The organism is Haloarcula rubra (genome assembly GCF_019599465.1).
Lineage (GTDB): Archaea > Halobacteriota > Halobacteria > Halobacteriales > Haloarculaceae > Haloarcula > Haloarcula rubra.
In genome coordinates this window covers 57,244-172,586 of record NZ_RKLR01000006.1, presented here as the reverse complement: position 1 = coordinate 172,586, position 115,343 = coordinate 57,244, and the positions used below count along the sequence as shown (strand labels likewise).

Annotated in this window: 94 protein-coding genes and 2 pseudogenes (2 of these 96 only partly in view); 34 read left to right on the top strand and 62 right to left on the bottom strand. The window is 60.5% G+C overall.

Translation table 11 applies throughout. The features are described 5' to 3' along the window. Positions 1-2,354: the 5' portion of a S8 family serine peptidase gene (locus EGH21_RS15365; RefSeq protein WP_220619360.1), read on the bottom strand. 370 nt of this gene lie to the left of the window's left edge; only the first 2,354 of its 2,724 coding nucleotides appear in the window; its start codon is at positions 2,352-2,354; its stop codon lies beyond the left edge, outside the window. Positions 2,355-2,594: 240 nt separating this feature from the next. Next, the gene (locus EGH21_RS15360; RefSeq protein WP_220619359.1) at positions 2,595-2,849 is read right to left on the bottom strand and encodes a HalOD1 output domain-containing protein; all 255 of its coding nucleotides are present in this window, start codon (positions 2,847-2,849) and stop codon (positions 2,595-2,597) included. A gap of 388 nt (positions 2,850-3,237) precedes the next feature. Here EGH21_RS15360 and EGH21_RS15355 point away from each other — a divergent pair, with 388 nt between their 5' ends. From EGH21_RS15355 to EGH21_RS15345, 3 genes are all read left to right on the top strand, one after another. Then, a complete protein-coding gene (locus EGH21_RS15355; RefSeq protein ID WP_220619358.1) occupies positions 3,238-3,387 on the top strand; it encodes a hypothetical protein in 150 nt (49 codons plus the stop codon). A 118-nt stretch (positions 3,388-3,505) separates the two neighbouring features. Then, a complete protein-coding gene (locus EGH21_RS15350) occupies positions 3,506-4,567 on the top strand; it encodes a zinc-dependent alcohol dehydrogenase family protein (RefSeq protein WP_220619357.1) in 1,062 nt (353 codons plus the stop codon). Positions 4,568-4,671: 104 nt separating this feature from the next. Beyond that, a complete protein-coding gene (locus EGH21_RS15345) occupies positions 4,672-4,968 on the top strand; it encodes a DUF5789 family protein (protein WP_220619356.1) in 297 nt (98 codons plus the stop codon). A gap of 37 nt (positions 4,969-5,005) precedes the next feature. Here the strand turns inward: EGH21_RS15345 and EGH21_RS15340 are convergent. Beyond that, positions 5,006-5,881 (bottom strand): annotated as a pseudogene (locus EGH21_RS15340) (AI-2E family transporter); the annotation flags it as partial. A 59-nt stretch (positions 5,882-5,940) separates the two neighbouring features. Beyond that, a complete protein-coding gene (locus EGH21_RS15335; protein ID WP_220619355.1) occupies positions 5,941-7,221 on the bottom strand; it encodes an RNA-guided endonuclease InsQ/TnpB family protein in 1,281 nt (426 codons plus the stop codon). A 216-nt stretch (positions 7,222-7,437) separates the two neighbouring features. Between EGH21_RS15335 and EGH21_RS15330 the strand changes: the two genes are divergently transcribed. Then, positions 7,438-7,578 carry an aldo/keto reductase gene (locus EGH21_RS15330; protein WP_220619354.1) on the top strand — a complete coding sequence of 47 codons (141 nt, stop codon included), beginning with the start codon at positions 7,438-7,440 and terminating at the stop codon, positions 7,576-7,578. 327 nt (positions 7,579-7,905) lie between these two features. Here the strand turns inward: EGH21_RS15330 and EGH21_RS15325 are convergent, their stop codons facing one another. Both EGH21_RS15325 and EGH21_RS15320 read right to left on the bottom strand, forming a co-directional pair. After that, positions 7,906-8,442, bottom strand: coding sequence for a hypothetical protein (locus EGH21_RS15325; RefSeq protein WP_220619353.1), 537 nt, complete (start codon positions 8,440-8,442; stop codon positions 7,906-7,908). A gap of 322 nt (positions 8,443-8,764) precedes the next feature. After that, positions 8,765-10,153, bottom strand: coding sequence for a cytochrome P450 (locus tag EGH21_RS15320; RefSeq protein ID WP_220619352.1), 1,389 nt, complete (start codon positions 10,151-10,153; stop codon positions 8,765-8,767). Between the two features lie 678 nt (positions 10,154-10,831). Between EGH21_RS15320 and EGH21_RS15315 the strand changes: the two genes are divergently transcribed. Continuing rightward, positions 10,832-12,307: a glutamate-cysteine ligase family protein gene (locus EGH21_RS15315; RefSeq protein ID WP_220619351.1), complete on the top strand. Its 1,476-nt coding sequence runs from the start codon at positions 10,832-10,834 to the stop codon at positions 12,305-12,307. Positions 12,308-12,532: 225 nt separating this feature from the next. Here the strand turns inward: EGH21_RS15315 and EGH21_RS24720 are convergent. The 7 genes and pseudogenes from EGH21_RS24720 to EGH21_RS15280 all read right to left on the bottom strand — a co-directional run bounded on the left by EGH21_RS24720 (position 12,533) and on the right by EGH21_RS15280 (position 20,576). Further along, positions 12,533-13,940 (bottom strand): annotated as a pseudogene (locus EGH21_RS24720) (FAD-binding oxidoreductase). Between the two features lie 104 nt (positions 13,941-14,044). Next, a complete protein-coding gene (locus EGH21_RS15305; RefSeq protein ID WP_220619350.1) occupies positions 14,045-14,863 on the bottom strand; it encodes a helix-turn-helix transcriptional regulator in 819 nt (272 codons plus the stop codon). 447 nt (positions 14,864-15,310) lie between these two features. After that, on the bottom strand, positions 15,311-16,357 hold the full coding sequence (locus EGH21_RS15300; RefSeq protein WP_220619349.1) for a PAS domain S-box protein: 1,047 nt from the start codon (positions 16,355-16,357) through the stop codon (positions 15,311-15,313). 374 nt (positions 16,358-16,731) lie between these two features. Further along, complete coding sequence (locus EGH21_RS15295; RefSeq protein WP_220617986.1) at positions 16,732-16,956, bottom strand: hypothetical protein; 225 nt, start codon at positions 16,954-16,956, stop codon at positions 16,732-16,734. 346 nt (positions 16,957-17,302) lie between these two features. Further along, positions 17,303-19,483, bottom strand: coding sequence for a universal stress protein (locus EGH21_RS15290; protein WP_220619348.1), 2,181 nt, complete (start codon positions 19,481-19,483; stop codon positions 17,303-17,305). Then, positions 19,480-19,920, bottom strand: coding sequence for a potassium transporter (locus tag EGH21_RS15285; protein WP_220619347.1), 441 nt, complete (start codon positions 19,918-19,920; stop codon positions 19,480-19,482). The genes EGH21_RS15290 and EGH21_RS15285 overlap by 4 nt, the downstream gene beginning before the upstream one ends. A 167-nt stretch (positions 19,921-20,087) precedes the next feature. Next, complete coding sequence (locus tag EGH21_RS15280) at positions 20,088-20,576, bottom strand: Lrp/AsnC family transcriptional regulator (protein ID WP_220619346.1); 489 nt, start codon at positions 20,574-20,576, stop codon at positions 20,088-20,090. Positions 20,577-20,909: 333 nt separating this feature from the next. Here EGH21_RS15280 and EGH21_RS15275 point away from each other — a divergent pair, with 333 nt between their 5' ends. From EGH21_RS15275 to EGH21_RS15245, 7 genes are all read left to right on the top strand, one after another. Then, a complete protein-coding gene (locus tag EGH21_RS15275) occupies positions 20,910-21,512 on the top strand; it encodes a site-specific integrase (protein WP_220619345.1) in 603 nt (200 codons plus the stop codon). Between the two features lie 305 nt (positions 21,513-21,817). Continuing rightward, positions 21,818-22,117 carry a GYD domain-containing protein gene (locus EGH21_RS15270; RefSeq protein ID WP_220619344.1) on the top strand — a complete coding sequence of 100 codons (300 nt, stop codon included), beginning with the start codon at positions 21,818-21,820 and terminating at the stop codon, positions 22,115-22,117. Positions 22,118-22,207: 90 nt separating this feature from the next. Further along, the gene (locus tag EGH21_RS15265) at positions 22,208-23,020 is read left to right on the top strand and encodes an SDR family NAD(P)-dependent oxidoreductase (RefSeq protein ID WP_220619343.1); all 813 of its coding nucleotides are present in this window, start codon (positions 22,208-22,210) and stop codon (positions 23,018-23,020) included. Between the two features lie 310 nt (positions 23,021-23,330). Next, positions 23,331-23,972, top strand: a complete 642-nt coding sequence (locus EGH21_RS15260; protein ID WP_220619342.1) for a class I SAM-dependent DNA methyltransferase — start codon at positions 23,331-23,333, stop codon at positions 23,970-23,972. 231 nt (positions 23,973-24,203) lie between these two features. Continuing rightward, positions 24,204-24,521: a hypothetical protein gene (locus EGH21_RS15255; RefSeq protein WP_220619341.1), complete on the top strand. Its 318-nt coding sequence runs from the start codon at positions 24,204-24,206 to the stop codon at positions 24,519-24,521. Positions 24,522-24,789: 268 nt separating this feature from the next. After that, complete coding sequence (locus tag EGH21_RS15250) at positions 24,790-25,506, top strand: ZIP family metal transporter (protein ID WP_220619340.1); 717 nt, start codon at positions 24,790-24,792, stop codon at positions 25,504-25,506. A 280-nt stretch (positions 25,507-25,786) separates the two neighbouring features. After that, complete coding sequence (locus EGH21_RS15245; RefSeq protein ID WP_220619339.1) at positions 25,787-26,074, top strand: amphi-Trp domain-containing protein; 288 nt, start codon at positions 25,787-25,789, stop codon at positions 26,072-26,074. 395 nt (positions 26,075-26,469) lie between these two features. On the opposite strand, the gene EGH21_RS15240 is transcribed toward EGH21_RS15245, so the two are convergent. From EGH21_RS15240 to EGH21_RS15235, 3 genes are all read right to left on the bottom strand, one after another. Then, a complete protein-coding gene (locus EGH21_RS15240) occupies positions 26,470-27,696 on the bottom strand; it encodes an MFS transporter (protein WP_328765659.1) in 1,227 nt (408 codons plus the stop codon). Between the two features lie 194 nt (positions 27,697-27,890). Then, positions 27,891-28,022, bottom strand: coding sequence for a DUF7123 family protein (locus tag EGH21_RS24715; RefSeq protein WP_425433308.1), 132 nt, complete (start codon positions 28,020-28,022; stop codon positions 27,891-27,893). A gap of 162 nt (positions 28,023-28,184) precedes the next feature. After that, positions 28,185-28,445 carry an aldo/keto reductase gene (locus EGH21_RS15235; RefSeq protein ID WP_220619338.1) on the bottom strand — a complete coding sequence of 87 codons (261 nt, stop codon included), beginning with the start codon at positions 28,443-28,445 and terminating at the stop codon, positions 28,185-28,187. A gap of 214 nt (positions 28,446-28,659) precedes the next feature. Here EGH21_RS15235 and EGH21_RS15230 point away from each other — a divergent pair, with 214 nt between their 5' ends. Further along, a complete protein-coding gene (locus EGH21_RS15230) occupies positions 28,660-28,830 on the top strand; it encodes a hypothetical protein (protein ID WP_220619337.1) in 171 nt (56 codons plus the stop codon). Positions 28,831-28,911: 81 nt separating this feature from the next. Here the strand turns inward: EGH21_RS15230 and EGH21_RS15225 are convergent, their stop codons facing one another. The 10 genes from EGH21_RS15225 to EGH21_RS15180 all read right to left on the bottom strand — a co-directional run bounded on the left by EGH21_RS15225 (position 28,912) and on the right by EGH21_RS15180 (position 37,373). Then, on the bottom strand, positions 28,912-29,286 hold the full coding sequence (locus tag EGH21_RS15225; RefSeq protein WP_220619336.1) for a winged helix-turn-helix transcriptional regulator: 375 nt from the start codon (positions 29,284-29,286) through the stop codon (positions 28,912-28,914). A gap of 2 nt (positions 29,287-29,288) precedes the next feature. Then, positions 29,289-29,873: an NADPH-dependent FMN reductase gene (locus EGH21_RS15220; protein ID WP_220619335.1), complete on the bottom strand. Its 585-nt coding sequence runs from the start codon at positions 29,871-29,873 to the stop codon at positions 29,289-29,291. Between the two features lie 73 nt (positions 29,874-29,946). Further along, entirely contained in the window at positions 29,947-30,879 is a 933-nt protein-coding gene (locus EGH21_RS15215) for a winged helix-turn-helix domain-containing protein (RefSeq protein ID WP_220619334.1), read from the bottom strand. A 45-nt stretch (positions 30,880-30,924) separates the two neighbouring features. After that, on the bottom strand, positions 30,925-32,127 hold the full coding sequence (locus EGH21_RS15210) for an MFS transporter (protein WP_220619333.1): 1,203 nt from the start codon (positions 32,125-32,127) through the stop codon (positions 30,925-30,927). A gap of 6 nt (positions 32,128-32,133) precedes the next feature. Then, complete coding sequence (locus EGH21_RS15205) at positions 32,134-32,550, bottom strand: DoxX family membrane protein (protein WP_220619332.1); 417 nt, start codon at positions 32,548-32,550, stop codon at positions 32,134-32,136. 311 nt (positions 32,551-32,861) lie between these two features. Then, positions 32,862-33,743: a DMT family transporter gene (locus tag EGH21_RS15200; protein ID WP_220619331.1), complete on the bottom strand. Its 882-nt coding sequence runs from the start codon at positions 33,741-33,743 to the stop codon at positions 32,862-32,864. Positions 33,744-33,787: 44 nt separating this feature from the next. Then, the gene (locus tag EGH21_RS15195; RefSeq protein WP_220619330.1) at positions 33,788-34,918 is read right to left on the bottom strand and encodes a citrate synthase; all 1,131 of its coding nucleotides are present in this window, start codon (positions 34,916-34,918) and stop codon (positions 33,788-33,790) included. A gap of 258 nt (positions 34,919-35,176) precedes the next feature. Further along, positions 35,177-35,494, bottom strand: coding sequence for an AzlD family protein (locus tag EGH21_RS15190; RefSeq protein WP_220619329.1), 318 nt, complete (start codon positions 35,492-35,494; stop codon positions 35,177-35,179). Next, entirely contained in the window at positions 35,484-36,245 is a 762-nt protein-coding gene (locus EGH21_RS15185) for an AzlC family ABC transporter permease (RefSeq protein ID WP_220619328.1), read from the bottom strand. Before EGH21_RS15185 ends, EGH21_RS15190 begins: the two co-directional genes overlap by 11 nt. 279 nt (positions 36,246-36,524) lie before the next feature. Next, positions 36,525-37,373 (bottom strand): DsbA family oxidoreductase, encoded by an 849-nt coding sequence (locus tag EGH21_RS15180; protein ID WP_220619327.1) that lies wholly within the window; start codon positions 37,371-37,373, stop codon positions 36,525-36,527. A gap of 169 nt (positions 37,374-37,542) precedes the next feature. On the opposite strand from EGH21_RS15180, the gene EGH21_RS15175 reads away from it, so the two are divergent. Then, the gene (locus EGH21_RS15175; protein ID WP_220619326.1) at positions 37,543-38,685 is read left to right on the top strand and encodes an acyl-CoA dehydrogenase family protein; all 1,143 of its coding nucleotides are present in this window, start codon (positions 37,543-37,545) and stop codon (positions 38,683-38,685) included. A 95-nt stretch (positions 38,686-38,780) separates the two neighbouring features. On the opposite strand, the gene EGH21_RS15170 is transcribed toward EGH21_RS15175, so the two are convergent. The 8 genes from EGH21_RS15170 to EGH21_RS15135 all read right to left on the bottom strand — a co-directional run bounded on the left by EGH21_RS15170 (position 38,781) and on the right by EGH21_RS15135 (position 44,522). Next, the gene (locus EGH21_RS15170; RefSeq protein ID WP_220619325.1) at positions 38,781-39,965 is read right to left on the bottom strand and encodes a trans-sulfuration enzyme family protein; all 1,185 of its coding nucleotides are present in this window, start codon (positions 39,963-39,965) and stop codon (positions 38,781-38,783) included. A 5-nt stretch (positions 39,966-39,970) separates the two neighbouring features. Next, positions 39,971-40,357: a HalOD1 output domain-containing protein gene (locus EGH21_RS15165; protein WP_220619324.1), complete on the bottom strand. Its 387-nt coding sequence runs from the start codon at positions 40,355-40,357 to the stop codon at positions 39,971-39,973. After that, the gene (locus EGH21_RS15160) at positions 40,354-40,560 is read right to left on the bottom strand and encodes a YgaP-like transmembrane domain (RefSeq protein WP_220619323.1); all 207 of its coding nucleotides are present in this window, start codon (positions 40,558-40,560) and stop codon (positions 40,354-40,356) included. The genes EGH21_RS15165 and EGH21_RS15160 overlap by 4 nt, the downstream gene beginning before the upstream one ends. A 230-nt stretch (positions 40,561-40,790) precedes the next feature. Next, the gene (locus tag EGH21_RS15155) at positions 40,791-41,483 is read right to left on the bottom strand and encodes a hypothetical protein (protein WP_220619322.1); all 693 of its coding nucleotides are present in this window, start codon (positions 41,481-41,483) and stop codon (positions 40,791-40,793) included. 56 nt (positions 41,484-41,539) lie between these two features. Continuing rightward, on the bottom strand, positions 41,540-42,268 hold the full coding sequence (locus EGH21_RS15150) for a CPBP family intramembrane glutamic endopeptidase (RefSeq protein ID WP_220619321.1): 729 nt from the start codon (positions 42,266-42,268) through the stop codon (positions 41,540-41,542). Continuing rightward, on the bottom strand, positions 42,265-42,591 hold the full coding sequence (locus tag EGH21_RS15145) for a hypothetical protein (RefSeq protein WP_220619320.1): 327 nt from the start codon (positions 42,589-42,591) through the stop codon (positions 42,265-42,267). Before EGH21_RS15145 ends, EGH21_RS15150 begins: the two co-directional genes overlap by 4 nt. After that, positions 42,588-43,577 carry a glutathione S-transferase family protein gene (locus EGH21_RS15140; protein ID WP_220619319.1) on the bottom strand — a complete coding sequence of 330 codons (990 nt, stop codon included), beginning with the start codon at positions 43,575-43,577 and terminating at the stop codon, positions 42,588-42,590. Before EGH21_RS15140 ends, EGH21_RS15145 begins: the two co-directional genes overlap by 4 nt. Positions 43,578-43,874: 297 nt before the next feature. Beyond that, positions 43,875-44,522 (bottom strand): methyltransferase domain-containing protein, encoded by a 648-nt coding sequence (locus tag EGH21_RS15135; RefSeq protein ID WP_220619318.1) that lies wholly within the window; start codon positions 44,520-44,522, stop codon positions 43,875-43,877. 556 nt (positions 44,523-45,078) lie between these two features. Between EGH21_RS15135 and EGH21_RS15130 the strand changes: the two genes are divergently transcribed. Beyond that, entirely contained in the window at positions 45,079-45,678 is a 600-nt protein-coding gene (locus tag EGH21_RS15130; protein ID WP_220619421.1) for a DUF5789 family protein, read from the top strand. A gap of 341 nt (positions 45,679-46,019) precedes the next feature. Here EGH21_RS15130 and EGH21_RS15125 read toward each other — a convergent pair whose 3' ends face one another. The 3 genes from EGH21_RS15125 to EGH21_RS24565 all read right to left on the bottom strand — a co-directional run bounded on the left by EGH21_RS15125 (position 46,020) and on the right by EGH21_RS24565 (position 50,098). Next, positions 46,020-46,409: a DUF7344 domain-containing protein gene (locus tag EGH21_RS15125; RefSeq protein WP_220619317.1), complete on the bottom strand. Its 390-nt coding sequence runs from the start codon at positions 46,407-46,409 to the stop codon at positions 46,020-46,022. Positions 46,410-46,892: 483 nt separating this feature from the next. Then, positions 46,893-48,326, bottom strand: coding sequence for a PAS domain-containing sensor histidine kinase (locus tag EGH21_RS15120; RefSeq protein WP_220619316.1), 1,434 nt, complete (start codon positions 48,324-48,326; stop codon positions 46,893-46,895). An 839-nt stretch (positions 48,327-49,165) separates the two neighbouring features. Then, the gene (locus EGH21_RS24565) at positions 49,166-50,098 is read right to left on the bottom strand and encodes a DMT family transporter (protein WP_328765657.1); all 933 of its coding nucleotides are present in this window, start codon (positions 50,096-50,098) and stop codon (positions 49,166-49,168) included. Positions 50,099-50,579: 481 nt separating this feature from the next. Here EGH21_RS24565 and EGH21_RS15110 point away from each other — a divergent pair, with 481 nt between their 5' ends. Beyond that, positions 50,580-51,392 (top strand): alpha/beta fold hydrolase, encoded by an 813-nt coding sequence (locus EGH21_RS15110; protein WP_220619314.1) that lies wholly within the window; start codon positions 50,580-50,582, stop codon positions 51,390-51,392. Positions 51,393-51,628: 236 nt separating this feature from the next. Here the strand turns inward: EGH21_RS15110 and EGH21_RS15105 are convergent, their stop codons facing one another. The 4 genes from EGH21_RS15105 to EGH21_RS15090 all read right to left on the bottom strand — a co-directional run bounded on the left by EGH21_RS15105 (position 51,629) and on the right by EGH21_RS15090 (position 56,155). After that, positions 51,629-52,294, bottom strand: a complete 666-nt coding sequence (locus tag EGH21_RS15105) for a helix-turn-helix domain-containing protein (protein WP_220619313.1) — start codon at positions 52,292-52,294, stop codon at positions 51,629-51,631. 1,033 nt (positions 52,295-53,327) lie between these two features. After that, positions 53,328-53,606, bottom strand: a complete 279-nt coding sequence (locus tag EGH21_RS15100) for a hypothetical protein (protein WP_220619312.1) — start codon at positions 53,604-53,606, stop codon at positions 53,328-53,330. Between the two features lie 98 nt (positions 53,607-53,704). Further along, on the bottom strand, positions 53,705-54,766 hold the full coding sequence (locus EGH21_RS15095) for a zinc-binding dehydrogenase (RefSeq protein WP_220619311.1): 1,062 nt from the start codon (positions 54,764-54,766) through the stop codon (positions 53,705-53,707). A gap of 516 nt (positions 54,767-55,282) precedes the next feature. After that, positions 55,283-56,155, bottom strand: coding sequence for a universal stress protein (locus tag EGH21_RS15090; RefSeq protein WP_220619310.1), 873 nt, complete (start codon positions 56,153-56,155; stop codon positions 55,283-55,285). Positions 56,156-56,356: 201 nt separating this feature from the next. Between EGH21_RS15090 and EGH21_RS15085 the strand changes: the two genes are divergently transcribed. Beyond that, positions 56,357-56,743 (top strand): VanZ family protein, encoded by a 387-nt coding sequence (locus EGH21_RS15085; RefSeq protein ID WP_220619309.1) that lies wholly within the window; start codon positions 56,357-56,359, stop codon positions 56,741-56,743. Positions 56,744-56,803: 60 nt separating this feature from the next. Here the strand turns inward: EGH21_RS15085 and EGH21_RS15080 are convergent, their stop codons facing one another. Then, the gene (locus tag EGH21_RS15080) at positions 56,804-56,953 is read right to left on the bottom strand and encodes a DUF7557 family protein (RefSeq protein ID WP_220619308.1); all 150 of its coding nucleotides are present in this window, start codon (positions 56,951-56,953) and stop codon (positions 56,804-56,806) included. A 372-nt stretch (positions 56,954-57,325) separates the two neighbouring features. Continuing rightward, positions 57,326-57,505: a DUF7260 family protein gene (locus EGH21_RS24710; RefSeq protein ID WP_425433307.1), complete on the bottom strand. Its 180-nt coding sequence runs from the start codon at positions 57,503-57,505 to the stop codon at positions 57,326-57,328. Between the two features lie 1,038 nt (positions 57,506-58,543). Between EGH21_RS24710 and EGH21_RS15075 the strand changes: the two genes are divergently transcribed. After that, a complete protein-coding gene (locus EGH21_RS15075; RefSeq protein ID WP_236035586.1) occupies positions 58,544-59,818 on the top strand; it encodes an orc1/cdc6 family replication initiation protein in 1,275 nt (424 codons plus the stop codon). Positions 59,819-60,380: 562 nt separating this feature from the next. Here EGH21_RS15075 and EGH21_RS15070 read toward each other — a convergent pair. Next, positions 60,381-61,061, bottom strand: coding sequence for a TIGR00266 family protein (locus EGH21_RS15070; protein ID WP_220619306.1), 681 nt, complete (start codon positions 61,059-61,061; stop codon positions 60,381-60,383). Between the two features lie 325 nt (positions 61,062-61,386). On the opposite strand from EGH21_RS15070, the gene EGH21_RS15065 reads away from it, so the two are divergent. The 4 genes from EGH21_RS15065 (at position 61,387) to EGH21_RS15050 (ending at position 75,317) form a co-directional block, all read left to right on the top strand. Continuing rightward, entirely contained in the window at positions 61,387-68,391 is a 7,005-nt protein-coding gene (locus tag EGH21_RS15065; protein ID WP_220619305.1) for a malectin domain-containing carbohydrate-binding protein, read from the top strand. A gap of 133 nt (positions 68,392-68,524) precedes the next feature. Next, positions 68,525-70,624: a PKD domain-containing protein gene (locus tag EGH21_RS24070; RefSeq protein ID WP_236035573.1), complete on the top strand. Its 2,100-nt coding sequence runs from the start codon at positions 68,525-68,527 to the stop codon at positions 70,622-70,624. Positions 70,625-70,627: 3 nt separating this feature from the next. Further along, positions 70,628-72,760, top strand: coding sequence for a CARDB domain-containing protein (locus EGH21_RS15055; protein ID WP_220619304.1), 2,133 nt, complete (start codon positions 70,628-70,630; stop codon positions 72,758-72,760). A gap of 1 nt (position 72,761) precedes the next feature. Further along, positions 72,762-75,317, top strand: coding sequence for a CARDB domain-containing protein (locus EGH21_RS15050; RefSeq protein WP_220619303.1), 2,556 nt, complete (start codon positions 72,762-72,764; stop codon positions 75,315-75,317). Between the two features lie 50 nt (positions 75,318-75,367). On the opposite strand, the gene EGH21_RS15045 is transcribed toward EGH21_RS15050, so the two are convergent. Beyond that, positions 75,368-76,330, bottom strand: coding sequence for a glycosyltransferase family 2 protein (locus tag EGH21_RS15045; RefSeq protein WP_220619302.1), 963 nt, complete (start codon positions 76,328-76,330; stop codon positions 75,368-75,370). 121 nt (positions 76,331-76,451) lie between these two features. Between EGH21_RS15045 and EGH21_RS15040 the strand changes: the two genes are divergently transcribed. Next, positions 76,452-77,966 carry a lipopolysaccharide biosynthesis protein gene (locus tag EGH21_RS15040; RefSeq protein WP_220619301.1) on the top strand — a complete coding sequence of 505 codons (1,515 nt, stop codon included), beginning with the start codon at positions 76,452-76,454 and terminating at the stop codon, positions 77,964-77,966. Between the two features lie 24 nt (positions 77,967-77,990). On the opposite strand, the gene EGH21_RS15035 is transcribed toward EGH21_RS15040, so the two are convergent. Together EGH21_RS15035 and EGH21_RS15030 are read right to left on the bottom strand one after the other, a co-directional pair. Next, entirely contained in the window at positions 77,991-78,953 is a 963-nt protein-coding gene (locus EGH21_RS15035; RefSeq protein ID WP_220619300.1) for a glycosyltransferase family 2 protein, read from the bottom strand. A 184-nt stretch (positions 78,954-79,137) separates the two neighbouring features. After that, complete coding sequence (locus EGH21_RS15030) at positions 79,138-80,340, bottom strand: outer membrane protein assembly factor BamB family protein (protein ID WP_220619299.1); 1,203 nt, start codon at positions 80,338-80,340, stop codon at positions 79,138-79,140. 280 nt (positions 80,341-80,620) lie between these two features. Between EGH21_RS15030 and EGH21_RS15025 the strand changes: the two genes are divergently transcribed. After that, positions 80,621-81,586, top strand: a complete 966-nt coding sequence (locus tag EGH21_RS15025) for a DMT family transporter (RefSeq protein WP_236035572.1) — start codon at positions 80,621-80,623, stop codon at positions 81,584-81,586. 338 nt (positions 81,587-81,924) lie between these two features. Here EGH21_RS15025 and EGH21_RS15020 read toward each other — a convergent pair whose 3' ends face one another. From EGH21_RS15020 to EGH21_RS14985, 8 genes are all read right to left on the bottom strand, one after another. Next, positions 81,925-82,314: a hypothetical protein gene (locus tag EGH21_RS15020; RefSeq protein WP_220619297.1), complete on the bottom strand. Its 390-nt coding sequence runs from the start codon at positions 82,312-82,314 to the stop codon at positions 81,925-81,927. Continuing rightward, a complete protein-coding gene (locus EGH21_RS15015) occupies positions 82,304-83,485 on the bottom strand; it encodes a signal peptidase I (RefSeq protein ID WP_220619296.1) in 1,182 nt (393 codons plus the stop codon). Before EGH21_RS15015 ends, EGH21_RS15020 begins: the two co-directional genes overlap by 11 nt. A gap of 87 nt (positions 83,486-83,572) precedes the next feature. Then, positions 83,573-84,235 (bottom strand): twin-arginine translocation signal domain-containing protein, encoded by a 663-nt coding sequence (locus tag EGH21_RS15010; RefSeq protein ID WP_220619295.1) that lies wholly within the window; start codon positions 84,233-84,235, stop codon positions 83,573-83,575. Continuing rightward, positions 84,232-84,999, bottom strand: a complete 768-nt coding sequence (locus tag EGH21_RS15005; protein WP_220619294.1) for a hypothetical protein — start codon at positions 84,997-84,999, stop codon at positions 84,232-84,234. Before EGH21_RS15005 ends, EGH21_RS15010 begins: the two co-directional genes overlap by 4 nt. A 558-nt stretch (positions 85,000-85,557) precedes the next feature. Then, entirely contained in the window at positions 85,558-86,727 is a 1,170-nt protein-coding gene (locus EGH21_RS15000) for a SipW-dependent-type signal peptide-containing protein (protein WP_220619293.1), read from the bottom strand. 91 nt (positions 86,728-86,818) lie between these two features. Next, complete coding sequence (locus tag EGH21_RS14995; RefSeq protein WP_220619292.1) at positions 86,819-88,375, bottom strand: SipW-dependent-type signal peptide-containing protein; 1,557 nt, start codon at positions 88,373-88,375, stop codon at positions 86,819-86,821. Between the two features lie 97 nt (positions 88,376-88,472). After that, positions 88,473-90,077, bottom strand: coding sequence for a SipW-dependent-type signal peptide-containing protein (locus EGH21_RS14990; RefSeq protein ID WP_220619291.1), 1,605 nt, complete (start codon positions 90,075-90,077; stop codon positions 88,473-88,475). A gap of 104 nt (positions 90,078-90,181) precedes the next feature. Beyond that, a complete protein-coding gene (locus tag EGH21_RS14985; protein WP_220619290.1) occupies positions 90,182-91,801 on the bottom strand; it encodes a SipW-dependent-type signal peptide and vWA domain-containing protein in 1,620 nt (539 codons plus the stop codon). 571 nt (positions 91,802-92,372) lie between these two features. Between EGH21_RS14985 and EGH21_RS14980 the strand changes: the two genes are divergently transcribed. Together EGH21_RS14980 and EGH21_RS14975 are read left to right on the top strand one after the other, a co-directional pair. After that, on the top strand, positions 92,373-92,930 hold the full coding sequence (locus EGH21_RS14980; RefSeq protein ID WP_220619289.1) for a DUF7344 domain-containing protein: 558 nt from the start codon (positions 92,373-92,375) through the stop codon (positions 92,928-92,930). A 2-nt stretch (positions 92,931-92,932) separates the two neighbouring features. Continuing rightward, positions 92,933-93,763: a DUF8054 domain-containing protein gene (locus tag EGH21_RS14975; RefSeq protein WP_220619288.1), complete on the top strand. Its 831-nt coding sequence runs from the start codon at positions 92,933-92,935 to the stop codon at positions 93,761-93,763. A 469-nt stretch (positions 93,764-94,232) separates the two neighbouring features. Here EGH21_RS14975 and EGH21_RS24065 read toward each other — a convergent pair whose 3' ends face one another. From EGH21_RS24065 to EGH21_RS14960, 5 genes are all read right to left on the bottom strand, one after another. Continuing rightward, positions 94,233-94,484, bottom strand: coding sequence for a DUF7123 family protein (locus EGH21_RS24065; protein ID WP_236035570.1), 252 nt, complete (start codon positions 94,482-94,484; stop codon positions 94,233-94,235). A 152-nt stretch (positions 94,485-94,636) separates the two neighbouring features. Then, positions 94,637-94,891 (bottom strand): DUF8028 family protein, encoded by a 255-nt coding sequence (locus EGH21_RS24860; RefSeq protein ID WP_483867057.1) that lies wholly within the window; start codon positions 94,889-94,891, stop codon positions 94,637-94,639. Between the two features lie 142 nt (positions 94,892-95,033). Further along, a complete protein-coding gene (locus EGH21_RS14970) occupies positions 95,034-96,431 on the bottom strand; it encodes a DUF7405 family protein (RefSeq protein ID WP_220619287.1) in 1,398 nt (465 codons plus the stop codon). Between the two features lie 278 nt (positions 96,432-96,709). Beyond that, positions 96,710-98,347: a glycosyltransferase family protein gene (locus EGH21_RS14965; protein WP_220619286.1), complete on the bottom strand. Its 1,638-nt coding sequence runs from the start codon at positions 98,345-98,347 to the stop codon at positions 96,710-96,712. 3 nt (positions 98,348-98,350) lie between these two features. Next, positions 98,351-99,679 (bottom strand): aryl-sulfate sulfotransferase, encoded by a 1,329-nt coding sequence (locus tag EGH21_RS14960; protein WP_328765656.1) that lies wholly within the window; start codon positions 99,677-99,679, stop codon positions 98,351-98,353. Between the two features lie 302 nt (positions 99,680-99,981). On the opposite strand from EGH21_RS14960, the gene EGH21_RS14955 reads away from it, so the two are divergent. From EGH21_RS14955 to EGH21_RS14935, 5 genes are all read left to right on the top strand, one after another. Next, positions 99,982-101,301: a hypothetical protein gene (locus tag EGH21_RS14955; RefSeq protein ID WP_220619285.1), complete on the top strand. Its 1,320-nt coding sequence runs from the start codon at positions 99,982-99,984 to the stop codon at positions 101,299-101,301. Between the two features lie 179 nt (positions 101,302-101,480). Then, complete coding sequence (locus EGH21_RS14950; protein ID WP_220619284.1) at positions 101,481-103,361, top strand: ABC transporter substrate-binding protein; 1,881 nt, start codon at positions 101,481-101,483, stop codon at positions 103,359-103,361. A 2-nt stretch (positions 103,362-103,363) separates the two neighbouring features. Continuing rightward, on the top strand, positions 103,364-104,215 hold the full coding sequence (locus EGH21_RS14945; protein ID WP_328765655.1) for a phosphatase PAP2 family protein: 852 nt from the start codon (positions 103,364-103,366) through the stop codon (positions 104,213-104,215). A gap of 226 nt (positions 104,216-104,441) precedes the next feature. Next, positions 104,442-105,233, top strand: coding sequence for a helix-turn-helix domain-containing protein (locus EGH21_RS14940; RefSeq protein ID WP_220619283.1), 792 nt, complete (start codon positions 104,442-104,444; stop codon positions 105,231-105,233). A gap of 423 nt (positions 105,234-105,656) precedes the next feature. Next, positions 105,657-107,132 carry a hypothetical protein gene (locus tag EGH21_RS14935; RefSeq protein ID WP_220619282.1) on the top strand — a complete coding sequence of 492 codons (1,476 nt, stop codon included), beginning with the start codon at positions 105,657-105,659 and terminating at the stop codon, positions 107,130-107,132. 32 nt (positions 107,133-107,164) lie between these two features. Here EGH21_RS14935 and EGH21_RS14930 read toward each other — a convergent pair whose 3' ends face one another. Further along, positions 107,165-108,883 (bottom strand): glycosyl hydrolase family 28-related protein, encoded by a 1,719-nt coding sequence (locus EGH21_RS14930; RefSeq protein WP_220619281.1) that lies wholly within the window; start codon positions 108,881-108,883, stop codon positions 107,165-107,167. A gap of 235 nt (positions 108,884-109,118) precedes the next feature. After that, a complete protein-coding gene (locus EGH21_RS14925; RefSeq protein WP_220619280.1) occupies positions 109,119-110,579 on the bottom strand; it encodes a hypothetical protein in 1,461 nt (486 codons plus the stop codon). A 556-nt stretch (positions 110,580-111,135) separates the two neighbouring features. On the opposite strand from EGH21_RS14925, the gene EGH21_RS14920 reads away from it, so the two are divergent. The 3 genes from EGH21_RS14920 to EGH21_RS14910 all read left to right on the top strand — a co-directional run. Next, entirely contained in the window at positions 111,136-112,065 is a 930-nt protein-coding gene (locus EGH21_RS14920; RefSeq protein WP_220619279.1) for an alkaline phosphatase family protein, read from the top strand. A gap of 211 nt (positions 112,066-112,276) precedes the next feature. Then, positions 112,277-114,685 carry an oligosaccharide flippase family protein gene (locus EGH21_RS14915; protein ID WP_220619278.1) on the top strand — a complete coding sequence of 803 codons (2,409 nt, stop codon included), beginning with the start codon at positions 112,277-112,279 and terminating at the stop codon, positions 114,683-114,685. 151 nt (positions 114,686-114,836) lie between these two features. Further along, positions 114,837-115,343, top strand: the 5' end (the start) of a protein-coding gene (locus tag EGH21_RS14910) for a hypothetical protein (RefSeq protein ID WP_220619277.1). The gene runs 936 nt beyond the window's last position; the window shows 507 of its 1,443 coding nt (coding positions 1-507); its start codon is at positions 114,837-114,839; its stop codon lies off the right edge, out of view.

The following is a 115,343-nucleotide window of genomic DNA, read 5'->3' as shown; positions in this document are numbered from 1 at the left end:
GGTTCCGGCACAGGCTCCGGAGCAGGTATCGGAGTCGGAGTTCGAGTCCGTGTCGTCGTCGGCGTCGTGGTCGGTTCGTCCGTCGATGTCGGCGTGCCAGTAGCCGTCGGCTTTGGCGTAGGGGTCTGTGCTGTCGGCGTCCCGGTTGGCGTTGGCTCGGGTGTAGGGGTCGGCGTGGCCGTCGGCGTACGTGTCGGAGTCGGAGTGTGGCTGGCCTGAGATGACGACGACTCTGTAGCCGTCGGACTCGGAGCGGGCGTGGACGTCGCCGACTGCGACGGCGTTGGTGACGCTGTCGGTGTCTCAGTAGCCGTCGCAGTCGGCGTGGTTGGTGTCGAGAATCGGGCGATGATGTGGCGTGTCGCGACGGACTCCTGACCTCGGAGTGTGACGTCGAGTTCGAGACGCCCCTCGTAGGCGCCGTCGATTCGCGTCCGTAGGAGGACGTATCCTGTCTGTGGCGCTCGCAACTGGTACGGCTCGCCGAACGGAAGCTCAGAGTGGCCGTACAACTCGCCGACCGGTTCACCGTCGGACACGATTTCGACGGTGACCGTCGACGGCGGGACCGTGTTGTTCGCTCCGACGTCGACGCGAACCGATTCCAGTCCAGCGACGGTCGCCCGGGTCGCACCAACGTCGTCGGCGGTGACGTCGGTCGGATAGGTGTCGTTCCAGCGCTCGACGACGCCCGTCCGGTCGAGTCGTATCGTCCGGTTCACGTAATGACCCGCCGGTACGTCGATAGCGACGGTCTTCGGGCGGTACCCCGGTGCGTCGACGGTCAGCGTCTGTCGTCCGGCCCCGGTCGAGAGACCGTACGAGCCACCGTGTGAGGTGAAGTACGAGCAGTCACTGACCGAGACAGTCGCCGGAGCGATTCGCGTTCCGTCCGCGGCCACTATCTGCCCCCGAACCCCCTGTCCGTCGACCACCCGCTCGGTCGCGGCGTGTGCGTCGATGTGCCCCCCGCCGTACCGAACTGGCTCTGTCGATGCCGTGTTCGCTGGCTCCCTAGCAGAGCAACGGAGTGCCGTCTTCAGGACACCGGGGTGAACTTCCCGACCGGCTGCACTCTCCATCAGTGCGAGCGTCCCGGCAGCGAGTGGTGCGGCACCGCTCGTCCCGCCGAATGACCCCACGGACTCGTTCCCCTGTGGCACGACGAGGTCCTGTCCCGGAGCGACTACGTCCGGCTTCGAGTATGCAAGCGGCCACTCGCGAGGATAGCGGACCGTCCGTCTCCGGTCGCGATTGTACGGCCCGGTGAACAGCGCACGATGATTCGAGGACGACTCCTCCAGGACGGCACCCGATCTGTCGGTCGCTCCCACACTGACCGTCTCGTAGATGCTCGCCGGCGCTCGGACGTAGCCTGGTCCGTCGTTGCCAGCAGCCGCGACGACGACGGTCCCCATCTGCTCGGCGCGCCAGATAGCCCGCACGAGTGGGGCGTAGCGTGTCGTTCGGCTGTCGACCACGCGGCTGATACTAATTACGTCCGCGTCGTTCGCCAGCGCCCACTCGATGCCCGCGATGACCGACGCCCGCTCCGCGACGAGGGCGTGGAGCAACTGCGTCTCCGGAGCGACGCCCATCCCGTCGTACCCCGTCGCGTTCCCAGCGGCGACGAGGCCGCTGGTGGCCTGTCCGTGTGCCGCTGCGAGATGTGGCTCGGAGCCCGTGACGCGGTTGCCATCCGCGTCGAACTCGGCCCAGCCTCCGGGATACGTCGGGTCGTTCGCGTTCGTCGTGAACACTTCGATAGTGGGGTGTCTGGGGTCGACGCCGCTGTCGAGAACCGCGACGCGGGTCCCGCTTCCACGAGTGTCGTAGGCCGACCAAACCCGCGTGGCGTTCGTCGCCGCAACCTGCCACGCCGTACCCGAGGTGTCGTTGGACTGCGCCGCCCACGAGGACGCCACATCGCTATCGGTGACGGCCCCCGACTGCGACGCTGCCTCGTTCGATGCCGGTCGCCGACGAGTGAGTTCGACGACGCCGTCTACCCCGGCTAGGCTGGTGAGGTCGACGCGAGCGAGGTCGACTCGAAGGATGACACTGTTCACTACCCAAAAGCGGTTCTCCACCGCCATCCCGTCGTGGCGGCGGACGTAGGCGAGGAGTGGGCCCTGGGTGCGATTGCGCTCCCGTCTCAGTTTCGTGAGGGCCGAAGCGCTGTCGCTCGCTGAGGCCCCGTCGTCTGCGATGCGAACCCAGATATCGGCGACGCCAGAGCTGTTCCGAAGTGACGGGTCGATAGTCGCTGGTCGGGGTGTCTCGGTCGTTCGGGATTCGCGAGTCTCTGTCTCGTCCGTCGCGTCCGAGACGGTGAGGGCCGGCCCAGTCACCATCGGTATGAGTACCGTGAGACAGACTACGAGCAGTCCGAAAACCCGAACTCTATTCACGCGCGGGTCACCTGCCTGCCGTCTGGATGTCGTCGGCCGACCCGCAGCTGCGGCGCGACCATGCGCATTGGCCGGTACCCGGCTACAATAGTACGGGCTGTGATACCACCACTAAACGCGCCGTTAGCTGTTCAGGCGACACCTACTGGACGAAGAAAAAGCCATCCAAGGCGCCTCTGATTCTCAAAACCGTGTCGAGTCGTCGGTCCAGTGATGTTCGACGGTCCCGTCGACGGTGATGTCCCCATCGCTGGTGAGCGTTACTTCGTGGTCGGGCACCTCGAATGAGAGTTGCCAGTCGCCGTCCCCGTGCTTCGTCAGTGTCGAAATCGCATCACAGGCGACGTAGTTTTCGAGGACCAGTTCTAGGTCGTCTGGCTCAACGTCCTCTGCCTTCGCGATGGCTGCCAACACGTCCCCGACCGACGTGGTTGTCATAGTACGAAGTACTGTCTCCATCGTCAAAAGTCCACTACAATAATAGTGTCTACGTGGGTGTGTCACCTCACACTGCCGAGTGCCGGCCCAGTGTGCCGGATAGTGTGTTCGTCGCCGGGAGACGGTCGACCGACCGTGAGCACGTCACCGAGACAAAGCGTCGCTTACGCGACCGGCACGAGACGTCGAAAAGTACCGACAATGATGAAACCGGTACTCCGTCTCTGGGCCTCTCAGGCCTGTTCACGCCGTTTCGGTGACAATACTCGAAAGGTGAGAACAGCCGTATCGTGGCCGTGTGACCTATTCGGAACGGTCACACCGTCGGTAGCCCGCGAAAGGTGTTAACGCATAAATAGCTAACACGCTCGTCGCTGTACTGTCAGGTATGCCCGTGCACTGCGCGAACTGCGACGAGGACCTGCCGACACAGCGGTATCACGTCCACCTCGCGACGGGCGAAGTCATGGAGATGGAACTCTGTGAGGGTTGTCGGCACAAGTTCGTCACGGCCGAGTGGGTTTCGGCCGTCGTCTGAGGCCCCTAGTCTCGGTCGTGGCTGTGTCGCTCACAGAAGTAGGGCTGGCTGTGGACCTCTGGGACCCACCTCGTCCACCCACACCGTTATGCTGTGTGTCAACTATTGGTACGGTAAGATGCGCGCAGCAGTGTTCACCGGGCACAAGCGTCCGTTGGAGGTCAGAGACATCGACGCCCCAGAGCCAGACCCCGAAGGAGTGGTCGTCGAGACCGACGTGTGTGGCATCTGCCGGAGTGATTGGCACGCGTGGCAAGGTGACCCGCTTTGGGAGTCAAGGGGCCTGGCAGAGGGGCACGTACTGGGACACGAACCTGCGGGCGTGGTCGTCGACGTCGGCGAGGCGGTCGAGCAGGTCCGTGAAGGGGACCGTGTCACGGTCCCGTTCAACCTCGGTGACGGGACGTGTCCATCGTGTCGCAACGGTCACTCGAACCTCTGTGATAACCGCATTCCGCTCGGGCTGACCCCCGAATCACCGGGTGCATTCGCCGAGCAGTTCCACGTCCCGTGGGCCGATTTCAACGTGGTCCCACTACCCGAGAGTGTCTCTTCGGTAGCGATGGCCGGGCTCGGCTGTCGGTTCATGACCTCGTTCCACGCTTTGGTCCATCGAGCGGAGCTGACTGCGGGTGATTGGGTCGCTGTCCACGGCTGTGGCGGTGTCGGCCTGTCGGCGGTCCACATCGCCGATGCGCTGGGTGCGGCCGTCGTCGCAGTCGACCTGTTCGACGAGAAACTCGCCGTCGCCGCCGAGTTGGGTGCCGTCGAGACGGTGAACGCCAGCGAGGTAGCGGACGTCCCCGAGGAGATACGTGCGATTACGGACGGCGGTGCCGATGTCTCCGTCGACGCACTCGGTATCGCCGAGACCTGTCAGAACTCGGTCCACTGCCTGCGCAAGCGCGGCCAACACCTCCAAATCGGCCTGACCTCGAGCGAGGAAGGCGGTGAGGTTTCGTTGCCGACCGACCTGATGGTCGCGAAGGAACTCCAGTTCGTCGGGACCATCGGAATGCCGCGGCCTCGGTACGACGAGATATTCCGGCTTATTAGACACGGCAAAATCGACCCAGCGGCGATGGTCTCCGAGACAGTGTCGATAGAGGAGACCGGCGAGAAGCTGGCGTCCATGACGGAGTTCGAGACGGTCGGTATCCCCGTCATCGACGAGTTCTGAGATTGCTTCGGCCGCGGAATCGCTACCGTCGTCTCGTGTAGTGCCACCCTTGAAGATTGAAATTCATAATCTTTTTTGATTATGAACTCGATTGACCGGCACCGATGCGCTACTCCGAAACGTTACAACTGTTCGAGCAAGCCTTCGACTTTCCTGCCGATAGAGAGACCGTGGTGACGCAGTTGGGTGACGTGGAGTTGTCGACGCCCGAAGGCGACGTGGTTACGCTCCGCGACGTCCTGAATCGCACCGACGAGACCTCGTATCACTCGCCGGACGAACTCTACACGTCGCTGATGGGGAACCTCGAAGACGGCTTCATCGGGCGGAAGTACTACGACGACAGGGCGGGCATCGAGTCTGGGGTGAAAGACGTCCGAAGCGAGGACGTCTCGCTCTGACCTAACTACCGCGTCGGTCACGGTGCGGAGGAAGTCATCAGCTGAAATCGTCGAGTCGCAACTTGTCAGCGTGGAGTCCGTCGGGTTCGTCGGCCCCGAGGAGGCGAGGTAGCGCCGTGTTGGCGAAAGTCAGTCCGACGACGAGCAGTATCGGGGCGAAGAAGAGCCCGTAGAAACCGAGGACGACGGGCCCGAGCGTGTACGCCAGCATCAGCAGGCCCACGTGGGTGTTCTCGCCACTGAGCAACGGTCGCAACAGCAGGTCGGGGATGGTGTCGACGATGATCACAGCGACGCCGAGGAAGGTCAGTACGTATATCAGTACCGAGGAGTCGCCACCGAGGAACACCGGCAGTGCCGTGATGGCCGTCAGCGGCAGATAGACGATTTTCATCCCGACGACCGGTATAAGACTCGCGATTCCGGTCAGGGCACCAGCAAGCGCTGGGTACGGCACTTCGGCGGATTCCGGAACCAGCGCGTTGTACCCGGAGAAGGCGGCGATAGCGATAAGCGATATCGCGAGGACGTTCAGGAGGTTTCCGAACAGGACCGCTTCGAGTTCCTCGTCGACGGCTTCGAGGTACTCGCGGATGATGGCACCGTCGTCGAACCGCAAGAGCCACTCACGGATACGCTGGCCGTCGAGCAGGAGGTAGTAGGTGACGATGACGGTAACGAACAGGTTGAGGAAAAAGTTCGAGACCACGGACGTCAAGAGGGCTGCGTGGTCGCCGAGGAACTCGACGAGCGGTGACAACTGCCCGGACTGGTACGCTTCGTACAGCCCCTGCACGGTGAGGTCTGGCGTCGATTCGAACTCTCCGAGCCAATCGACGTGCGTCGCGGCTACGCTAACGAGCCCATACTGATCGACGAACTGGCGGGCTTCGAGGACGAGGAGGACCACTGCTTGACATCCTCCCCGCGCTGAAGCGCGAGGATTCCCGATAGCCGTTGGGATATTGTGGTTTACGACGTGGCCTGTTCTCGCGGTGCGAAGCATCCGCTCTCTGAATCGAACAGGTACGTCGATGGCTGTGCCAACCAGCCGTTACTCCTATCACCGCCATCTGTGGCGGGACTCGGAGATACTTTCTGCCGAATGTTCTCAGCGCCGTTCACGTCTGCATTCGCCACCGTACCGCACTCATCACAGACGTACAACCCACGCTCAACACGGTTCGCCTTGCGCTTGCGACCACAGCACGAACACGACTTAGACGTATCGCGCTCAGACACTCGCTCGACCGTGATACCTTCCATATCGGCTTTGTATTCGAGCATCGAGGTGAAGCGGTCGAACGCCCACGAGTGCAGGTCGAGGTTGCCGTGCTTCCCCCAGTTCTTCGACTCGCCGTTCTCCTCATCCTCACGGATACCGGAGAGGTCGCCAACCACAATCGTTCCAACCCCTTCGGCAACACACCGTTGGACGATGTGCTTCGAGAGCGTGTGGAAGTAGTGGGTGCGACGCGCCGACTTCTTCTGGTTCAACCGTGTCGCTTGGTCGGAGTCTGAGTCGTCACAGTGAGCAATCCGCTTGCTGAAGTAGTAGTCATCCTGCTTCAAGCAGTTGAGCGGATACAGTTCGCTGTGGCCGTCTTCGTAGGCGAGCGCGGCAAAGTTGTTGATACCGAGGTCAACACCCACTGTTTTCTCACCGGGTGATTCAGAAATCTCGATTTCAACCTTGCACACGAAGTGTATTTCCCACTCGTCACCAGTCCAAACGGCTCTGACTTGTTGAACGCTCTCAACGGTGGAGAGGTCAACGTCGGGCCGGGTCTGGTACTCGCAGAGGATGAAGTCCGACCAATACTCCTTGAGGTTCGAGCCTTTGCTGAGTCGGACTCGCTCGTACTTGGTGTCGAGTTCGAAGCCTGCGGCTTTGAACGTGACAGTGCTTCGTGGGTGGTCGTCGCCGTGCTTGCGGTACTTCGGTGGGTTTGCTTTCGTGTCCCCGTTGTGTCGTTTGCCGTACCAGCCGTTGAACGCTTCAGCGAGTTCTTGCAAAACTCGCTGACTTGACTGCGAATGCAGGTCATCATAGCGTTCGTGTGACTTCAGGTACGAGGTGAGTTCGTTGTGACCGGGGATGTGGCCAATCTCTGACCATACACGGTCGCAGACCCACCGTCCGACGTTCCAGAGTTTCGATGCCGAGAACCCGAGGGCGTCGAGGTCGTCTTGCACCTGTTGCTGGTTCCTGATGGAAGCAGTGTAGGTGCGGGAGACGACCTGTTTCGCCATACGTAACCTATGTAGTCAAAATTACTTGAAGGTCTGGATTCGAGCGTGGAATATCCTGCCGTGCAATCGAACGGTGGATTGTGTAGTCTGTTGTCGGATTCATCCCCGCCCTGTACGGCGGGGCTTTCTCCTAGTACTTCCGTAAACTACCTCATCCCACTCCTGGCGATCCACTGACCGAGTCGGTCGGTCCCGATCGCGGAGACGATCGAGGCGATGAACGACCTCCAGGCTACCGGCGAGGTGCGCCATATCGGCGTGAGCAACTTCTCGGTCGACCGGCTCGAGACCGCACGTGACGCCTCCGAAACACCGATCGTGACGAACCATATCGAGTACAACCCCTCCACCGACTAGGCCGATCTGCTGGAGTACTGCAGCGATCACGACAGCATGCTGACCGCCTACAGTCCGCTGGCTCGTCCAGCAAGCCCCGGTCGCTGCGATCCCGAAGGCCGCGCGTCGCGCCCATCTGCAGGCCAATCTGTCGCTCTCCGAGTTCGCATAGACCGACCCGGAGATGGCCGAGATCTTCGACCTGCAGAGCGGACTGCTCGAACGGCTCGGATCGGTACTGGGACTCTAGTCGAAGCCCTGACGAAAAAATCAAAGGGGCTCTGTTGAAACGCTCAGTTGCTGATAGTTTGTAGACTGCTGTATCCAGCGCGCCTAGTCAGCACCGATTTATCCCGGCGGGGTCTCCTTTTCGATGGCCACGAGTACTTCGTCGAGTGCCCTGAGAATATCGCGGTCTCTCGGGGTTCCACTCCAAGAGCGGCGGTGCGTCGTCACGTAGAGACCAACCCTTGCCCCAACGACCAGCGAGGGATCCGGTTCGGAATCGCCAGATCCGCCATTCTTGAACGCGTCACGAAATGCGTCGCTCCGAGCCCAGGAGAGCCACGTCGCTTCCGAACTGTCTCCGAGGAGAGCGATAATACGGTCGTCTGTGAACCACTCGACCGCCTGCTCTCCGTCGATATTCGTGTCGCCGGAAAGGACTAGCAGGTCGGCGTTATGTGGTTCGGTCACCGTCTCGATCTCTGCAGGCATCGAGAGTGCCACCTCGTCGTCGACGTAGACAGCGGTCGTGTCGAGACGCTCGAGTGAAAGACCCTCAGAGTCGGTGGACTCCGTCGAGAGAGCAGAACATCCCGCGAATATCCCGAAGAGGGCGATACTGCTCGCGTGGAGTGCGCTTCGGCGAGTGTACTGCTGCATAGGTGTACGGTCAGAGACGGGAGGAAAAATATTGGTGTTCGCTCAAAACAGCACTGTAGTTTGTCGGGGCTGAATGGAGACGGCAGTATCGATAGCTGGACTCTCCTCGATCGTGGGGGCCAGCGGTCGTCGTACTGTCGGACGATCGTGCTGCTGACTACGTCCGCTGTATCGGTTACCTCGCTACTGACAGCGGTCGGGTAGTTCGGTCGGCTCCTGCTGAATACAGCACGCATATTCAGCATCGGCAGAGTCCATCTATCGAAGACGGTCTGCGGTTCAGGAAACAACTGCAAAACTCCAGTCATGTGGGGAGGGGAATTCATCGTGAACGCACACGCATTTCTAGATCGTCCTCGGGCTGGAGCGTCAACGCGGGTGCAAATGATACGGGATCGTTGTCAACCAGAGAAAAATCGTAGTTCTGGAGCAATACCGAGACGGCACCAAGGATTTCAATCATACCGAAATCACGGCCGATACAGCCGCGGGGACCTCTACTGAACGGGAAGTACACGTAATCGGGACGATCGTCTTCTTCTGCCCACCGTTCCGGTCGAGCAGTTTCTGGATCATCCCACCAGCGCGCATCACGATGTAAGAGCCATTGGGGCAACACGACAGTCGTTCCTGGTTTAATTGTATATCCGCCGATTTCGACTGGTTCAGTCGGTTCACGAAACACCGAATACGCCGGTGGGTAGAGCCGCATGGCTTCGTACGCAACATTTTCAGTATATTCGAGCTGTTCGAGTGTCTCGAGTGTTGGTTTACGGTCGGTCGCTTCTGCAATTTCATCCCGCACTTGGCGCTCGATATCTGCCCGCTTTGCGACTAGATACAATGTATATGCGATCGCCAGAGCCGAGGTGTCGTGTCCACCGAGTAGGATCGTGGCAACCTCGTCTCGGATTGTCTCGTTGTCACACGTCGGTAGCAACATGGTGAGGAGATCATCAGGAGAACCTTCCGAATCCGTGGCTTCAAACTCCGATCTTCGATCTTCCAAAAGATCGTATAATGCGTCATCAAACTCGGCGATGGCACGGTGATAACGCCGGTGCTTGGGGATCGGAACCCACTCCGGAACGAACGTAGTGAGTTCTGTAAAATCGAACCGAGAGCTAATCGTATGGCCCGTCCTGCTGAACGTGTCCGTTATTTCCCCTAGTTCAATCCCAAACAACGCCTTCGCCAGGACCTGGAGTGTCAGGGGTTGGAATGCCTTGTCGAGGGCGATTACGTCACCATCTTCCCAATCATTGGTCATCCGGATTGTCAGTTCAGCAACGGTGTCTGAATATTGAGAAAGGCGTTCCCTATTGAATGCCGGCTGTATTTTGCTTCGTTGCTCCGTCCAGTAATCGCCTTCACTCAATAGCAGTCCGTTTCCTACGATTCTCCCCAGATATTGGTTTTGCAGATGACCTTTGCCAAACGACGATGCCTTTGTCGTGAATACCTGTTTAACTGCTTTCGGGTTCGCAATTATACAGAGTTTTTCCGTCCCGATAGGGACAGTGACGATGTCTCCGTGTTTGTCCGTGATGCCTTCTAGAGCTGCGAGTGGCTCCCCAATATACTGCAGAAGTCCAATCATGGACGTTCTGGGGGGCTGGGGCGCCATCTCGTTCGCTTTTTCAGTACTCATTTTAGTTACTCTTGTCTGGAGACTACTGTAAATTGTCTGGGTCAATTGCTCTTCGCTCATCTTGTGGCCAGTAATCGTACAGATACAGCCCAAACGGAATCCACCAGATTAGGTCGTTGGTTAGTATCAAAATCACTGCTCGGACAGGCCAATCCCCCGACAATACGAGGAAAGCCATCCCAATAGGTCCAAGAATTTTTCCAGCGAGTCCAACGGCGACTATGAGCCAGCCACGATCCAGGGAACGCGCGACGGCCAGGTAGAGTACTCCATACAGCCCGACAATCATGCCGAGGGTGGCAAATATCTCAGGATGGCGCATTGGCTCCATGCGAGCGACGTGAAAGAACCACTGTGGCTGAATACTCGAATAGAGTCCCCAGGTGATGTTGTATACACCCGCAATCAAAAACACAATTTGGTAAAATTTCCGGGGGATGATTGGTGAGTGCATATGCGTCACTGGTAGAAAATCTCATGGCGTCTGTAAAAATTCATGGCACCTTCTCATCACCGATAATCAACTAGCTGACCCATATCAAACACCGGTTTATTCTACCGTATTGGGGATTCCCGCCCTGTGATGAACTAATCCTCTGAATCTTGCACGCCAGTACTGACAGACATTGAGCAGTTCGAAAAGGCAGTGCTGCATACACAGCGCATATCGCTCACTGACATGATTCGTCGTATTGAATTGGTACCAAACAACAAATCCTTTGAAGCCGAATAAGCGGTATGAACTGCGCCGAGGTCGTCCGACAAAGCCAGCGCGCGTCGACGCGGAGGACGTTCCGGCGTCGGGTCAAGAGACAGGCGGCGGCGCTTCGCGAGGCACTCAGAGCCGAGGGGTTCAACGGCGGATTTCGACTCGGACTCGAACTCGAAGGCTACACCGTGGATAGCGACGGCCAACTCGCGGCTGCCCCCAACACGGCGATGTCGTCGGTCTGTGAACCCGAACTTGGGCGGCACAACGCCGAGTTGAACACGCCCGCGACGACGTTCGATCCGGAGGGCGTCACGCGACAGATAAACAGTCTCACCGAGCGCGTTACTGCTGTCCGGGAGGCGTTTGCAGCTCACGACAGGCAGTTCGTCACCGACGGGATATGGACGATTGGCCCACCAGAGGGAACAATAGCGTATTTGTCCGCCAGCGAGACCAGGGGCGGAATCGAAGTTGCAACGAACCTCTCACCAAAAGATCGATACTACGCACTTGATGCGGATATCACCGCCACAGGCCCGGTGGAGTTGGAGCTTCCCGGCTGCCATAGGACGCTCCAAACGATCCTCGTAGAATCGTTGGCTGCCTCCATGCAGATGCACCTTCAATCGCCGACCGATGAGTTCGCGCGGTACTTCAACGCAGCACTGCGAACCGTCGGCCCGCTGGTTGCGCTGGCGGCAAACTCCCCGTTTCTCCCGCCCGAGCTATACACTGGCGCTGACACGGAAACGGTATTGACCGCTGGGGTCGAACTCCGTCTCCCCGTGTTCGAGTCGATGAACGTCCGCGACCGTGGCAAAGTTCGGTTACCCAGGGATCTCGATTCGCCCACGGATGCCGTTAATCGCATCGTCGACGACCGGGTCTGTGCGCCCTACCTTCACGAATGGATCACGGAGGGGTCTTCAGAGGGGTTCGAAGCTGACTACTGGGAGTTGCTCCACAAGCAAGGAACCTGCTGGCGATGGGTCCGACCCGTGTTCGGTCCCGAAGGGCCGCGTATTGAGTATCGACCGCTCGCTTCCCAGCCAAGCGCGGCCGATGTCATCGGATTTCAGTTGCTCGTTGCTGGACTGCTACATGGTGTCATCATCACAGATCATCCCCTGTTCACCCTGCCCTGGCAGGCTGCCCAGGAGTCTCTGTACGCGGCAGGCCGTGACGGGCTCGAGGCGTCCCTCGCGTGGGTGACTCGCGACGGTGATCGTACCGACGACCCAGCAGTCCTCTATCCGGACCTGTTCGCCGTGGCTCGCACCGGGCTCCGCGACCGAGGGCTAACGGACGCCCGTATCGATGAACTTCTCGCCCCTGTTGAGCGTCGCTGGGCGGCCCGGACAACTCCGGCGACGTGGAAGCGTGACCAAGTTCGAGCTAGACTCGGCGCCGGTGACGACATCAGGGCTGCCATTATTGGGATGCAACGGGAGTACATCCGACAGGCCGGGACTGGAAAGCCATTCGTGGACTGGCTTGAGTGAAAATAGAGGGTACCGAGCTTCGTTCCGGACTCGGGATGTGGAGTAACTCGGACTCGTTCATTCGGTACGGTGCTGGATTCAGCCTCTGTATCTTGCACGCCAGTACTGACAGACATTGAGCAGTTCGAAAAGGCAGTGTTGCATACACAGCGCTTGTTCAGCACCACCCTGAGGCCGAATCTACTCAATCGGTATCCGTGATCTCATTCCGTGGTCTCCTACTCATCAGGTCGCTGGTGTGATATTCTGATTCAGGTGGAAGACGTTCTCGGGGTCCCACTCGGCCTTGACCCGTGCGAGTCGGTCGTATATTTGATCGCCATAGGCGGCGTGCGTCCGGTCGGTCTCGTCCTCGCTCATGAAGTTGACGTAGACCCTTACCGGTCGAGTACGTCGCCATCGCCTCGAACAACTCCCTGGTCCACTCGACGTGGCGTTGATCGTCCTCTGGGTCGTCCCATCGTGACTGGATGTTGAGCACCCAGCCGGCGGCCCGGTGTGGGTACGCGGTCGAGTCGTGAGGTTTCCGAGCGACGGCCCCGCCGAGTGAGAGCATCCCGATCGCTGAGGCCGTCGAGGTCATCCGGGCCGCATGGTCACAGAGCACGTCGATGGCCTCGCCCGTGAGGTCGGCAAGGTAGTGGGACTTCCAGTAGTTGCGCGCCCCCGGGCCGACAGCGTCGTCGAACATCGACTGGAACGCCACGTACGGCTTCGGGCCGAGCGCGTCACCGATGGGGTCGCCATACTCGGCGATCGGTGCCAGCGTCCGTTTCCCCTCGTCGGGATCGCCTGCGTATATCATCGCGATGATCACCACTAGTTCCCCGTGAACCGATTCGGGCAGGAATGGTGCCGGGGGCGCATGCCTGAGTATGGGGAGGAAGGACACCTCGTGGGGCGCGTCGCGGAGAAACGACGCTATCTCGCGGAGGACGTCGGGGGCGTCGTCAAACGGCCACACGACCGGGCCCGCGTGCACCGTCGGTCCAAGCTCGTGCAGTTCGAACTCGAAGGACGTCACCACGCCGAAGTTCCCGCCGCCGCCCCGGACCGCCCAGAACAGGTCGGGGTGCTCGTCGGCGCTCGCTCGGACGAACGTCGCGTCAGCCGTGACGATGTCAACCGACCGGAGGTTGTCGACGGTCAGGCCGTGCTTCCGGGAGAGGTAACCGACGCCGCCGCCGAGGGTGAGTCCCGCCACGCCCGTCGTGGAGATGAACCCCGCGGGCGTGGCGAGGCCGTGGGCCTGGGATTCCACGTCAAGGTCGTGGAGGACCGCGCCAGGGCCGACCCGGGCCGTCTTCCGTTGGGGGTCGACGTGCACGTCGTCCATCGGCGAACAGTCCAGCATCAGTCCGTCGTCGACGACCGCGTTGCCGGCGACGTTGTGGCCGCCGCCCTTGATGGCAATTTCGAGTCCGTGCTTCCGCGCGAACGGGACCGCTCGCATGACGTCGGCCGCCCCCGACGCACGGACGATGACGGCCGGCTGTCGATCTATCATCGCGTTCCAGACCTCGCGGGCCTCGTCGTATACCGCATCGCCGGGGAGGAGGACCTTGCCCCGTAGTTCCGCCCCGAGATTCCTTGCCGCGTCCTCGAGTTCGACTGGTGTATCGTGTTCGCTCATGGAGTCTCGGTGAGTCCCTTCGCCTGCTGGAATAATGTAAATTTCCAGTGAAATATTTCACACCGTGAAAGCGTCTGCCGCTCGTCGAACTCCCGAACGGCCGGTTACGCGAGGACATCCGACGAGAGGAGCGACCCCGCTTCCTCGATCCGTCGTGCCTCTGCCCTATAGCGCTCGTAGACCGTCTCCGCCCACTCTCGAACCGTCGCCGCCTCGGTATCGACCACGGCCTCCAGCTGTCGCGACTCAGCGTCGTGACAGCAGATGCCCATTCGTTCATCGAAGAGCCCGATCCCACAGCGGTGCTGGTCAGGGAGGTTGTCGTGGACGAACAGTGAGCAGTTATCGCGGGAGGCTGCCTCTGCGACTTTTTCCGGGTTCCACGCGACCGTCGCTTCGAGCACCTCGGGCGAGTAGATGTATTCGAACTCCATCCCGTCGAGCACGGCCTCGCAGACGGTTTCGTTGTTGACTGACTTGAAAACGGTTGTGCCGAACCCCCGCATAGTGTCGCTCTCCTTGATCAGTCGGGTGACCCGCTCGACCGGTTCATAGGGGTATCCTTCTCCCGGATACGAGACAGTGGCATCGGCGAACATCTCGACCGAGAACCCTTCCATCTCCCGGGGAAGCCACCGCCAGACGTCGCGGAGCTTTCGCTCGGTCACCATGGCGTCTCGGAAGTCGGTGAACCGCTCGGCGACGAACTCGCCCAGCGGCGTGAGTTCGTACGTCGGGCCGTCACGCTCGATCCATCGGCGCTCCTCGAAGTCGGCGAGGATCCGGCCCATGGTGGGCGAGGAGGCACCGGTCGCCCCACGCAAGTCGTCCCGATCGAACGGCTGTTCGGCCAATGTTTCGAGCACCCCGGGGCGGTGTTCCGAGCGCGCGAGGAATTCGATGTCCTCTATCGACGAGCCCATGGTACAGTTACACACGCTGCGGTAAAAGTAATTGCGTGGGGCTATCAGCTATCGGATCGAAGTGACGAAAATCCGTATGTTACGGGCCGAAGACAGACGGATGGCCTGAATGGCCAGTTCCAACCATATACCAACCCGGTGACGTCGAACCACTTGAAGAGTGATCCAATCCTCTCAGTATTTCAGTGCATACAACTCGGGAAGCTTAGTCTCAGTCGGTTCCAATTTGCTGAATAGAACCTCCGTATCGGTCATGCCCTTACTGACAGACACTGAGTAGATCTAAAATGGACTGCTGAATACAGGGCGCGAGTGTCGCACGACACCACCACAGAAATCCGATTTTGGGAATCGATCAGTACAGGTGGTCTATTGACCACAGTTCTGTTATGATGTCACTCGGAGTTGAAAACTGGCGTACTAACATTTCTTAGAACCACGGACGAGTTATTGATCCGAGGCTGCCGCACGTGGAAATTCCATCAGCACAGCTGTTCCTTGCGAGATATCATCATCAAATCGAATATCGCCGCTACAGGCTGTTACACTCCAAGAGGCGAGCCATAGTCCGAGTCCCATACTATGACGAAGTTGCGACTCCGACCCCATCTCCAGAACGTCCCGTTCTTCCGATGGAATTCCCGGGCCGTTATCCTCGATGCGAATCTGAATGCGATCAGGATCCTTCTGTATCGTGACTAAAACTAACGGTTGATCAGAATCGTTGTGTTCTATCGCGTTTTCGATCAGGTTGATGAACGCAGTTGTAACCAGTTCCTCGTGTCCCGTTGCAGCGTGGGCGTCACTGGGGATGTCTACTTCGAAATCGACTGCTGGATAATTAACACGGAAATCGTCAACAATGGATTCAACCAGGCTACAGAGCTTGAGCGAACCCTGCTGGTCTGCCATGTCGTTGTGGATGTGGTGAATCTGTTGGACCTTCTCACTGGTTTCGATAAGTTCTTCTCCGCGTTCACGGATTGCATCTATCGCTGGCTGAAACTCCGGGTCAACCCCATCTTCCAGTTGCTGGACACGGCCAAGAATTACAGTCATGGCATTACTGAGGTCGTGTCGAAGGATGCGGTTCAGTACGTCCAATCGCTGTTCACGCTGTTTGCGATTGGTGATATCCCTGACAACGCCCACGGTTCCCTGAAACTCTCCATCTTCAGCAGGTAATAGTGCTAGATGCAAATCACAGGGAATGCTATCGCCGGAAGCTGTCTGTAACCTAATTTCGCACCGGCCACTCTCTCGTTCGTCGGATCGTAGCAACGTTCGAATAATGCTGAGGCATTTCTCAACGTCAGCATCTGTCAGGACCTTGGAAACAGGGGCACCGACAAGATCGTCTCGTGTGTAGCCAATATCGAAATTCTCGACCGCCGTCTCGTTAACCCACGTAATTTCTCCAGAACTGTCTAAAGTATATACTCCATCGCGAATCTGTTCAAGGATTGTTTGATGCCGATTTTCGCCGCCAGTCATCAGTCGGTATTCAAGTGGTGAATTATTAAAAAAGGGGGTTGCCTCTGCTCTTGGAAGTCATGGACTGAGTATCAAATCCGCGTTCTGCATCTGGCACGCCTCTGCAAACACTACTGAAATTTCATATAAGAGTCAACGGTCAGTTCGCAGGTCCGTTCTGGCGGCTGTTTCATAATTTTTGTGTCGAAAAGAACGATAGACGTCTACTGCGTACACCCTCTGTATTCAGCACGCGACTTCTGACAGGATACGTATAGGTCCACCACCGGCTTGCTGAATACAGCGCGCATATCTTGGACGCTCTACACTGGCAAAACCGGTGATAACGACATTTAGTTCTCTAACAACAAGACGGAATGAGTTGGGTTGCTGGTCTACTCACGGTCCCAGAGATACACCGCAAGCGCAAGGAGTCCGCCGAAGAAGGTCAAAAAGGTCAGTCCGCCAACGGCAAGCGCCCAGAATGCAGCGTTCTCGTTCCCACGCTGCTCTGCATCGTTATACACCCAGTAGGCAAGCACGAAGGGAATAATCAGGAAAAACAGACCGATTATTAGGAGTTCTGGACCGCCGGGAATACCGAATTGGAGGGGGACCATAACTACCCGTTGTCCCATATAGATGAAAAAAGGTATGGTAACTTGGAAGTCACACTCGCGGTACATTCACCACGATGGGCCTTCCTGATGGCGTTTTACGCACCCGGTCTGTAGTCCCCGTGTGCTGAACGCAACCTCTGTATGCAGCACGGCAATACTATCAGCTGTTGAGAGGTTCAACAGAGCCAAATTGATGTAAATCCGTATGTATTGAGAACGACAGTCTCAACTACTGGATACAGAGGATGTAGTCAGCACACTGATTGCGTTTGCTACATTACGAAATGGTTGAAATACTACGGTGTCCATACCGGTACGGCGGGTCGGGTGTCGGAAACGATTCCAATCAGAAGGTTACGCGTTCAAGTAACCGCCGGATGAACCCCGGCTGACGCGAATCGTGAGAATAAATTGTAACGGTCGTACAGCCAGGGTTCGGGAACGTTGGCCGCGCGTCGAACAGTGCCCCTCGGAGACTGTCCTCGATCCCACGTCGGACCAGCAGGTCGGGCTGAGAGGGTTGTCCACCGTCGGTTCTAAGCGATTCTGAGGTGACCGAGACTGAGAGCATTTCCGACAGCTCCGACTGGTACTCGGCTATGGTCTCGTACTGTGTGTCGGCCTTCTTCTCGTTAACAGGGTACCAAAGCGAGACTGCGCCGTCGTTGGCCGTCGCAATGTCCCCGGCAACGTTCACAGCGAGCGGTGGGTACGGTCCACGTTCGCCCGAGAGGACGACGTGTTTCGGTTCGTCGTAGCCGAGGTTATCGACGAGGAGGACGTCACATGGTGCGTGTCTAACGACCCAGTCGATGGGGTCCCCGACGAGTCGCGACCGGAGACGGAGCGGTTCGTGTTCGGCAATGATAGTGTCGACACCGCGACGCTCGGCGAAGTTGACGATGGCGTGTTTCGTGTCGTGGCTGACGATCTCGTCGGCCTCGATATTGACGCCGAGTTCTTCGGCGAGTGCTTCAGTCCGGGTCTCGAAAGAGCGGTCCGCCGAGGACTGGACTGTCATGTCGTCAGTGAGCGGGACCTGGTCGGGCACCTCCTGAAACCGGACGGCGACCACGCGGCCGTCGTCAGGTCTGATGAGGTCGGCCGCCAGCGAGACAAGCGCCCGTTCGCGTGCACTGCCGTCGTTTTTTGTCAGGGCGACGAGCACCTCGTTGCGGTTCTCGTCCATGGTAGATTCGATCTCGGTGAGTGCCTCTCGGCCGACCTGCCGACGGATGGCATCGGTCGCCGCGCCCTCTCGGTCGACTCGCGAGCGGACGTAGAGGAAGTACCAAGCGATACTGCCGACGGTGATGACAACTGCCCCTTGAAGCGCGACGGTTCCCATCTGGGTCAGCAGGAGGAGGCCAGTCGCCACGCCGAATATCTGCATCCACGGGTACAGTGGCGAGGTAAACTCCGGTTCGTACTCGACGCTTCCTTCCCGGAAGGCAACGATGGCGACGTTAATGAGTGCAAACACCATAATCTGAAAAGCGCTGGCGAGCTTCGCGATATCGAGGATAGGGACGAACGCGATGAGCACCAGCAACACCGCACCGGTGAGCGTGATGGAGTTTAGCGGAGTGCCAAAGCGTTCGCTGACCTGTGAGAGAGACGGCGGCGCTAGCTTGTCCCGACTCATGGCGAAGGGGTAGCGCGACGAGGAGAGGATGCCTGCATTGGCCGTCGAGACCAGCGCTAGGATGGCCGCGAGGATGACGGCGATGACGCCAAGTTGGCCCATAGTTGCCTCGGCAGCGACGGCGACCGGAGTCAGCGACCCGGCGACGCTTCCGGGGTCAGTCACGCCGACCAGTACGGCCACGATAGCGACATAGAGTATCGTGGTAAAGGCTAACGATCCCAGTATCCCCAGCGGGATGTTCCGACCGGGGTCTTCAACCTCCTCGGCGACGCTAGCGACCTTGGTGACACCAGCATAGGAGACGAACACAAGCCCTGTCGCCGCCAACAGTCCGCCGAGACCGTCAACGAAGAAGTTCGTGTAGTTAGCCGACTGGACGCTGGGAGCGCTGCCGGCGGCGAACCAGCCCAGCGCCGCAAGCATCACGACGACAATGGCGACCTGTAGTCGGCCGGTCTGTTTAGCACCAACGATATTGATAAGGATGAGCACGGCGGCCAGTGCCAGCGCGACCGGTTTCAGCGGGAGATCGAAGAGCAAGAGGAGGTATGGGACTCCGCCGACCAAGGCGAGCGCGCCTTTGAACGACAGCGAGAACCACGTGCCCACGCCAGCGACGGTTCCAAGCAGTGGCCCCATCCCACGTTCGATATAAATGTAGGTTCCGCCAGCTTCGGGCATCGCGGTCGCCATCTCCGACTTCGAGAGGGCGGCGGGAACTACGAGTAAGCCCGCCAGCGCGTACGCTACGATGACCGCCGGGCCGGCGATACCCAGCGCCAATGCTGGGAGGATGAAGATGCCGCTGCCGATCATCGCACCAATACTGATAGCCAATACGGAGGGGAGTCCGAGATCTCGTTCGAGGTTTTTGGTCATGAGTGGGACCGTGGTTCTGACAGCGTCTGTTTGACGGCGTCACCCAGTTCCGTCGAGAGACAAGTCGACACGCAGACGATGGTGGTCGCGATGTCCTCGAAGGCCTCGCGTCTCTGTGGGTCGTTGACCGAGATGAGGAGTTCGTCGATTTCGAATCGTGTGCGAAGCAGTTGTGCCACCAGTAGCGCTTGCCGGTCGCGCTGGAGCGCGACCACAGCGGCGGTGGCACCGGCGCCGGCACCGAGGATTTCGGCTGAGGTCACGTTACCGACTGTCTTTCGAACGTTGTCGGGCGTCTGTAAGGCGACAGTGGAGGAGTCGGTAATGAGATGAGTTCGGACGGAGTCGATGTCAGCAGCGAGCAACGACCCGACGTGGCTATCACTGACGACGAGTAGCGACGTCTCTTCGGGCGAGCGGTCGATTGTGTTTTCCAAGCGGGTGCGAGCCTTCATTGTGGATAGAGCAGTGTCAGGCTGGCGAGATGCCGCCCGAGCACGCGGTTGCTACTCGTTCTTTGATTCCGAAAAGGGATAAATCAATAGGTTACAGTTCCGGTTCAGAAATACAGGGACCCATATGTGGCATTATCGGAATTGTATTCTCAATTATCGTCGACAATTGCTTCGGTGTTGAATCGATGAAAGGGTCGTGTGTACTCGTTGCGGATAAGATCCTCGTCGACGACCTTGAGACCGACATCGTTGAGATCACGACCGATGCGGCTGAGATCGTTGCCATCAATGCCAACAACCTCGATGTGGACGTTCTCAGCACCGGTCATCACTTCCCGGATGGCCACGACGCCGTCAACCTCTAGCGCTCGCTGGGCTATTTCTTCTCGCTCGTGTATCGGGGCCGTACAGACGATGAGCGTGTGGAGTTGATAGCCTGCGGCTTCATAGTCCACGTCTACGTTGTAGCCGCGAATAACCCCATCCTCTTCGAGATTGTTGATTCGGTTGCGGACGGTGCGGGCCGAGACATCCAGCGACTCCGCGATATCGCTGGCAGACGTGTGGCGCGCGTCGCCTTGTAACGCGTGAATGATCTGTCGGTCCAAGTCGTCTATCGGATACTCCGAATCGGTCATGCCATCCCGTTAGCGAAGGGTCAGTACATAAATTCGTGGTTGTCGGGTAAAGTGAGATCGTGTTGTGGACGTCCACTCAGCCAGAATTGTGACGGTGTAGTCAAGGACGCCAGAGACGTGTAGTGCAACACCAATTAACATTCATCGGCGGATTCAGCAGTAGGGTTCCCATGTTGGGATATTGTGGTCTACGGTCGCACTATTGCACGTTTCCACAGAAACGCGAAACTCTCCAACTGTCCACTTGTTGAAGCCGCTGATTTCCTGTGACTCACCGAATCAACCTCACAGTCCGCTGCGTTGAAGTTGCATATAGTACATGACGAGTACGAAATGCGAACGGAGCGCAACAAGGACAGGAGCTACAACGTCTGGATGACTCGTGACGAGTATCGGGAACTCCCACGACGAGCAACGACCACGCAGCGAGAGATCGCCATCCGGTTGATGGGAGCCTGCGGGCTCCGTGTTCGCGAAGTCCTCGACGTCACACCCGATCACATTTCGCGGATGACCGACGGCCGACACTACGCGCTCGAGGTCGTCGGTGGGAAAGACACGACTGGCGAGTACGACGGCGGGAAACACCGCGAGACATGGTTGCCCGTCGACGTCGAAGCCACGATCCACCGCTACATTCAGGAGCACGATATCGACGTCGATCGACCGCTCGCCGACAAGAGCAAGCGCACCGTACAATGGGCCGAAGATGCAGCCGACGGAGCCGCCGACGAACTGGGCGACGACGACTACCGACGAATCTCTACGCACGATCTTAGACGTTGTTGGGCGAACCACTTACTCGTCGAGGAGAACGTCTCCCCGCGTATCGTGATGGCACTCGGTGGGTGGTCGTCCTACGATGCGATCGAGCCGTATCTGGCAGCGCCGACCGAGGAGAACATCATCAGGTCGATGACTGACGTCGGGCTGTGACCGGTTTCGGCGTGCTATCGGACACATCTGAGTGTCGGTCCTGTCAAAGACCTAATCGCTGATAGGTTTTACCGACCGTGCTGAATACAGGGCGCATAGTCAGCACAGGTATTTGCGGAACATGAGTCCAGCTAAATCGCTCAGTAAAGAGCACGCATTCATTACGAGAGGTCCCTTGATGCAGTAGGCAATCAACCCATGATAACGATTAACACATCAAATTACGAATATGAAAGGGCGTTCCATGTAGAGGATGGTCGGCGTCAAGGTGCGTGATATCTGGAACGCGAGAGGTGAATCAGCCAATGCCAACCTACGTAGTCCTCTTCGAGAAAACGGACGAAGGACGCACAATTAACCCCGAAGAGGCACAGGAACGACGCCAGCGGGGGGTTGAAATGGTGGAGGAAGTTGGCGGGGAAGTCACGGCACTCTACTACGGGTCTGGCCGGTACGATATCGTGGGTATTGCAGATCTCCCGGATGGGGAAGCTCTCGGGAAGGTTCAGACCGCGTACGAATCACTTGGACTCACAGCTATCGAAGCCTGGGAAGTATTCGAGCCAGCGGAGTGGAACGAAATCCTCGAAGAGGCCCCGATGTAAGCCACGTCCCCAACACACCTATGAACACTGCACACAGAGTACTGTGAGATAGATCGGCTGTCACATTGTATATCCCGAGAGTGACTCAACATGGGAAAATCCACACGGTCAGCGGAGATCAGGTCGAGGCGCACAGCTCTTGTAACAGGTGCATCGCGGGGCATCGGGTATGAATTGACCAAACTGTTTGCACGGGATGGATACGATGTTGTGCTGGTCGCTCGGAGTCACGACCGACTGCAGCAGATTGGCACAGAACTCGAAGAGTCGCACGATATTACGGCGACCGTAATTTCTCAGGATTTGTCAGTACCGGAGGCGGCTGAAGAACTCTACGATGCAACTACCGCACAGGGGATTCGCGTTGATACGCTCGTGAACAATGCGGGGATCGCAACGTACGGACGATTTTATGAGACAGAGTGGGAACGATATCGGGAATCACTCCAGTTGAACCTCGTCACTGTCACAGAATTGAGTTGGCGCTTCGCCAGACCGATGTGTGAGCGGGGTACCGGACAAATTCTCAACGTTTCATCAGTCTCGGGTTTGTATCCGACTCCCAAGGCGGCTGTCTACGCGGCGGCGAAGAGTTATTTGATTTCATTTTCGGTCGCACTCGCTAACGAACTCGCCGAAGACGGTGTTACCGTCTCAGTCCTCTGTCCGAGGGAAACCGATACCGCAATCCTCGAAAAAGGTGGGATACAGCATTCGGCCTTGCCCGAGAATGATCTCCTCGATCCGGAGACGGTTGCTCAGAGTGGCTATACTGGCCTCCAACAAGGAGACACGATAGTGGTGCCCGGTGGGATTCGGGAGAAATTGTTGTATCACCTCCCACGGGTGCTTCCGAAATCGATGGTAGCATCGACAGCACGGGATCACTGGGAAACAGAATGAATTCATCCTCTGTATCTTTTACGGCGCTCTTGACAGACGCTGAGTAGCTTGAAATGACACTGCTGCATACATAGCGCATATCTGCCAGCCGACTTCTACCGAGCAGGGATACGGTGAATCGGTCAATACAGTGCGAGCAATCAGCACACCAGCAAAATGTTCATTATCCGAAACCCAGTGGATTTGTCGTATGTCCCTCTCATCGGTCATCGAAGATATAAACGGAAACCCGCATCGAGAACGAAGCTTCTACGAATATCCGGCGCTATACGACTTCTATCACTCTCGGATGCTCGACCGGGACGTGCAGGTGGGCCTGCTCGACCGAATCGAACCAAACCAAACGAGTCGTGTGATCGAGTTTGGATGTGGGACCGGGCCGCTGCTCGAACGCATCGAGGGACAGTACGAGAAGGTACTCGGCGTCGATAACAACGAAGCAATGCTCAACGTGGCGAGGCAGCGAGTGGCGAGTGCGGAAGTCCTCGAAGCGGATTTCAGGGAGTGGTCTGCCAGCGAGGCAGGGGGCGCATTCGATGCTGCGGTGCTGATGGGCGGACTGCTCCACCTCACGCATGACAGCGATGTCGAAGCGTTTGCCGCAACCGTCTACGACAGCCTCCGGGAGGGTGGTAGGTTCGGCACCTTCTTCCAACCGCTATCTGATGACCTGGACAACGGCAGTCGCGAGCGTCAAACCGTCGAATCAGAGCGTTTCGTGGTCGACCGCCACTCCGTAAGTGCAGTCACGTCGCCCGAAGGTCAGTACACGACGACGTACCTCTTCCATATTCGAGATAAAATCGAGGACACCGAGGCCAAGATGGGAACTGTGTTCCACGGCCGGTTCCACGACCCAGACACACTCGAGAAAATCTTTCTCGACGTCGGATTCGATGACGTCAAAGTGTCCGACGGGAACGGTTCGACCGTGTTGCGTGCCGTGAAGTAAGCACGTCTACTCTACAGTTGGTTCGCTGATGTCAGTGTGCCAGTAACGATGATGCTGACTGTACTCTCTGTATCTTGCATGCTCCTCCTGACAGGACCTCGGTAATTCGTTGAGACCGTGCTGCATACAGGGCGCATATGGGTCGACATCTTTACGGTCAAACTCAGACGTGTATACCACCCGATATATGACCGTCACCGGATATTTGTAGCGTGAATGGCAAGGATTAATATGGCCTCGTCAGATTCACAGACCCGTCTGTCACTCCTCGTCATCGGTCTACTGGTGATTTTTGCACCAGCCTTCTTTGTTCTGCTGACCCTGGAATTTCTCATTCTCTCCGGTGACCTCCTCTTGAGTGATGTCACTCCACTTTCACTGCTTGAACTGTACTTACTCGACCTTGTATTCCTGCTAGTGTTTGCGTACGGGGTATACCGCATCACATCGTGGACGTTTGAGCATCGGTTGCCTTCAGTACTCGATACGCTAGAATCAACCGAGGACGACAGTGATGCCAACGATACGCAGTCTAACGATAACAGATAATATCGTCTAATACCGTTAAGAACCGATGCTCGGCTGTTCAGTTCACGAGTGTAGCCAGCGGGTGGTGCAAGTCGCTTCGTCGCAAACGAAACAGAGCACCTGTGCTGAACTCACCCTGTGTATCGGTTATGGCGTTATTGATAGACGCTGAGTAGTTCGAGTCGTCGCTGCTGCATACAGGGCCCAGAGCCAGCAGCGACGCGTCCACTGCCTGATCAGTGAACATTATCCAGTAAACACTCTTGACGCTTCGGTCAACAGGGACCGTATGGTACTGGTTCAGGCGCTGTCATACACCGCGCTAGCGGTTGTGGCCGCCTTGGTGGGCGGCGTAATCGCTATCTACTATCCACCGGGGCCTCAGATGGAAAGCAACATTCAGCACTTCGCGGCCGGGGTTGTGATCGCCGCCGTTGCCGCTGAGTTGCTCCCGAACATCCACGGGCGGGCACCCCAAGTCGTAGTGCTGGGGTTCGCCATCGGGGTTGTGACGATGTTGGGCATCCACCGGCTGAGTAAGACTATCGAGAAGCGCGGTATTGGTGGCCAGTTTGCTGGCGCGGCGGGGCTGCTCATCACCGTTAGTATTGATATGCTCATTGACGGAGTCCTCATTGGGGTAACCTTCCTTGATAATCCCGACACCGGCGTCATCATCGCCGTGGCGCTGGCCATCGAGGTTCTCTTCCTCGGTGTTGCCGGTGTCATCGCACTACCACAGGATATGGGGATGGTCCAGAAACTCTCAGTCCCGACAGTCTTCGGGCTGCTGCTCGCATCAGGGGTAACTGGTGGCGTGCTTGCACTGGACGGGGTAACCGGCGCCCCCATCGCGATTATCCTCGCCTTCGGTTCCGCGGCCCTGCTGTACCTCGTCACCGAGGAACTGCTGGTGAAGGCCGGGAAAGTTCCTGAGACGCCGGTGTCGACGACGCTCTTCTTCGTCGGCTTCCTCGCAATATTCCTGCTTGATATGCTCCACTGAGACGGTGAGCGAAGCGAAAAAGAGAGCCATTATCCACTGGATTAGATCCGGAACACCTCACATGCTACAGGCGCATTGGGTAATGACCGTCGGACCGGATGTGACTGCGGAACCCATTCTCTGTATCTTGTGCGATAGTACTGACAGACATTGAGCAGTTCGAAAAGGCAGTGCTGCATACACAGCTCGTATCGGTCACCCGGTTTCTACTGGGCATTGCTACAGTGAATCGGTCAATACAGGGGATTCACTTATCGGTGCAGGCAGCGTATCGTTCATTATGCCTGAAGAAGTCCTGTTCAAATCGGAAAGCAACCAGAGTCGAGAAGAGATTGCAGCGTACCTTCGGAAAGTCGCGGATAATCTCGACAGCGGAAACGCTATCAGCCTGAAAGCAGGCTCCGAGTCTGTCACACTGAATCCGCCTGCACGGCCAACCTTCGAGGTCAAAGCTGAACGCGAAGGCCCGGCTGGCAATATGACTGAATTGAGTGTCGAGTTCGAACTCGAATGGGACGAGAACGCCGATGGGGGGACCAGCGGAACTGGCCAACTGGAAATCGAGTAGTCACTTCGTAGGTCTACTGAACAGCTGGTTCGCTGGCTTCAGCGTGAAAGAAATTAGACGACTGTGCTAAGCTCATCCTATGATGCAATAGCTGACAGAATCTATATGAATCGATATTTGCCGCGCTGAATAGAAGGCGCGAATTGGCCACCACCGAACGGGTTGCACCGAGCGGTACAGACCGTCGGCCTCTATAACAGTAGGGGCAACACGGTGCGCTCGACCACGGGGCATGCGCAAGTCGAACCGTCCGCACTCGCCGCTTCGAGACAACGGTCGACGACACCCGTCCCGAGAGTGGGCCGGCCTGGCGCTCGCAGGACTCGATCGATTCCTCGGCGATTGGAGGTTGTCGTCCAGGCGACTCTCGTCGCCACTCTGCCTGGCGTTCGTGGCTACGTCTCCTCTGGCTCCGGCGCGTACCACGCTAAGAGCGCTCCGAACACCCCGAGGGTGCCAGCGACGAGGAAGGCCACCTCGTAGTTCGAGGCGTCGATGAGCCGCCCGGCGGCGATGGGTGCAATAAACGCCCCCGCTAGGCCGACGCTCGTGAGGAAGGCGACGGCCGTCGTGGCGACGGCTGGCTCGACCAGCTCACGGACGTACGCGAAGACGAGGCCGAGACACAACTGGATAGCGAATCCGGCGACGAGCAGCGCCGCGACGACGACAGGGACGGTTCGAATCGCGGTAAAGCCCGCGATGATGGGCGTCGTCACGAGGAAAGAAAGTAGGACGACCGGGCGACGGCGGCCGCCAAAGAGGGTATCCGAGAGGACGCCGCCGGTCACTCGCGAGAGCACACCAACGGCCGGAAAGAGGGCGACGAGCGCGCCACTGAGCTCCAACGACAGCTGCAGATCTTCGGTGAGATACGACGGGGCCCAACTGTTGACGAACAGATACAGCGCGTAGCTGAGGAACCCGAGGAGGCCAACCGTCCAGACGCGGCGGTTCGTGACGACGCGGCCGAGGTCCGACAGCGTCGGCGCCGGGGTCCCAGTCGCGTGTCCGCTGCCGCGACTCATCGGCCAGAAAACAATCACTCCCACGCACGCGATGCCCGTGAAGATGGGAAAGATCGCCGGCCATCCGAACTGCTCGGCGACGATGGGGCCGGTGCCTTGCCCGATGGCGAAGCCGACCGGCCCGCTCGCAGTGAACGTCGCCACGGCCGTCCCCTGTCTGGCAGGGTCGAACGAGCGCCCGACGATGTCGATGCCCGCGTTCCAGACGACGACGTAGGCGACCCCGCCGAGGACACGTGAGGCGACGAGCGACCAATAGGCGCCGGCGGTCGCGGCCAGCCAGCCCCATACTCCAGCGACGAGAAGGAGCCCGACCGCCACCGCGATGGCGTACCGTGAGTTCGTCCGGTCGAGTACGACCCCGATCGGAATGCTCGTGAGGACCGCCGTCCCGAACATGACACTAACGAGGAGCCCGGCTTTCGAGGCGTTGACCCCCAAAGACTCCCGGATGAGCGGCGTCACGCTCGCCGGGACGAGCTCGTAGGCCCCGAGCGCCACAGACATGAGAATCGCACCCGCGAGTAGTCCCCAGCGGGCGCGCTCGCTCGTCACGGCCGTCGTAGCATCCAACGTGGCGTCTTCGCTCGACACGCCATCGGTGTTCACCTCGCCGCCGTATCAACCTACCGTGATGCGTTCGAACCCCCGCTCGTTGTACTGAATCAACTCACCACCAAGGGTGGAATATAGCTCCGTCATCTGCTGTTTCTATCCTTTGTCTGCAGCACAGTGTTCCTATCAACTGACGATAGTTGCAACAGAGCCAATCGAGCCGGACAGGCTTCTCAGATTTCGACCATCCATGTCTTTGACGTTGAGTATCCCCATTTTTCGATTCGAATCCCGTGGCTATCTCCCTCGAGCGCGGTCATATTTACTCCCACTTCCTTAGCCGATAGCCCAATCTCCTCTCCAATGCATCGATTCGACTGAGCTCTGCAGAGCTGAGCTGGTGGTCCCCAGCCTCCAGGTTCGCCTCGATATGCTCAGGGGTGGTCGACTTGGGATCACGGCGACGTTGTCCTTCGAGAGGAGCCACGCCAGGCTCACTTGGTGTGGTGTCACTCCGTGGTCCGCCACTATTTCCTGAAGGACGGGCACATCAGCGACGGTCCCCTTGGCGAGTAGGCGACCACGGTGTAGTCGAGTTCCCTTGCGTGGGCGCATAGTTCCTCCTGCGGGAGGAGCGGGTGGCACTCGACCTGATGGGCGAACAGCGGGGCGTCAAGGAGGTCGAGTGCCTCTTCGAGTAACGCCGGCGTGAAATTCGAGAGCCCGACGTGACGGGTGAGTCCCCGACTGTCGGGGTCGTCGGAGGCGGGGATGGCCGCGAAACACACGATCGAAACAGGCCGCAAGCGAGGTCAAGCAGTCGTTAGGGCCCGTGGTCAGATGGCGAGTGAGTAGATCTGGGGGTTTCTTTCAACATGACTCGCCGCTCGGGATCGGCGTCGGCGAAGTCGCTACGTACTGGTTGCTAGCCAGTCACAAACTCAACTGGAGTTTGAGCGTTGATAGCGGCTTTAGTGGTCGCGTTCGACGTTCCAAGCAACGATGTCCGTCCTCCGCCTCCTGTACCCCTGTATACTCTCGGGAGTAAACGTCGGCGTCGGTTGGCTCCTCTACCGGCCGCTGGAATCGACTGCCGGACTGGTACTGTTGCTCGTCGGCGTGCTGGTGTTACTCGCTGTTCTCACGCAGACCGTCGGCGGCACCACAGGCTGAAATTGCGCCGGCGAAATCGTGTCGTGGAGTTCGACTGCCTGTCACGGGGGGCCAACCAAGAACAACCGATCGCTGCGCGTGCTACGGGCGCGGCCCGGGACCCGTAGGAATCTCCTCACCCCAGTCCTGGGCCCACTCGTCCAATCCTGCGAGCGCTTCGAGGAGTTCTTCGCCCTTCGTGGTGAGCTCGTAGTAGACGGCGATCGGAGCGTCTTCCTCCATACGGCGGCCGACGATATTGTTGTCCACCAGTTCGTCGAGGGCGTCCGAGAGCGTCTTCGAGCGCGCGCCTGTCGCACGCTTGAGTTCGTTGAACCGCTTCTCTCCGTCGCGCAGGGCGTGGATGACGTTCATTCGCCACGGGGTTCCGATTTGATCGATTGCGTGGATGACCGGGCAGGCAGTTGCGTTCTCTTCCTCGATCTCCTTCTGTCGGGCTTCAGTTTCGGCAGCCATGGTTAATCAGCACTCGCGATTGCACAGGCGGGATTCGTTTCGGGGTACGATTCGACGCCAGCATAGTCGACGAGTTCGGTGCCGAGGGTCTCGATCCGATCGGCGAGACCGTCTTCCGTCAACCGACCTGACTCGAATGACTCGGCGGCGTTCGGAATCGCCACTTGATGTGGGAGTACCCACGCATCGAGAGCCCGGGCTACTGTCCGGAGGTGTTCGAGGACGGGAGTTGGGAACCCACCACCGGAGACGGCCAGCAACCCGACGGTCGTTCCCTCGAACTCGTCGAAGCCGCTGTAGTCGAGGGCTGTCTTCAGCGGCGAAGCGTACGAACCGTGATACATCGGCGACCCTAGGATGACACAATCAGCGGCCTGGATTCGTTTCCGGAGCGTTGGGGCATCGCCGGCATCGGTCTCCTCGGGATCGAAGACCGGGAGATTGAGATCTGCAACGTCCACGAGGTCAGTCGTGGCCCCGCGCCGTTCGGCCGCGTCCAATGCTAATTCGAGTGCGCGACGAGTATAGCTCCCATCGCGCTGACTACCACAGAGCGCGACGACGTGTTCACGTTCAGTCACGTCCATACCTGAGAGAATACACGGACAGAGGTTAGATAAGTGCTCGGCGAAACGAGTTCCAGTAAAATTTCGTATACTCTCAGTCGACGGCTTCGACAGTGACAGAGAAGGATTCGTCGAGAACGACCGACACCGGCCTGTCGATCTCAGGAACGGCGACGCTGACTTGTACAGGGTCATGCGTTCGGAGCGTGATTGCATCGGCGGCAACGACAAACTCGAGACCCCACAACGGTGTGTCTCTGACATTGAGCCCGGCATCTTGAAGGACTCCCAAAATCTTCGGACGTGTCAATAGCACCATCCCGACGGGGATGAAGCTGTAGAAACTACACCGACTGCAGTCGACGAAGACGACGACAGGATGATCACGGGCGAAATATTCGTCGTACCGGTCCAGTTGTTCGATGACGCCGACACAGGTGCCCTGTTGGCCGATATGATTGGCGAATTCTCGATCCACACGGCCGGCACAGAACGGACAGACTCCATCGAGAACACAGGACCAGATCAACCGTGTTCGCCGGTCGAACGTAGCGACTACGGCTGCGGGATCTCTGTCCACGGTCCCGCCAGGATCGAACGGCCACTCGAGAACCCGATTGTCGCACTCAGGGCAGTGAACTCGACCGATATAATTCGTATCGTACTCGAACGTCAGTTCGGAGCCACACTCCCGGCAGGTCTCGTCGAGTCCGACTGGGCCGATGACTGCCTCATCGTGAAAGACTCCACTTTGAATCGCGTCAAGCACTCTGTGGCCGGGATACTGAAGTTCGTAGCCATCCTCGGTCGAAGCGACGAAATGGCCCTCCAGTTGTGACAGGTGGTAATTGAAACTTCCAGAATCGCGTTCACCGACCGCCTTTCGGAGTTCGGAAAACGACAGGGAAAACTCGGGGGCGTTCCACAGGGCGAGGAGGATTTTCAGTCGAAGGTCGTGACTTAGGGTCATGAACGCTGATTCAGCGTCGGTCACCAGAGAATCGTCAGGGCCCAAATCATCGCTCATACCTATCGAAGCGGCACACGCACCCATAAAAATTTTCGTAGTCTGTCACGTCTCGAGTGTCAGCACCCCGAGAACAGCCACAGCGAAGACAGCGGCACCACTCGCAAGCAACAGCGACCCCCTGTAGCCGACAAGACCGGCCACACCAGTGAACAGAGCCGGCCCGACTACCTGACTGATTCCGATCGTCGTGGTCTGCAAACTCATGACTCCTCCACGGACGTGATCAGGAGCCAGCGCACTGACACCACCGAACAACGTCGGAGTGACGAGTCCGCTTCCGACCCCGAACACGAGTAAGGCCGCGATGAGAGCAGGGAGTGAGGACGCGAGAGCAACGCCCAGGAGACCCAGAGCGTAAAACGCAAAACCAGTCCCGAGCAACGTCGTCATCGGTATCCGGACGGTCAGCTTACCGTTCTGTGTCGAGACAATGCCGGTCACGAGGAGCACGGTGCTCGTAACACCACCGATTACAGCGGCCGAGAAGCCAAACGTCTCACTGAGGTAGAACGGCAGGACCGTATACAATCCACCGAAGAGTAGTGTGAACGAGACGAACATGATACCATAGAGTGCCACCGCACGGCCAGTCGGGATCACTTCGAGTGCTTCCCGGACGTATCCTCGCTCGGTCACAGAATTGGTCGACCCGGGGTCGTCTAGTGTGAAGAAAACGAACCCCGCGACGGGAATCGTCAGTGCATACATCAGGAAGGGTGCGTTCCAGGTCCGGGCGGCCAGAAAGCCACCGACGACCGGATAGACAGCAGTCCCGAGTGACAGCATCGCTGTCGTCACGCCCATCACCGAATCGTGCTGAAGACCATCGTATCGGTCGCCGACGACGGTCATCGCCAGCGCAGAGAGAATGCTTCCGGCCGCAAACCCCTGGAGGACACGAAGCCCCAACGCGATCGTGAAGTCGCTCGTGAACGCGATTGCGGTGCCAGCGACACCGAAGACAAGGAGGCAGCCCGAGAGGACATGTCGACGACCGATCCTGTCTGCGAGCGCACCAATAATGGGACCGAGCAGTATCCCAGGAAGGGCATACATCGTGATGAAGGAGCCGGCCTGGGAAGCTGAGACGCCGAACGTCGACTGGATCTGTGGGAGGGCGGGACTAACGAGCGGGACGTCCAGCGGCGTCATCAGGGTGGCCGCGAGGATGGCGAGCAACGTCGGAGACCGCCACGGAATTCCGACGGTAGATTCGGAGCTCGTCGACGCCTCGGTCGCACCCATCACCGATCAGAGCCCCACACCGACAGCGAACGGCCACGAGAGCGTCGATAGTGCTAGGAAGATCAGCGCGCTTCCGATCAGCCCGACGTTTTTCAGGAAGTGGATCTGTTCGTTCTGCCGATCCTGTCCCTCCATCGTCCAGAAGTCGTGCATGACGACCGTAATCGGGATGAGAAAGCCGACTACCGCAATCGCACCGAGCGCAGGATAGACGCCGACGAGGACGGCCAGAGCACCGGCAACGAGTCCAAGGCTCCCGACCGGGACAGTGACCGATGCAAGGGGTGCGCCCTTACTCTTCGCATAGCCGACGGAGGCCTCCAAATCGAGCAGGTTCCCCAGTGCGAGATAGCCGATTACGAGTGCGAACAGTATCCGTCCGAACAGGAACGCTGCTCCAGACAGTGCCGAGGAAAACGCCATCAGCTCCCACCTCCGCTGAAGCCGCGCGGACGTGGATAGTTGGTGATCGCTTCGTTTCCGATCGTCGTGTAGCGGATGCCTATCATCGACATCATTGCAAGTGAGGATACTGGCCACTCACGAATATATTTCAGGCAAATTACACTATATCAGGTGTGCTGCGCTATATCGGGTGGAGAAGCTATTTCCAGGGACATCACGTTCCCTGCGGTCGCCACCAAGTGCATCATAGCCAGTGTCTGAAGGGCCGCCATGGAGCCGTAAAGTTGCGCCCAGAGATACCATAGGCGAACAAGAGTTGGATGCAAGAGCTACTTCGAGCGAATCGCCGAGAGCCCTGTCAGAACCGTCTGCCGCTCGATCAAGACGAACCCAACGAAGATCACGGCGAATCCGACAACTGTAAAGACCGTGATTCGTTCGTCGAGGAGGATATTTCCCGCAATTGCGGTCGAGATCGGATGTGCGTAGTAGGCGAGATTCGTCTTCGTCGCGCCGATACTCTCCAGTAGCTCGAAATGGACTCTGTAGAGAACCGCGGTAGCAAGGACACCGACACCGACCAGCGAGAGCACTGCCGGTGTCGTCCACTCGACCTGAGCGATCGTTTCTCCCCGCAGGAGACTTACGCCGTGGACGAACACTGCGGCCACTCCCAACCCCCAAGCGGTGAGCGTTAGGCTAGGTAGTTCGGGATCGATACGACGGGTGAGGACGTTCCCGATCCCGAACGATGTCACACTCAGCAGAACAAGCCCCACCCCACGATTCGTGGCGGTCATCAAGTTCGATGGATTGGGATCTGCGACGATGACTGCGCCGACGAACCCGAGAGTGATCCCGAGGCCACCTAGGCTATCGAGACGTTCGGCTGGAATCAAAAAGAACGCAAATACAGCAGTAATCAACGGAGCAAGGCTGTAGATGACCGCACCAGTTGCACTCGTAACGTACTGTTGGCCAGCGAACACCAACGCGATGTTTACCCCGAGAGTGAGCAACCCGGTCACGAGGACACCAGCGATATCGCCGGGTGTCTTAGGGTACCAGTAGTCTGCACGGATCGCTACAAGTAGCAGCAACAGTACGGCACCCACATCGATCCGAAAGGCCGCAAACAGGACTGGGGGAAAGAACGGCAATCCCGCAACCGCACCCACGAACGGTGTCGCCCCGAGGACACCGTAGAACACGAACAGTCCCCCATCTCTGTGAGCGAGAGATCGCATCGTCGACACTATCGCTCTGCAATCGCTGTCCACGACCGGTCGATCTCGCCGGTATAGTGGGCAGTCGGTCGGATAAGACGATTATCGTCCAACTGTTCGAGTGCGTGTGCCATCCAGCCGCTGACCCGAGATATGGCGAACGTCGTCGTGAACAGTTCCTTGGGGACCCCAACACCGGCGAGCAGCACCGCGGTGTAGAATTCGACATTGGTCTCTAGCCGTCTGTCAGGCACCCGCTCTGCCAAGAGTTCCACAGCGACCTCTTCGAACTCCCGTGCGGTCTCGAAGAGGTCGGCATCATCACTCTCCGTGTAGAATTCGTGAGCGGCGTCCTCGAGTACCGCTGCACGAGGATCACGCGTCCGATAGACGCGATGTCCAAACCCCATCAGACGGTCGCCGCCCGCAAGTGTACTCCGTACGTAGTCTGCTGGATTCCCGGTTTCGTTCACCGTCCGGAGCATCTCCAAGACTGGACCGGGTGCGCCACCGTGGAGTGGCCCCTTGAGCGCGCCGACAGCGGCAGTCCCTGCAGAGACGAGATCGGCCTGAGTCGAGACGACGACTCGTGCCGTGAATGTCGATGCGTTCAGGCCGTGATCGGCGACCGTGTTGAGGTACGTTTCGACGCCCTCGATGCGGGCCTCTGAGGCTTTCTCTCCGGTCAACATGTACAGGTAATTCGCGGCATGTCGGAGGTCCTGTCGAGGTGCTATCGGATCCTTCCCCTGCCGATACCGCCAGTACGCCGCTACGATTGTGGGAAAAACGGCGATCAGCCGAATCGCGTCAGCTTCAGGATTATCTCGTTCATGCCCGAGATTCGCACCAGCGACACCCATTCGGAGGGCATCCATCGCGGATTTCTCCTCCTGGGCTGCTTGCTCGATGACAATCTTAACCTTATTCGAGATTTCCCGATTTGACGCGATCCTCTTTCTAAACCCGGTCAGTTCCTCAGCCGTCGGAAGTCGGCCGTACAGCAACAGGAAGACGGTCTCTTCATAAGTCGCTTCTTGGGCCACCTCCGCAATCGGGTACCCTCGGATAGCGAGAGAGCCGGTCGAACCATCGATTTGTGAGATTTCGGTCTCGCCAACTGCGATGCCGTCCAACCCCTCGCTGACCGGCCCGGTCATATGTTTGCCCGCCCTTTGGAAGTCCTGTTGTTCGAAACAATCCAAAGCCCTCGTCGGTTAATCGTTACTCCGCTCCAGACCGTCGAATATTGCCTTGCGTCTGCCGACATTCGTACGTCGGGAGAGTCGAATTGTCGGCATGTAGTGTTCAGGCAGAGTATGCTATACCAGGATTCCCAGACTACACCGGCGAATGCGAATACCATCACACGGACACGCTGCACGAGTCCTGTAGGAGGAAACCGCTGGGATGAGTTATCAGAACCCAGTTCGTCCCCAACGGACGAGCACCAAGGTACCCATCCCGGCAATTAGAGCGATGAGAACGTTCTCTGTGCTGCGAGCGACGAGAACGACGACGATTCCGGCGACCCACTCAGCTGGCCCGCCTTCGAGGAGACGAATCGTGAGGATAGAAACGATAATCCCTCCTGGGAGAGCATCGAGCGCGTCCCGAGTTGATTGCCCCGGTTCGATTCGGTCGATCGCCCAGAACCCACCTGCTTTCGTCGCGAACGTGACAACGCTCATCCCGAACACCACCATCACTGCCGTCAGAGAAACCTCAGCGACCATCTTGGATCACCTCGACCAGACACGCAGCGATTCCACCAGCCAGGATATACCACCGGCCTGGAAAGATCGTCTCGACCGTGAGCGCAACGACGACAGCGAAAGCCCAGGGGGCCAACGAAGTTCGGCCATCCCAGAACCCAACGAGGAGAGCAAGAAAAATCGCAGTCAGGACGAACCCCAATCCGTAGGTTTCCGGGTTAGCGATACGACCACCTGCAACCGCGCCAATAGCAGTAGCCAACACCCAGAAGATCCAGATCGCAAGCCCGCTGCCCAGAAGAAACGCGCCACGTCCGGTGCCCTCTCTGAGATCTTCGATTGTCAGGGCCCAATTTTCGTCGGCCATGAAAAACAGGCTCACGTAGGCTTGCCGGGACGAGAGACGCGTGAACCACTGCCGCAACGACGCCCCCATAAGCAGATACCGAAGGTTCACGACGAACGTCGTTCCGATTACGGCGACGGCGGGAATTGGCCATTCCCAGAGTCCAACGGCGATCAGTTGTGCTGCGCCGGCCAAGACGGTAGCGCTCATCAGGACTGCAGTCACGACACTCAGACCGGCCTCACGTGCGAGGACGCCGAATATGAGTCCGTACCCACCGACGCCGAGCGCAACGGGGACACACGAGACGAACCCGGACACAGCGCCGCTCCGGGAGAAACGTAGTTCCTCGCCGTCTCCCGGCACCGACTCCTCGTCACCATCCTGTACCGTCACGGTAACTGTGTCAGCGTCTTCGCGAGACATCCTCTGGTTTCGTCACCAACTGTATTCGGACATGGCGCTTGTGTTCTTGATGGAGTGCGTCTGCTCTGTTCGGCGTATCGGAGGTTCTCCTGAGACCGACCGAACGGGAGGGGACTGCTCGATATGAATGTCGTTGTGGCCTCTTCGAGATCGGTCCGTGATTGTGTAAGCTCGGGTTCGCCCTGCTTCCTGCAAAGTGGCTAATCGATGGCGATGGCGCCTCGTTACTACCTTGATCGGTGCCTTGTCTGAAGAGGCCATCCGAGGAGAGATCTTGCCTCATCGTGATTCGCCCTCCGAAGAACTCATCCAGAGGTATCCGTTCCCACGTTTCTCACCCTCAATATCACTCTCGTCAACGAGCGACTCGAGTACCTGGCGCGTCTCTCCGTAGCTTAGATCGTACACTTCTGCGACTTCTTGCGTCGCGACGGAATCGTATCGATCGATGAACTCTCGAATCTGCGGTAGTTCGGCCCGTTCTAGCGACGGCGCGATTGCTCGCAATTCAGCGTCTAGACGCTCGAAGGGTTGGAACCCCGACACGCGACGTTCGCCGTCTGGACCCTTGACGTGGTATGTTGGGAAGGCACGAACACCCGACTGCCGTGTCTCTTCGAGATCCTCTCGAAACTCCTCTAAGGCACTTCCATCTTCCACGGCCGTCGTGAACGCTGGCACATCCAGCCCGACTGACCTGGCGATTTCGAGTTGCTCATCGCGACGATTGACGTTCCGAACCTCCGTTGCGAACGCCTCCCGGAGTCGCCGCAGATACCGATGGCCCTTGTCACGACTTTGCTGGCGGGCAGCAACGTATGCGATGCTCGCGGGGTACGTCGACTTCGCCGGGTCTTCGTCGAATATCGTCGTATCGACCGGCATCCCGTGATGCTCTGAGGCTTCGCGCCAGTGTGGGGCGACTTCGCTCGGTTCGGAGATATCGTTCGCTGCATCGTAGAACTCATCGAAATCCTCAATGAGTCCGCCCATCACGAACCGCAGTTCAAGCTGGTCACCGTACACTGTCTCTAGGTGCCTGATGATTGGCTCTGAACCCCAACACCACGTGCACATCGGGTCGGTGAACTGGGTCAGTGTGACCGTCGCATCTGTCGTTTCTGTCATACATATCTACTGTCGAATCCGACATCAATATATTTCAGACACCGGATACTAAATCAGGTTTCTTGCGGAATACCGGGATGAGATGCTGAGGTAATCGTATAATCACAGTGACTAAAATGAAATTCACCAAAGATATTAGTGTCAAAGCAGAGTAGTCTTCTCCTCGCCTATGAGATTCCAGTTGACTGACGAGCAACGACATCTCCGTAGCGAGGCCCGTGAATTCGCACAGGATATCATCAAACCGCGATCAAAAGAGTTGGATCAGGCCGGGGAGCATCCGACTGATATTATGGATGAACTCAGCGACTTCGGCTACACGGGCCTCACGATTCCGGAGGCCTACGGCGGACTGGGTCGAGGAGCTACGGACCTCGCGATTCTGATTGAAGAACTGTCGGCCGCGCTGATGTCTGTCGCGAGTACCTTGGGCCTTCATCTCGGTGTCGCCGAGGTCATCCAACAGTTCGGAACCGACCAGCAGCGAGAGACGTATCTTCCTGAGATGGCAGCCTACGATACGGTCGGTGCGTTAGGACTCAGTGAGCAATCTGCAGGAAGCGACAAACTGCAGATGGAGACAACGGCTGAGCAGGATGGCGACGAGTGGGTATTGAACGGGCATAAGCAATGGATCACCAACTTGCTCCACGCCGATTACGTGCTCACGTACGCGAAGACTGGCTCTGATTCGGAGAGTCCGCATAACATTACCGCGTTCCTTGTGCCGACAGACGACTTCACCGTCGACGAGGTCTGGGATACCCTGGGTGCCCGGAGCGTCAAATCGCCGAGAGCGACGTTTTCAGACGTTCGAGTGTCTGACCAGCAACGGGTAGGTGAAGTGGGCGAAGCCTACGTCCAGCGCAGCAAGCTACGGACTGGAGTGAACGTGCCAGCCCGCGGTGTCGGTATCGCTCGTGCCGCTCTCGACGATACGGTTGCCTACACGAGTGAACGAGAACAATTTGATCAGTCAATCGGTGAGTTCCAAGGTATTCGGTGGGAAGTTGCGGAGATGGCAGAACGTGTCGACGTCGCTCGATTGCTGACGCTCCGGGCAGCCGAGCGTTCTGATCGAGGTGTCGACACCACTCGAGCGTTCAGTATGGCGAAGACTGCTGCGACCCAGGCAGCTGTCGATAACGCAAATAAAGCGATACAGTTCCACGGAGGAATCGGCTATACGACCGAACAACATGTCGAGCGGTACCTCCGTGACGCGAGGCTCCTGACGATAGCCGGCGGACCGAACGAGGGTCACAAGGATACGCTCGCCGAGGCGGTATACGACGAACACCCACGCAAATAGTATCCGAGACTCGGTGAGTTCGATATCAGATCTGGTCGAAGCCGGATTACCTACACCGTCTGCCGATTGCCCTGCACCGTCCAATCTTAACGAATCTATTCTGAGCGTAAATTATCCAGTCCCTGTTCGAGATCGGCGATCAGATCATCGCTATGTTCGATTCCGACTGGGAGGCGAATGAGCGACTCCGAGATCCCGGCGTCGCGACGTTCCTCGGGAGGAATAAAGGAGGCAGACATCGACCACGGGTGGTCGACAAGCGACTCGACCCCACCGAGACTCACTGCTGTCCGGAACAGATCGAGTTCCTCGACCACTGCTCTCGTCTCCGCATCGGTCGCATCCAACTCGGCTGAGACGACCCCACCGAAGCCATCCATCTGGGCGCTGGCGAGATCGTGTTGTGGGTGTGACTCGAGACCCGGATAGTGTACCGACCGAACGGATGGGTGTTCATCGAGGAACTCCGCAACTACGGCCGCGTTGGCCTCATGCTGCCGCATCCTGAGAGGGAGCGTCTTCGTGCCCCGAAGGACGAGATATGAGTCGAACGGCGACATGAGATTGCCCATCGCATACTCTTGTAATTCTGCGACACGATCCGCAAGAGCGGATTCGTTCGTTGCGACCGCGCCACCCGTCGAGTCGCTGTGTCCATTCAGATATTTCGTGGTGCTGTGGACGACGAGGTCGGCCCCCTGGTCCAGCGGTTGTTGAAAAATCGGTGTCGCGAACGTATTGTCTACACACAACCTGACCTGGTTGCGCGTGGCTATCTCGGCAATAGCGTCCAAATCACAGAGTTTCAGTAACGGATTCGTCGGTGTTTCGACCCAGATGAGAGATGTATTTGAGGTAACCGCTTCCTTGACAGCTCCTAAATCAGTTGCGTCGACGTACTCCACCTGAACATCTAACTTGGTGCAGAGCAGGTCCTCGAACAGGAGTCGTGTGCCACCGTATATGCCGTCGAAAGCGACGACCTGATCTCCGGAGTCACACAGTGCTAGGGCCGCCGTCGCGATAGCAGCTGTCCCAGAGCTGAATGCAGTGGCATAGTCCGCACCCGTTAATGCGGCGAGTCGATTTTCTAGCGACTCCCGTGTTGGGTTTCCGAACCGGGAATACTTGTAGCCGTGACCTGACTCCCCTGGCTGTTCCATCTCGTGGTGTGTCGCGACATGGATCGGTGAAACGATATCCCCCGACGAGACACTGAGGTCAGCCTCCTGCTCACCCGCGTGGATAGCGTCTGTCTCGGGTTTCGGATTGTCTGTCATGGTCACTACGAAGGCCGGGGCTGCTGATTGGTCTGCCGATCAGTCTCATTCGATTCGTAGACTTGGATGAGACCATCGTCACGGACGACGACGAGGAATCTCTCGTACCGAAATGTGACTGTCATGGAGTGATGCACCACGTCTTCGTCGGGCTGGGGCCACGAAAACATCTCTTTCAACGCATCGATGTCGATCACCTCGTACAGTGGCGGCAGATTGGCAGTCCTATGACCAGTCCCACCTGCGCTCTTGATTGCAGAAATGATCGCCCCAGAGAGTTCTTCCTGTGAGGTTGGACCGAACCGGTTTCGGGAAACCGGTTTCAACTGTGAATCGACATCTACAGGGAGGTGGTCATCGTAGCGCCGCTCTTGATCGCGTTGTTCGGTCATTCTTTGGTCGAATCAATGTTGAACAGCCAATTACCGCCACAGAACCCGGTGACAGCGTTCTGTATCAGTCCGATTCCTGCGATACCCGCGATTGCCGCGACAGTTCGGCGTCGTGCGCGAAGGGCCCCGACTGCAATGACGATCAACCAGATGCCGAGGACACCTCTCCCAATCCGTTCCGAATCTGAAATATTCTGACGCATCGCTAACGCTCTATCTCCATACCCGGCGGAACTGTCTCCGTGGTTGTATCGGGTCGTCGACTGCGTTGTGCGATTTGCAGCTGGATGTCGGTTTCCATCATAGCTTCGTTCGCAATTTCACTTGCCGGGGCAAAAGTCTCAGGCGGGTATTAGTAAATCAGGTTACACGGACGAAACCACTCCTGTTCACGTTAATCAGATCCGAAAGAAGTCATTCGGCCGTCGCACAGTCAGGGTTCGCTCGCCTCTCCGGTGGGGTTCTCCTCGAACCACTCTTCGAGTTCCTGTTCGTAGGCTTGCCACTCGCTGAGAATGTGCACATACTCCTTGAGAGCCGCCTGTGTCCCCCTGTAATTCGCGATCCATTTCAATCGATTTTCCATCGCCTTCTGACAGAGCTCGGTCTCGTCGTACCAGTCGTAACCACACTGGACCATCAGGTTGTGGAATGCCGACCAAAACCCAACTTGTAGCGGGTTTTCTTGCGTTTTCTCGCCGACGACCGGCAGCGGAGTGGAGAATTCGCGGTGATACTCCAATGCGAACTGCGAGAGCAGTGACTTCATCCTGTACTCCCACCGTCCGCCGAGCTCTCCCCGCGTGTCTTGCTGCTGTTCCAGCAGACTCTGGTATCCAAGCTCGTCGTATCGCTGCAAATCCCACGATTGGAGTCCATCGAAATCGGCCCAGTACTCGGATTCAGTCTCAACAAGTGCGTCAGGATCACCATCGAAGACGATTCGCACTAGTCCCCCGTCTGGTCCCGACTCGTACTCAGCGAACTGACTGTATCGCCAGAACCATCCGTTGGTCCAGAAGTCGCTTTCAAGGAATCTGTCCCATGCGTCGACCAGATACTCTCTGATGAAGCGGTCCTCATCCGTGGGGGTGACGAACTCGAACTTGAGTGTTGCACCGATCATGTGTTGTTCTCAAAGGGTGTCTGATACAGCTCTACCAAATGGCCATGCTGGTTCAATCAAGACCACCCTGCAGCGACGACGATGACGTACGCGAACAGGTTGTTCAGCATGTGCATCAGGATCGCGCCAGTGAGATTGTCGTACCGGAGTCGGAGCGCGGCGGGTAGTATCCCCCACACCGCGATGAAGATGGTGCCAGCGACGCCGAAGTTCGGCAGGTGGATGAGTGCGAAGAGCGCAGTCATCAGGGCGGTCGCACTCACAGGTCCAAGGCCACGTTCAGAGAGAGTCTCGAGGACAAGCCCACGATAGAGAAGCTCTTCAGTGACAGGTGCCAGTACGACCGCACCGATGAGAATCGTCGACACCGCCACCGGATTGTCCAACGTGTACGAAAGGCCCTGGAGTTGGTAGCCAAGAGCTCTGCTCACTCTCTCGGTGACCTGGAAGACACCGAGACCAACGACGAACGCGAGGATCGCTGCAGCAAGTTCCCGTATCGAAGGGGGGCGGAACGCAAACACACGAGCCCGCTGCTCAGTGTCCAGAAGTCCGAACATTAGTGCGACCACGAACAGGTTCACGACCCCGTACACCAGATAGCCATTTCGCACCGAATACGCACCGGCGGCCATGCCTGTCATTGCGCCGTGGATGATGTACAGCCCCGAGACCAGCGGTACGGGGAGTATCGTTATCGCGAGCACCGTCCAGAGTCTATTTCCGACTGGTTCATCGACATAGAGTGTCGAGACGAGTTGCCGGAACGAGCGGATTTGGGTCATCGATGTTCCTCCAGTACATCGGGAACAGTCTGCAGTAGTGTCCGGAGGTGATCAGCATCGTCTACCTCCCGGAGTTCGGCTGTCGGAATCGCAGTCACGAACCGGCGAACGTCCTTGATCGGGACGCCAGCCTCCGAAGCAACGTTTGCGTACAATCTCGCCAACAGCCGAGAGCCGGGAGTTCCATGGAGGAAGACAATTGGTGCGCCATCCGGGTCGCCATACTCGGTGTGGGCCACCCGCTGGTTGCTCGCCAGTTGGAGGAACCCGGAATCATCGCCCGTCGTTACTGTATCAGTCGATCGGGCTGCATGCCGGTTCATACGTGATCGGGTGTCGAACGAGATGCGTGGGTGGTCCCACCGAGTCGGTCGCGGTCGTGCGCTGCGGGCCAGTCGATGTCCGGCCCGACCGGAACGAACCCGGTCGGATTGATGTCCTCGTGGCTCCGGTAGTAGTGGTCCTTCACGTGCTCGGCCACACACGTCTCTTGGACACTCGGGTGCTGGTAGATATCACGGGCATACGGCCAGAGATTCTCGAAGTCGACGAGCCGCTGCACGTTGCACTTGAAGTGCGTGTAGTAGACCAGATCGAACCGGAAGAGTGTGGGGAAGAGGAAGATATCGGCGAGTGTCAGTTGATCGCCGGCCAGGAAACGCTGGTCCTGAAGGACATCGTCCCACCTTTCCAAACCTTCGAAGAGCGTGTCGACGGCTCGCTCGTACTCCACCTGATTTTCTGCGAACCCCGCCTCGTACACCCCGAGGTTTATTTTGTCGTGGATTTCGCCGATAATCGAATCGATCTGGTCCTGTTTCGCCTCGGGATACAACTCGATATCGTGCGAACTGGCCGAGCCGAACGCTTGATCCAGCATCCGGGCGATATCCGCTGATTCGTTGTTGACAATCGTCTCCGTCTCCGTGTCGTACAGGACCGGTACGGTAACACGGCCGGTATAGGCGGGATCAGCCGACGTGTACACATCTCGGAGATACTCAAACCCGTGCACCGAATCCGGTGTACAACCGTCCTTCGACGGTGTGAATTCCCAGCCATCGTCCCGCCGTACTGGGTCGACGATGTCCACCGAGATTACGTCATCGAGTCCCTTCAGGGTGCGGACGAGAGCCGCGCGGTGTGCCCACGGGCAAGCACGAGAGATGTACAGGTGGTATCGATCCGGCTCAGCCACGTACTTCGCCTCGGGGTGCTCGGATGGGTCCCTGATCCAGTCATCGAACCCCTGACTATCGTGTCCACGTTCGGGAGCGGTGATCCACTCCCCTTCGATGAGCTTCCCCATATTATACGCCCCCAAGAACAATCGCAATCTGACGACCGATACCCGTGTTGGCGATTCTATCGCGCATCATAGCTCAGCGTCGAGCGTCTATCAACTAATGTTTCAGGCAGCACACAGGATACCAGGTGTAGCTGACCGTATCTGGAATCATACGGTTTCAGGTGGCCTTCCGTGAAATGGGAACCGATGGCGTCGAGAGTGTCAGGTATAAAGATCAGTGGACCGGATTCATCCGAGAGACCTCTAGCGGGACTAGACACCGACTGACAGAGAGTATCGACGTCGAGACAGGGTGGCCTATCGTCGAACGAAAATGAATGGGCGGTCAGCGACCCAGTCTGCGGCGTCTATTTCGGAGCGAACCGATTCTTGGAGTCGATCCGTCTCCTCGGGGGCGTACGAGAATCCGTTCGACCGGAACTTCTCGATCCAGTACTCCCTCGGGGCCTCGTTCACGTGATGGGTCCCTCTGAGCCCGGGTGGGGCGGCAGTAAAGACCACGCGTGGCGCCGCTGCCGTTACGGTCTCGACGAGCGTGTCGGCGAATCGCGACGGGATGTGTTCGGCAGTCTCGATACACAGCGCCAAATCATAGTGGTCGTCAAGTTCCAGCGGCTCACGGAGGTCGTGGATAGTGAGTGCATCGGCGGGTATCTCGGCGTGCTCCCGGGCTTCGGAAAAGCCTTCGACGCCGTGTACTGTCGCGCCATGAGCTTGGAACCCAGTGAGGTACCGGCCGAGTCCACACCCGAAGTCGATCACAGAGTCAGGCTCGTACTCTCGATACAAGACGTCGGCGACGGCGTGGGCTTCCTCGGTTGGCGTGGTAGAAACCAACTGAAGCCACCGGTCACCGAACCCATAGATAATGTCGGGAGTAGCGATGCCGAGCCTGTCAGCCTTGACGAGCATCCATTTGCCGATTGTGGTGATGGACGAGCGCACACCACGATATTCGAATTGTGATACATCACTACATGTCGCTTACTCGGTATCGTCCGCCGCTACCCACCCGACGACACTGGAGTGGAGCCTACTGACGCATCCGATGAAGAGTGTCTCTCAGCCTCGCCTGTCGTAATAAGGGCATCCTTCTCGGGCATCTTTCGACCCCCCTATGATTGAAACACCTTGTGACTGACTAACCAACGGACTGTCGGATATGTACCGATCGTCGGTTATGTATCACCCCGCCGCCGCCGATGCACGGGCGCTCCAGCTACAGCAGCCGACGGCTCCCCTACTGTACAGATTGTGTGCGTTACGACACACGCAGCGCTCTCGTGTCAGATGTCTCGACAACAGGTGTGACATGTGTACGAGTCGTTCTCCATCCGTCATTTCGTGACCACTCGACACAGATGCTTACAGCCATCCTCGGGTGTTCGCTGCTGCCAGTCTGCCGGTGAACGATACGCGCGATTTTACTCGCTAACGTGGACGGTTGGGAGTGGCTGGTAGCGACCACAGAGCTATCTTGTTGGGGAACCAAAATTATAGGATGGCAGACGATAAGAGCGGTCGAGACAAGCAAGCACAAGACGCCGAGAGACGCCAGCAAGAGCGTGAGATGGACGCAGAACTAGAGCGTGGCGACGAAATAGAGCCACCGGTGGACGCGGGAGCACTCGCGGATGTTGAGGCGGAACTCGAAGAGCTGGCGTTCCCGGCGACCGGAACCGAGGTCGTTGCGGCGATGGGCGATTACGAGTTCGAATCGGCCGAGAGGAGCTACACTATCGGAGAACTAGTCCCAGAGACGGACGAAGAGACGTTCGACTCTCCAGACGCCATCCGAGTGCAGATACTGCGGCCGACAGTTGCCACGGCCATGAAACAGATCGTCGAAGCCAGCAAGACGCTCTCGAATACGGAGTTCAGTTGGACACAGCGCAAAGCGTACGAGATGACGTTTCAGGAACTCGAAGCGATCGACGCTGATGACGACGACGAAGGAATCCAAGCTATCGCCGACTGGATCATCGAACGAATCCACGACAAAGAAACGCTCCCGTCGTCCCGAGCAGTACGCCGAGAAGCGGCGAAGTTCTGTCGGGCGAACGGTTATCAGGTCCGAAACGACGAATGGCTCGGGATATAGACCGCCGATCTGGACCGTCGTTGCAATGATTGCTGTCACGCGCTGAGCGTGAGTCCAACCGCTACAGCCTGTTCGACGACGTCCGAGCTACAGATTGCCTGTAATAAGCAATCGTCTCCGAGTCCCGATTGCGGTCGGAACGTACCGATTATTTGCCCTTGGCCTCGTTTCGATGCTCGAAACCGCCCGAGTTAGGCCGTGAGCGATCGTTCTATGTTTTTGACGGCACAGGCCTCGTCTAGACGTGGAGCAATAGCCCGCTTTTTCACTAATGAAGCCAGGAATTAACCGCTCAGTTGACCTACGAATGTAATGGTTCGCTCCTGAGCAACGAGCGTGAGTTACGGCCACTCGGCTGGCAACTCGTCGGCGTGGTCGTCTATCAGCTCGAGAAGCGGCGCGATGTCGTCGAAGTTCGACCCCCGGCGAATCGTCTGCGCCTCGTGGTTCCAGTCGATATACCCCTTCTCAACCAGTTTGGGCAGGTGTGAATGGTGCAATTGCAGTTCCAGCTGTTCGGGGTCGTCTTCATCCCCACTGATCGACGCGAATTTGTTTCGGGTAAATTCGTTTATATCGCGTGGATTGTGGTCGGAGATGGCGGTCAAGATTCGTCGGCGGTACGGGTCTCGTAGGGCGTCGAACATGCTGTCGAGTGACGCCGAGTCGGTGGTTCGTTGCATAGTGGTGGCTCGTAGTGCGGAACGCGGAGACTCGCTGATACGTTCCACGTGACGACCACGCGAAGAGAAAACGGGGTAATCCCTGCACGTCCGGTACACCGGCTCAAGCGGCCCCTTCATCGTCGGGGACAAACGCACAGTATGAAACTGTGATTCCGTAGTATATAATCATAACCTGTACATATAAAGGTGGTGCAGATCAAGTACTCCTCTCCGTCGTAGAAAACAGAGAAACAAACGATACATTCATTTTCAGTACTGGCCGATATTAGAGAGCGATCTCGACAGTTCTCACGGTCGTTTTAACAGTCTAGATGGTCGCTTTACTCGGCGACCGATGTCGGTCAGGTCGGCATACGCTGGCCTGTCCAGTTAGGGTGGTATCGTGAACAGCGACGGCGGTATCGATAGCGTACGTAGAGTGTGGTTAATCGTACCCGTAGACACGAAGCGGGACACGCTATCACTGTCGAAGAACTGGGAGCGACAAATCGAATCATCGGTGGCGTCGCCGTCGAAGGCCACGATGCCCTACAACAGACTGGTTTTGATTTCGAATCTGGCACCACCATCGTCGCTTTCCATGGCTGTAATCGACCAGTCGTGGCGCCGGACGATTTCGTCGACGACGGAGAGCCCGATGCCCGAGCCACCACTCATACCCTTGGTTCCGATCTCGAACAGTTCTTCCGGCGTCGCCGTATCGAAACCCTCCCCATCGTCGTCGACGTAAAAGCCATCGAGATAATCACCCATGTAGCATGGCCCGACCTCGATCCGGGACGCTGACGTGTGGGTGAGAGTATTCTCGAACAGTTTCTCGAAGATCGTCTGCAGGAGTGACCTGTTGGCTGGAATGCGTTCCATCGATGCAGTGTGGAGCGTCACTGCGTCGTCGCCGACGATCCGCCAGGCATCCTCCGCGACGGAGTCTACGTCGACCATCGCCATCTCTGTGACCGTATCGTCTTCCTGTACCAACCACAGTGTGTCGTCGACGACGTCGTCGAGTCTGTCGACGTTGCGTTCGACGGCGTCTAACTGTGACTCGTCGCCCGAATCGCGGTACAGTTGCAGTTGCCCGTGAATGACCGTCAGCGGATTCCGGAGTTCGTGGGACAGCACCCTAGCCAGTCGCTCCAGACGGTCCTTCTCTTCTCGTAGATTTCCCCGCAACTTCTCCGTCTCCGTCCGCTGTTCGACGAGTCCAGTTACGTCCTGGATGGCACCACGTGTCTTCTGAACGCGGCCGTCGTCTATCTTTGCGTCCCCCTGAACGCGAACCCACCTCACGTTCCCCTTTGCGGTCACGAGTCGGACTTGGAGACTAAACTGTTGGCCCGTCTCGAGTAGTGTCTCGAGTTTCTCCCGGATTTGCGACCGGTCTTTCTCGTGGTAGAACCCCAGTGCGTCGTCGACGGTAGGTTCGTATTCGAGCGGCAGTTCGTGAATATGGTAGATCTGTTCGGTCCACCGCAATTCCTCGCTGTCGATGTCGTACTCCCACCCACCGATATCACCGAGTTCCTGCGTTCGCTTGAGCAACTCGCGATGGCGATGCAGCTCCATCTGTGCCCGGTTGTTCTGGACCGTAGAGATGATCCGGTGCTTGAGTACTGAGCGGTTTGCCCCAGGGATAGACTCGGAGAGACAATCGTCGACGGCTGAGAGAGCGGCTTCGCTCGTCGTCCGGGCCTGAGAATCGGTCAGCGTCAGCATGACGGGCGTCTCTGGCCACCGGTTCCGAGCGATTCCGACGACTTTGTTTAGTGTCGCATCGTCCAGCGCCCCAGACACTATCACACCGTCGACCGTGTCGGGAATGGCCGCTGGATCAACATTGGGCAGTTCGACTGCCAGTTCGACATCGAATATCGGAATCGAGTCGAGTTCGGAAACGATGTCCGGCAGTTGGCCGTCGTCTTCTGCGACGAACAGTAACTTGTATCGGCTCGGTTCGGTCACTTAGTCGTAACCCCGCCGGTGGCCGATATAAGCCTATCCGTCACAATTTCAGGCGTGAAATCGTTCGTGACAACGACAGGATTAGTTGTCTCAAGAGTAGCCGATTGCTCGGAGTGCCTTTCGTTTTCACTCCGCATCAATGGTCTACCCTCATAAACAATACTCGCCCTAGTCAGCTATGTGAGCGACGTGGGACGATGGTGAGGTCCACGGACGGGCCAAGCTTCACACGTACCGGAATCACTGGACGACTGTGAGTGGTCCGCCATGCGGGGCGCGTCGCCGTCGACGGCACAGAGAGACAGCCCCCGCAATGGAGTACTGCCGATAGATCTCGACGGGAGACGATAGGTAACACTCGGCGAGGCGACTCCCGAATCCGGTACGACTGCTTGGCTTGCGTTCACCACGTTGTTGACTCCGTAGCTGGTATCGTCGAATGCCAGCGCTACGGCGGCGAGCGTCACGTTCCAACCGGGAGTCACACCTAGCGTGCTTTGGCCAGTGAATCTCATGTGGCCTCGCATTCAGGAGTCTGTTCCAGAAGAACGACTGAGCCCAGTCGGGGGTTGTCGACACCGTCCCACCGAAATGGCTTCTATACGGCGCTTTGGCGCTCAACCCCGTGTTGCGTCTCGGGAGGGGGTGCCGCCAGAAGTACTTCGTGAGTTCGCGACGCCCGGATGGTTAGAAGACTAACCAACATCGTCGGATGTTTCGGCCGAGTGTTGGTTAGCTGGTCGTCGAGTTACTTTCCAGACAGCGTTCCTGCCTCGGATCACTCCCGACCCACGGCGCAAGCGGTGCGAATTGTGGCAAATCGTAGCGTTCGAGAAGCCTCAGTCGTCAGACTCTGCTGGTTCTCTCCCGGCAGGTGGTCCGCGGAGTCGCCGGTGGAGTCGGAGAAGTTCTGCGCCGACCACCTGCCGCTCGATGAGCACGAACCCGGCGACGACGACCAGGAAGCCGACGCCAGTCCAGACTGAAACGGGCGAGTCGAGCAGTAGCCAACCGCTGAGGGCAGCGAAGACCGGCACGAAGTACGCGACGAGGTTCGTTCGGACCGGCCCGACCCGCTCGATGAGTCCGAAATAGATGGCATACGCGACTGCTGTCGACGGTATACCGACGGAGAGTAGACTCAGTACCGTCACGGAATCGAGCGTGAGCAGGTCCGGTTGTGGTTCTCCGAGCAGAAGACTGCCAGTGTGGAGGATACCCGCACCACCGGCCATGGCCCACGCAGTCAACGAGACACTCGGCATCCGTGGCTGGAGGCGCTGGAGTAGGACGCTCCCGAGGGCGACGGCCCCGGCGGCGCCGAGGACGAGCAACTGTCCAACCGCGCTGGCATCGGTGATCGTCGACGGCGACGGCTGCACGATGATGACGACGCCGCATAGCGCGACCCCGATTCCGACGGCACCGAGTGCGGAGAGTCGGTCCCCGAGCAACCACCACGCGAACACGGGAGCGAGTATCGGGTTGAGTCCGTACATCACCGACGCTGCGGCGGGTGTCGTCGTGACCTGCCCGAGGAACAACAGTCCGTTGTTGAGGGCCACCAGAAACACCGCACCAGCTCCGATACCGAGGTAGTCGCCGCGGGTTTTCGGCACCCACGTCGACCGGTCGTTCGTCAGAGCAATGTACGTGAGCAAAACGACGGCCGCGACGTCGAACCGCAGACCTGCGAACAGGAGCGGTGGCAGCTCACGGAGCCCGGTCTTGATCGCGACGAACGAGCCGCCGAAGAGGGCGGCGAGGAGCACGAAGAGTGCAGCATCACGATAGCGTGGTGAGTGTACAATTTTGGACCAGCGGGCAGTGGACACGAGATAGATACCCGCTCGACAGATAAGAGCACTCGGGAAACAGTGTGGGATGGACCGCCACGCGTCCGTACTGACACCGTGACCGACGCCGGATTAGGGTGACTGTCTGTCTGGTGCTACTGGTTCACGCTGGGTTCCAATGCGGCGAGAAGCCCTCGACGCGAATATAAACAGTGTCATCAGCCGACTCGATATAATTATCGACGAGAGTTCTTCCGGTGTGTCGCCGGTTCCCTCTGAGTGCGGATTGGAACCTCTAATGCGACACTCGGCAGAAATCCGTTGGTCCGATTCCGCCGCGTTCACGCGTGGGAGGAGGTCAGATCGCGGTACCAGTATACGGTTTTTGTGGGGAGTGGAGCGACGTCTCGGGTTCCTACGGCAACTTCATCTCGTATAGTACCATATTGGTGGGTATATGCCCACCGTTCAGACAGACGACATTGAGACCTACTACGAAGTGCGTGGAGGTGGCCCGCCTATCGTCTTCATACACGGTGCACTGTCTAATCATTCGGCAGCAGTACGACAGGTGGAGGCATTCAGTGACACATACACCGCCATTGCATACGATCTCCGAGGCCACGGCAACACCACGAACCCTCGGCACGCACCGTATACTATAGATCTGCTGGCAGAGGACCTCCAGTCGTTCATTACCGAGATAGGTCTTGAGCAACCGGTTCTCTGTGGGGTCTCGATGGGTGGTATGATCGCCCAAGTCTACGCAAGTCGCTACCCGGATCAGCTCAGCGCCCTCGTACTCGCCGACACTTTCTCTCCGGCGTTCCTCGGCCGGCGCGACCGCATCGAGCGATGGACGCTGTTGAATGCTACGGCGGGACTCATTCGTGTCGTAGGATACAACCGTGCGAAGGGTCTCATGTTGTGGTTCGGACGCAAACTAGAGCGCAATCAGACGACAAGTCTCCGTCCGGGCGCCTTCCCGGATATGCATACCGCAGACGCCGTGAATGCCCTCGAGGCGGTTGCCGGCTTCCACAATACCGACATTGACCTCTCCTCGATCACCATCCCGACACTCATACTCTACGGGGAACACGAAACCTCCGTCATCAGCCGCCACGCTCCGACACTATCAGCAAAAATTCCTAACTCGACTGTCCAGGAAGTCCCCACCGCAGGCCATGCTTCCCCCTGGGATAACCCTGAGTTCTTTAACAGCACAATTCAAACGTTTCTCGCTAACCAAACGCCGATCAAAGCCTAGTGACACCCCCCGCCGTGAACGGCCGGATTCTCTCGCTGAATCAAGATAGAACGATATTTGTCTTACTGCCTATCCTTCTGTATCCCGCATCGCCATCTTGTGTGATTCTGAGCTATCGAGAGGACGATGCTGATTACAGTTCGCGTCTCGGTCACGACACGGCCCCTGTCATGCCGACGGAGACACGAATCATGCCTCAGAGTATTGCTGTCGATACTGCACCGAGCAACTGTTGATCACTCTGGCTTTTCGCTGTCATCGATCAGAGATGAGACGATAAGTCGCTTGATTCCACGCCGAAGGAGACCGCTGGCGGCAGGTTGAGAGATATCCAGATTGGTGGCGACCTCGCTGAGAGTTGCGTTCCGTGGTTCTTCGAAATACCCTTTTTCGAATGCAACGAGGAGTGCTTCTCGTTGGCTGTCGGTCAACCCAGCGTCCGTGTTACCTAAACTATCGTATTCGTTCACGCGCAGTAGATCTATATCAATGTCGTTCTGTTGTGCGTAGTCCCAGAGATGGATCAGATTCGTTCGCTCGGGCATCCATATCGTCAATATCCAATCCTCTCCTTCGTTCTCCATTTCGAGGATGACGCCATTCGCGGTCGAAATTACTGGTGAGAGGAGCTTCGCTTCGTCCGTATACTCAAAGCTATAGATCGCCTCCTTGTCTCTGGTTTCAATAACTCGTTCGAATTCCCCGATGGTGCTATCATTCCGCAATCCGTCTTCGAACTGAGAGAAGTCTGATGACTCTATATGATAGAAGAATTTTCCCGACGTTGGGTCAGTTCCTGCTTCTGACACCGACCTGACTTTCGAACTTCGGTCGTGAGTGACTGTTTCTGTAAGTACTATATCAGGATGTTTGACACGGACGACCGCTTTAATATCTATCATTGTTCTGTATGGTGGTAATTTACAGCGTGGAGTGTAGTACAATCAATACTTTGAGTTCCATATTAAAAACACATATCGTGATGTTTGCTACTGGGTCGTAATGGTAGCAGTGTGGTGGCTTAAGTGAGTCGGTTAGTCGTGATTTCGTCATTAAAAGATACTGCTCAAGTACTTACTTTATTTACGTCAGTCAGACAAAGATGTTCAATCAGGATTGACACAATCTACCTGAGCCGACTATTTCGGCGCATTCGTTCGCGGCTATCTCGATGTTGCAACACCGTGATTGAACAGCGTCGCCCAGATACTCTCGATCCGACTGGTTACGAACGACGGGATGCCTCCGGCAGGGAGATAGAATTTCGATTCGATAGCTCTGCCTCGTTCGTCGGCATGGATTCTCTGTGTCATACAAACGAATAGAGGGGGCGTGACCGCATTGTTTTGTAGCTTAATTCTATAACCTATTTATACGGACTTCAGAAAATTTCATACTTTCACGGCCCCTCTCTCACGACGCCCAGTGGGAGCGATGAGAGTAGGGGGCGAATAGAAAGAACGGCAAGTATCGCGGAAAACTCGGTTTCCAGTATCTTCGAGAACGTCGGGGAATAGCGGTCTGCTTCGCTAGCACACCCATCCGGCCGTTCGACGAACCGAGGCAGAACAGATTTCTAAGCGTCGATCTTTGATCGATACTTATCGACCGAGCGTTCTACCCCCAGAAGATTTCAAAGAGGGCGTTTCTCATCTGCTACAGGCTACTTTGTTCCTATAAGACGAATATTTCTGTTGGCAGCCGTATTTTATTCGTATTTTTGCCTTCTTAGTCCCACATTTCACACTCTTCTCAGGGGTATCTCTCGTCAAATTTTCGAGAAGGTTACAACCAATCGTAGACGCCGAAAGTGTTTGTGAGTCGCCCGTGAGACCGCAAGCGCTTGTACGGACGCGTTCTTTTGAAAATGGATGGTTCGGACCGGAGCAGCGACCAGATAGTCAGCCTCGAAGTACCGGGCGACGAGAACCCGTGCTACTCTGACCGAACCGCGTCGGCGATGACCGTAAGATCACCCTTGCGGAACGCACGGTCCGCACGGTCGACGTCGTCGGCGTCGAAATCGTCGATTGCGTCGAATATCGTGGCCCGCATCTCCGGCTTCGGCGGTAGCCGCCCCGATTCGATATCGTGTCCGACAGCCTCACAAATCGCCGCGAGGGCCTCTTTCGTGAATGCCGTCGACTCGACACGTTCGTATCGACCAACTTCCCGCCGAATCTCGTTTCGAAGTTCGTCTACGGTTGGAGACATACGATCATCGAAGGCCGACGCCGACGTGTAGGTTCTGGTTCGGAGTCGGTTAGCCACTCAACCAACCGAACTGAGTACGGCAGGTCACTAGCGAGGCGCTATCCGGTTCGCTCGAAGTGAATGAGTGGCTTGATGATACCGTCCGCTTTCTCGTCCATCATCTCGAAGGCTGTTTCGATGTCCTCAAACTCGAACTCGTGTGTCGTCATCTTCGTCGGGTCGACGAGGTCGTTCTCCAGCATCCGGAGGAGCCGTCGCATCCGAAGTCGTCCGCCGGGACAGAGGTCGGTGACGATTTCGATTTCGGACATGCCGACACCCCACTCTTCCCGCGGGATGTGACGGAACTCTCCCTCACCGTGATACCCGACGTTGGAGACGGTACCACCCGGTTTCACGACCTCGATGCAGTCCTGGAACGTCTCGTCCGACCCCAGTGCTTCGATAGCCGCGTCGACGCCGCTGTCGTCGGTCAGGGCCAGTATCTCCTCGACAGGGTCCGTCTCCTGAAAGTCAACGACGTGGTCGGCACCGTACTCCCGCGCAAGTTCCTGTCGCTGGTCGACAGTCTCGACAGCGATTATTTCGCCAGCACCCTGCAGTGCGGCACCCTTCGTCGCCATCAGTCCGACCGGCCCCTGTGCGAAGACAGCGACAGTCCCACCCATCGGGATGTCGGCGTTCTCTGCGGCCGCAAAACCGGTACTCAGCATGTCGGCCGTGTAGACCGCTTCGTGGTCCGTCAAGTCGTCCGGGATACGTGCGAGATTCCCGTCCGCGTCGTTGACGTGAACGACCTCCGCAAACGTGCCGTCTTTCACGTTCGCGAACTTCCAGCCTCCGAGCGGCCCGTTAGATTGCGACGGGTGACCGTCCTGTGCCGCTATGGAATTCCAGTCGGGCGTGATTGCACCCACGGCAACTCTGTCGCCGGGTTCGAAGTCACTCACGGACTCACCGACTTCGTCGACGACGCCGACCACTTCGTGGCCCAGCGTCAAATTGTCACGGTCACCGATGGCCCCGTGTACCGTGTGACAGTCGGAGGTACAAATGAGGCCGACGGTCGGTGAGAGTATCGCGTCAGTGGGGCCCGGTTTCGGCCGGTCTTTCTCGACGAGCGCTGTCGACCCGATGCCTTGCATGACAAATGCCTTCATAGTGTATCGTTGTGTTGTTCAACCGTCACGATAATATAATCTCGTGTTCGCGAGCGGTGTGGAACGGGTACCATCTATGTCGAGTTGGACCGCACAGACGTCGAGAGTTCGTTCCGCTCTTTCGAGTGTGAGTTCCGTCGATACCGAGCGGCTGTCTCCGTTTACCCTCGAGGCACTCGTCTGTGTCTGTGATGTCAACTGACTACAGTGGGCACTCGCTATCGGCGTTAGAATTATATACATCTTACAATCGGCTCGGTGCAGTTAGACGAAGCTAACATACGTACTATTGTGACATCTGCCGAGAGCAGAGAATCAACCGAGGCAGTCCCCACAACGGCGCCTGTCAGTCGATACGTACTCTAGCCGATTCGAGTAGGGTCGCTGTAACCCCCGGTGCCAGAGTAAGGACGGAGTGACACAACTGGACGGCGAGCATCCGTATCAGGTTCCGTGTGTAGCGATACAGTTCGGAGACAAGGTGGGCGGCGTCTGAAGACGTCGATGTCGCAACACTCACTCTCCGTCCGCATCTTTCACCGCGAGTACCGGCACCTCGCTCAACCGGACGGTTCGTTCGGCCACGCTCCCGAGGATATACCGGTCGAGTCCGGTCCGCCCATGAGTACCCATTACGATGCAGTCGACGCCGTTGCTGTGCGCGTAGTCGGTAATCGCTCGATGTGGCTGTCCGTTCATCAGCGAGGCTTCGATAGTCGAAACGCCTGCGCTCTCGGCGGCACCGATGACGTCTTCGAGCGCCTGCTCACCGGCGTCTTCCAGCGATTGCAGGATCTGTCCGGCGATGCGGCCGTTGGTGGCCATCCCGGCGTCGACCACGTGGAGGACGTGGAGCGCCGCCCCCGTCGACATGGCGAGTTCGATAGCGGACTCGGTGGCGGCACGCGAACTGTCGCTACCATCCGTCGGGATCAACACGGCGTCGAACTCCGACGCGACTTCTGTCTCCTCGTGGACGGTCAGTACTGGTATCGGGGATTCCCGGAGCGTCTGCTCCGCGACGCTTCCAAGGACGAACCGGTCGAGTCCGGTCCGACCGTACGTCCCCATCACGATGCAATCGACGTCGTGGTTGCCAGCGTAAGCGATGATGTTCTCGTGTATCTGTCCGGGAGTGTCGATGAGCGACGACCTCGTCTCGACGCCTGCTACCATCGCCTCGTCGACGGCGTCGGCTATCGCCGCTTCACCCGCGTGAGCGCTGTCGGCCGCACCCTCGTCGAGTACGTCTGGCGGGAGTTCGTACGGTTCGAGGACGTGGACGACGTGGAGTGTCGCGCCGAATCGATCCGCGAACGCGATGGCGGCATCGGCCGCGGCAGTGGCGACGTCGCTCCCGTCAGTCGGTACGAGGAGTCTGTCAAACATACCACTAGAACTGTTGCTCGTCTACGGCGTAAAGTGTGTGACTCGTTCTCGTCCGACGAGAACTTTGTCAGGGATCTTCTCGTCGCGGCACCGATACACGGCATCTCGACCACGAAGAGCGACCACCGTCGCCGGCAATAACTTCAAACAGATACGGAACAAAAATACCCTATGCGCGCTCGGAGAGAGTGTTCTCGTCGGATGTTGGTCTACGTTTCGACCCTCGTGCTCGTTGTCGCTGGGCTCGTTCCCTCGCCGTTCGAACGGCGGTCGGAGTGGGAGCGGGTCGGACCGGACAAGTTCTTACATCTCGTCGGCCACGGTGTGTACGCTATGCTAGTCGCCGACGTAGTGGCTTCCGACGTCTCGTCGGACCGCAGTGCGGCAGTGCTCGGAGTCGGCGTCTCGACGCTCCTCAGTCTCGTGACCGGACGGCTTCAAAACGCCGTTCCCGGGCGAGCGTTCGAACTCGCAGACGTCGTCGCAGGTCTGGTCGGTTCAGTTTTGTGTACCTACTGGTGGTGTGCCATCAGACGGGACGCCGACGTCGACAACTGCCCGGATCGTCGCAAGCGGCCGTGGCCATAGCTATCGGTGCTGTATTTCGAGGCGAAAGTGCTGTGGGAGAGGGCGTCACGTCCAGAGCGATTATTCCGAATACCCCTCTTGCAGAAACGTCCCCTCTGTCTCGTACATCGAGACGAGTTCCTCGATGAGCTCCTCCGTGGATTCGTCTTCCTCGAGGTGGCTTTCGAGTCGGTCCATGAGTTCGTCACTGATTTCGAGTGTCTGTGTCATCGTCGTCTCTATAGTTGCCGCACGTATCGGTACTCACGGCATCCACATATATCCCGATGCATGTTCGGTCAGTACGAGCTTCGAGCCCGAATCGATATTCCCATCTCCTGCAACTAGTTGTTCTATTTTCGCCATTTTTAGTTCCGTATCTAGTATAGTGGTTGTATATATTTTGATTCAGCTCTGAATACGGGCCCAGGAGTCTATTTCTACGCAATCTGCGCCCATATTTGGTACATATTTATAAGTTGTATATACATATCTTCACAAATGAAGACGGGAGTATCTCGTTTGCTCGTTATGAAACAGTCGAGAGATACCTGATTTTCGAGCGGCTGAGATGGTCAACAGAGACGGTATGTCGAAATCGGGTCACCGATCACAGCGCGTCCGACAGGACTGTATGGTGTCGACCAACTCCGCGACGACGGCGAGGACGGGACAAAGCGTTTCGTACTCGTCGTAGAGATACTGCCCTAGACTCGTGTCGTCAACGCCAGAGAGAGTTATCCCGGATCGATTGTGGATGCGTCGTTGTCGGTTACGGAAGATTCGAGGCGAAAGCCTCGCCCTTTAGGGCGGGGATGAAGCCGACAACTGAAGTCGAGAGGTGTAGATAGAGTGACCGACGAGGGCGAATTGTGATGAGCAGAGAGAATCCGAGCCATCACACACACCTCTATCGATGTGTGATTACGGACGAACTGGATGGCCCTCGACCAGGAGTCACTGTGCGAGGAAGATGTGAACGACCGAAGATAGAGAAAATACAGGAATAGGACTCGATGACACAGACACCCCTCTATCGATGTGTTCGAGCAATAGGTGTCGTCGGGGGAGCGCTGGTGACAGCCATAGTTCGTGAGTATGAGACCGCGTAATTTGCCGAAAGAGTCCACGAACAGTATTAATTCGGGAGTATCCGACGGTCGAGGCGAAGTATTCTACCGAAGAGGCTAGAGGAAGAGACTCCGTAGCGTTACGAACACATCGAACACTTCGATAGAGGGGTGTGTGTGTCTAGGTACTAGCTAGACTAGAAGAAAGAAGAGAGAAACGAAACGAGAACCGCTACTAGAGTGGATGTGAGGTAAGAGAACCCGAGAATCAGCCAGAGAGTAGTCGACGCTCTCGGACAGTCCTCGATCTATCGCCTCGACTGCCGAAATTACCCCCCTCCCACTCTTCTCCCGAAACACATCGATAGAGGGGTGTGTGTCTATACCCCGGCTGCCCCGTCGACAGCTCTCCAAACACTTCGTCAGACCTTCTTTCGCCTCACGGACACGTTCCCGATACCCGGACGAATCATCGGGATAGACAACCTCGACGGGATGAACACACATCGATAGAGGTGCCAAGATTTTTACTACGTCCGTGTCTGGTCAACGTATGGACACCGACGACTCCGAACACCCCGCTGACCGGTCGGGGTCATCGGACGACGACGAATCGTCGACGGAGGACCGGTCTTCTGGAGACCTCTCTACTGTGAACGAGGGAACCCAGTCGACGCTCGACACCGAGTCGGACGCCTCGGAAGCGGACACGACGCTCGACAGTGAGTCCGGCTCCCAATCTATCGAAGAGATGCTCCTCGAGTTCGACGAACAGGAGGGGTTGATTCGAGAACGGACCTTGCTCGACCCGAACTACGTCGTCGAGGAGGACCGTATCGTCGGACGTGACGACCAGTTACAGGAAGTCACCAAGATGCTCCGGGTCGCGCTCGGCGACAACCGCCCGCCGAATCTCTTTCTCTATGGACCGTCCGGGACGGGCAAATCCCTCATCACGAAGGCTGTCTGTAAGAACATCAGTCAAATCTGTGAACCGCGAGATATCCGATTCGGGACGATAGAGGTCAACTGCCAGGATCTGGACACGCTCGGCGTCGCCGTCTACGAACTCGTCTCCCGTGCCGCAGACGAGGCCGGCGTCGAGGTACAGGTCCCCAAGCACGGCGTCGCGACCAAAGAGAAGTGGGACGAACTGTTCCGCATCGTCGACGAGAACTTCGACTCACTCGTGTTCGTCCTCGACGAACTCGACATGCTCGTGGGACGGCGGGACAAGCAGGACCCCGCGTTCTCTCGGCTCCTCTATCAACTCTCGCGCGCGGGCGCAGACGGCGAACTGGAGACGTTCATCTCCGTCGTCGCGATATCCAACGACACGAAGATGATGGAGTCGGTCGGTAGCCGGGCGCTCAGTTCTTTCACGCCCGAGGACGTCCACTTCGGCGACTACGACGCGAACCAGTTACAGGCGATTCTCCGTCGTCGACAGGACGCCTTCTACGACGACGTCCTCGACGACGACGTCATCCCGCTGGCGGCCGCCTTCGCGGCACAGACCCACGGTGACGCGCGGAAGGCTATCGACCTGATGCGTGTCGCCGGCGAACTGGCCGAGCGGGAGGGCGACCCACGGGTCAACGAAGCACACGTCCGCGAAGCACAGGACAAAGTCGAGAAGAACCGGGTCCTCGAAGTCGTCCGGGGAATCAGCACCCAGAAGAAACTCTGTCTCTACGCGACGGCTGCTGTCGCCGCGGAGTCAAACAGCGGTGCAGCACGCAGTACGACCGGCTACAAGGTGTACCAGTTCCTGACGGACTCGATAGACGCCGACCAGTACCACCAGGAGACGTACGTCAACAAGATGAAAGAGTTGACGACGTACTCGCTCGTCGACTTCGAACGTCGGAGTCACGGTCCGAGTTCCGGGATGTTCCTCGAGTTCCAGTTCGGTGAGTCACCGGCGACGATTCTGGAGACGCTTCGCGAGGACTCCCGTATCGAGATGGTGTCGCAGGACGAGGTCGCATCCGTCGTACAGGCACAGATACGCAACGAGGGATGACTTCTCTCACGACTGCAGTCGTGGTCTATCTCGTCGGTTCTCTGTAACGCTGTGGCCCGACAGACACGCCTCTATCGAAGTGTTCCTGCCGAATTGTCTCACACTTCACCGTCGATGCCTCGCGACACGTCCCGTATCGTGGACACACCTCTATCGAAGTGTATCGAGCGGCCTGAACCGCTTTAACGGCCAAAATACGGTTGTCTGCTGTTCTACATTTCCAGATGAAACAGTGTTACGAATCGCCGTCTACGAAAGGGTCCAGTCCGGGCCGTCGGTTATACACACCCCTCTATCGAAGTGTATCCACCGTACCTGAATATGGGGTGGGGGAGACACCTGTATCGAAGTGTTCGAACTGTCCTCGACCGCACGATAGCACGGAGACAGTCGAATGCCAGTCGGTGGTCCGAACCCGAACGGCGTGACACTCGCTCGGAGCCAGCTAACCAACATACGGAGGGAACTGCCGTGAGTGTTGGTTAGCAACTCTCGTCGACACCACTGTGTTCCCGCATCGCGATACAGCTTCGCCCACTCGAAACCGCTGTGTCGAAGGACCCTACTGGGAACTGTTTCCGCTCGGTAGCTTCGGAATCAACCACGAGAGGAACGCGTCAGGACTCCGGGTCTGTGTCCAGACCGTCCCCTCACCGGTGAACTCACAGACCAGCCCTTCTCCGCTGAATAGTGTCGATTTGAGGCCGCCGACCTTCCGGACGGTGAAGTCCAGCGACTCCTCGAAAGCGACGATGTGGCCGGTGTCGACCACGACGGGGTCACCGTTCGAAACGGTCAGTTCGTCGATAGCACCGTAGCTCGAGATGAACGCTGGTCCAGTACCGGTGAGTTTCAGCAGGAACAGCCCTTCCCCGCCGAAGAACGTCTTGCCGCCACCGAACTTCGTGTCGACGTCGATAGCGGGGTCCGAGGCGAGAAACGACGTCGACTGGACGAACAGCGTCTCGTCCTCGAGTTCGTGGTGTTGGACGTCGCCAGACAGGGCCGGTGCGAGTCGAAGCGTACTGGGCTCAGAGGCTGTGAACGTGTTCATAAAGAACGACTCGCCGCCCAACACGGACCGGGAGAGTGATTTCAGGAGACCACCTTCGGCCTTCGTCTCGACGTCGATGCCGCTGGTGTGACTGACCATCGCACCGCCTTCCGACCGGACTGACTCACCGGGCTCCAACGAGAGGCTGATCTGTGCGTACGACGGCCGATGGGTTATCTCGTACTCCATGGGTCCCTGTTTCGCGCATCTGATATATATCCGTGATGCAGAAGATCGAGCGTATTTGGCGCACTCGGCTGTTGAACTGTGACGCAGTCGAGCGTTCGACGATGGTGCAGGCGAGTATATATCTGGTAAGCAACTGCTCAATATCGTACCTTCGTAATCACTCACTCGACGTTAAAACGTCTGTAAGGGTCCCGTTTCGGCATATGACAGTGCGGCGAGTCACAACTTCGAGATATGTTATAAACTATATAATGCCGAGAAACGGCTCTCTGTCGGAATTTCAGTCGGTCCATTCTAAGAAGGCTAACATTCGAGGGTTCCCTCGATGCCAGATAGGCAATTCAGACAACGAACACTCGCGGTCACGTTATCGGTACTGACGATACTATCGATCGTTGCCGGTGGGACAGCTGGCGCGTTCGTGACCGCACCAGGCGCAACAGGCTCCGGACAGGAACTCTTGCAGACGACAGACAGCGACGTCGTTTACCGCGTGAACGCGGGCGGACCGAGCGTAACCGCGAGTTCCGGACCGGATTGGACCGCCGACGAGAGCGGGAGCACGTATAGCTCAGGCGGGAGTCCGTATACGGCGAGTTCACTCTCGAGTGGCGACATCACGAACCCCACGAGCGCGCCGTCTGAGGTGTTCCTCACGGAACGCTACGGCGACCACTCGTGGTCGTTCGACGTGACCTCGGGGCAGTCCTACGAGGTCCGATTGTACTTCGCCGAGATATACCACGGTGTCAGCACGAGCAGTGCCGACACGGGCGACCGCGTCTTCGACGTCAGCATCGAGGGCTCGCAGGTCCTCAACGACTACGACATCGTCGCGGAGACGGGCGGTGCGACGACCGCGACGGTCGAGACGTTCGAAGTCACGCCCAGCGACGGGACGGTCGACATCTCCTTCACCACGGAGGTCGACAATGCGAAGATTTCGGCCATCGAAATCGTCGAGGCCCAGCCCGAACCCGGCGTGATAGAGGCCTCGCCTTCGTCTGTCGACTTCGGTGACGTCGTCGTCGGCGATACGGCCACTGAGTCTGTCACCCTGACTAACAAGGGCGACACCGGCGACCAGACCATCTCGGTTGATAGCGTCGACATCACCGGCGCGAACGCGAGTGCGTTCAGTCAGGATTTCTCCGGGAGCACGACCCTCGCACCCGGGGAGTCGACGACGGTCGACGTGACCTTCGCTCCGACCACGACCGGAGCCAAGAGCGCCTCGCTGGAGGCCACGCACAACGCCTCTAACACGACGTCACCGCTGACAGTCGGTCTCAGTGGGAACGGCCAGAGCACGGCGACGGTCGGGTTCGGTGCGAAAGACACTGTCACCTCGCAGGTGAGCAGTCCGACCTCGATAGAGTTCGGCCCCGACGGGCGACTCTACGTATCCCAGCGGTTCGGCGCGATAAAGATATTCAACGTCACCCGAACCGGTGAGGACAGCTACGACGCCACGCTCGAAGAGGAGTTGACGACGGTCAAGAACCTCCCCAATCACGACGACCAAGGAAACTACCAGTCGGGCGTCGGCAGCCGTGAAGTCACTGGCCTGACCGTCACGGGGACGGCCGACCAGCCGGTCATATACGTCACGTCCAGCGACCCACGCGTCGGCGGTGGCGGCAGTGGGGACGAGACCGGACTCGACACCAACTCCGGCGTCGTGTCGCGGCTCACCCAGCAGAGCGACGGTAGCTGGGAACACGACATGATATTGCGCGGACTACCGCGCTCGGAGGAGAACCACGCCACCAACGGCGTCCAGTACTACACCCAGAACGGGAACGAGTACCTCCTCCTGGCACAGGGTGGCCACACCAATCAGGGTGCCCCGTCGAACAACTTCGCGTACACCCCCGAGTACGCGCTCTCGGCGGCCATCCTGCAGGTCAACCTCACTCAGATCAACAACCAGTACTCGGAGAAGGCCGCGGCCAACACCGACGCCGAGTACCTCTACGACCTGCCGACGCTGAACGGGACGTCGACCCCGTTCGGTGGGCAAGACGGCGCGAACATGGCCATCCTCGTCGAAGGTGACGGGGTCAGCGTCTTCTCGCCGGGGTATCGGAACCCCTACGACGTCGAACGAACCGTCGACGGACAGGTCTACACGGTCGACAACGGGCCCAACGGTGGCTGGGGCGGAGTCCCAGTCGGCGAGGGGAGCGACCCGGTCTGTACCAACGAACCCAACGAGAACGGGGACGAGAGCAACGGCGACAACCTCCACTACGTCACCGAGGGATTCTACGGCGGGCACCCGAACCCGACGCGAGCGAACCCCGACGGTGCTGGACTCTGGGAGGAGACCACCAACGACCCACAGCAGATAGGGAGCACCGCGGGCGCCGTCTACGACGGCTACGACGGCTCCGCCGAGTGTGACTACCAGCCCTCTGCCGAGGGCGACGGTGCGCTCTGGGAGAACGGTGCCTCGACCAACGGGATGGACGAGTACACCGCGTCGAACTTCGACGGCAAGATGCAGGGCGACCTGCTGACGGCCGCCTTCGACGGGAACGTCTACCGGATTCAGCTGAACTCGGACGGCACGGATATCTCGACCCAGCCGAACGCGCAGTTCTCGCCGGGCAACACCCCGCTCGACGTGGACGCCGTGGGTGACGACGGCCCCTTCCCGGGGACCGTCTTCGTCGCGGAGTTCGGCGGCGAAATCAGCGCGTACGAACCGAACGACTACAACACCTCTGACGACGGTGACGGCACGACCTGTACGGGCGACGACGACCCGACGATAGACGAAGACGGTGACGGGTACGATAACGCGGACGAACTGGACGCCGGGAGCGACCCGTGTTCGGCCAGTTCGACGCCGCCGGACTACGACGACGACGGGACGTCCAACGTCAACGACCCCGACGACGACAACGACGGCATCGACGACGTGAACGACGAGTTCGCCGTCGACCCCGACAACGGTCTCACCACGACGCTCCCCGTCGAGCGCACCTTCGTCCGCGCGTCGGTCAACGACAGCCTCGAAGGCGTCGGGTTCACGGGCCTGATGATTCCCGAAGACGGCAGTACGGACTATCAGGACCTCTACATCCCCGAAGACACCATCTTCGGCGGCGCGAACCCGGCCCTGACCGTCGAGGCGGTCAAGACCGGCGACGCGACCAACAACGACCAGCAGCACGCCTACCAGTTCGGCGTCAACCCGCCCGAAGAGGAGTTCGTCGTCGACACGACGGTGACCGGGTTCACCGACGACCCAGACGCCTACGAGGCGGCGGGCATCTTCATCGGGACCGGCGACCAGGACAACTACCGCAAGCTGACGGTCAACGGCTTCGGTGGCGGCTCGAGCGGTGAGTACGGCGTCCAGTTGTTCGGTGAGACTGCCGGTACTAACAACGGCGTCGCGAACCCGAACGTCTCCGACGAGTTCACTGGACCGGGGACGACCACCCGACTGGAACTCGTGGTCGACCCGACGACGGACCCGATACCGGGGGACTCGGTCGACCAAGTCAACGTTACCGCCTACTACACCATCGACGACGGTCCGCGGACGATGGTCGGGAGCACCGCCATGCCCGCGGAGTGGCTCAACACGTCCGACGGGAACGGCCTCGCAGTGGGCGTCATCTCGACGTCCTACCAGGGCGACGAACAGTTCTCGGTCACGTGGAACGACCTGAACGTGACGACGACGGCCGAGGACACCAACTCGGCTCCGATCGCCGACGCCGGCGACGACCAGACGGTCGAGGAGAACACGACGGTCACTCTCGACGCGACCGGCTCCTCGGACCCGGACGGCGACCAGCTCGGCTACTCGTGGACGCAGCTGGCCGGTCCCGCCGTCCAGTTCGACGTGCAGGACACGGCTACCCCGTCGTTCACCGCACCGGAAGTCGACAGCGAGACGACGCTGACCTTCGAGGTGAACGTCTCTGACGGGCAGGCCAGCGACTCGGACCTGGTCAACGTCACCGTCGAGGACGCACCGACCGAGGAGGTCGTCCTCGCGGTCAACGCCGGCGGCTCGAACTACACCACCGCCGACGGCGTCCAGTACGTCAACAGCTCGAAGACCGACGTCGTCACCAGCGGAAACACCTTCGAGGTCACCAACGAGATCACGAACACCACCGACGACCCGCTGTACCAGACCGAACTGTACGGCGGCGGCTCCAACGCGCCGCCCGAGCCGAACATCTCGGCGCCCGTCGCGGACGGGACCTACGAGGTCACCCTGCAGTTCGCCGAACTGTTCCAGAGTTCGGAGGACGCCCGCCTCTTCGACGTCTACGTCGAGGGCGAGCAGGTCCTGAACGACTACGACATCTACGCCGAGGCCGGCCAGTTCAACGCGACGGACAAGACCTACACCGTCGTCGTCACCGACGGCGAACTGAACGTCGACTTCGTCGCCGAGGTCGACAACGCGAAGATTGGCGCAGTGAAGGTCGTGCGGGTCGGCGACGTGCCGCCCTCCGCGACCAGTGCCGACGTGACCGTGACCGAGAACGGTGGCGTCGACGCGAGCACCTACTCCAGCGGGTCGTTCAGCGTGACGAACACCGGCGAGGAGAACCTCTCCTCGGTCCAAATCGACCTGAGCGAGAGCGCCATCCCCGACGCGGTGTTCGACCCCAACGGCACCGCCGGTGACGCGACCGCGAAGGGCGTCGTCATCGACAGCGAGTCCGGTGACGGCGTCGGCGTGGTCACGACCGACAGCGGCGCGGTGTTCAGCCAGCCGCACAACGGCGTCGACGACGAGGAAGGCTACGACGTGCTGACGCTGGAGTTCACCGACTTCGAGCCCGGCGAGACGGTGACGTTCTCGACAGACGTCGACCCGACGACCATCAAGGGCGCCTCCACGACCGGTGGCGCTGGGGCCGTCTCCGGCCTCGAACTGTCGGGTTCCGCAGTCACGGTCTCCTCGAGTAGTGCCACGGTGTCGAACGACCTCTACACCGACGGCTCCGCCGGCGGGTCGCAGGCCAACGTCAACAGCGGGGCCTCTGCCGCACCCACGCTCGGTGTCGAGGGTGTCACGCTCGGCGCGACCGACTTCCCGGCCCACGAGGCCGCGACGGTCAGCGACCAGCAGCAGAACCTCACCCTGAGCGGGCCCGCGGGCGCGACCGTGAACCTGCTCACTATCGAGGCGAGCGAACCGCCGACGGACGGCTACGACATCGACGCCTACGAGGCCGACAACGCCGAAGTCGTCAGCAACCAGACGGTCACGCTCGACTCGAACGGGCAGGCGACGGTGCCGGTCACGCTCGACACGACGAACCTGAACTACTACCAGGCCGCTGTGCAGGACGGCCCAACCTCGAACGGGGCCGTCTCCCAGACGGTGGCACTGGAGTACGAGGAGGCCGCAGTCTCCGGCAACACCAGCGCCAGCGTGGCGCTGACGCCGAACAGCGGCATCGAGTCGAGTACCTACAACGCCGGATCCTACCAGGTCACCAACACCGGTGACACGAACATCACGACGCTCCGTGTGGACCTGAACGACACGGTCCTGCCGGACATGGTGTTCGACCCGTTCAACACCGCCGGCGACGACGTCGGCAAGGAGTTCACGCTCGACAGCGGCGACGTCACCGTCGAGAACGTCGAGTACACGAACTTCCACAACGGCCAGAACAACAGCGCGGGCTACGACAGTCTGGTCGTCACGCTCTCGGGCTTCGAACCGAGCGAGACGATGGCGTTCTCCATCGACAACGACCCGACCAGCATCAGTAGCACCACCCTCGGCTCGCAGGCTGCGGGTCCGGTCTCCGGACTCGAACTGGCCGGCGGAACTGTCTCGGTCGGTGCAGACTCGACCGGGATGTACGAGGCGACCCTCGTTGGCGACGGCAGCCCCGGTGGGTCGGAAGCCACGGTGTTGAACGACACCGACGAGACCAAACCGACCATCGGCGCCGACAACGTCTCGCTGTCTCCGATTGCGATGTCCGACCGGCACTCCGCCGCGACGGTCACCGACGCGAACCAGACGGTGACCATCGCGGACGCGCCCGCGAACGCGGACGTGACGCTCCTCCGCATCGAGGGCGAACTGAACCTCTCGAACGTCCCCGACCCCTACGAGATCGAGGACTACGAGGCCAACAAGGCCGTCGACGTCCAGTACTACTCGGCGACGACCGACTCGAACGGTGCGGCCACGGTGGACGTCACGCTGACGAACTCCACCGAAGAGGGCGGTCTGAACTACTTCGTCGCACACGTCGAGGAACCGAACGGCGACACCGGTCCGACGTCTGACTACGTGGTGCTCCAACTCTCCGAGGAGCAGGCGAACACCGCTCCGACGATAGACAGCATCACGGACAAAGGCGTCTCCGAGGGCGAGTCGCTGACCATCGACGTGCCAGCCTCGGACGCCGACGGCGACACGCTCGACCTCTCGGTCACCGGGGCACCGTTCGCGACTGCCGACGACGCGAACGGGACGGTCACTATCGCGCCCGGAGCCGATACGGTCGGCACCTACGACCTGACGGTGACCGCCGACGACGGCAACGCGACGGCTAGCGAGTCGTTCGCGGTGTACGTCGACGAACCCGACCAGGACGGCACGGTCGTGTTCGCGGTCAACGCCGGCGGCGGGTCCTACACCGCCACGGACGGCACGACCTATCAGGCGGACACGAACTTCACCAGCGGGTCGACGTACTCGGTGTCGAGCGCCATCGGTGACACCGACGACGACACGCTGTACCAGACCGAACGGTACGGAGACCCGTTCAGTTACACCGTCGGCGTCGAGAACGGTACCTACGAGGTCACCCTGCAGTTCGCCGAAATCTATCAAGGCGTCTCGCCGAACGACTCGCCCGACTCCACGGGGCCGACCGACGGCACCAACGAGAACGACCGGTTGTTCAACGCCACCGTCGAGGGCGACCAGAAACTGACGGCCTACGACATCTACTCGGAGGTCGGGCCGCTGAACGCCACCTCGAAGACGTACACCGTCGAGGTGACCGACGGCGAACTCACCGTCGAGTTCGACGCTATCTACGACAACGCGAAGCTCAGCGCCATGACCGTCGAGGCCGTCGACGAAGGTCCCGGTCCGATCGGTGACTTCGAGAACGCACCGACCGACCCGGACGGCGACGGCAAGTACGAGGACGTCAACGGCGACGGCGACGTCAACGTCGGTGACGCGCAGGCGCTGTTCGCGAACACCGACGACCCAGAGGTGCAGGAGAACCCTGACGCGTTCGACTTCAACGACGACGGGTCGGTGAACGTCGGGGACGCGCAGGCGCTGTTCGCCAACGGACTGGAGGCCTGATCAGCCTCTGCTCCACCTTCGACCCGGCACCACTCCAGAGGCTGACTGTCTCCGCCGGGTCGGCGACCAACGCGCCACGTCGCTGGAACTCACGCATCGACTTCGGAACGGCACGACGCAAAAACCCAACATAATGACATCACGCGGACTAACGAACCCATCGCGGTCGCAGGTCCTGAGCCTGCTGTTAGCGACCATCGTCGTCCTCGGGACGACCGCTGGCCTCGCTAGCGCAGCGACCACGACGGACCTGACGGTATCGATTACAGACAGCGACAACACCATCGCCCCTGACGAGACCACCACGGTCGAGATAGCTGTGGCGAACGCAGATGGCGGCGTCGGCGCCGCCGAACTCGGCGTCGAACTGAGTGATCCCGGTGTGGCCACCATCACCGACGTGACGGTCCTCCACACGCCCGGGAGTACCGACAACAACATCACCGGCGGCGGGGCGGCGGCGGACATCAAGTACGCCTTCGCCAATAGCTCCGACACCGGCGCTGTCACCATCGTTGAGGTGACCCTACAGGGCGCCGCGGAAGGTTCGACCGACGTTAACGTCGTGCCGAACAGCGAGACGGGCAACCTTGTCGTCTTCGACGAGGACGGCGCCGGCTACACGCTCGACACCGTCGGTAGTGCGACGCTCACCGTCGAGGACGTCAACGTCGCGCCCATCGCGGACGCGGGCGCCGACCAGACGGTCACGGCCGGCGACACGGTGACGCTCGACGGCACCGGCTCGGACGACCCCGACGGGACGCTGACCTACTCGTGGACCGAGACGACCAGCAGTGGCGTCACGCTGACCGACGCAGACACGGCGACGCCGACGTTCACCGCTCCAGACGTCAGTAGCGAGACGACGCTGGCGTTCGAACTGACCGTCACCGACGACGACGGCGCGTCCGACTCGGATACGGTGAACGTCACCGTCCAGCCACCCGAGGCAGCGAACTTCCAACTGACAAACCTGCAAGCGCCCGCGAGCGCGACGCAGGGAGATGTCATCAACGTCTCGGCCGACGTCGAGAACACCGGCGGTCAGTCTGCGACCAAAACCGTCGAGTTCCGTCTCGACACCGACGGTGACGGGTCGATAGCCGACGAGAGCGCCGTCGCCTCGCAGGATGTCCAGCTCGATGCCGATGCATCGACGACCGTCGAGTTCGACGTGGACACGAGCGGCATCGCGGCCGGCACCTACACGCACGGGGTCGTGACGCCCGACGACAGCGCGACGGCACAGATCACCATCGAGGAGCCGTCTGAACCGGCGAAGGAGACGACGGTGAGCCTCCAGCCCACCGACCAGACCACCGCGGTTGGCGTCGGGACGACGTACGACGTCGTGGTCGACAGCGCGGACGGCGGCGTCGGTGCCGCCGAACTCCGCGTCGCCATCGACGACACGAGCGTCGCATCGATTACCGACGCGAACGTAGTCGACGACAGCGCGACCGAGGAGATAGAGGTCGCCGCTGACGGCTCGTGGGTCGACGTCGAGTACGCCTTCGCCGACACTGCCGACACCGGCAGCGTCACGGTGGCGACCGTCTCCGTCGAAGGGAACAGTGCTGGCACTGCCAACCTCTCGGTCGAACCGACTGACGACAACAGCGAGGTGCTGGTCTTCGACGAAGGAGGGCAGGGCTACGACGTGACCGGTACGAACGGGGCAACCCTCGACGTGGAGGCAGTGCAGTTCCTCGTCAGCGACCTCAGCGCGCCCGACAAGGCGGCTGTCGGGAGCACTATCACGGTCACGGCGAACGTCACCAACGACGGGAGCGTCGAGAGCACTCAACCGGTCGAGTTCCGCATCGATGCCGACGGTGACGGTGACTTAGAGACTGTCGTCACGAAGCAGGAGACGATAGCGGCCGGCCAGACGGACGAAGTGACCTTCTCCGTCTCCGTGCCCGCGGACGCCGACTTCGGCCCCCGCCAGCACGGCGTGTTCACGACTGCGGACAGTTCGACCGCCGAGATAGAGTTCACCCCGCCGGACGTCAACGGCGACGGAGCTCTGCCCAGTGACCCCGACGGTGACGGCCTCTACGAGGACGTCAACGGCGACGGCAGCACGAACGTCGGGGACGCACAGGCGCTGTTCAGCAACCGCGACTCGCCGGCCGTCCAGAACTACGCCGACGCGTACGACTTCAACGGCGACGGCGTGGTCAACGTCGGCGACGCGCAAACGCTCTTCAGCGAGGTGACGGCGTAACCCATGTCACTGGACCGACTCCCGGACGATGGACGCGTGTGGCGCGTTGTCGTCGCCGCGGTCGCACTACTGGTGATGGTGCCCGCTGCGGCTCCATTCGCGGCCGCCGCCGGCGGGACCAGCGTGAGTCTCGAACCGACAGATTCGAGCGTCGACGTCGGCCAGTCGGCCACCTTCGAAGTCGTCGTCGACAGCGCTGACGGCGGCGTCGGTGCCGCCGAGTTCAGCGTGGTCGTCGACGACCCGAGCGTCGCCGAGATTACCGAGGTGAACGTCCTCGGGTCTGGTGCGACGAACACGGATATCGCCGACGACGGGTCGTCGGTCGACGTGGAGTACGCGTTCCGTGACACGGCCGACACCGGTAGCGTGACGGTCGCGGAAGTGACCGTCCAGGGCGTTAGTGATGGTTCGACCGGCATCGACCTCGCCGCGGCGCCGGGTAACGACGGTGTGCTGGTCTTCGACGAGGAGGGTACTGGCTACGACGTGACCGGTACGAACGACGCGACCCTGACCGTCGCCGCTGACGAACCGGCGCCCGACCCGGCAACCTTCGACGTGTCGAACCTGCAGGCGCCGGACAGCGCGACGCAGGGCGACGCCATCGACGTCTCTGCGACGGTAGAGAACACTGGTGGCGAAGCCGCCACGAAGGCCGTCGAGTTCCGCGTCGACACCGACGGCGACGACTCGATAGCCGACGAGAGCGCCATCGCCTCGCAGGACGTGCAGTTGGACGCAGGCGACTCGACTACCGTCGAGTTCACCGACGTCGACACCAGCGGTCTCTCGCCGGGAACGCTAACGCACGGTGTGGCGACACCCGACGACACGGCGACGGCCACGATAACCATCGAGGAACCGCCGGAACCGCCGAGCGAGGAGACGACGGTGAGCCTCGAGCCCAGTGACCAGACGGTCACCACCGGGCAGGCGGTCACCTACGACGTGGTCGTGGACAGTGCCGACGGTGGCGTCGGGGCCGCCGAGTTCAGCGTGGCTGTCGACGACACGAGCGTCGCGACGATAACGAGTGCCAACGTTCTCGGGTCCGGAAGCACCGAGGTCGACGTGGCCAACGACGGGTCGTCGGTCGACGTGGAGTACGCGTTCCGCGACACCGCCGACACCGGTAGCGTCACGATAGCCGAAGTGACCGTCCAGGGCGAGAGCGCTGGGACCGCTGGACTGTCTCTCGGTCCTTCTGACGGCAACGACGGTGTGCTGGTCTTCGACGAGAGCGGCACTGGATACGACGTGACCGGTACGAACGGAGCCTCCGTGACCGTCGAAGCGCCGCCGGAACCCGCGACCTTCGAAGTGTCGAACCTGAGTCCGACGGACGTGACTGTCACGCAAGGCGACGTCATCGACGTCTCCGCGACCGTCGAGAACGCGGGTGACCTTCAGGCTACGAAAACTGTCGAGTTCCAGGTCGACGGAACCGTCCTTCAGAGTCAGGACGTCTCGCTCACGCCTGGTGAGTCGACGACGGTTACCTTCGAGGACATCGATACGAGCGGTCTCGATACCGGTGATTACACGCACGGCGTCTACACCGAGGACGACTCGGCGACGGCGACACTCACCGTCGAGGAGCCGCCAGAACCCGCGTCGTTCCAGGTTTCGGACCTGAGCCCGACCGACGTGACGGTGACGCAAGGCGACGTCATCGACGTCTCCGCGACCGTCGAGAACACGGGCGAACAGACGGCCACGCAGACCGTCGAGTTCCGTCTCGACGGGACGACCATAGCCAGTCAGGACGTGGAGTTAGAGCCCGGTGAATCGACGACTGTCTCCTTCGAGAACATCGACACGAGCGGTCTCGATACCGGCGAGTACACCCATGGCGTGTACACCGAGGACGACTCGGCGACGGCAACGCTCACCGTCGAAGCAGAGAGCATCCCGCCCGTCGGCGACTTCGCCAACGCCCCGACCGACCCCGATGGCGACGGCCTCTACGAGGACGTCAACGGCGACGGCGAGTTCGACATCGTCGACGTGCAGGCCCTGTTCGCCAATCTGGAGGGTGACACCGTCCAGAACAACGCGGCGAACTTCGACTTCAACGGCGACGGCACCGTCGACGTGGTCGACGTGCAGAAACTGTTCACGGAGGTGAACTAGCGTGCGAGCGAGCGTTCCCGCGGTGCTGGAGACGAAGAGCGTACTCGTCATCGCGATGGCAGCGCTCGTCGCGACGGTCGGTATCGGTGGCGCCGCCGTCGGCGTCGGCCCCGGTGGCGCCTTACAAATCGCGGGGCCACAACAGCAGGAAGGGCCTGAAACGACGGTCAGCCTCCAGCCCAGTAGTGCGACCGTCGAGGCCGGCGACACGACGACCTACGACGTGGTCGTCGAGAGCGCCGCCGGCGGCGTCGGCGCGTACGACTTCACGGTCAGTCTCGCCGACCCGAGCGTCGCCTCGATAACTGACGTGACCGTCGAGGGTGACCCAGCCGATCAGACGACCGAGGTGTCGATCGCCAGTGACGGGTCCACCGCCGACGTGAAGGCCGCGCTGGCGGACACGTCCGACAGCGGGAGCGTGACCATCGCGACAGTCACCGTCAGCGGCGACGCGGCAGGCAGTAGCGACATCGGCCTGAGCGTCTCGGCACTGGGAACCGAAGCCGGCGAGTCCTACGTCGTGAGTGAGACCAACGGTGCCTCGATTACCGTCGAAGCTGCCGAGGAGCCGGAGCCCGAACCAGAGCCAGATCCGGCTGACTTCGAGGTGTCGAACCTGCAGGCGCCCGACAGCGCGACGCAAGGCGACGCTATCGACGTCTCAGCCGAAATCGCCAACGAGGGCGACGAGGAAGGGACCCAGGACGTCGAGTTCCGTCTCGACGTCGACGGGGACGGGACGCTCCAGTCCGACGAAGCGCTGACCTCGCAGGAACTGACGCTGGACGGGGGCGAGTCAGAGACCGTCACGTTCGAGGACATCGACACGAGCGGTCTCGACGCCGGCGACTACGAGCACGGCGTGTTCACCGACGACGACTCGGCGACGGCCACGCTCACCGTCGAAGCGGCCGCGGAACCCGACCCAGAGCCGGCCCCCGAGACGAACGTTCGGCTCTCGCCGAGTAGCCGGAACGTCGACGTCGACGATACGACGACTTACGACGTGGTCGTGGCGCCCGCAACCGGTGGTGTCGGTGCCTACGACTTCACGGTCAGTCTCGCCGACCCGAGTGTCGCCTCGATAACGGATGTCGCCGTCGATGGGGATCCGGCCGACGAGACGACTGAGGTCTCGATCGCTGGCGACGGCTCCGAAGCCGACGTGATGGCCGCACTCGCCGACACGGACCAGACGGGAACCGTGACCATCGCGACGGTGACCGTCCGCGGTGACAGCGCCGGTACCAGCGACGTGGGACTCGATGTCGAGGCGCTCGGGACCGAAGCCGGAGAGTCCTACACGGTGAACGAGACGCGCGATGCTTCACTCAACGTCAGAGCACTCCCTGATCCTGATCCGGACCCGGACCCAGACCCTGACCCCGACCCAGCGCCGGACCCGGCTGACTTCGAGGTGTCGAACCTGCAGGCGCCCGACAGCGCGACGCAGGGCGACGCAATCGACGTCTCCGCCGAGGTCGCCAACGAGGGCGACGAGGAAGGGACCCAGGACGTCGAGTTCCGTCTCGACGTCGACGGTGACGACGACCTCGAATCCGACGAAGCACTCGTCGCACAGGAACTGACGCTGGACGGCGGCGAGTCAGAGACGGTCACGTTCGAGGACCTCGACACGAGCGGACTCGATGTCGGCGACTACGAACACGGCGTGTTCACCGACGACGACTCGGCGACGGCGACCATCGCCATCGAAGAGCCCGACGAGCCCTCGCCTGAGCTGGAGACCGAGGTCCAGCTAGACCCCGACAGCGCGACCGTCGAGGCCGGCGACACGACGACCTACGACGTCGTCGTCGAGAGCGCCGACGGCGGCGTCGGTGCGTACGACTTCACGGTCAGTCTCGCCGACCCGGGTGTCGCCACGATAACCGACGTGACGCTGGAAGGCGGCCCATCGTCGGAGACGACCGAGGTATCCATCGACGACGGCAGCGCCGAGGTGCAGGCTGCGCTGGCGGACACGTCCGACAGCGGGAGCGTCACCATCGCGACGGTCACTGTCCGCGGCGACAGCGACGGGTCCAGTGACGTCGAACTGAGCGTCGAGGCGTTGGGGAACGAGGACGGTGACTCCTACACGGTGACCGACACGGGCGACGCGTCGATTGCCGTTGAGTCGTCCGAGGACGAGGAGGTCACCTACTACCAGGTCGACTTCGTCGAAGGCGAACCCCTTGAACACCTCGGCCCGGAAGACAGTGACAACTTCTACAGTGACCAAGACAGGCTCGTCCAGTACCTCCACGGAAGCTCGGAGGACCCCGTGACGCGGCGTGGGCGTCCCGACACGCTGAACGAGACGGTCGCCGGTTGCATCGAGGACCAGAACATCGAGGTCGACGACGGCACGGCGTCGGTCACGTTCACCGTCGACGACGGCTGTACGTACGAGCTCTCGCTGGTGAGTTACTCGAAACCGGAGGCTGATTGGAGTCGCGAAATCGCCGACGAACAGGAGCTCGTCGATTCGTCCACCGACACGTTCGGCCCGGGCACCCACACCATCACCGTAGAGCTACCCGAAGAATGACACCGGTCTCACCCGCTTAAAAACGGGTTGGGAACGGGACCACTTTCTTTCTACGACGTCTTTTCGACAGGTGCTACCTCAGCCTGTGTCTCGCGGTCGCATAGCCACTCGTACATTCGGCCAGCGAACGTGGCGACTCGAATCAGATGGTCGAGGCAGTAGAACACGAGTAGTTCGTGCAAGCGGACTTGACGGTCAGACTCGGCCTGTACCTCTCGTGCCGAGTCGTGGAGTTGGAACGGCGAGACGGTCGGGACGAGTTGTTTTGGATGCCAGAGCGGCCGACGATCGAACAGTTCGGAGTGGTATCGCTCCCGCTGTCGGAGTCCTCGCCCTATGCGGACGTACTTTGCCAGTAACTCACGCGTCGACCGCGTCGGGTGGTACATGGTAATCGACGGCTCGTACTGTTGGTCGAACCCGGCTTCGTGGACACGTTTACCGAACTCTGCGTCACCCGACGAACAGAGTCGGTCGTCGAACGGACCGACGGCCTCGAAGACTTCGCGACGAACGGCGAGACAACAGGTCGGCGCGAAATTGTCCTCTGTGAGGTACCGCTCCACCGGAAATTCGGTGTACCGATTGTACGCATCGACGACGGAGTTCGGCGTCGATTCGACCAGTTCGACGTCGAACCCTACGTAATCCACGTCTTCGGTCATCGTCTCGACGACTGCCTCCACCCACGACCGCTCGACAGTCATGTCCGCGTCGACGAACGCGACGACGTCACCGACCGCCCGAGCGATGCCCGCGTTCCGCGCCGCGTAGGAGCCTCGCACCTCGTCCTCGACGACGAGTGTGACGAGGTCTGGTGCCGCCCTCTCGAACTCTCGGACGACGGTGGGGGTCGCGTCCCCGGACCCGTTGTCGACGACGATGACCTCGTACGTCGAAGCCGACGCCGTCTGGTCCGTCACCGACTGGAGGGTACGTCGAACACCCGAAGGGTCCTCGTACACCGGGATGACTACAGAGATGTCGGGACTCCGTGCGGACTCGGAAGCCATCGTGATAACGTAGCCCACCGACCGGACTCGTTATAGTATTCACAGGCTTCTATCGAGGGCCATTCACTGCCTGTTTCCGTAGACGTAGGATAACTATCTCGGCGTGGTCGGAACGTGACCTGTGTTGCGAAAGGTTCTGTCGGCGGTTCGCCGAGTCGTCGACCTCTTCCGGCCGGGGAGTTCACTCCTCGGTCAGGCCGCTACCGGAGGCCTGTGGCTCGGCTTGCTGAACGTTCTCGACCGTCTCGTCAGAATGGGGACGCTCGTCGTCCTCGCCGGGCTCCTTTCGCCGACTGCCTTCGGTGTGGTCGGACTCGCTATGCTGAGCCTGTCCGTTCTCCGACGGTGTTCACAGCTCGGCCTAGACGAAGCGCTCGTCCAACATCGACGGGACGACGTCGACGGATACCTCGACACTACGTGGGTCTTGCGAAGTGTCCGAGGGGTGGGGCTGGCAGTCACCGCTGTCGCCATTGCACCGTTCGTCGCGACAGTCTTCGAGAGTCCAACGTTAGAACCGGTGATACGCGCACTGGCGGTCGTTCCACTGGTCACAGGGCTCCGTAATCCCGGCGTCGTCTACTTCAAGAAACAACTCGAGTTCCACCGTGAGTTCGTGTACAAGGTTTCCGGGACAGTCGCTCACACCATCACTGCTATCGGTGTGGCCATCACCCTCGGCACGCTCTGGGCTCTGGTCTGGGCTTTGATAGCGAGTACCGTCTCGCAGACCATCGTCTCGTATCTCGTGCATCCATACCGGCCGGCACTCAGTTTCGACCGGAACGCAGCGGGGGAGCTGGTCGGATACGGGAAGTGGATCTTCGGGTCCGGTATCCTCGTCTTCCTGCTCAATCGTGTCGACGACGCACTCGTCGGTCTGACGCTCGGGACGACCGCACTGGGGCTCTACCAGATGGCGTTCCGGTTTTCGAACGCGCCGGCGACGGAGATCACACACGTCGTCTCCAGAGTCACGTTTCCGGCTTTCTCGCAGGCTCAAAGTGACCTGCAGACACTCCGCGACGGGTTCTTCGGGACCGTCAAATTCGTGTCGTACGTCGCTGTGCCGATGGCGACGGGGATAGTGCTCGTCACACCGGTCTTCGTCGATGCGTTCCTCGGCCCCTCCTGGACCGACATGATACTGACCATGCAACTTCTCGCGGTCTGGGCTGCATTGCGTGCTATCGTGTCGATACTCGGGCCGCTCTTCCGTGCAATCGACCATCCCGAATACAGCACAGTCCTCCAGTTTTCCCGCTTGCTCGTCCTCCTCGTCTGCCTCTATCCGGCGACCACTACGTGGGGGACGGCCGGGGCTGCAGTCGCGCTCCTCGTCAGCGGTGGACTGCAGAATCCCATCGCGCTCTTTGTCGCCATCCGTCAAGTCGATGGCAGCGTTTGGCACTTCCTCCAGATTCTGACTGTCCCGGTTATCGCCAGTGCACTCATGGGGGCCGTTGTCTGGACCTCCCGAAGTGCGTTCGTCTCTCTTTCTCCCAGCATCAACTTTGTCATGCTCGTCTTGACGGGCGTGGTGGCCTACGGAGGAATCCTTCTCATCGGGAACCGCCTCTTCGACGTCGGTCCCAGAGACGAACTCGGAAGACTCGTCACCGCACTCCAGGAGTAGCCGACGACCGATTCGAAGCACGCCTCACTTCGACGAGGTGCGAACAGTCACGTTAGCATACAGTCGGTTGAAGGAGCGCTTTAGCAAACGTGCGACCCTGACCCCCCAGTCACCACCGAGGGCTATCAGGAGAAACACGTACGACTGAAGATAGACTGGCCGATACCGTAGCGTCAGCAGTGAGTGGCGGATGGCGTCCTTGTAGTACCCGTTCGAAAGCGCAGACGTCGCTACCAGTCGATGAATCCCCGCCAGGAAGTGGCGTTCCTGAGACGGCCGGTTCGCTGCGATAGTGGGGCGATGTTTCGCCAACAGAAGGGGACACCCGACGTCGCGTTTCGTCTCGTAATCGTCCGATATCTGTCTATGGTCCGCGATTCGGCGGACAGTCAGTGGTTCGGGCACAGTTTCGTAAGAGAACTCGGTCGCTAACCTGAAGTAGAACTCGCGATCTTGGAGGCACGGGAACCGCTCGTCTAGATACCCCACCGCGTCGAACACGTCCGACCTGACCAGGAGCGCAGAAAACTGTCCGAACGACCCACTCCGAGTGAGCTGTGTCAAGAAATCACCCGGTGGGAGCGGCCGTGTGAGGTTCGTCACACGACCGTCCCCGTCGACGCACTGTTGACCGGTGAACACCGCTGCAACGTCGTCCTCGGCGCGCCGCAGGGCCCTCACCTGACGTTCGATTTTCCTCGGGAGCCAGTAGTCGTCGTCGTCGAGAAACGCTACGAACCCGCCGCTCGCCGCTCCGATGCCCGTATTTCGGGCTGCGTTTCCACCACAGTTCTCGTCGTGTCTGATGATCGTCGCATCCGCTACGGCACCGAGATCGACGTCTTCGAGAACTTCCTGAGCTGGCGTCGGCGACCCGTCGTCCACCACCAGTAGTTCGATCGGGTCGTAGGTCTGGGCGAGGACGCTCTCGACAGCCTCGACGAGCAGCCGTTCCCGGTCGTACGTCGGCACGACGACGCTCACCATCTCTGTTTCCGACACGCCCATTCTCTCCGACCGATACCGGGTCGGCGGATCGTTTTGTTAGTCACGTTATAACCTGTGGCAGAGCGATACCGACGTGCCAGTCGCAGTCCACCGCTTTGGATACCTCGCACGCCGTCGGCTAACCAACAGCGGGGGAGATAGCGGCAAAATGTTGGTTAGCGGTTCAGGACAGCGCGAGCAGATGCGTCGAGTCCGGTCCCGTCTCCGCGACGACGTACAGCGTCCCGTCGTCGAGTACCGGCCCGGGACCGACGCGACCGTGGAACGAGCGCTCGTACCGCACCGCTGGACCAGAGCCCAAGACTCCCTCTTTCGGCGTCGGGTCCAGTGCCCACAGACGGTCGCCGCCGACGAAGAGCGTGTCCCGTCCGATTGCCGGGGCAGTGTGCCGCCAATCACCCAGTTGATGGGTCCAGCGGACGTCGCCGGAGTCGCTCTCGACGGCGTGGAGTTCGCCCGACGTACCGGCGAACACGAGGCCCGAATCGAGCGCGATGCCGCCGGGACTCCACCCCGTCTCGACCGACCAGAGACGTCGACTACTGGAACTCGTGTCTCCCGACAGGGCATAGGTCGTGCCGTCACGACACGTGACGTACACTGCGTCCGTGTCGGCCGACGGCGGACAGACTGGCGTTGCCGGGAGTCGGAACCGCTGGATACCAGTGCCGTCGGTGAGCGTGAGTAGCGAGACTTCACCAGCTTCGGTCGCGACGGCGGCGGCATACCCGTTCCACACTGGCGGGCTGGGTAGGACGGTGCCGAACACCTTTCGCGACCAGACCGACTCTCCCGTTCCCGGGTCGAGTCCGTACACTCGTTCGCCAGCCCCGACGACGAGCGGCGTCCCGGGATACATCGATGGCCCTACGGGTCGTGCATCCGTTTCGACTGACCACCGCTCGTCGCCGGTATCCGCAGCGAGCGCTCGGACCACGTTCTCACGGCCGTCTGCCGCGAACACCGTCCCGCTACGGACGACCGGCGAATCGCCGATACCGTCGGCTTGCCACAGTTCCGTTCCGTCGGTCGCATCGTAGACACGGAGACTGGAACGGGTCGGTAGATAGACACGCTCGTCGGCCACGACCGGCGCATTTCGCTGTAGGCCGGGGACCGGCACTCGCCAGTCTTCGCTGACGCCGTCGACTGGCGCTTCGCCCGCGTTGATGCCGTGGACGCTCCGCGTGTTGCCGGCGTTGCAGCCGAAACTCGACCAGTTGCCGTCGGAGCCGTAAATCTGCCTGTCGGCGTCGAGTTCAGGGGTCGCCGGCTCCGGTGGCTCGTCGGCACTCGTCGTGCAGCCTGCGAGTCCGCCGAGCGCGCCGGCGCCGAGTGTGGCGAGGAATCGTCGTCTGGAGGGCATGTACCGCGGCTCTCTCCTCGCGAACAAATGTCTTTTGCCCTACTTGTACGGGAGCGCTATCGGTCACCGTCAGCCCGGACGACAGTACGATGCTCCGGGACGCGCTCCAGTTCGTTGTCGACGGCCCCGAGCGACGATTGAGTGGAGCCCGAACGTACCGCTGGGACCCTGTCACGCCCTCTCTGTGTGTATGCGTCGCAGTAGCGATAGAAGCTTGATACGTCTCCAGCGTCTACACCTGTCCTCTACTGTGACGACACCAACGACTCGACGTATCGGTTTGCTGTTTGCGACCCTCGCGCTGCTCTGGGGCCTCTCCTTCGTCGCCATCAAGACGGGCATCGAAGGGTTCCCGCCCGTTCTGTTAGCGGCGCTCAGACACGATATCGCCGCCGCGGTACTGGTCGGCTACGCCCTCTACCGCGGCCGAACGCTTCGCCCGCGGACCCGCGACGACGTGTCGCTGTTCCTCGTCGGCGGGACGCTCCTCATCGGGGCCCACTTCACGCTGCTGTTTCTGGGACAACAGTACGTTCCGAGCGCCTATGGGGCTATCCTGCTCAGTCTCACGCCGGTCGTGACGCCGGCGTTCGCGGCGACGCTCCTCCCGAGCTATCGGGCCCGCCCTCACGAGATTATCGGTACCATCAGCGGTTTCCTCGGCGTAGTGGTCATCGCGAACCCGTCGCCGGGAGGGCTTGGCTCGCGACTCACCGGTATCGCGTTGCTCATCGGCGCCGCCGTCGTCTTCGCGGCTGGCGCGGTGCTCACCGAGCGGTACGCGACGACGCTCCCGATAGTGTCCGTACAGGCCGGGATGACGGTCGTGGGCGCCGTCATCCTCCACGCAGTCAGTGCCCTGTTGCCGTCGGAGCAGGTGGGCGCCGTCTCGGCCGGCGTTGAACACCTCGCCGCGCTCGTCTACCTCGGTGTCTTCGCGAGTGCCGCCGGCTTCCTGCTGTACTTCCAGCTCGTCGACGCCGTCGGGGCGGCCGAGACCAGCCTCGTCTCCTACGCGGTACCGGCGGTGACTGCCGTCTTCGGGTGGCTCCTGCTCGGCGAGGTACTCACGCCGCTGACCCTCGTCGGCTTCACGGCCATCCTCGTCGGATTCGCGTGGGTGAAAGCCGACGTGCTCAGGACGCTACTCCGTCGCCGTGGCCGGTCGGACACACACCGTGGTGGTGGCTCGTCTGGCGACTACGTGGTCGTCAGCGGGAACGCCTACTGCAAACGGAACTGCTGACCGAGTTCGGCGGTGGCGTCACTCGCCAGGTCCTCGTACGACAGAAAGATAGGGAACGTCCCGGACCAGTGATGGCTGCAGCGGGGATGGCGTGAATTGCACCGTTGGGGTGGGGTGGGGTGGGGGTTCTGGTACGGGCAATCGGGGCCCGGGACATCTCACCCAACGCGCTATCCGACATTTATTATTCAGCAGGTAAATGGTGCCGACCGTGGTTTGTGGGCTGATTAAACTGTGCGTCTCGGCTCTCATTCTGCGATAATGCGATTTTAGTTGCAGCTGATTTAGTATCTACCTAACAAATCTGCGGTAGCGAGGGTCGTCCCGCTCACCGGCGTCTATGCTACTGGGCTATTACCGGGCCTGTACAACAACCTCTCTGGGACTGCGGACGAACGGCTACCAGCGATTCCCGAATGTACTCTAGACGGCGATGGCAGCGCGACCATCGCCTCCGTAGTTGTTTCTGTCTGGGTCTCGGTTTCGGTAGCTGTTTCTGTCTCAGTCTCAGTCTCGGTTTCGGTAGCTGTTTCCGTCTCAGTCTGAGTCGTCGTCTCGGCTGTCCCTCCTACATTTCCGGAGTTCCCGACGGTGAACGAACTGACGACCGACTCGCTGTCGCTCAAGACACTTGCCGTGTAGAAGCCACCGACGCCGGTCGCAAGCGTGATAGCCGTCACGACTGCCAGTACGGCGATTTTCTGCCCCGACGCTTGATTACGTGTCATCGGGCCCCTCCTCTAACTGGTACTCGACGGCCTCGGCGTTGTCCTGCATCGACGACCCGTTCTCTGGCACGTCCGACTGTCCGTCCGCGCCGGTCGTTGAGGCAGCGGCTTCCTCACCTTCGGGAGCGAGCCCCGACAGCGTCTCCGCGACTGATTCGTTCACCGACTGACAACGGTAGAGATGGTCGCCGTTCGGAAGGTAGCATTCGCTCTCTGCTGGGTCCCAGAGGAGACAACGCTCCATGTCCTCGGCGCATGCGACGATTGTCTCGACCGATTCGACGGGGACGAGACGTTCGTCGTCGACAGTCACAGGTGTCGTGATCTCCAGTGGTGACTCTCCCTCACCGACCAAGTTGAGACTGTCGGACTCGTCCTGGCTAGCCGTTTCAATCTCGTCGGTCGGTCCGCTACTGGTGACGACCATCCCGAAGCCGAACAGAAGGCTGACTCCCGCTGCGGTCGTAATCGCGGCCGCGACACCTGAGCGCGTGTCGTAGGTGATCCAGGCGCTGACCACCGTCAAAGCAGCCGTCGGGACGAGCGCAAGCTGGATTTCCTTCGCCGTGAGGGTAATCGTCTCACCACCATCGTCGGCATCGCCGGCGCTGGCTGGACTGGCACCGTTGTCACTGTCTCCTTCCTCACTATCGTCCGGCTTGTCGCCATCGGAGTCGCGCGCCGACCTGAACAGGACCCACGCCTCGTTCAACAGCAGGAGACCGATGGGAACGACCACCAGTACGGCGAACCCGTAGGTCGTGTCGGCGAAGGTGAGGACGTGGCCGATATACGGAACCGTCAGGAACACTTCCCCGACGACCTGCTGTCGTTGCACCGGCGTGGGGTCGCGGTCCTCGTTCGCGTCGCCTTTGGTCACGTACGTCTCCTGCCCCTCTTGTGACCTGATGTCGACGACACGGTGGGTCGTGGGGAGCCTATCGTCACCGCTCCCGTACGTGATGACGTCGCCCTGCCGTATCTCACCTGGTGAGTGGTCGATGATGACGACGTCTCCAACTCCGATAGCCGGTTCCATGCTCCCACTGACGACAACGTGACTCGAATAGCCGTCTACGACGTTCGCGCCACCGACGACCGCGAAGGGCAGGACCACTGCGACTAACGCGAGTGTCCCGAGTATTTTGACGACCCGATTAGCTCCCGACACGCGCCTCACCTCCATCCATTGCACGCTCCGCAATGGCCGTTCGCTGCTCGGTTCTGCGTCGCCGTCGATATCGTTTCGTTCTGTCTATCATTGTGACTCCTCCCGGTTGTCGCACTGCCTGGCCTGGAAATCGAGAGCGAGACTCAGGGACGTGTCGGCAAGATTGTCGGTGCTTCCGGTAAATTCCCATTCGAGGCCGAGGCCGAGTGGCTGACACCCGACACAGTCGCCCACCGCCATCGGAACTGGTTCTGGCAAGAACTGTGTAAGCGTCCCCGTGTACAGCGGCGAATTGCCGGGGGTGCTACTCGCATCTGGCGTCTCCTCTCTCCACAACGTGGCCTCGATGGCGTCAGCCAGATCGGTGTCGCCCTTTGCGCCGACGCGAACTGTCACGTCCGACGGTGTGTCACAGACCACGAAGGCGACGATGGCCCGCCCGGTCGCGTCGGTTCCGATGTCGTCGAACGAGAATTGGATCGTCTGTTCCCGCTCGAATACCTGCGGAAACTCGTCGACTTGCTGTGTCGGGGTGGTCGTCGTCGTTCCGTCGTAGGTGACGGCCGCTGCCATCCGGAGATCCAGTTCCTTGCCACCGATCAGTCCAGGGTAGGTTCCAGCGTCGTTGAGCGTCGCCCGGGTGCCGCCCTGTGTCTTGAGGATGTGGACGAACGATCCGCCCGCGAATCCAATTACCCCTGCGGCAGCGGTGCTCTTGAGGAAAGAGCGGCGGTTCCATTCCTCACTCATGGCTGGTCCTCCCTCGCCGAATCTCCAGCAGCATCGTCTGTCGGGCGGTCATGAGTGTGTCCCCCACTCGATTCGATCACGACGTCGAACGCGACGGTGACCCGGTCCGATTGCACCGCGTTCGACACGCTTTCGTCGAGGTGCCAGTCGAATCCGAGACAAAGCGAATTCGAGGGGGTGAGACAGGACACTTCGACCGGCGACGACGAACCGGAGAGTGTGTCGGTGACAGCTGCCAGCGGTCCACTCGCCAGTACTCTTTCGCCGGGGTCTCGACGTCCGTTACACGGGAACAGGACGTTCGACCGGAAGGGGCCGGTGTCGTACCAGACGGTGGCGTCGATAGCCTCGTCCAGCACTGTCGAGGCGTCGGCCTTCCGCTCGGGCTCGGTTTCGCCCTGTTCGCTGATGTCCTCGACGCGCATTTCGAAGGAGAGACACGTTTCAGGCTTGCCCCCCGACGGTGGCACTGTCATATGCAACAGCACCCCGCCCGAGTCGCCGGGGAGAACGTTCGACGTCACGAACGCCGGCAACTCCCCTTCGGGAGTTTCCGAGTCGACTGACGCCCGTTCGACGACCTGCCCGTTGTACTGCTCGCGCCACTCGATGGTGAGTACGGGCGTGTCGTCCTCGTCGGTGAAAACGGTCGCGTTCGTGTACTTCGTCTCGGCCGACCCGAACTGCGCTATCGCGACGGACGCCATCCCCGCCGTTCCGAGCCCGCCGAGGACCTGCCGACGCGTAATTCGACGGTCTGTCATCGACTGCGAAGCGCCCTCCAGATGACTGTAGCCCCGTCATTCGATTGGCCCGTGATGCTCGCCGGTTGCTTCTCGACAGCTCTGAGAGCCGAACCGTGAATACCGCTCTCCCGGATGGTCCTGTACACGCGCGCGTGTTCGGACGCGCTCGTGACCGGTGACTCGCTGAACGTCCGTTCATTTTGCATATTCGATCACACCCATCGGCCCGGCAGCGTGGAGTCCGACTCGACTGTTAGACAGTCAACAGCCACTGGTCGTTCACTTGAACGACCTGTTTGGCGGGTTGCTGCCGATTACCGTGTGGGGGGTCGACCTGTCTGGGCTTATCTAATGAGTCAATTGGTCGATTCGACAGCGAAACGTGCCGCTTCGGCCAATTTTCAGCCGTCGACTGATTTCCCGAGACTGCGCTTTAGAAACCGCCTGATTGCGTGAACAGATTCGATCGTTCGGGAAGCAACAGCCTACGACATGCTGATCGAAGTTTGGATTGTGACGATGAGTCAGCGTATCGGTCGGTGAGAAGAGGAACCGTGGAGATGCGCCGGGTCGACCTCATTCGGCCGGCAGTCGAGACCCGTCGTTGTGACGGCACTGCTCGGTGTAGAACCCGAGATCGAACCCGACGGAGTCGGTCTGGAGTTCGTTGGCGTGGTCGACGGGCAGCCACCACGCAAAGCAGACGTGTCGCGTCGTCGAGTTCGGGTAACAGTCACGCTCGCTCGTCCGCGTGTCGGCGTCGAGCGGGATGCCGCCGTCGGCCGCGCTTTCGAGGACGTCACGGAGGGTTCCGCGGGCGACGATACGCTCGTCGCCTTCGAGCGTGATGGACGTGCTGCTGTCGACGTCGTGTGGCGCGTAGACGATCTCGCTCTGTTCGAGGACGTTGTCGCCGTCGTCGTGCCAGACCAGCGTGTGGATGGCGTCGAGGAGTTCGCCCGGGTTGTTCCCGTTCGCGTTCGTCCCCGACTCGTCGTCGTCTTTCTTTTCGGGTTCAGTCATGCCGTTGTCGGCGTTCTCGAGTATCTCCGCGTCGAGCCAGATGTACCCTGGGTTGTTGAACAGGTGGAGGCTGAACGTCACCTCACCAAAGTCACCCGGCTTGACGTCTTCCAGATACACGAGCGGATCCCCCCGTGAGGACTCGGTTCGTAGGTCCGAATCCAGTTCGTCAGGCACGTTCGCGAACTGTGACCGGAATTCCTCCTCTATTTCCTCGGGCGACAAGGACGTCATTTTGCTGAGTTGGTTACGGGTGTATATCGTATCCTGAATCCCGTCGTCGTCCTCGTCGGGGAAGGCTTCGATAGCCGTGTTCATCATGAAGTCGTCGACGAACTCGTCGGGCACCGCGATGAGTGGCTCCATCGGAGTGGGGAGTCCCGTATAGCCGTCGGGAACGGTCGTCGGATCGCCGTCTGTCATCAAGACGTCGAAGTTCCCGGTGCCATCGTCGTCGGTATCTCCGTCCCCGTCGAGGTCGGTCTCGTCGCCTCCGAAGTCGTCTGTCCGGTCGTCGTTCTCGTCGTCGGACCAGTCGGCGTAGTGTTCCTCCCAGTCGACCAGCATATCCAGTTCGCCGGCGACGAGTTGACTGTTCGTGAACGTCTCCGTGTCGCTGAAGAACGCCGTCGTTCCCAGTCCGGCACCGGTCGATGCGAGTCCGACACCGCCGAGGCCGGCGAGCACCTTCCGCCGTGACAGTTCGAGGTTGTGTTTGGTCATGGGGTCCCTCTCCAGGGAAGACCCACCGGCGGAGTCGAACCGCCTGTCGCGCGCCCGCGTGGGTCGATAGTTGTGAAGCGATGCTACTGGTCTACTGTCGTTGCATTCCGGTGCCGTCGTTGTGGCGGCACTGCTCGGTGTAGAAGCCGAGGTCGAAGCTCACGCTGTCAGTCTGGACCTCGTTGCCGTGGTTGATGGGGAGCCACCACTCGAAGCCGACGTAGACCGTCGTCGAGTTGACGAGACAGGTCCGCGGCGGAGCGTCTGGGGGCTGCATGCCATTCGCGATACAGAAGTCGATGTGACTGATCGCGTACGGTTTGCCGTTGTTCGGATTGATTGGGGGATGGAGGTCGTAGGAGCCACTTCCCGACGCGGGGCCGTCGTCGGGCGTACAAAGGTTCGCGTTCGGACCGCCTTTGACGATGACCAGACCGGCACCGGCCTCGGTCCCGTTGACTTCCAGATTCTGGTAGACCAGTTTCTGTGGCTGACCGTCATCCTCGGCGGTCACCTTCACCTCCACCGAGAAGTCGTAATCCGTGCCGTCGATGGTGACCGTCTTGGTGATCGTGTGGTAGTTCCCGTCCTGGTCCGGCAGTTCGCTCTCGTCGAACTTCACGCCGACCTTGTAGCCCTGGCTCTCACAGTCCGGATTGACGCTGGTGGACCCCACGCAGGTGAACGTCGAGGAGCCGTCGATGCCACTCCCGTCCTGTGAGGCCCCACAGTGCGGCTTCGTGAAGTTCGCGGCGCTCAGTGGCACGCCCGGGTTTTGCTGGAGTGCACTGAGGACGTTCCGTAGCGAGTCGGGCCCGACGATCGTCGGCTCGTCGGCGTCTTTGAGGTTGTTTCCGGAATCGCCTCCGATGTGTCCGGCACCGTCGTACCAGGCCCGCGCCTGGATCTTGTCGAGGAGTTCGACGGTGTCGTCGACACCGTCGCCGTCAGCGTCACCGGACTCGTCGTCGTCCTTGATCTCAGGTTCGGTGTACCCGTTCTCACTCCCGTCGACGTTGCTCGCGAACATCCAGAGATACCCCGGGTTTCCACAGAGGTGTGCGCTGAACGTCACCTCGCCGAAGTCGCCCGGTTTCACGTCGTCGATCGAGATGAGCGGCTTGTACGTGCCACTCTCTTGGTCGTAGGTGTCCGCGTTCTTCGTGCGGTACCCTGTGGTCGGGTCGAGGTCTTCCGGCGTGTCGGCACCGATGTTACAGATGTCTCCCGGACCCGGGTCACTCGCGTCGGTGTCCGTGAGTGCTTCCAGCGTCGCGTCGTAGTCGTTGATCGCGTCGTTGTCCTTGTCGGGAAATGCTTCGATGGACGTCGCCGCCATGAACTCGTCCTCGTCGGAGATGGTCAGCAGGATGGACTCGCCGGCCGGCCCACCGGGGAGGACGTAGTCCGCGGTCGACTCACTCGACGCCATCCCCGCGTACTGCTCCTCGTCGCTGGACCAGTCGGAGTAGTGCTCCTGCCAGTCCATCTTGAGGTCCAGTGAACCAGCGGTCAGCTTGTTGCCGTCGAACGATTCCGTGTCACTGAAGAACGCCGTCGTGCCGAGTCCAGCGCCCGCGGAGGCGACCCCGATGGTCCCCAGTCCGCCGAGCACTTTCCGCCTCGATAGTTCGAATTTGTCTGTCATTTTCAGCCTCTCCTCTCCCCGTTTGGGGGAAGACCCACCGGCGGAGTCGAACCGCCGTGGTGCCAGCGTGGGCCGATGGTCGCGGAACGATGCAGGGTCAGGCGTTCTCGGGAGCCATCCCCGTGCCGTCGTTGTGGCGGCACTGCTCGGTGTAGAACCCGAGGTCGAACTCGACGCTGTCCGTCTGAATCTCGTTGGCGTGGTCGACAGGCAGCCACCACGCGAAGACGGCGCTGTGGACGTGGTCGTGATCGTCCGCGGACCCTCGGAAACACGCCGTCGGGAAGTGGCCGAGCGAGGTCCCGTTCAGCGAGGGATTTCGGTAATAGACGTCGGAGACCGACGCGCTCCCGATGTTGCCGAGACCAACGGCCATCGCTACCACCGTGGCGTCGTCGTCGTATTTGGCCCCGAGATCGGCGACGCTGTTGCCGTCGTTCCCATCGTCGTCCGGAATTTTGGTGTTTCCTCCTGAGGTCACTTCGAACCAGTTGTAGCCGGGGTTGTCCTCGGGGTCCGGGTCTCCGTCGACCTCCAGATGGACGTTGCGAGTCTTCCACGTCTGGGCGTCGATGTCACCGTCGTTGGAGGTGTGGTAGACGACGTGTTGGGTCCCGTCCGTCTCCTCGATGAGCAGCCACACCTCGTCCGGTGCGGAGTTGGTGTTGTCCGCGCCCCCGTAGTACTCGTAGGTCAGCGACCCGCCCTTGATGTTCCCGATGGTCTCCCCGACCGGGACTGAGGTGGTAGCGTAGTCCGTGGTCGACGCACCACCGGACGTACCGTGGGCGACCTTGCCGCTGCCACCGGCCGGGTCGTTCGTCAGTTCGAAGTCGAGGTCGTAGTCTCCGTCTGTGCTGAAATCGAACCGGTTCACGCCGTGAGCCGTGAAGTCGGTAGGGACGATATCGCTCGCTGCCACGTTCCGCCCGTCGATGCGGATTCCTCTGTCGGATCCACTCGTCTCCAGTTCGTTGAGAACGTTCCTGAGCGAGTCGACGATAAGCGGCTGCTCGCCACCGTTCTGGTAGTTGTTCCCGTCGTCGAGCCAGACGGCGGCTTTGACCTCGTCGAGGAGTTCGACGGTTTTCTCCGAATCGTTTGCATCCTTGAGGCTTCCATCCTCTTTCTGGTCCTCGTCGTCGTCGTCAGCTTCCGATTCGGTGACACCGTTCTCGCTCGCGTCGACGAGTTCGCCGTTCATCCAGACGTAGCCGGGGTTGTCACACAGCGCGAACGAGAACGTCACCTCGCCGAAGTCGCCCGGTTTGACGTCGCCGAGTTCGATGACCGGCTTGTCGAGGTCATCGGCGTCTGTTCCACCGGAACACGACGCGTCGCCGTCAGCTCCCGTCTGCGTGTTCGCGAGGAACTGTTTCGCGTCGTCGGCGTCCTGCACCGAGATCATCGAAGCGACGTTCGACGGGAGGCCGACCCGACCGTCTGCTACTGGACCACCACTCGGGTCGGTCATCTGCACCTCGCCGTCGAGGCCGTCGTCCTCGTCCTCCGACCAGTCGGAGTAGTGGGCCGAATAGGCCGCCTTCATGTCCAGACTACCGGCCTGCAGTTTGTTGTTCTCGAACGTTTCCGTGTCACTGAAGAACGCCGTCGTGCCGAGTCCAGCGCCCGCGGAGGCGACCCCGATGGTTCCCAGTCCGCCGAGCACTTTCCGCCTCGAAAGTTCGAATCTGTCTGCCATTTTCTCCCTCTCCCCGTTCGGGGGAAGACCCACCGGCGGAGTCGAACCGCCGTGGTGCCAGCGTGGGTCGTGTTCGTCGTTCGATTCAGTCGCTCGGAGCGGGTCTAGGCCTGCCCAGCGCCGCTGTTGTGGCGGCACTGCTCGGTGTAGAACCCGAGATCGAAGCTCACGGTGTCCGTCTGGATCTCGTTTGCGTGGTCGACCGGCAGCCACCACGAGAGACCGATGAAGTTGTTCGTGGAGTTCACGAAGCACTCGCGGTTCGGGTCGTCGCCGCTGTTCGGTAACTTGTTGCTATCGACCTCGTCGTACGCAGTCGAGCGATTCCCGTCGAGAGGTATCCCGAAGTCCGTGCCGACGGCTTCCAGCAGTTCGCGGAGCGTACCTCGGAAGAACTCTTGCTCGCCGACGAGTATCTGCGAGATCTGTGCGAGGAGATCGACCAGTTCGTTCGCTTCGCCAGTGAAGAAGATGTGTCCCTGGTCGGCCGGACGGGCGAACTCTGCCAGCGAGCTCTCGGTGGCACCGCCAGTTCCGACCGCGAAGATTTCGTCGGTGTAGTCGTCGCTGTCGGACCCGGTGACGTCGTTAGCAGCCTCAGATGGGTCGGTGCCTAGGTTGTGCTGTCCGTCGGTGATGACGATCTGGGTGGTGAAGGCATCCGACGGGCAGTTCGCCAGGTCCTCGTCGGCCGCCTCAATCCCGTCTCCGATTGGGGTGCCGTCTTCGGCCGGAAGGCCATCGATGGCGTTCTCGACAGCAGTTCCGTCGTCGGTGACCGTCTGGACGACCCGCGCATTTTGGTTGTTCTCGCCGAAGTAGGTCACTCCGACTCTGTTATCCGGATTCGCATCGAGTATTTCGTCCGCCAGAAGGTTCGCGGCGTTCTTGGCCTGGGTGTTCCGATCCCCAGCCATCGACCCGGACGCGTCGAGGACGAGTTGCACACAGATGGGCTGTCCCTGGCGACCGGGCTCGAACACGTTGTCACCGTCCTCGTCGTACCAGAGTTGCGTCTGGATCGCGTCGAGGAGTTCCACCGTTCCTGACATCTCGTCCGGGTCCTTTCGCTCAGGCTCAGTGTGTCCGTTTTCGCTCGCACTGACGAGTTCGCCGTTGAGCCAGACGTATCCCGGGTTGTCACACAGGTGGAAGCTGAGCGTCAATTCGCCGAAGTCACCCGGCTTCACGTCGTGGAGGTTGACGAGTGGTGCCGGGACCACGTTACCGTCCTTGTCCTCCATCAGCGTGTCGTCGTTCTTTGTTCGGAGCGCGTTCTGAATCCTGGGATCGAGGTCCTCTGGCGTGTCCGCGAAGTCATCACACGCGTCGTATTGTTCGAGATCGTCCTGGATACCGTCGTCGTCGTCGTCCGGGTACGCCTCGATTGACGTGTTGTCCATGAACGTCCCGAGGTCGTCCCTGTGCACCCAGATGAGCGGATCGCTCGGATTGGGAAGCCCAACCCAGTTGCTCGTGTCCGAGGGCGCGGACATCTTGACGTCGTAGTTCAGATTCTTGCTCTCGTCTTCGGACCAGTCGGAGTAGTGCTCTTCCCAGTCGACTTTCAGGTCTAGTGAACCAGCGGTCAGTTGGTTGCCGTCGAACGATTCTGTGTCACTGAAGAATGCCGTCGTGCCGAGTCCAGCGCCCGCGGAGGCGACCCCGATGGTCCCCAGTCCGCCGAGCACTTTCCGCCTCGATAGTTCGAATTTGTCCGTCATTGTTCTCAGTGTCCAGCAGTGGTTGTGCCACACGCCGGACGCGACTCAACGTCCAGGCCATACGGGCTTAGATAATGGCAGCATTGGTGACACGACAGACAGTTGAACAGACCGTGGAACGCTCCAAACGTCTCGATTAACCTGTTCATCGGCCCATTACGACTCCTATCCCGGAGAGTATACGACGTATAACCACGACGAAACCTTCCTGAACCCGTCCAAGAGATGTTCCAACGCGGTCGTTCCCTCCGATTTGCGGGCGCTCGGCGTCGATTGCGCTCGGCTCACCGTTCTGCGTCAGCACATCGTGCCCGCGCCGAACGGCCGCGGTTTCCACCGGTGTGGCACCGACTCTATCACGGCCTACTACTATCAGGTGGTCGTATCAGCCCGGGAAAACGTCTCTACGCCGGATCTCTTCGGATTCCCTTCGTGTCTCTTCTAGGTGTATTACGCCGGCTACTCCGAGTAATAGAGCGAATAGTAACATGGCTAACATGCGAGCCGACGAAACACAGCGACCGAATTGGGGGGTCTCACTTGTCGCCCGTGTCGTCGCTGTTGAGAATCAATGCAACAGGAACCACAGGCTTCGAAGCAGGACCGGATCCTCAGCGAACAGGACGTACACGAGATATTGCGAAACGAGCGCCGCCGAGCAGTCATTCAGCAACTTCAGCGGACTATCGGCGAGGCATCACTCCGTACCTTAGCAGAGCGCATCGCCGAGTACGAAACAGGCGAATCACCACCACCGCGGAACATCAGACAGAGCGTCTACAACTCCTTACACCAGACACACCTGCCGAAACTCGACAGACAGGGTATCATCGACTACGACAAGAACCGGAAGTCAGTCTCGCTCCGCCGGGACGCTCGCGAGGTCAACCCGTACATGGACGTCTTTCTGTTCGACTCGTACCGATTCACCTGGGCCGAGTACTACCGCTCCGTCGCAGTCATCGGGTTCCTGACGCTGTTAGCCGTCGAAATCGGCACCCCGATCGTCAGCGCTATCGATTCCGTCCTGTGGGCCAGTCTGTTTCTCGTCGCCGTCGCACTGTCGACGGCGTATCAACTTCGGGGCTATCGGTGGGTACTGCTGGACCGGCTATTCGGAGGGCTATAGACATGGCGCTCGTATCGCCCCTCGACCACGTTCGGACGCTCGCCGGTCGCCTCCGGCGACCCGAGTACACCGGTGACAACCGGTGTCTACCCTGTACCGTCGTAAATCTCGTCCTCGCGGCGCTGTGTACCGCCGTCCTCGCGACGGTAGCTCTCTCGATTGCCGCGCTGTTTCTCGTCGTCTCGCTCCTCCTGATTTACTTTCGGGGCTATCTCGTGCCCGGGACACCGACGCTGACGAAGCGGTTCCTCCCCGACCGCGTGTTGGCGCTGTTCGACCACCACCCAGCACCGGCCGCCAGCGACGACGAATCTGACCTCGACTTAGAACGGGTTCTCCGGCGTGCGGACGCGATAACGCCCGCGGCCGACGACGAGGACGTGCGGATAGCGCCCGAGTTCCGCCGGACGTGGCACGAGCGGATGGCTGCGCTCCGCGAACGAGACCCCGACCGCACGGCGCTCGCACCGGTGCTCGGGGCCGCCGTCGACGACGTCGAGTTCGAAGACTACGGGGACGCGTTCGTCGTTCGACGGAACGGCATACACGCCGGGCAGTGGGAGTCTCGTGCGGCCTTCGTCGCGGACGTGGCCGGCGGCGAACTCCTCGCCGAGTGGTCGCCCGACTGGGCTCGGTTGTCCGTCTCGGAGCGGAGCGCCGTCCTCGGCGGTCTGCGACTGTTCCTCGACCGCTGTCCGACGTGTGGCGGGCCGGTGATGCTCGAAACCGACACCGTGGAGTCGTGCTGTCGGTCCGTCGACGTCGTCGCGCTCTCCTGTCAGTCTTGCGAGGCCCGCCTGTTCGAGGAACCGGCTGAGGACGTCCTCGGCTGATCTATAGTAGCCCTCGAAAATCGAGTATCCCGACCGCACGACTGCAGTGCGATCGGTGTGTCCATCGTTCAACTGGTACTATCGGACCGTCGCTTGCAGCACCCTTGGGTCTCCTGACGGAACCGTTCGTCACCGGCCCGGATGCCCGGGTTTTCATCGACAGGCAGACGGTCTCGCGAGAGCCTGGATACAGTTGTGCGAAACGTCTCGGGCGGTCGGGCAAGCAGTACGAGGTCAACGCCCACTGGTGAACGGCCAACAGCGCGAACGGTTCTCCCATCTCGATAATAGTACTCCCCGAGGTAATCGGACTGCTCCGCCTGAGCAACTGCCGTCAGTTTGGCTTTTCGTCATCCTCGATACTACCGTGGTCGTCGCTCTTCCCAGTCGTGGGTGCCATCACAGCCGTTGACGTCGGCGAAGCGGAGACATCACAGTAGGGTCCCAATCTCGGTGTCAGTACAGCGTTTTACACTGTAACTTTCCACGTTGTCCCCGATGAGCAGCCCCACTTTTCGATTTGTATCTCGGCTGTCTTCTGACAGATTATATTTATGTTCGAGCCAACCTCTTTCGACGATAGACCGAGTTCGTCTGCGATGAGTCGAGATTTGAAGTAGGTCTGTTCTGTGGCGTTCTTTTCGAGGTATGCAAGGATACGCGATTGCTTCTCCGAAAGGGTACTCGAAGCCGTCGCAGTCTCTGTGTCTGACGTCGACATACAGTCTCCACTTCCGTACTATCCATATTGTTATCAACTGTCTTCCCACAAGGGGGCACAAGGACATCGATTATCACCCCTGATATAGCAATAATGGAAACAATTTACACACCGACTGCACTGCAGTCGTGCGGTCGGGTGTGTATCGATATTCAATGGCTTCTATAGGATCGACCACAAATCAAGGTGAGACTGTGTAACCCAATAAGTCCGAGAAAGAGCAGCGACTCTTGAATACTGTTGAGGCCAGTGATTAGTAGTGGTATGTAAAACAGTGGCAAGACGATCGAAATCCAAAAGAAAACGCGTAACAGGGCTGTTTTCACGGCGTGGAGGATAGTGGTGACACTTTGTAGCGAGAGGTGGTCCAGAACACTATCTTCTTGCAGATCGATCGGCCCCGACATATAATGGGTACTCTCGCAACCCACGGTTAGTAATCCACTCGCTACAGGATCGTGAGGCCACAGTATCCCATTTCTACAGGTGGCGCAGCCCGAGTGCCGCGAGGGCGGCGACATCTCCCCCGACGGGACGGCGACAGGACGCTTACGGACGCGACGGTGGGAGTGCACGCAACGAGCGGGGTGGGACGAGGAAGTGTCCTCGCGACAGGACATCGATTCGAGCGCTGATACCGCTCCGGGGGTGGTGGCCGTCGGTCCCCTCGGTGTCGTCGTGGTCACGAAGCACGCCGTCGAGGCCGGGGTCGTACATCGCGTCGGCCACGTCGAACCAATCTGAGATGCCCTCGACCAGTCCGACGAAGCTCAGCCCGCCCTTGCCGCCAGCCACGGTGATGTCGCCGTCGCGACGGAGCAACTTGACCCCGAAGTCGTCGTCGCGGGCGCGGGAGACTTTCTGTGAGTGGCCGACGACCCCCTTCTCGCGCGCGTCGGCCTCGGTCTGGTCGGTCAGTTCGTCGGACCATTCCGCACCGTCTTCCCGCCCGCTGCCTTCGCCGAGTCCCTCGCCGAAATCACCGACGTCCTCGGGCGTGTAGTCGGGGGCGAACATCTCCTGAACCCGTTCGGCTTCGGTCCGTTCCTCGTACCACTCCCGCAGTTTCAACCGGAGTTTCGAGACCATCGCCACCGTCCCGTCTGCCCACGGGCCCTCGGAGATGGTGACGCGCCGCTCTGGCGGGATGCTGTCGGTGTAGAGGGAGTCATAGCCCATCGAGAGCGGCGACGTCTCGTCGATGTGTTCGGCGACGTCGTCGGCGAGACGCTCTTTGGGTAATCCCGGGCCGGCGAAAACCGATCGTCGCTCCGCTACCACACAGAACTCGGCGAGCGAGTCTTCCACCGACACACCGTTCACTGTGTCGGCGTTCCCTTCGAGCGCCGCTTCGGCTGCCAGGACCACCGATGCGCGGTCGCTCGCGAGTTGGAGGAAGACGTCTTGCCGGTCCATCTCGGGGTCGTTGTAGGGCGAGACCGCCCGTGGATCGGTAATGTCGACGCCCTTGGGCTGGCCGGTCGAGTGGCGCTTGAAGTAGGCCGGTGAGTACCCGACGTTGAACAACAACCCCTCGGACTGGTCGTAGGCGAACGCGTCTTCGAGCTGGCGGAACGACGCCTCCATCCGGGCCCTGTCGGCGTCGATATCGTCGCCGATATAGTCGAGCAACAGGACGAGTTGGTGTGTCGGTGGCGCGGGGTTCCCGTGTTCGTCTGCGTATCCCGCGTCCGACCACAGGTGCTGCTGTGGCGGTCGGTTCGACGGGTCACCGTCCGGAGACGTCGTCGACGGGTCGCTTCCGTCGGCTTCGACGCTCATAGCGGCCGTCAGTGCGCTCATCCCACCGATAGCGACGGCACTTTTCAGGAACGCCCGGCGGTCGATACTCCGACCCGACGACCACTGGTGTGTCCGCTCCCCCTCCACCGGGTCCTCTGGTGCCTCCGAATCTCGGTCATCCGTGTGGAATGGGCATCCTCCCATGCCACCGCCTCACAATCAGTTCACTTACCTATTGGCTGTTTATCATATCGTAACCAGTCAATCAATCCCTGGTAGACACCGTCTATGGGCGATACTACGGAGTAGCCAGTGGGACGTGGCGGTGACGAATCACCGCCTCCTTCTCAGAGTCGGTTACCGGACCGGAGTCCAACCTGTCCATGGTCGTGTTCATGTGGCGGCGTCCTATCGACCCATCGCCGTCGTCGCTGTTCCGTGTCTAGCTTGCGAGGCTCGCCTGTTCGAGGAACGGCCGTGGGTCAGGCAGTAGACACGCTGACGATAATCGCGCCCTCGTTCTCGTAGACTATCTCGTAGCGGTCGGCGGCCACCAGCGACGAGCGCATCCGGTCGCTCTGGGTGTGGTCCATGCCGCGGACGGTGTAGTGACCCTTCGGTACGTAGACGTAGTCCGGCGAGTGACCGTAGGCCTGGAGTTTCGCAGTCAGGCAGGGTGCGCCCCCGCACTCCGAGATAGACTCGTACAGCTCCAACTGTGACTGGTAGCGCTCGGGCGTGGTCCACTCGACGCCCCACGGTCCGACGAGGATGGTCCGGTCGGTGAGTAGCGGGAACCACTCTGCGGCGTCGCCGAGGACGACGAACGAACTCGACGGCGCGGTGTTCTGTTCGGCCCACGCCATCGCTTCCTCGTCGGCCTCGTCCATGAACGACGGCATCGTCGTGCTCCCGGCGTGAGAGTTCGAGGCGCTCGCGACGAAGGCCGTCCCCAGTCCGACCGCACCCAGTACTAGCACCCCGGCGACGAGCAGACTCGCGGTTCGCTGGCGGCCGACCGACAGGTCTGACTGCCGAACCCGAGGCACGACGACGTCGACGAGGAAGACAGCCGTCAGCATCGACCCCGCGAGGAACTGGAACCGCGGTTTGCCGACGACGTAGCCGAGGCCGAACAGCCACGCTGGGAGGAACCACTGCCGTCGATACAGCGCGTACCCCGTGCCAGCGTAGGCGCCGACGTAGTACAGCGCCTCCGTGTCGAAGTCCATCAGGTAGACGAACTCCGAGAGGAGTCGACTCGCACCGCCGCCGAGCCCCGAGTGGGTGCCGGCGGCGGCGGTGAAGATGCCGACGCCGTGGTGCTGTATCACTTCCAGCCACCACGGGGCCGCGAGCAGGAGGCCGCCGCTGGCCACTGCGGCACCGGTCACGAGTCCGGTCAGCGACCGGTCGAAGCAGGCGACGAGCAGGAGGTACGTCAGCCCGAAGACCACCGTGTACGTCGGGTGAGTCAGGACCGTCAGACCGAAACAGACGACTGCCGGAACCAGCCACCGTCGGTCCTGATGGCGAAACAGTCGAAGCCCGACGTACGTCCCGGTCAGGACCAACAGGAGTCCCATCGCGCGGACGATGCCGCCAGCAGAGAGGTGCCACTGGAGCGCCGCCGGCGTCACGGCGAAGAGGACGCTGGCGAGCGCCGCCCGCCGGGGCGAGGCGAGCAGGTCCCGCGCGACGAAGTAGTACGGGACCAGATACAGGAGGACGAGGATACCGGGGACGTACCGGGCGTACGCGATGGGGCCGATACCGGTCAGGTCACGGAGGACTGCGGCGACGTAGAACATCAGCGGCGGGTACGCGAACGGGACGCCGCCCTTCGTGTATCCCGGAATCTGTTCCGGGAGCGCGTAGCCGTGCGTCCGTATCTGGTCGGCTATCTCCAGGTACAGGCCCGCACCGTAGGCTGGATAGTCGTGCGTGAGGAGGTAGGTGACGTACAGCAGCCCCCCGACGAGGAGGACGGCACCGAGCAACGGCACGTCTTCGCCCCCGAAGACACGTCTGAGGCGCCGGCTGACGCCGTCGATGAGCGGGCGGGACTCGACGCGACCGTCTGACGCGACTCGCTCGTCAGATGGGTGGTCACTCGACATGGCTCAGTCCCTCTGCTCGATGGTGATTCGGTGGTCGACGCTGGGCCGCCACGAGGACCAGTACAGTTCGACGCCCGCCCACGCGACGAGGGCGCCGACGGCCACCACGACCGCGGCCACTTCCGGGCCGCCGGCCCAGACCGGGAGGACGTACATCACGGCGTTGACGACCGTACTGCCGAGGAGGCCTTCGATGACGCCGAAGACGGCCCCGAACACGCCGGCGGTGTCGGTAGCGGTGGCGCCCGCCTCGTCACCGTCGGCCGTCTCGCTCTGCAGACCGGCTCGCTGGGCGCTCGGCCCGCCCGAACTCTCGTCGCCGGTGTTCAATCGCTCGGCCTCGTACGGGAACGCGACGTCCATGGACCAGACGACCTCGCCGTTCTCGTCGACCTCGACGACGCGGTTCCCGTTCGAGTCCGTGACGAGCGTGTGGCCGTTCGGCAGTCGGTCGGCGTCGCGAGGCCACTGGAGGCGGCCGTCTCTCCACGTCCACGACCGCTCCCACTCGCCGTCGGTCCGTTGGTACTCGACGACGCGGCCGTTCTCAGAGTCGGCGACGATAGCCGCCGGACCCCCCTCCGACTCGGGGATGTAGTCGGGGTTGTGCTGTTCGTACAGCGTCTCGTGGTCGCCGTCGCTCCCGAGCGTCTGGTTCTCTAGCATCCCCGTCTCGCGGTCGAGGAACACGACCTGGTCGTGATTCCTGATACTGACCATGATGCGACCGTCCGAGAGCACCTCGACGTCGTTGATGTGGGTCCAGTCCTCGGGGTAGGGGCCGCCCGACTCGTCGGTCTCGAACTCGCTCTGTGCGCTCCACGCCCACGTCGTCAGCCCCGTCGTCGTGTTCACGACGAACACCCTGTCCTTGGCGATGTCGGCCACCACGACGTGGTCCTCGTCGATGCGGTCGGCGTCGTGCCACCGGGTCGAGTGCTTCCCTTCGGTGACGCGGCTAAAGACGCGCTCCGTCTCGCCCGTCGAGAGGTTGACCCGCTCGACGACGTTGCGCGTACACACTGTCTCGCCGCCACACTGCTCGGGCGTGAGGTGGTCTGCGGCGACGTACTCGACGGTCATCTCTGTGCCAGCTACCGGGTCGACGTCCCAGTATCGTGTGTGTGAGTCGTTGTAGTACTGGACCGCTCCGTCGGGACCGACGGCGATTATCTCGGCTTTCGCCCGTGGCCCCTCTTTCCCCCGTCCGAGCCACGAGTTCGAGTCGGTGGTTATCACTGTCACGCCGTCCCGGTGTTCGGCGACGTCGTTCCCCTCGGCGAAGCGGGTGGCCGTCGCTGTCTGGTCCGACGCCGTGTAGCCTGTCGCCACCGTTGCCGCGGAAGCGACCACCAGACAGACGAAGAGCAACCGCAGACCGGATTTCAAACCGTTCACTACGTGCGTATGGTGTGGACAGGCGATTTATTATATAGACAGTAATGAATTCGCACCACTGCGGCGGCGTCACTCTAGACTGCCTTACCGAGCGACACGTCGAACTACTACGCGTGAACCGACCGGTCTCGATTCTCCCGACCGGTGGTCGGAAACGGTACGTTAACCGACGTGACAGACCCCTGCTTGGCTTAGCGGCGAAATAATAACACGATAGCATACCTAGCCGTGATACAATGGAGGGTAGCGACCGGTCACGGTCCGTGCTACTGGTCCTCGCGATACTGCTCGCCCTGTCGGTGTTCGGACCCGTCTCCCCCCTCGTCGAGCGCGGGCCCACGGAGAAAAAAACCGTCTCGGACGTCGGCTTCGTGGAGCCAGACGAGGACAGTTCGGCCCGACTCTGGCCGTACACGAGCCGTGGCCACTCGTTTAGTCAGGCGACGCTGCCCATCAACGCCATCGTCCACACGGATGCCACGACGGTGTACCAGTTGCTCACGTCCACACCGTCCGGCGAAACCCGGTTGTACTGGAACAAGACGGCCCAGACGTGGGAGTCAGGGTCGGCTGGTCAGGGGAACGTGAGCATCAACGGTACGGGCGTCTACTGGAGCGAGTCGACGGGGTCAGAGCGGTACACGTTCGTCATGACCAACACGTCGAGTCGGTGGGCCGACGCGACGTACCAGATTCACGACGGCACCTACTTCGGGTCCCGGTACCACCTCAGACTGTACGAGGGTGGGTCCGGTACCGAGGAGTGGACGGCGATTCAGGCCCACCACGAACACTGGGACTGGTTCCGACTGAAACACAACGTGGGGAGTCTCAGTCGCGCCCAGCACCACCTCGAACGTGACTTCCTCGGTACCGGGGTCGTCAGGGAGATGCGCCGCGAGCGCTGGGGGAACGGCGGCGCTATCGACGCCGACGGGTGGGTCACCGTCATCGAACCGCGTCGGCGAATCGCGTTCGGCCCGCAGTACCGACACGACCGGCCGAGCGCACTTGCCCCGCTACTGTTCTTCCTTCCGGCGTTGGCTCTCGGTGCCGCAGGCTCGCTCTCGAACCTCACCGCTGACGCCCGCGCGACGATTCATAGAGTTCGAGAGAGCCGGTTCTCGCGCTACCACGCCGCCCTGTTCCTGTCGACGCTTTCGCTCCCACTCGTCGTCAGGACGGGCGCTATAGCTGCCGAACGCGCCTACCCAGCGGCGCAACCCCAGGTCGTCGGCGCCCCGTTCTACGTGTTGCTCGTCGCGGGACTGCCGGCCGCTGCGGTCGCGTTCGGGCGACACCTCCGGACGACCGACGGCTTCACTCTCGCTGTCGCTGGCTTCGGGACTGGGATAATGGCGGATTACGCGTACCTCGGCCTGTCCGTCATCCCCTACGGCGCGCTTATCCAGCGCCTCGTTCTCCTGTTGGGTCTGGGACTCATCGGCGCAGGGGGGACCCGCTGGGCCGCCGAACGGACGACACGGTATCGCTACTGGACCCTCGGCAGTGTCATCTGGGTCACGATGCTCCTCTGGCCGCTGCTCGGCCGGTGACTGGCTCGGATTAAAGATAGCTATGTGGGCTTATTTAGCTGATAATAAAGTCCGGCGGCATCCAGTCTGCAACTACTCCATGTCTCTCCTCTCCCCTCCATCTCGGCTGCCACGTACTCCTCCAGTCAGGCAACCACGTCACGTACCGTCCGAGAGTCGAGACGCACCGGCGAGTCATGATGGCTGACGAGCGGCAGTCAGAGCGCCCCGCCGTCACCGAACCAATCGGACGGCGACGTGCCCTCGGCCTCCTCGGATCCGGAGCACTCGGCCTCCTGGGCGGCTGTTTCGGGGCGAAGGACCTGTTCGAACGGTCGGACCCGGGCGAACAACTCTCGGTCGCTATCAAGTCACCCCCGGCCGATGCGGACACGCGCGCCCTCCGTATCGCTCGGTTCCTCGCGACGAACCTCACGGCCGTCGGGATAAACGCCACCGTCGTCCCGACGCGCCGAGAGACGCTCATGCGAGACGTCCTCGTGAACCAGCAGTTCGACGTCTACGTCGCGCCGTTCCCCGAATGCGACGACCCCGACTTCCTCCGTCCGCTCTTTCACTCCCGGTACACGGATACCGCGGGGTGGTACAACCCGTTCGGGTTCGAGGACGGCGACGTCGACAGTCTGCTTGAACTCCAACGTCGACAGGACGGTGGGCAGCGCCGACGGACGCTCGGCACGATTCAGGAGAAGCTCGCACGGGCCCAACCGCTGTCTGTCCTCGCGTTCGTCGACGAACTCCGGGCGCTGTCCTCGACGGTCGGCGTCGGGTACGGCGCGGACGGCATCCACTCCAAACTGGGGTATCTCACCCTTTCCTCCGCGACACTCGATACCGTTCCGGACCCGACGGCAGGGCAGACGAACGGGACGGCTGAGACACGGACAGCGGCACCGAGCGAGACCCGCTCCCCTGCCGACGGCATCCGCATGACGCTCACCGACAACCGGGCGCTGAAGAACTTGAACCCGCTGTCGGCGGCCGCCCGCGACGACGGGGTCGTGACGAGTCTCCTCTACGACTCCCTCGGGCAACGAATCGACGGCCGGGTTCGTCCGTGGCTGGCCGACTCGTGGACGTGGTCGGACGAGTCGCCGGTCGAAGTGTCGCTCGACCTATCAATCCGCGAGGGGGCGACGTGGCACGACGGCACAGACGTCGACGCCACCGACGTCGCGTTCACGTATCGGTTCCTCTCGGATACCTCGATGGGCGCGTTCGACAGCCCAGTCCCGGCACCACGGTTCAGCGGCCGGGCGTCCCTACTTGACGCCGTCGAGACACTGGATAGCAACACCGTCCGGTTGACGTTCGACTCGGTGAGTCGCCCCGTCGCGCGGCAGGCACTCACGGTCCCGATTCTGCCAGCGCACGTCTGGGAGTCGAAGACCGGCAAAGCGCTCGTCGGTAGTATCGACACGGAGGAGACGCTCACCGAAGCGGTCGTCTGGGCCAATCGGAACCCCGTCGGAAGCGGCCCGCTCCGGTTCCGTCGGTTACAGCCCCAGGAGCGACTCGTCCTCGAACCGTTCGCGGACCACTTTCTCACCGACGTCACGGCACCACACCTGAAGCCGTTCGCGGACGGCGTCGACTACGACGCGCTGACGTTCCGGCGCGCCCCGTCCTCGGAAGCCGCTATCTCGCTGGTCCAGAACGGCGACGCCGAGGGAACCGGCCTCGGTGTCGCCCCGTCGAGCATCCCGACTATCGGGCGAGACTCGTCACTGGACCTGTCGGTGACGCCCACGCGGACGTTCTACCACGTCGGCTACAACACCCGCCGGCCACCGTTCGACGACCCGGCATTCCGTCGACTCGTCGCCCGACTGCTGGACAAGGCGTATTTCGCCGAGGAGGTGTTCGAGGGCTACGGGAAACCGGCGGCGAGTCCACTCGCCCGTCACGACTCGCTCGCGTCGCAACTGGCGTGGGACGGGCGTGACCCTGTGGCCCCCTTCTTCGGCGAGGATGGCCGACTCGATACTGACCGCGCCCGCGAGGCGTTTCGAAACGCTGGCTATCGGTACACGGCCGAGGGCGAACTGGTGGTGAGCTGAGCGTGGTCCTCCTCCAGTTCCTCGGCAAACTACTCGCCGGCGTCCTCGTGATGGTCGCGGTCGGTGGGTGGCTGTTCGTCGACCGCGAGCACGCGGCCGCGGCCTTCGACCAGCCGTGGCGCCGCCTCCGCGAGGTAACACCACACATCCTCGTCCTCCTCGGCGTACTGGCGCTGAACAGGGTCTTTCGGAACCTCGGACAGGAACTCTCGTGGATGCTGGGGTGGAACGTCACCGGACTCATCTACGCCATCGAGGGGGAGTTCGTCGCACTGGTGCAGGTGGTCGCGACGCCAGCGTTGACGGTCTTCTTCTCGTTCGTCTACCTGTACGGATACGTGTTCCTCGCGACGTTCCCGGTGGTCGCGTACTGGCTACTCGCCGACACCGACCCGATGCAGCGGACCCTCGTCGCCTACGCGCTCAACTACGCCATCGGACTCGTCTGCTACACGCTGTTCATCGCGTTCGGCCCCCGAAACCTCCTCCCGAACACCGTACAGGAGTTACTCTACGCTACGTATCCCCAGTCACAGATTCTGACGAGTACGGTCAACACCAACACCAACGCGTTCCCCTCACTCCACACCTCCGTGTCGGTCACCGTCGCGCTTCTGGCGCGTCGAACGCGAGACGTCTACCCCGGGTGGTTCAAGCTCTCGACGGTACTGGCGGGGCTCGTCGTCGTCTCCACGATGTATCTCGGTATCCACTGGGCGACGGACGTCGTCGCCGGCGCAGTGCTCGCCGTCGTCAGCGTGCGTCTCGCGGACCGGTACCACGACCTCTCGTGGGTCTGGCAAGCGTTCCCCGAACGGACACGTGTCCGAACCGCCGAGGGGCGGAACGACTGACACTGTTGGGTCCCAGCAGAGATTCTCGACTCGCTGACGCCAACCAGATGCAGTGACTCCGAGTTGGCCTGTCCCACCGCTAACTGGTGGGTAAGAGATGCGTATACGATTGCGTACTACGAATACGCTCGGCGAGCGGGCCCGTGGCTATGCTGATAAACGGCGTCGAAGTGGTAACTACGTGTGTAGCGGAAACTCACTTACCGGGGATGAGCATGCAACCGGTATGGAGGACCGGGCAGCGAATTTCCCCGAGAACGGGACCGCGAGTGGCGAACTCGGCGAGACAGCCGTCGTTGGACCATCTTCGGACCCGAGACGATCGGGGGAGAGAGCCGACGTCGACGCCGACTCAGACGCGCCCTCACGCACTATCTGTGGCGATTTCACTCTCACTCACTCTGACATCGCACTGACGGACGTCACGGCCGAGGTTCCAGATGTCACTGTCCGGCCGGAGCGGGTGGTCCCGGACGGCTCCGACACGATGTTCCTGTTCGCGGTCCACGCCGACGAGTTCGACCGCTTCGAGCAGACACTCGGCATGTCCTCGGCCGTCTCTGACTACATGCTCATCAGCAACGGGAGAGACGGCCGCTGTTACCGGGCGACCCTCGGCGAGGGGACGATGACCATCTCGCCGATGCTGACCCGACTCGGTGCTCGCACCATCGACGTCGTCGGGTCGGCGGGCAAGTGGGATGTGCGGGCGCAGTTCCGGTCCCGCGAGACGTTCCTACAGTTCCGAAGCCACTGCGCCGACAACGACATCTCGTTCAGACTCCACCGCCTCTGCTGGGACGACGGCGGGTCGGACTGGCGACTCAACGGGTTGTCGCCCGAGCAGTGGGACGCACTCTGTCAGGCCTACGAGGCCGGTTACTTCGACGTCCCGCGTGACATCTCCCAGTTGGAACTGGCCGAGCGACTCGGCGTTTCTCCGTCGGCTGTCTCCCAGCGACTCCGCCGCGCCACCAGTCAACTTATCGAAGCCCAGCTCGAGACCGACGACGCTTAATCCGGATATAGTGGTCAGCGAACCGGCGTGTCCCTGGCCGTCTCGCGCAATGACTTTTCCGACGGCGCTCACCCTGACCCCGACACACACGGGCTCGCCCAGACCATCGATTTCGCCCCTCTCGACCGTATTAATACCCTGTTAACGACTTATTTAGAACCCGATTAAACGGCTGATTGAGCCGTTAACAGAATTAATGCTGGGCTAGATAGCACTTAATACCTGCAATAAGACAGGTAAACTCTATTCTCCACATAGTCCAGACATCTATTCAGATTCATCGTGCCAAATGACTCTCCCTCTGAAATCGATGCTGGCGAACAGACGCGGTCGGACCACGACGCGACAGACGGTGTGATGCTGGGCCGACGAAAGGTGCTTCAAGGTATCGCGACAACTGCGATTGGAGGAACCCTCGCTTCCATGACCGGACGTGCGAGTGCGGAGACGACGTCGGACCGCCTCGACGAGTACTACGAGGAGTTCGGGACGGTAATCGACGTCGTCGAAGCGGGCGCCGACAACACCGGCAACGAATCCGTCGTCGACGTCATCAGGAAGTACCGCGGCGACGACACGCTGCTGGTCTTCCCGCCGGGCGAGTACTACATGGACGAACAGGTGCGGTTCACCGGCTTCGAGAAGTTCGGTCTCGTCGGGAACGACGCCACCCTCGTTCCGGCCGACTACTACGACTTCGATGGCCCACAGTACCGCCTGTTCCGTCTCGGTGTCGGCTACAGCCCCGGCAACCGACTCGTCTTCGACGGCTTCGACGTCGACCAGACCGCCCCGGATACGGGCATCCGCGTCATCGAGACCGTCGTCGACGACGGTCTCGAGGTCCGGAACATCACGGTCCACGGGGAACACGACAGCGGGACGTGGGGCCCGGGCCGGTTCGCTGTCTCTGACCCCAACGGGAGCGGCCTCGTCGAGGGCTTCGAGGTTCCAGACGGCGGCGCGTGGGAGGACGAGACGCCGAACGCCGGCAACATCTGGCGTGGCCCGACGGGTCTGCTCGCCAACTCGAACAGCGGATCGCTCACCTTCAGGAACTGCGTCGTCGGCGCGTTTCCCGACAACGGTCTCTACGCGTCCGGTGGCTCGGGCACTATCACCGTCGAGGGCGGCCACTACTCGAACAGCAACGCCGCGTCGCTCCGCATCGGCGGTGACGGGAGCAGTATCGACGGCGCCACCGTGGTCGTCGACCAGAACCGACCCCGGGACGAGTCTCACCGCGCCATCCGACTCGAGAAGGGCGGCGACATCCGCGTCGAGAACGTCACGGTCCGGAACACCGCTCCCCTCCCGAATAGCTTCGGTATCTCGGTCATGGGGACCTGTACGTCGGCCTGGATAGAGAACGCGGACATCTACGTCGCCGGCGACGAAGTGACCAACGCCGTCGTCACCTCACCCGACTGTGGTGAGGTCACGCTCGTCGGCTCACGCATCGAGATGGACACGCCCGGCGGGTTCGGCATCGAGATCAACGACGGCGACAACACCGGACAGGTGCTACTGGAGTACGTCGACTTCGTCGGCAACGTCGGCGACGAGACCGCGAAGGCCGCGATTCGCTGTGACCGAGACAACGTCCGCTTCGGTGCGGTCAACGTCGACCAGTCCGGTGGGTCGGACCGACGCGCCATCGTGAACACGGGCGACGACGTCACGATTTACAAGGGCGACTACCGTGCCAGCGAGTACCCCATCATCGACCTCGGCGATGGAACCCACGTCGAGGAGATCTACGCGAACTCCTACGGCGACTACGAAGCGTACTGTCTCTACCCCGACAGCGCCAACGTCTACCTGAAGCACAACACGCTCCGTGGCGGCATCAAAGACCACGGGTGTGACAACCTCAAGATCCTCGGCAACGAGTTCTAGACTCGACTGCCACCGAGTCTCCGACCGTCGCGCTACTGGAACTCCGGCCCGCGTGCGGTCCAGTTCTCCTGCGTCCCGGCGAGGGCGACGCCGTCGACGAAGCGGTTGTCCGAGACGATAGCCCCGTCCGTCGTGGCCCGTTCGTACTGGTACAACTGACCCCGCTTGAAGTCACAGTTCTTGAGACGGAGGTAGTCGGCGCCGTCGTCCAGTAGCAGGTCTAACCCGCCGGTGGTGTGGGTGAACGAACACTCGAGGACGTCCACCCACGGCGCGTCGACGACGAGGCCGTGGCGTTTGCCGGTCCCTGCGGGGTCGATAGTCACGTTCCAGTTCTTCAGCACGACGTTCGGCCTGTCGATACGACCCAGATGGGCGTTCGACTCCGCGCTCCCGGTATCGCTGACCGTCCAGTTGGCGGCGACGACCTGTCCGAGGGTCGGGTCTTCGCCCGTGAACGAACAGACGTGCTGGTTCGCGTGGCTCTTCACGTCGAAGTTCGTCAGGACGCAGTGGTCGACGTCGCCGTTCACCCGGACCAGTTCCGACGGCGTGGCCTGTCGTGCGACGATTTCGACGCTATCGGCGACGGCGTGGCCAGCGTCGGTCACCCAGAGGGCGGCGTAGGAGTACCCGCGGTCCTCGGCGTCGTCGTTGACGAGGTGGCACTTGTAGGCGTAGTCGCCGTCGCCCAGACGGAGCATCCCAGCGCCACAGTTCTTGACGCTCGTGTTCCGAATAGCGACCTTCCCGTTGTGGCCGGCCGAGTAGATGCCGTTGTTGACGAACCCCTCGATGTCGGTGTTCTCGACGACGAGGTAGCCTCGGTGGTGTCGTTCGATGGCCAGCCCCATCGGGTGGTCCTGTTCTTTCATGCTCGGGTCGCAGAAACTCCCGTCGGGCATCGTCACGGAGACGTACCCGCGCCCGCGCTCTGTCACGAGTGCGGGCGTGATAGAGTAGTACGGCGGGACGACGCGGTCGAGTTCGCCGACGAGCGAACAGTTGTCTATCTCGAGGGTCTCGTCGACGGCCGCGATTATCGCCGAGGCGGCCACGTCCGGTGTCCGGACGTCGAACGTGACGTCGCGCGCGACGAACACGTCGGCGTCGCCGCGCTCGCCCGTCCCGAGGTCGAGAAAGGCGGACATCTCGGGGTTCGTACAGCGGACTCGTGCCCGCGGCCGGCCGACGATACCGAACGAGTCGAACTGCCGGACGGTCACTTTCGTGTTCCACGTGTACGTCCCCTCCGGGAGATAGTAGATGGCGCCGGTGACGTCCTCGCGGTCCATGTGGCGCTGGACGAACGCACCCAAATCCGTGTCCGACCCGGGTTCGACCCCCCGTTCGCGCACGTCGACGATGCGCCAACTATCGACCGAGAGGCCGTCGGCGTCGACAGCGCCGTCGACGGCGAGCGACGGCGACGTACGGCCGTCGGTAGCCGGGCCGCTGATCGGTGCGTTGAACTCGACGGGCCCCGGCGCATCCGGGTCACTCTCCGTCACCCGCATGGCCCAGTCGTCCGCGACCGTGTCCCAGATTTCGACGGAGCCGTCGCCCGTTCCCGAGGTCTGGAGCGCCGGCCTATCGGGCGCCATCTGGATGGTGCCGACGTTCAGGATGCTGTTCCGGTTCAAGTTCAGGTCGCCGTCGAGCACCGAGGAGCCGAGCGATTCGTCGGGCCGGGAGCCACTGGCACCGGTGGCCATCCACGGCAGTCCGAGTAGGCCCGCGAGCGTCAGCACCTCTCGCCGTGTGCGCCCGTCGCCGCTAAGGCGCCCGCGTTCCCGTTCCCTCCTGCCATCATTATTCCTCAATGACATGTACCATGCAACGGTAACCGGGCTTCTTGTTATCCACAGCGTATCGCTAAATGCGAAATTAAGGTGTGAGCGGCCCGGTGGAAGGCCCTCTCATCTCCCGGTGGCTGGGTGCATTCTCGGCCGCGCTCACTGTCTGTGTAGCGACCCAGCCACCGAGTTACTCGTATCCGGGCCCTCTCGTCGTCCAGTTCACCTGCTCGCCCGCCAGCGTGGTCCCGTCCATGAACCGATTGTCGGCGACGATGGCGTTCTCGGTCGTCGCTCGGCTGTACTGGAAGAGTTGGCCGCGCTGGAAGTCGCAGTCTTTCAGTCGTAGGTAGTCTGCGTCATCGTCTAGGAGGAGGCCGAACCCACCGTCGGTGTGCGTGAACGTACAGTTCTTGATGTCGACCCACGGGGCGTCGACGATGGGGCCGTGGCGTTTCCCGTCACCGGCCGGATCGATGGTGAGGTCCCAGTTCTCCAGAATCACGTTCGGTCGGGCGATGCGGCCGAGTTGAGCGTTCGACTGCGCGCTTCCCGTGTCGGTTATCGTCCAGTTGGAGGCGACGACCTGCCCGGTGTCCTGACCGCTGCCAGTGAACTCAAAGATGTACTGGTTAGCCTCGCTTCGGATGTCGATGTTGGTCAGTTCGCAGTGGTCGGCATCGGAGTTCACCCTGACGAGTTCAGAAGGGGTGCTCTGTCGTGAGACGATTTTGATGCTGTCCGCGACGGCGTGCTCGGCGTTAGTCACCCAGAGGGCGGCGTAGGAGTACCCGCGGTCCTCGGCGTCGTCGTTGACGAGTGCGCACTTGTAGGCGTAGTCGCCGTCACCCAGACGGAGCATCCCGGCGCCACAGTTCTTGATCGACGTGTTTCGGATGGCGACTTTGCCGTTGTGTCCGGCCGAGTAGATGCCGTTGTTGACGAACCCTTCGATGTCGGTGTTCTCGACGATGAGATACCCCTTGTGCGTCCCTTCGATCGCCAGACCCATCGGATGGGACTGTTCGTTGAGACCGGGGTCGAAGAACGACCCGTCGGTCATCGTGAGGGACACGTACCCCGTCCCGCTCTCGGACAGCAGCGTCGGGACGAAGGAGTAGAAGGGTGGGACGATGCGGTCGATCTGGCCGTCGAGTTCGCAGTTATCGATTTCGAGATACTCGTCGACAGAGGCCAGAATAGCCGAGGCGGCCACGTTCTCCTTGTTGATGTCGAACGTGACGTTACGTGCGATGAATATGTCCGCGTTGTTCGACGATTCGGTGCCGAGACTGATGAAGTACGGCATATCGACGTTCGTACACCGAACCCGTGCCTGTGGCTTCCCGACGATACCGAACCCTTCGAACGACCGGGACGTGACGGGCGTGTTCCACGTGTAGGTCCCCTCGGAGAGGTAATACATCGTGCTCTCGATGTCGTCACGGTCGAAGTGTTGGTCGATAGCCGCGCCGAGGTCGGTGTCACTGCCGGGTTCGACACCCAGCTCGCCGACGTCCACGACGTTCCAGCTATCGATGGAAGCCTCTTCGATGGTCGTCCCGCCTCGGATAGTTCCGACATCGAGGATGTCGTTTCCGTTGAAGTCGACGTCGCCGTCGAATTCGCGAGCGACGGCAGTTGACTCCATGCTCTCGAATTCGGACGACGGTATCGAGTAGAACTTTTTGTCCGAACTGACACAGCCCGCCAACATCGACGTCAGTCCACCGATACAACCCATCAACGTTCGTCTGGTCGTCTCGATTCTGTCTTCACTTTGCTCGCCGACGCCGTCCACATCGTGTATGTCGTCTGACGACATGGATGGTGCTAATCGTAATACTATTTTCATTATCTGCCTGCTAAGAATCATATTTGATACTCAGGACCGTCTACCCCCATGGATATCTGCTCGAATACCCTGCTCGACCATCAAATACGACGGATATTGCACGAGACGAGGAGAGAAAACCACCGCTGTCTGTGGTTTTTACATATGATACCCTCGCTCCGAGACGGTATCTGGGCGTGGAGCCGACCCATGCTCTATCGGCGGCTATCCGTTCCAAACGCCGGAAACCGCCGATGGGAAGTGGTCTAGGCAAATGCTTAACACCGTTCCAAGGCTCCTGCGGGACTGGTTTGTGAACCCGAGGCACTATCAGGCGCATAATATTGGGACCAGTACTGCTACGTCGGAGCACATGCAACGCCCACGCTCTTCACTTTCGGAACAGGTACGCTGGGGCCTTCGCGAACCCCATCTCGTCGTCCGACGACTGAACGAGTTCTACTTCGACCTCCAGCGGCAGTACGGCGACCAGCAGGACCGCGTCGACTTCTTCGACGAGGACTGGGACAACCTCCTCCTCCTCGATGCGTGTCGGTACGACACGTTCGCGGACGTCGTCGACCTACCCGGGACACTCGAACACCGCCACTCCCGGTCGAGTTCGACCATCGAGTTCCTGAATCAGTACTTCGACGGACGGGACTTGACCGACACGGTCTACGTCACCGCGAACCCGCAGCACTACCGCAAGAGTGACCGAGAATTCGTCTCGGTCGACTTCCACGACGTCGTCGAGATATGGCAGGAAGACGGTTGGGACGAGACGTTCCGGACCGTCAGACCGGAGACTGTCGCGGACGCGACCGAGCGCGCGGCCGAGCAGTATCCCAACAAGCGCCTGCTCGTTCACTTCCTCCAGCCCCACTACCCCTACATCGGACCGACGGGGCAGGAACATTTCGACAACGACTCGCTGGACTTCTTCAACCGCGTGATGAACGGCGAGGTCGACATCGACGACGAGATTCTCTGGGAGGCATACCGAGAGAACCTCGACGTCGTCGTGCCCCACGTCGAGCGTCTGCTCGACTCACTCCGTGGCAAGACCGTCGTGAGTGCAGACCACGGGGAGATGTTCGGCGAACGCGCGTTCCCGCTGCCGATGCGAGAGTACGGGCACCCGTCCGGGATACACACGGAAGAGCTGACCAAGATTCCGTGGCACGTCTACGACGAGGGGCCACGGAAAGACATCGTCGAGGGTAACGCCACCGCGACGGAGACGGACGACGTCGCCTCCGAAGTCGTCGAGGAACGCCTCCGTGACCTCGGATACGCTTGACGACACACTGCGAGTTCGTTGTCGAGCGTATCGCGGGTCTAACCGACTACGCGCCGACGCTTACCCGCTCAATAATAAACCAACGACGGTGCGACAGATGGAACTAGGCATCCAGAACCTATGTCTCGCGTGTCACCCTCCACGTTCACCGTTCCCTCGCGGACCCGCTCGAGGGCTGCGCGCACACTGATACGAACATACGACACATCATATGCGACGAAATATCCTGAGTGGTGTCCTCTCAGTCGTCTCCGGGAAGATACTGACCCTGCTAGTGACCCTCGTGACGATGCCGCTGTTGTATCGGTTCCTCGGACCGGCGCAGTTCGGAGAGTACACGACGGTGATGTCCATCCACGCGCTGTTCATGATATTCGTCAGTTCGGGCATCACGAACGGCGTTCGGAAGTTCGTCGCCGAGGACCGGACCAGCAGCGACTGGGAAGACAACGTGGTGGGGTTCTACTTCCGGATGGCCTCGCTGCTCGCCGCACTGGGTGCGCTGGGCTATCTCGGCGCTGTCCGGATGGGACTCGTCGCCTGGTACTTCGACCCCTCTTTCGAGCCGTACTTCAAGCTCATGGTGTTCATGGTCGTCGCCGCGCAGTTCTGGGCCTACGCCCGTCGGACGCTGATGGGCTTCGGCCTCGAGCGCTACTCGGAACCGCTGAAAGTGCTCTATCACGTTGCCTTCGCCGCCGTCGCGATTTCGCTGGTGTACTACGGATTCGGTGTCATCGGCGCACTGGCCGGACAGATTGTCGGCACCGCGATAGCCGCCGTCATCGGTGTCGGCCTCGTGATGCGGCGCGTTTCGCTCCGGTCGATATTCCTGCCGACGTCGTCGGGGTCCCTGCCGCGACGGCAGATGCTGACCTACAACACCATGGCCGTCGCCCTGACCGTCTGCCAGATGTCCCTGTATCACGTCGACATCATCATGCTCCAGTCGCTCGCCGGGAGTACGCAGGTCGGCAACTACAAGACGGCTCTCACGCTGGCTGAGTTCCTCTGGTTCGTACCAATGACATTACAGACAGTTTACGTTCACTCGACGTCGGAATTGTGGTCACAGGACCGGACAGACCGAATCGCGAGTCTCGCGTCACGGACGACGCGGTACACGCTGTTGTTGACGACCGTGATGGCGCTCGGCCTCGCGTCGCTCGCCGAGACCGTCGTCCCGCTGTACTGGGGCGCGAAGGCCGCACCAGCGGTGACGCCGCTGTTGTTCCTCCTACCGGGGGCTCTCGGGTTCGCCGCCGTCCGGCCGACGATCGCTATCGAGGAGGGGCACGGCACCTTGCGGTACTCGGTCGTCGCCACGGGTGCGTCGGCCGTCCTCAACCTCGGGCTCAACCTTCTGCTCATCCCCCGGTACGGGATGACGGGGGCCGCGATAGCGACGAGCGTCGGGTACGCGTCGATGTTCCTCTTCCACATCTGGAGCGCGAGACAACTCGACTTCGACCCGCTCGCCGACGCACGTCTGCTCCGAGTCGGCCTGACGGTGGTGCTCGCTGCGGGGCCGATTCTGCTCCTGCCGCAGTATCTCGCGACGAACCTCTCCCTGTCGTTGCCTGCCTTCCTTCCGAGCGGCATCGTGGCCCTCGTCGTGGTGCCGCCGGTCGGTCTCGCCGTCTTCCTCACGTTCGCGTTCCTCACCGGAGCGCTGGAGTTACGAGAGTGCGTCGACCTGCTCTCGGCCTTCCCGGACCCCATCGGGAGTACCGTGGAACGGGCCGACGCCCGTCTCAGTCGTCTCAGCATGCCAGACCTGATTCCGAACGGGGGGCAGTTCTGGTTGCTACTCGTTGGACTGTTACTGTTCGCGTCGGGGACTGGCATCGCCGTCATGGACATCGTGACCGACGGTGGGGCGGAGATGCCGGGTGCCGGAAACGCCACGGAGACGCCGACGGAGGCGACGACACCGGTCCCAGAAGACACTCAGTCGTCCTCGAACACTGGTACTTCGACTCAGAGGGCCACGGACACACCGACGACGAGCGGTGAGACAGAGGGCGGTGGAGTAGTGACGACCACCACTGAGACAGACGAGGACGGCTCTCTGAGCACGTCGACACCGACAGAGACGGCGACGCAAACGGCGACGGAGACCGAAACCGACGACGGCGACGGTGGGTTCTTCGGTGGCGGCGGGTCGACAGACACGGAGACCGAGACGGAGACACAGACGCCGACGGAGACGGCGACACAGACACCTACGGAGACTGAAACTGACGACGGCGACGACGGGTTCCTCGGTGGCGGCGGGTCGACAGACACCGAGACGGAGACGCAGACGACTACCGAGACTGCCACGACGACGGAGACACAGACGACTACCGAGACAGCGACGACATCGACGGCCACCGAGACAGCCACGACCACGACGACATCGACGGCCACCGAGACAGCCACGACCACGACGACGTCGACGGCCACCGAGAACACGACGACGTCCGAGACGACCCAGACGACCGAGAGCACGTCAACGAACGACGGCCTCCTACACCCAGGGATATTGACTATCGGTTTCGAGCCAGTCTCTGCGGCGGCGTCAGTGGCTCTCAGCGCGCTACTTGTCGGACGAGCGAAACCACGGGACCCGAGATAGACTCCATTGATGACAGAAAATGGACGATTAGGGCTGTATAGGGGACTGCATAAATAAATCTACCCCGTCGCACTCCTCGGATGTGCAACCCAACGACCTAGCGGCAGCACAAACCAGTAGGCGGAGCTTTCTCCGGTCTGTCTGCGGGGGGGTGGCTGCCACTGGACTCATCGGCACAGCGACAGCGGCAGGTATCGAAGACGAGTATCGGACGGTCGTCGACGTCGTCGAGGCGGGAGCGGACCCCAGCGGTTCGGAATCGGTCAGCCCGGTACTGCAGGACGTCATCGGCGACGACACGCTGCTCAAGTTCCCACCGGGCCGGTACTACATGGACGAACAGATCCGTGAGTCCGGGGCCGACAACGTGGGGCTCGTCGGCGACGACGCTACGCTCGTCCCAGCGGATTACTACGACTTCGACGGACCGCAGTACCGACTGTTCCGACTCGGCACGTACTACGACCCGGCCCGCGACATCCGTATCAAGAACTTAGAAGTCGACCAGCGAGCGGACGATACCGGCATCCGTGCGTTCCACGTGAGTGCCTCGGACGGGCTGTTCGTCAAGAACATCGACGTCATCGGCCGCCACGACAGCGGGACGTGGGGGCCGGCACTGTTCCGCATCACCGACGCGAGCGGGAGCGGCCACGTA

Excerpts from the sequence above, each read along its gene's own strand:
- EGH21_RS24860 (WP_483867057.1), bottom strand. The coding sequence starts at position 94,891 with ATGTCGGGGCCGATCGATCTGCAAGAAGATAGTGTTCTGGACCACCTC.
- EGH21_RS15030 (WP_220619299.1), bottom strand. The coding sequence starts at position 80,340 with ATGCCCTCCAGACGACGATTCCTCGCCACACTCGGCGCCGGCGCGCTC.
- EGH21_RS15265 (WP_220619343.1), top strand. The coding sequence starts at position 22,208 with ATGGGAAAATCCACACGGTCAGCGGAGATCAGGTCGAGGCGCACAGCT.
- EGH21_RS15185 (WP_220619328.1), bottom strand. The coding sequence starts at position 36,245 with ATGTCTCGCGAAGACGCTGACACAGTTACCGTGACGGTACAGGATGGT.
- EGH21_RS15305 (WP_220619350.1), bottom strand. The coding sequence starts at position 14,863 with ATGGGCTCGTCGATAGAGGACATCGAATTCCTCGCGCGCTCGGAACAC.
- EGH21_RS15215 (WP_220619334.1), bottom strand. The coding sequence starts at position 30,879 with ATGAGCGATGATTTGGGCCCTGACGATTCTCTGGTGACCGACGCTGAA.
- EGH21_RS14915 (WP_220619278.1), top strand. The coding sequence starts at position 112,277 with ATGCGACGAAATATCCTGAGTGGTGTCCTCTCAGTCGTCTCCGGGAAG.
- EGH21_RS15130 (WP_220619421.1), top strand. The coding sequence starts at position 45,079 with ATGGCAGACGATAAGAGCGGTCGAGACAAGCAAGCACAAGACGCCGAG.
- EGH21_RS15155 (WP_220619322.1), bottom strand. The coding sequence starts at position 41,483 with ATGATCGGTGCAACACTCAAGTTCGAGTTCGTCACCCCCACGGATGAG.
- EGH21_RS14970 (WP_220619287.1), bottom strand. The coding sequence starts at position 96,431 with ATGGGAGGATGCCCATTCCACACGGATGACCGAGATTCGGAGGCACCA.
- EGH21_RS15360 (WP_220619359.1), bottom strand. The coding sequence starts at position 2,849 with ATGACAACCACGTCGGTCGGGGACGTGTTGGCAGCCATCGCGAAGGCA.
- EGH21_RS15150 (WP_220619321.1), bottom strand. The coding sequence starts at position 42,268 with ATGACCCAAATCCGCTCGTTCCGGCAACTCGTCTCGACACTCTATGTC.
- EGH21_RS15100 (WP_220619312.1), bottom strand. The coding sequence starts at position 53,606 with ATGTCTCCAACCGTAGACGAACTTCGAAACGAGATTCGGCGGGAAGTT.
- EGH21_RS15245 (WP_220619339.1), top strand. The coding sequence starts at position 25,787 with ATGCCTGAAGAAGTCCTGTTCAAATCGGAAAGCAACCAGAGTCGAGAA.
- EGH21_RS15295 (WP_220617986.1), bottom strand. The coding sequence starts at position 16,956 with ATGGTCCCCCTCCAATTCGGTATTCCCGGCGGTCCAGAACTCCTAATA.
- EGH21_RS15085 (WP_220619309.1), top strand. The coding sequence starts at position 56,357 with ATGTTGGTCTACGTTTCGACCCTCGTGCTCGTTGTCGCTGGGCTCGTT.
- EGH21_RS15175 (WP_220619326.1), top strand. The coding sequence starts at position 37,543 with ATGAGATTCCAGTTGACTGACGAGCAACGACATCTCCGTAGCGAGGCC.
- EGH21_RS14935 (WP_220619282.1), top strand. The coding sequence starts at position 105,657 with ATGACCGGACGTGCGAGTGCGGAGACGACGTCGGACCGCCTCGACGAG.
- EGH21_RS14965 (WP_220619286.1), bottom strand. The coding sequence starts at position 98,347 with ATGTCGAGTGACCACCCATCTGACGAGCGAGTCGCGTCAGACGGTCGC.
- EGH21_RS15035 (WP_220619300.1), bottom strand. The coding sequence starts at position 78,953 with ATGGTGAGCGTCGTCGTGCCGACGTACGACCGGGAACGGCTGCTCGTC.
- EGH21_RS15320 (WP_220619352.1), bottom strand. The coding sequence starts at position 10,153 with ATGAGCGAAGAGCAATTGACCCAGACAATTTACAGTAGTCTCCAGACA.
- EGH21_RS15355 (WP_220619358.1), top strand. The coding sequence starts at position 3,238 with ATGCCCGTGCACTGCGCGAACTGCGACGAGGACCTGCCGACACAGCGG.
- EGH21_RS15220 (WP_220619335.1), bottom strand. The coding sequence starts at position 29,873 with ATGGACGTGACTGAACGTGAACACGTCGTCGCGCTCTGTGGTAGTCAG.
- EGH21_RS15095 (WP_220619311.1), bottom strand. The coding sequence starts at position 54,766 with ATGAAGGCATTTGTCATGCAAGGCATCGGGTCGACAGCGCTCGTCGAG.
- EGH21_RS15010 (WP_220619295.1), bottom strand. The coding sequence starts at position 84,235 with ATGAGTGAGGAATGGAACCGCCGCTCTTTCCTCAAGAGCACCGCTGCC.
- EGH21_RS15000 (WP_220619293.1), bottom strand. The coding sequence starts at position 86,727 with ATGACCAAACACAACCTCGAACTGTCACGGCGGAAGGTGCTCGCCGGC.
- EGH21_RS15140 (WP_220619319.1), bottom strand. The coding sequence starts at position 43,577 with ATGGGGAAGCTCATCGAAGGGGAGTGGATCACCGCTCCCGAACGTGGA.
- EGH21_RS15210 (WP_220619333.1), bottom strand. The coding sequence starts at position 32,127 with ATGGGTGCGACCGAGGCGTCGACGAGCTCCGAATCTACCGTCGGAATT.
- EGH21_RS15205 (WP_220619332.1), bottom strand. The coding sequence starts at position 32,550 with ATGGCGTTTTCCTCGGCACTGTCTGGAGCAGCGTTCCTGTTCGGACGG.
- EGH21_RS15160 (WP_220619323.1), bottom strand. The coding sequence starts at position 40,560 with ATGCGTCAGAATATTTCAGATTCGGAACGGATTGGGAGAGGTGTCCTC.
- EGH21_RS15315 (WP_220619351.1), top strand. The coding sequence starts at position 10,832 with ATGAACTGCGCCGAGGTCGTCCGACAAAGCCAGCGCGCGTCGACGCGG.
- EGH21_RS24070 (WP_236035573.1), top strand. The coding sequence starts at position 68,525 with ATGACATCACGCGGACTAACGAACCCATCGCGGTCGCAGGTCCTGAGC.
- EGH21_RS24065 (WP_236035570.1), bottom strand. The coding sequence starts at position 94,484 with ATGTCGACGTCAGACACAGAGACTGCGACGGCTTCGAGTACCCTTTCG.
- EGH21_RS14950 (WP_220619284.1), top strand. The coding sequence starts at position 101,481 with ATGGCTGACGAGCGGCAGTCAGAGCGCCCCGCCGTCACCGAACCAATC.
- EGH21_RS15275 (WP_220619345.1), top strand. The coding sequence starts at position 20,910 with ATGCGAACGGAGCGCAACAAGGACAGGAGCTACAACGTCTGGATGACT.
- EGH21_RS15145 (WP_220619320.1), bottom strand. The coding sequence starts at position 42,591 with ATGAACCGGCATGCAGCCCGATCGACTGATACAGTAACGACGGGCGAT.
- EGH21_RS15325 (WP_220619353.1), bottom strand. The coding sequence starts at position 8,442 with ATGCAGCAGTACACTCGCCGAAGCGCACTCCACGCGAGCAGTATCGCC.
- EGH21_RS14995 (WP_220619292.1), bottom strand. The coding sequence starts at position 88,375 with ATGACAGACAAATTCGAACTATCGAGGCGGAAAGTGCTCGGCGGACTG.
- EGH21_RS15335 (WP_220619355.1), bottom strand. The coding sequence starts at position 7,221 with ATGGCGAAACAGGTCGTCTCCCGCACCTACACTGCTTCCATCAGGAAC.
- EGH21_RS15330 (WP_220619354.1), top strand. The coding sequence starts at position 7,438 with ATGAACGACCTCCAGGCTACCGGCGAGGTGCGCCATATCGGCGTGAGC.
- EGH21_RS14985 (WP_220619290.1), bottom strand. The coding sequence starts at position 91,801 with ATGACGGACAAATTCGAACTATCGAGGCGGAAAGTGCTCGGCGGACTG.
- EGH21_RS14975 (WP_220619288.1), top strand. The coding sequence starts at position 92,933 with ATGGCGCTCGTATCGCCCCTCGACCACGTTCGGACGCTCGCCGGTCGC.
- EGH21_RS15170 (WP_220619325.1), bottom strand. The coding sequence starts at position 39,965 with ATGACAGACAATCCGAAACCCGAGACAGACGCTATCCACGCGGGTGAG.
- EGH21_RS15290 (WP_220619348.1), bottom strand. The coding sequence starts at position 19,483 with ATGACCAAAAACCTCGAACGAGATCTCGGACTCCCCTCCGTATTGGCT.
- EGH21_RS15090 (WP_220619310.1), bottom strand. The coding sequence starts at position 56,155 with ATGTTTGACAGACTCCTCGTACCGACTGACGGGAGCGACGTCGCCACT.
- EGH21_RS15270 (WP_220619344.1), top strand. The coding sequence starts at position 21,818 with ATGCCAACCTACGTAGTCCTCTTCGAGAAAACGGACGAAGGACGCACA.
- EGH21_RS15075 (WP_236035586.1), top strand. The coding sequence starts at position 58,544 with ATGCTCCTCGAGTTCGACGAACAGGAGGGGTTGATTCGAGAACGGACC.
- EGH21_RS15225 (WP_220619336.1), bottom strand. The coding sequence starts at position 29,286 with ATGGCTGCCGAAACTGAAGCCCGACAGAAGGAGATCGAGGAAGAGAAC.
- EGH21_RS15165 (WP_220619324.1), bottom strand. The coding sequence starts at position 40,357 with ATGACCGAACAACGCGATCAAGAGCGGCGCTACGATGACCACCTCCCT.
- EGH21_RS15005 (WP_220619294.1), bottom strand. The coding sequence starts at position 84,999 with ATGACAGACCGTCGAATTACGCGTCGGCAGGTCCTCGGCGGGCTCGGA.
- EGH21_RS15280 (WP_220619346.1), bottom strand. The coding sequence starts at position 20,576 with ATGACCGATTCGGAGTATCCGATAGACGACTTGGACCGACAGATCATT.
- EGH21_RS15045 (WP_220619302.1), bottom strand. The coding sequence starts at position 76,330 with ATGGCTTCCGAGTCCGCACGGAGTCCCGACATCTCTGTAGTCATCCCG.
- EGH21_RS15250 (WP_220619340.1), top strand. The coding sequence starts at position 24,790 with ATGGTACTGGTTCAGGCGCTGTCATACACCGCGCTAGCGGTTGTGGCC.
- EGH21_RS14980 (WP_220619289.1), top strand. The coding sequence starts at position 92,373 with ATGCAACAGGAACCACAGGCTTCGAAGCAGGACCGGATCCTCAGCGAA.
- EGH21_RS14955 (WP_220619285.1), top strand. The coding sequence starts at position 99,982 with ATGGAGGGTAGCGACCGGTCACGGTCCGTGCTACTGGTCCTCGCGATA.
- EGH21_RS15345 (WP_220619356.1), top strand. The coding sequence starts at position 4,672 with ATGCGCTACTCCGAAACGTTACAACTGTTCGAGCAAGCCTTCGACTTT.
- EGH21_RS15110 (WP_220619314.1), top strand. The coding sequence starts at position 50,580 with ATGCCCACCGTTCAGACAGACGACATTGAGACCTACTACGAAGTGCGT.
- EGH21_RS15105 (WP_220619313.1), bottom strand. The coding sequence starts at position 52,294 with ATGATAGATATTAAAGCGGTCGTCCGTGTCAAACATCCTGATATAGTA.
- EGH21_RS15020 (WP_220619297.1), bottom strand. The coding sequence starts at position 82,314 with ATGACACGTAATCAAGCGTCGGGGCAGAAAATCGCCGTACTGGCAGTC.
- EGH21_RS15255 (WP_220619341.1), top strand. The coding sequence starts at position 24,204 with ATGGCCTCGTCAGATTCACAGACCCGTCTGTCACTCCTCGTCATCGGT.
- EGH21_RS15065 (WP_220619305.1), top strand. The coding sequence starts at position 61,387 with ATGCCAGATAGGCAATTCAGACAACGAACACTCGCGGTCACGTTATCG.
- EGH21_RS15190 (WP_220619329.1), bottom strand. The coding sequence starts at position 35,494 with ATGGTCGCTGAGGTTTCTCTGACGGCAGTGATGGTGGTGTTCGGGATG.
- EGH21_RS15070 (WP_220619306.1), bottom strand. The coding sequence starts at position 61,061 with ATGGAGTACGAGATAACCCATCGGCCGTCGTACGCACAGATCAGCCTC.
- EGH21_RS14920 (WP_220619279.1), top strand. The coding sequence starts at position 111,136 with ATGCAACGCCCACGCTCTTCACTTTCGGAACAGGTACGCTGGGGCCTT.
- EGH21_RS15195 (WP_220619330.1), bottom strand. The coding sequence starts at position 34,918 with ATGACCGGGCCGGTCAGCGAGGGGTTGGACGGCATCGCAGTTGGCGAG.
- EGH21_RS14990 (WP_220619291.1), bottom strand. The coding sequence starts at position 90,077 with ATGGCAGACAGATTCGAACTTTCGAGGCGGAAAGTGCTCGGCGGACTG.
- EGH21_RS15230 (WP_220619337.1), top strand. The coding sequence starts at position 28,660 with ATGTCCGTCCTCCGCCTCCTGTACCCCTGTATACTCTCGGGAGTAAAC.
- EGH21_RS15180 (WP_220619327.1), bottom strand. The coding sequence starts at position 37,373 with ATGACAGAAACGACAGATGCGACGGTCACACTGACCCAGTTCACCGAC.
- EGH21_RS14925 (WP_220619280.1), bottom strand. The coding sequence starts at position 110,579 with ATGGAGTCAACTGCCGTCGCTCGCGAATTCGACGGCGACGTCGACTTC.
- EGH21_RS15300 (WP_220619349.1), bottom strand. The coding sequence starts at position 16,357 with ATGACTGGCGGCGAAAATCGGCATCAAACAATCCTTGAACAGATTCGC.
- EGH21_RS15350 (WP_220619357.1), top strand. The coding sequence starts at position 3,506 with ATGCGCGCAGCAGTGTTCACCGGGCACAAGCGTCCGTTGGAGGTCAGA.
- EGH21_RS15055 (WP_220619304.1), top strand. The coding sequence starts at position 70,628 with ATGTCACTGGACCGACTCCCGGACGATGGACGCGTGTGGCGCGTTGTC.
- EGH21_RS15080 (WP_220619308.1), bottom strand. The coding sequence starts at position 56,953 with ATGACACAGACACTCGAAATCAGTGACGAACTCATGGACCGACTCGAA.
- EGH21_RS14940 (WP_220619283.1), top strand. The coding sequence starts at position 104,442 with ATGGAGGACCGGGCAGCGAATTTCCCCGAGAACGGGACCGCGAGTGGC.